Source organism: Streptomyces canus, assembly GCF_030815415.1.
Lineage (GTDB): Bacteria > Actinomycetota > Actinomycetes > Streptomycetales > Streptomycetaceae > Streptomyces > Streptomyces canus_F.
In genome coordinates, this window is sequence record NZ_JAUSWW010000001.1 from 9,165,901 (window position 1) to 9,277,900 (window position 112,000).

The window sequence follows — 112,000 nt, forward strand, 5'->3', positions numbered from 1 at the left end:
GGGGACCGGTCGGCCCGGCAGGTCGAGGGCGCCCTCGGAGGGGAACGCCTCGGGACCGGTGACCGGGACGTGTGCCTTGCCTCCGGAGCGGATGGCGTGCAGTGCCCAGGGCAGGACACCCGGCCGCCAGCCGTTCCTCACCACGTCAGCGACGGTCACCTGGTGCAGGAACTCCCGGCGGGCATGCGGCACTTCGGCGTCATACAGGTACACGGGCGTGCCGTACGCGGCGCGCAGGTACTCGGCCGAACCCAGGTGGTCGTTGTGGGCGTGCGTGATCAGCACCGCCGTGACCGCCTCCGGTGAACTGCCCACCTGCGCAAGGGAGGCGAGCACCTGCTCGCGGTCCCCGGGGTAGCCGGTGTCGACCAGGGTGACGGCGTCCCCGTCGGTGAGGATCACCCAGTTGGTGTTGCTCCCGTGCACCAGGTAGGTGCCGTCGGCGACTTGCTGCACGTCCGTCTGCATGATCGTCCCGAAGGGTGAGGTGCCTGCTCGACAGGCACAGCAAAGCAGGCCGGGCAGGGGCCGCGGTGGGCGGGTGCGGGCCGCCGGAGGAGAAGGGGAAGAGGGAAGGCTGCCTCCGGCGCCGTCCGCCGGAGGCAGCCCCCTGCGTGCTTCCGAAGCAGCCGCCTCTCTGCCTCAGTGCACGCCGTGCGGGCGGAACTGGACACTGATGCGCGGTCCCGCGGCGCGTGTGGTCTTCGGTACGGAGTGCTCCCAGGTCCGCTGGCAGGAGCCGCCCATCACGATCAGGTCGCCGTGGCCCAGCGGGCGGCGCACGGCGCTGCCGCCGCGCATCGGACGCAGCAGCAGATCGCGGGGCGCGCCGACGGAGAGGATGGCGACCATGGTGTCCTCACGGGCGCCCCGGCCGATCCGGTCGCCGTGCCAGGCGACGCTGTCCCGGCCGTCGCGGTAGAAGCAGAGCCCTGCCGTGGTGAACGGCTCGCCCAGCTCCTCGGCATAGTGCGCGGTGAGTGCCTCGCGGGCCTGGGCCAGCACCGGGTGCGGCAGTACGTCGTCCACGCCGTAGAACGCGAGCAGCCGCGGTACGTCGACGACGTGGTCGTACATCGTCCGGCGCTCGGCGCGCCACGGAACCTCGGCGGCGAGCTGTTCGAACAGTGCGTCGGAGCCGCCGAGCCAGCCGGGGAGGACGTCGATCCAGGCACCGTGTCCGAGGGCGGTCCGCCGGATCCCGTCGAGGCGGCCGAGGCGGATCTCGTCCGTCTGGTCGAAGAGCGAGGCCTGGAGGTGCGTGGTCATGGATCCAGCGTACTCCTGATTCGAAAATGTGTTCCCATCGCGTGGCAGAGTCCGGGAGCCCGACTCTTTCGATACATCGTTGTATCGGATACATTCCCGTATCGAACGGAGGGCCGGACATGGCACTGGAGGGCACGACCAAGCGCGTCACCAAGCGCCGGGTCCGCACCCGCGCCAACCTCCTGGACGCCGCGTTCGCGGTCTTCGCCGCCAAGGGCTTCGGGCGGGTCTCCATCGAGGAGGTCTGCGAGGCCGCCGGCTACAGCCGCGGCGCCTTCTACTCCAACTTCGACAGCCTGGACGAGCTGTTCTTCGCCCTCTACCAGCAGCGGGCCGACCTGATCGCCGACCAGGTCTCCGGCGCGCTGGCCCTGGACGGACCCGACCTCGACGTGCCCGCCGCCGTCGACCGTGTCACCGAGGTGCTGCTCCTGGACCGGGACTGGCTCCTGGTGAAGACGGACTTCCTGGTGTACGCCGCCCGGGAACCGGCCGTCGCGCAGACCCTGCTGGAGCACCGGGAGCGGCTGCGCCGGGCGATCTCCGAACGGCTGGCCCGGGCGCAGGGCCACACCGCGCTGCCCGCCGTCCTCGGCGACCTCGACGGGGCCGCCCACGCCGTCGTCGCCGCGTACGACGGGGTCACCACCCAACTGCTGCTGGACCGGGACCTCGAACGGGCCCGGACCTGGCTGGGGCAACTGCTCACCGCGCTGCTGACCGACGGCAGCGACACCACCGCATAAGGAAGGGATGGTCGCCATGGATGCCGACGTCATCGTCGTCGGAGCGGGGCTCGCGGGCCTGGTCGCGGCGCATGAACTGACCAGCCGGGGCCGCAGGGTCGCGCTGGTCGACCAGGAGAACGCCGCCAACCTCGGCGGCCAGGCCTTCTGGTCCTTCGGCGGGCTCTTCCTCGTCGACTCCCCGGAGCAGCGGCGCCTCGGCATCAAGGACTCCTTCGACCTGGCCTGGAACGACTGGCAGGGCAGCGCCCAGTTCGACCGCGAGGACGACGAGGACTCCTGGGCGGTGCGCTGGGCGCGCGCCTACGTCGAGTTCGCGGCCGGGGAGAAGCGGTCCTGGCTGGAGGGGCACGGCATCAAGTTCCTGCCGACCGTCGGCTGGGCCGAACGCGGTGACCTGCGCGCACACGGCCACGGCAACTCCGTGCCGCGCTTCCACGTCTCGTGGGGCACCGGCACGGGCGTCGTGGAGCCGTTCGTCGACTACGCCAAGCAGGCCGCCCGCGACGGGCTGCTCACCTTCTACCACCGCCACCAGGTCGACGCACTCGTCATCGAGGACGGGCAGGCGCGCGGGGTGCGCGGCACCGTCCTCGCCGAGGACAACTCGGCGCGGGGCGTGAAGTCCAGCCGCGACCGCGTCGGCGACTTCGAACTCACCGCCCAGGCCGTCGTCGTCACCACCGGCGGCATCGGCGCCGACCACGACATCGTCCGCCGCTACTGGCCCGAGCGCCTCGGCACCCCGCCCACCGAGATGGTCACCGGCGTCCCCGCCTATGTCGATGGGCGCATGCTCGACATCAGCGCCGAGGCGGGCGTACGCCTGGTCAACCGCGACCGCATGTGGCACTACACCGAGGGCGTGCAGAACTGGGACCCGATCTGGCCCGGTCACGGCATCCGCATCCTGCCCGGACCGTCCTCCCTGTGGTTCGACGCCCTGGGCCGCCGGCTGCCCGACCCGTGCCTGCCCGGTTACGACACCCTCGGCACCCTCAAGTACCTGCGCACCACCGAGGACATCGCCGGCTACGACCACTCGTGGTTCATCCTCACCCAGAAGATCATCGAGAAGGAGTTCGCGCTGTCGGGCTCCGAGCAGAACCCCGACATCACCGCCAAGGACCGGATCGGGTTCCTCAAGGAGCGGGTGCTGGGCAAGGGCGCCCCGGGGCCGGTCGACGCGTTCCTGCGCAACGGGGCGGACTTCGTGACCGCGCCGGACCTGGAGCAGCTCGTCGAGAAGATGAACGCCCTGACGGACAAGCCGCTCCTGGACGCGGCCACGGTGCGCCGCCAGATCGAGGCCCGCGACCTCCAGATCGCCAACCCGTACAGCAAGGACGCCCAGGTCCAGGGCATCCGCAACGCCCGCCGCTACATCGGCGACAAGCTCGGCCGGGTCGCCACCCCGCACCGCATTCTCGACGCGGACGCCGGCCCGCTGATCGGCGTCAAGCTGCACGTCCTGACCCGCAAGACCCTCGGCGGCATCCAGACCGACCTGGACTCCCGCGCCCTGGGCACCGACGGCGACCCGATCGGCGGACTGTACGCGGCGGGTGAGGTGGCCGGCTTCGGCGGCGGCGGAGTGCACGGCTACAACGCGCTGGAGGGCACCTTCCTCGGCGGCTGTCTGTTCTCCGGGCGGGCGGCGGGACGGGCGGCGGCGCGGCAGACCGCGTGAGGCGCACCGGCTGAGAGTCCCTCAGTCCAGCAGGCGTGCGAGTACGGCCGCGTGGCTCTCCTCGGGAGCCTTCGCGGCCGTCAGCAGGGTGAGGGGCCCCTTGCGGGCCAGCTCGCGCACGTGGTCCAGGAGTTCGGCCGCCTCGGGTGCGGCCAGCTCCGCCTCGTAACGCCCGGCGAACTCCTCGTAGGACCCCTCACCGGCGTGGTACCAGCGGCGCAGCTCGGTCGACGGGGTCATGGCCTTGGGCCACTCGTCGACCCGCGCGGCATCTTTCGACAGGCCGCGCGGCCACAGCCGGTCGACCAGGACGCGTACGCCGTCCTCCGGCTCCGGCGACTCGTAGACGCGGCGCACACGAACGCTCATGGCGGGGCCCTTCCACGGAGGTGGTGACGTGCCGGGAGCGTACTTCGCGGAGCCACACGACTTGACCGGCTCAAGGGTGAGTTCCACCGAGATCACCTTTAGTGTGAAGCCGTCTGCCACCCCCCAACCGCAGGAGCGCATGTGCCTCAGGCCGTCAGACGCACCTTCGTCCTCGGAACCGTCCCCGTCGCCCTGGTGGCGCTGCTCGGGGCGGCCGCACCCCCGTCGGTCGGCTCGCCCGGCGCCGGCGACCCGTACTTCCCGCTGGCCGGCAACGGCGGCTACCACGTCGGCCACTACGACCTGACCCTCCGCTACGACACGGACAGCCGCCACCTCGACGGCAAGGCCGTCCTCTACGCCCGCGCCACCCAGAAGCTCAGCCGCTTCGACCTCGACCTGAACGGGCTGAAGGTCACGGGCCTGACCGTCGGCCGGGACAAGGCGGACTTCCGCCGCGACGGCCAGGAACTCGTCGTCACCCCGCGCAGGACCCTGCACAAGGGTCAGTGGTTCCGCGTCACCGTCACCTACAACGGCAAGCCGGCCCCGGTCACCGACCCGGACGGCTCGCTCGACGGCTGGATCCCCACGGACGACGGCGCCTTCGTCGCGGGGGAGCCGCAGGGCGCGATGACCTGGTTCCCCGCGAACAACCACCCCAAGGACAAGTCGTCGTACGACTTCACGATCACCGTTCCCAAGGGGCGCACCGCCGTCGCCAACGGCGTGTTCCTCGGGCAGGCGACGGCTCACGGGCGGACCACGTTCCGCTGGCGTCAGTCCGAGCCCATGGCCGCCTACCTGGCCACGGCGACGGTCGGGAAGTTCACCGTGGAGCGGTACACGACGCGTGACGGCATCCAGGTCTACAACGCCGTCGACCCGCGCGAGGCCGACGCCGCCGTACCGGTCCTGAAGAAGCTGCCGTCCGTCCTGGCCTGGGAGAGCAAGCTCTTCGGGCCCTACCCGTTCAAGGCCGCCGGCTCGATCGTCGACCGGGCCCCGAACGTCGGGTACGCGCTGGAGACGCAGACGCGGCCCGTCTACGACCGGGCCCCCGGACTGAGCACCCTCGTCCACGAGAGCGCCCACCAGTGGTTCGGCGACTCCGTCACCCTGACCTCGTGGAAGGACATCTGGCTCAACGAGGGGTTCGCGACCTACGCCGAGTGGCTCTACGCCGAACAGCACGGCGGCGACAGCGCGCAGAAGTCCTTCGACGCGCTGTACGCCCGGCCGGCGAGCGACGGGCTCTGGGAGTTCCCGCCCGGTGACCCGGGCAGCGGCGCGAACATCTTCGGCACGCCCGTCTACGCCCGTGGCGCGATGGCCCTGCACCAACTCCGCAAGGCCGTGGGGGACCGGGTGTTCTTCCGGATCCTGCGGGCCTGGGCCGGCGAGCACCGGGACGGGCACGGGACGACCGCCCAGCTCGTGCGCCTGGCGGAACGCGAGTCCGGCAAGGACCTGGACGGACTGTTCCGGACGTGGGTGTACCAGCAGGGCAAGCCGGACGCACCCTAGAACCTGACGAGTTCCACACAAGTGTCGGCGAGGGTCGACGCATGATCACACGCAGACCGCATGTCGCGCTGCTGGCCGCCTCCCTCGTGCTCACCGGGTGCGGGGGAGGGGCGGTGGCGACCCCCGAGCGGCGGCCGCCGGCCACCACGTCGATCCGGCTCGCGCCGCCGGTCTCCCTGGAGGTCGCCCCGCGGCAACTGCCCGGCCTGGGACCGAAGACAGGGGCGAAGGTGCCGGACGACGCCCGCCAGGCCGTCGTCGTCACCGGACGCGGCAAGAACTCCTCGCGGTCCACCGTCGTCCTGTACGAGCGCACCGACGCGGGATGGCAGGCCGGGGAGACCTGGCCCGCGCACAACGCGCTGCGCGGCTGGAGCGACCACCACCGCGCCGGCGACCTGCGCTCACCCATCGGTGTCTTCCGCCTCACCGACGCCGGCGGACGCCTCCGCGACCCCGGCACCCGGCTGCCGTACGACCACGGCACCGGCTTCACCGCTACCGGCACCGGCTTCGAGGGCGAACCCCTGGCGGGCTCCTTCGACTATGTGATCGCCATCAACTACAACCGGGAGCCCGGGACTTCACCCCTCGACTGGACCCGCCCGCTCGGCGCGGGCCGCGGCGGCGGGATATGGCTGCACGTCGACCACGACGGGCCCACCCAGGGCTGTGTCAGCCTCGCCGAGGAGCACATGAAGGAACTCCTCCTGGCGCTGGACCCGGCCCGCCGGCCGGTCGTCGTCATGGGCGACGCCGACTCCCTGGCCCGCTGAGCGGCTTAGGATCCGCCGAATGTGCGCACATGTGCTGGTCGCCGAGGACGACGAGATGCAGGCCGAACTCATACGCCGCTCCCTGCTGGCCGAGGGCTACACCGCCACCGTGGTCCACGACGGCGGCGCCGCCCTCGACGCGGTGCGACGGCTGAGACCCGACCTGGTCGTGCTGGACCTGATGCTGCCCGTGATCGACGGCCTCGGCGTGTGCCGGGCGCTGCGGCGGGCCGACGACATCCCGGTGCTCATGCTCACCGCCCGTTCCGCCGAGGACGACGTGCTGCTCGGCCTGGACGTGGGCGCCGACGACTACATGACCAAGCCCTACAGTCCGCGTGAGCTGATGGCCCGGATCCGCACGGTCCTGCGGCGCAGCGGGCACACCACGGGCGTCGTACGCGCCGCGGGGCTGCAGGTCGATCCCGTACGGCACGAGGTGCGGTGCGAGGGCGAGGAAGTGGAGTGCACGCCCGCCGAGTTCGCGATCCTGCTCGCCATGGTCGCCGAACCCGAGCGGGTGTTCTCCCGGCGGCAGTTGCTGGAGTGCACCCGTGGCATCGACCGGTCGTCCACCGAGCGGGCCGTGGACGTCCACATCATGAACCTGCGGCGGAAGACCGAGACGGATCCGCGCAGGCCGGTCCGGCTGCTGACCGTGTTCGGCGTCGGCTACAAACTCAGCGGCGGTCGCGGATGAGCCACCGCATACCCCTGCGCAAGCGCCTCTCGGTCCGGCTGCTGATCACCTCCGTGCTCATCGCCGTGTGCTCGGTGGCCGCGACCGCCTGGCTGGCGGTGGAGACCACCACCCGTGCGCTGCGGGAGGAGCAGGGGCAGGTCCTCGCCGAGGACATGGACGTCCTGGCCCGGCTGAGCGGGTACGCGGCAACTCACCCGCAATGGCGGGGAGTCGGGCCGCTCGTCCGCACGCTGGCCGAGAAGACGGGCCGGCGGATCGCCCTGACCACCACCGACCGCCGGATCCTCGCCGACTCGGCGCCGCCCGGCACCTCGCTGCCGCCGCGCGCCGCGGCCACCGTGGACCCCCTGCGCACCGACACCTACACCGAGCGCGGTGCCCAGCGCAGCGGCCTCGACCCCCGGGTGGTGGGGCCGTACCGGCTGACGGCCCAGGAGCGGGCCAGGCTGGGGAAGCTGGCCGTGATGCGGCAACAGTGCTTCGCCCGCAACGGCATCGAGACCACCATCGTCAGGATGCCGAGCGGCCGCCCGTTCCTGAGCGAAGAGGTCGAGACGCCCCTCGAGTGCGCCGACGGGAAGCTCAACACCCCGACCGAAGGGGAGGAGAAGGCCCTCGCGGACCTGATGGAACGTGCCCGCGCCTGTCTGGGCGGGCAGGACCTGAAGTCCGTCGCGCCGCTGTTCCTCTCTCTCGATGGCACCGACCGGGGCGTGGGCGGCCGCTATCAGGTGGGAAAGACCGACGTGGAGCCCGGGTCGGCGGCGGCCCGCACCGCGCAGAACTGCGTCGACAGCGCGCGCCGCGCCCAGCTCGACCCCTACGTCGCGCCGGCCGCCGAGCTGTTCCTGGGCGGCGGGGACCGCACCGCCGTGCGGTTCGACATGTCACCGGCCAACAAGGCCAAGGTCGTCGGTGTCGCCGGGCTCGTGCTCGCCGTCACCGTCGCCGTGACCGCCCTCGTCGCCACGCGGCTCGTCCGGCCGCTGCGCGCGCTCACCGCGGCGGCCCAGCAGCCGCCGGAGCTGCATGTGCGGGTGCCCGTGACCACGCGGGACGAGACCGGCATCCTCGCCGCGGCCTTCAACGACCTCGCCGAACGCCGGGAACGGCTGGAGGCGCAGCGCAAGGCCATGGTCAGCGACATCGCCCATGAACTGCGCAGCCCGCTCACCAATATCCGCGGCTGGCTGGAGGTCACCAAGGACGGGGTCGTGGCGCCGGACCCGGAACTGCTCGCGTCCCTCCACGAGGAGGCCCTTGTCCTCCAGCGGGTCATCGACGACCTCCAGGACCTCGCCGCCGCCGACGCGGACACGCTGCGGCTGCACCGGGAGCCCGTCCGAGCCGACGAGCTGATCGGCCAGGTCGCCGCGGCGTACCGGGTGGCCGCGGACACGGCGGGCGTCGCCCTGCGCACCGAGACGGACGGCACGCCGTGGCTGGACGCCGACCCGGTGCGGATGCGGCAGGCACTCGGCAACCTCGTCTCCAACGCCCTTCGGCACACGCCCGGGGGCGGGACCGTCACCCTCGCGGCACGGTGCGAGGGTGACGACGTCGTCCTCGAAGTCGCCGATACCGGCAGTGGGATCACGGCCGAGGAGCTACCGCACGTCTTCGACAGGTTCTGGCGGGCCGAGAAGTCCCGCAGCCGCCGCACCGGCGGCAGCGGGCTCGGCCTGCCGATCGTCCGTCACCTGGTCGCCGCACACGGCGGCACGGCTCGGGCGACGAGCGAACCCGGCGCGGGCAGTGTCTTCACCCTCCGGGTGCCGGCCCTAGCCGGAGGCGCGCCCGGCCCTGGCCCGGCGCCGTTGCAGTGAGCGTCGTTCGGCCTCGCTCGTACCGCCCCAGACACCGATCGCCTGCCCGGTGTCCATGGCCCACTCAAGGCACCGTGTCTGCACCGGGCAGCGGTGGCAGATGGCCTTCGCCTGTTCCGTCTGCACCAGCGCCGGGCCGGTGTTTCCGATCGGGAAGAAGAGGTCGGGGTCCTCGTCGCGGCATATGGCATGGTCTCGCCAGTTCTCCATCGATGTCACCTGCGTTCGAAGTCGTCCGTGCCCTCGCGGATGGCTTACTCGCTTTCGGGTCACCTGTCGATGCATGAGTGAAACAACGGAGTGCTGGGAAATTCGGATTCACTGCTCGCGCAGGCCCCACGGGGAGCCGTACGCGGTCAGCAGATCCAGGAAGGGACCGGCGGGGAAGGCCTCCGGGCCGAGGACGCCCGAGCCCGACCAGGCGCCCGTGGCGAGGAGTTCGAGGGCGACGACCGGGTTGATCGCCGTCTGCCACACCACCGCCTGGCAGCCGTACTCCGCCATGGACCACTGGTTGTCGACCACGTGGTACAGGTACACCTCGCGCGGCGCCCCGTCCTTGACGCCCTTCACCCAGGTGCCCGCGCAGGTCTTGCCGTGCATGAGCTCGCCCAGCGTCGCCGGGTCGGGGAGACAGGCGGCGACCACGTCCCGGGGCGAGACCCGGACCGGTCCGCTCGCGCTCGCCACGGTGACCGGCTCGGTGCGGTCCAGACCCAGCAGGTGCAGCGTCCGCAGCGTCCGGATGAACTCCTCGCCCAGGCCGTACTTGAAGGTGACGCGCTTGGCGTCGACCCAGCGGGGAACGAGCAGCACCTCCTCGTGTTCGACATTCACGCACTCCACCGGGCCGATGCCCTCGGGGAAGTCGAACACCTCGGGCTCGCTGAACGGTTCGGTGGTGAACCAGCCGCGGTCCTCCTCGTAGACCACGGGCGGGTTGAGGCACTCCTCGATGGTGGTCCAGATGCTGAAGGACGGCGCGAAGTCGTAGCCGTCCACGGTGAGGTTCGCACCGTCGCGGATGCCGATCTCCTCGATCTCGTCGAAGAGTTCATCGGCCGCGTACCGGGCGAAGACGTCCGACAGACCCGGCTCCACCCCCATGCCGACGAGCGCCAGCACACCCGCCTTCTCCCAGCCGACCGCCTCCTCGAACTGGGCGTCGCCGAGCTTGACCCCGCACTCGTCGTAGGGGCGCTCCGGGTGTGGTCGCGACAGCGACATCGCCATGTCGACATACGTCGCCTCGGCCGCGCGGGCCGCCCGGAACAGCGGCATCACGAAGCGGGGGTCGGTCGCGTTGAGGAGGACGTCGCACGCGTGCCGCTCCAGCAGCGCCGCCACGGCCGCCTCGTCGCTCGCGTCGACGCGCTCAGCCCGGAAACGGGCCCCCTCGGCACCGAGCGCCGCCACGGCGGCCTCGGCGCGGGCCAGGTCGTGGTCCGCCACCACCATCGCCTCGAAGAACGGCCGCCGGGCCGCGATCCGGGTGATGGCGGTGCCCACTCCGCCGGCTCCCACGAGCAGTACACGCATGACAAGCACTCCGTCGGTCGAAGGTCCAAGACGTCGGTGGGGCCCCTGACGGAGATACAACGCCGCACGCTCACATAAGGTCAATGGCGTTGGCATAAGGAGAGCGGCATGCCGAAAGCGGTCGTACCCGAGGAGAAGCGGCGTCGGCGCCGCCCCACCAAGAGCGGCACCGTGCTGTCCGAGGAGCTGATCGTCGAGACCGCACTGCGGATGCTGCGCGAACACGGCAGCGCCGGGCTCACCGCCCGCCGCCTGGGCCTGGCTCTGGACGCCGACCCCAGCACCCTGTACCGCTACTTCCGCGGCATGGACGACCTGACCCTGGCGATCGGCGACGCGCTGATCGGACAGGCGCTGCGGGGCTGGGAGCCGACGGGGCGGTGGCGGGCGGACCTGCGCGCGATCGGGCTGCGCCTCCATGCCGCCTACCTCGCCCATCCGCAGGCCGCCGTGCTGACCACCAACCGGGTCACCGGGCGACCCAACGAACTCGCCGCCGACGAGGCGGTTCTCGACGTGCTGCGCACCGCGGGCTTCCCGCTGGCGGACACGGTGCGCATCTACCACGCCTTCATCGACCAGACCCTGGCCTTCGCCGCCCTGGACGCCGCCTCCCTGGCCCTGCCCAGCGCCGCGCTCCACGCCGACGAGGACATGTGGAGCTCGACCTACGCCCGCCTGCCCCGCAGCACGCACCCCCGGATCGCGGAGGCGGCGCCCCTGCTGGCGGGGCGCATGGTGGAGAGCGCCTATCCGACGGCGCTGGAGATGCTGGTGGACAGCGCCGAGGCCCGACTGACCGCGCTGCTCAGCAGAACGAGCGGGCGATGAAGCTCTCCATCTCGTCGTTGCGCCACAGTTCGGGGATGCGCTGGTGCGGCTGGACGCACCCGAGGAAGCCGGTGAGGTCGTCGTTGTCGTACATCACGATGTAGTCGTCGGAGGCGTTGTCGATGCTGCTGATCTCGTTGTCGCCGTTCCAGCCGTCGATGTCGTACGGACCGCCCGCGACGACGTCGACGTACCTGCTGCCCTCGTAGTTGCCGTCCTCCCACATGCAGACGCGGCCGGCCCCGCAGTAGCCGTCGGCCTGCGCCTCGCCGGCGAAGCCGAGCGTGAGGGCCGGTACGGCGAGCAGGGCGGCGAGTGCCGCTTTGGTCCTGGTGAGCATGGTGTTCTCCTCCCGTTGAGTCACCACGGTGACTCCGGGACCGGGCCCCGCGGTACCTCGGAGGTGCGAGGTTGACGTCTAGGAGGTGAGCGCCTCGGCCGCCGCTGCGGCCACCGCCTCGGCCACGGTCGCCAGCGCGGGCGAGTCCAGCTTCCACTGCTGCCAGTACAGGGGCGCGTCCATCGGGCGGTCGGGCGCGAGGTGGACCAGCCGGCCCGTGGCCAGCAGCGGCTCGGCCTGGACGTCGGGGACCATGCCCCAGCCCAGGCCCAGCGCGACGGTCGCCACGAAGCCCTCCGAGGTGGGGACGTAGTGGCGGTCGGGACTCGCGCCGCCCCCGCCGCGGCGCAGGCTGCGCACGAAGCGGTCCTGGTAGGAGTCGCGGCGGTCGAAGGCCACCGAGGGCGCCTGCGCGAGCGCGTCCCGCAGCGGACCGCCGAGCCACCGGTCGGCGAACTCCGGGCTCGCCACGGCGAAGTACCGCATCCGCCCCAGCGGGCGCACGGAACAGCCCGACACCGCGTCCGGCGACGAGGTCACCGCGGCCATCACCAGCCCCTCCCGCAGCAGCGTCGCCGTGTGCTCCTCGTCCTCGCGGTGCAGCTCGAAGGTGAGCCGGGACCCGTCCGGAACGCGGTTCAGCGCCGGGAGGAACCATGTCGCCAGTGAGTCGGCGTTGACCGCGATCGACACCCGCGTCGACTCCCCGGGCACGCTCATGCCCAGCTCGGTCCGCGCGTCCCGCTCCAGTCGCGCCAGCTGCCGCGCGAACCGCACGATCACCTCGCCCGACTCGGTGGGCCGCACCGGTTTCGTACGCACCAGCAGCACCCGGCCGGTGCGCTGCTCCAGGGCCTTGACCCGCTGGCTCACCGCCGACGGCGTCAGATGCAGGGCCGCGGCTGCCGCGTCGAAGGTGCCCTCGTCGACCACCGCCAGCAGGGTCCGCACCTGGTCGAGGGGAAGCTCTGTCATCACGAGCGCTAATGATACGTAAGAATCTTTAGCTGTACTCCAGATCGCCGTCCGCCTAGCGTCGAGGCCATGACCGCTTCGCTCGCCGCCGCTGCCGCCGGATTCGGCACCGGCCTCTCCCTCATCGTCGCCATCGGCGCCCAGAACGCCTTCGTCCTGCGCCAGGGCGTCCGCCGCGACTCCGTCCTCGCCGTCGTCGGCATCTGCGCCCTCTCGGACGCGGCCCTGATCGCCCTGGGCGTCGGCGGACTGGGAGCGGTGGTGGTGGCGTGGCCGGACGCGCTGACCGCGGTCGGCTGGATCGGCGGCGTATTCCTGCTCTGCTACGGCGCCCTCGCCGCCCGCCGGGTGTTCCGGCCGGCCGGCGGCGCCCTGCGCACGGAGGGCGAGGCGGCCGGCTCCCGCAAGCGGGCCGTCCTGACCTGCCTGGCACTGACCTGGCTCAACCCGCACGTCTACCTGGACACCGTGTTCCTGCTCGGCTCCGTCGCCGCCGATCGCGGCGCACTGCGCTGGACCTTCGGGCTCGGCGCCGTACTCGCCAGCCTGTGCTGGTTCGCGGCACTGGGCTTCGGCGCCCGGCTGCTGGGCCGCTTCCTGGCCAGGCCCACGGCCTGGCGCGTCCTGGACGCACTGGTCGCCGCGACGATGATCACCATGGGCGCGATGCTGATCGCCGGGGCCTGAGCAACGCCCTGTCCGCAGGCGGGGATCGCGGGTCCCGCAGGCTCGGACGCGACTGCCATAGTGAACCCTGGTCCGAAAGATGTAACGACCAACCAGGAAGCCCGTGGACACGAGCGAGAGCAGCACCGAAGAGCAGCCGACGACCCCCACGGAAGAGCCCGCCCGGCGCGGCTGGCGCCGGTTCGCGATGGACACCCGTCCACTGCGCCGCCCGGCCTACCGCCGGCTGTGGACGTCGACCATTGTCACCGCCGTCGGCAGCCAGCTCACCGCGGTCGCGGTGCCCAAGCAGATCTACGACATCACGGGCTCGTCCGCGTGGGTCGGCTACGCGAGCCTCGCCGGGCTGCTGCCGCTCATGGTGTTCGCACTGTGGGGCGGCGCGATCGCCGACAGCGTGGACCGCCGCAAGCTGCTCCTGGTCACCAACACCGGGATCGCGGTCACCTCGCTGCTCTTCTGGACACAGGCCGTCACCGGCCTGGAGTCCGTGGCCGTGCTGATGGTCCTGCTCGCGACGCAGCAGGCGTTCTGGGGCCTGAACGCACCGGCCCGCAACGCCTCCATCGCCCGGCTGGTGCCCGCGGACGAGCTGACCGCCGCCAACGCCCTCGGCTCGACCGTCATGCAGACAGGGCAGGTGGTCGGCCCGCTCCTGGCGGGCGCCCTGATCCCGGTCATCGGCCTGCCGGAGCTCTACCTCATCGACGCCCTGGCGCTGTGCGTCACGGTGTGGGCGGTCTACAAGCTGCCCGCGCTGCCGCCGCCGGCGTCGGGGACCAAGCGCCGCGCGGGAGTGCGCGAGATCGCGGCCGGGTTCCGGTACATCTCCCTGCACAAGGTGCTGCTGCTGTCCTTCCTCGCCGACATCATCGCGATGGTCCTCGGCATGCCGCGCGCCCTGTTCCCGCAGCTGGCCTCGGAGACCTACGCGCCCTACGGCGAAGGTCTCGCCCTCGGTCTGCTGTTCGCGGCGATCCCCATCGGCGCCGTCCTCGGCGGACTGCTCTCGGGCACCTTCTCCCGGGCCCGCCGGCACGGCTGGATGGTCATCGGCGCCGTCGTCGCGTGGGGCGCCGCCATCACCGGCTTCGGGCTGAGCGACAGCCTCTGGCTCGCGGTCGCGTTCCTCGCCCTGGCAGGGGTGGCCGACATGGTCTCCATGGTCTTCCGCGGGGCGATCCTGCTGTCCGCCGCCACCGACGAGATGCGCGGCCGTATGCAGGGCGTCTTCACCGTGGTCGTCGCGGGCGGGCCGCGCCTGGCCGACGTCCTGCACGGCACCGCGGGCTCGGCCTTCGGGCCACGCGCGGCCGTCGCGGGCGGCGGTCTCCTCGTCGTGGCCGTGATGCTGGGCCTGGCCGCCGCCGTACCGGCGCTGCGCCGCTACCGGATCTGAGCCGTCAGCGGGCGCGCCGGGAGATCGAGTACTGCTCCAGCAGTTTGCCCCGGGTCGTCTCCAGCCGGTACGCCAGGATCTCGGCGACGCTGCGCACCAGGATCAGGCCGAGCTGGGGATCCTCCTCGCACAGGGCGAGCACCGCCGCCGCGTCGAACTCATAGGCCCGCACGGGGCTGAAGGCCACCGCGCCGAAGTCCCACTGGTGCGGCGGGAAGAGCCACGACCAGCCGAGCAGGTCCCCCGAGCCGAGGCTGGCCACGGTGACCCGTTGCAGCGACGTCACCTGCTGGTCGAGGGAGACGGCGCCCGAGCGGATGACCCAGAAGCGGTCGGCCGTACCCCCTGGCTCGAAGATCCGGGCGTCCTCGGGGAAGGAGACCTCCCGGGCCAGGGCCGTCAGGCGGGCCCGCTGGGGCGGAGGCAGGGCGGTCAGCAGTTTCGTCGCTTTGGTCATGACGCGGGGCTCCTCGCCGGCGATTCGGTTCCGGTGCTTTCCCTACGCCCATTTCAGCCGCTGCGGACGACCGGGGCACCTCGGCGGCGGGCACTTCCGGCGCTGTCGTCTCGCGGGCAGGAAAAAAGCCCTGGCTGGACGGGGGAGACCAGCCAGGGCCGTATGAGAGGTGATCTATGAAGGACGTATACCGTCGACTCCATGACGACCTATGGATGAACCGTAAACCATCTCGGAGCCTTGTGCGTATACGAAAGCCGGGCACGTGACCCGTTTCACTCCGTGTCGGCCCGGTCCGCCGCCAGCACCCTGAACGTCTCCAGACCGGGGTCGCTCGGGTCGGGCAGATTCATCCCCGCGGCCAGTCCGGTCGTCAGATAGCGCACCACGGGCTCGGTCAGCCGCTCACCGGGCAGCACGGCCGGGATCCCGGGCGGGTACGGCGTGACCATCTCCGCCGCGACCCGGCCGGCCGCCTCCCGTACCGGCACATCCTCGGCGGGGCCGAAGAACGCGTCGCGCGGCAGGACGGCCTGGGACATCCGCAGCTCGGACGGCGGCGGCACCTCCACGCGGGGAGCCCGGGGCAGCTCGGGCGCGGCCTGTGCCAGATCCCGCAGCGCGGCAAGGAGTTGGCGGGCCGTGCCCTCGTCGTCGCCGTGGGTGATCTGCGTGCCGATCCGGCGGTGGTCGGTGAGGTGTGTGTCGATCTGCCGGTGCTCACGCAGCCAGTCCGCCGCCTGGAATCCGGTGATGCCGAGACCGTCGAGGTCGATGACGACGGGGAGCGGGTCGAAGTCGTCCGCGAGTCCGGGACCGCAGAAGTCGTCCCGGTCGTGGACGTGCAGCCCCTCGATCTCCTCGATGCCGGCCCGGACGTCCGCGGCGAGATCCAGTGCGGCGCCCATCAGGTCCTTGCCGCGCAGGGCCATCTGCCGTCGCCAGCCGTCGAGTCCGGCGTAGATCAGCACCGACGGGCTGGTGGTGCCCAGCAGATCCGCGCGCAGCCGCAGCAGTTCGGGCGGTACGTGGTCGCCCTGCAGATGGAATACCGAGCCCTGTTCGAGGCCGCTGCCCATCTTGTGGATGCTGGTCACACAGATGTCGGCGCCCGCGTCCATGGCCCAGGACGGCAGATCGGGGTGGAAGGGAAGGTGCGCGCCCCACGCCTCGTCCACGATCAGCGGGCGCCCGTACCGGTGGCACACCTCGGCGACCGCGCCCAGGTCGGCGCAACTGCCGTACGGGGTCGGGCTGGTGACCAGGGCACCCTTCGCGTCGGGATGGTCGGTGAACGCCTTGTCGAACTCGGCAGCGGACGGCGGATGCGCCAGGTGCCGCTCGGCGTCCCAGCGCGGCTCGACCCACACGGGCTCGATGCCCGAGAGGATCAACCCCGACACGACCGACTTGTGCGCGTCCCGCCCGACCAGCAGCTTCTCGTGCGGTCCCGCCACGGACAGCATCGCCGCCTTGACCGACAGGGAACTGCCGCACGTGGTGAAGAACGTGTGCTCCGCGTGCACGGCGTCGGCCATCAGCTTCTCGGCGCGCTCCAGCACCCGGCCCCGGGTCAGGCGGTCGTCGAGACCGCCCGACGCCAGGACGTCACCGAGGAACACCGCGTCGCCCAGAACCTCCCGCACCGCCGGATCGGCGCCCCGGGCCTGCTTGTGCCCGGGTGGTGTGAACGACAGCCGCCCCTGGCGGCGGTAGTCGTCCAGCGCTTCGAGTACGGGTGCCCTTGTGTGATCCACAGTCATGGCGAGCCGGGTTCCCGGGAGCCCGGCCGTTCAATCGGACCGCTCGGCCGTCCCGGGCTGCCTGCCCGGCGTCAGGATCTCGTCCAGCACCCTGAGCACCGTCTCGTAGGCCAGCGTCCGCACGGCCGCCTCGCGCGAGCCCTCCGGGTCGCTCGGCCGCAGGGCGTCACTACGGGACCGCCAGGCACGCTCCTCCTCCAGAGCACAGGCCCGGGCACGCTGCATGCGCCGCAACAGTTCATCCGCATCCACGACATCCGTCATGTCACCCGGGTACCCCGCAAATGATTCCGGATGGCCCGTGTGCACAAGGTTTGATGCGGCTCCGAGAGGTGAGCCGAAGGGAAGAGACCTGCGGTGCTCGCGGAGTGTGACGGATCCGCTGCCGCGCCAGGCGGGACTTCCGCGTTGTCCGCGACCGCCTGGGCCTGCCCCCCACCGATTCAGGGAGCCCAGGGATGTGCGAGAAGCACAGGACCGAATCTGTCGAGCGGTACCGCCGACCGTGCCAGCCGGCGGAGGCGCGCCGCGCCGTCGAGCGGGCCGTGGCCGAACGCTGCCGCGTCACCCATACGACCTGCGATCGCGAAGCCCTGGGAGACGCCCTGCTCGTCGCCTCGGAGCTCACCACCAACGCGATCCTGCACGGCGGCGGAATCACCGACTTCCGCGTCGACGTCGGCGAACCCGGCGTGCGCGTCTCGGTGAGCGACCGCAGCGACGATCTCCCCGTGGCCAAAGAGCCCTTCGACCCGCGCGGACGGCGCCGCCTGGGCGGCCTCGGCTGGCCCATCGTCTGCCGGCTGGCACGCGATGTGCGCGTCACCGACCTGCCCTCCGGAGGCAAGTGCATCACCGCGGTCGTCCCCCTGTTCTGACAGTCCGCCGATCTTCCCGGGAAAAGCGGAGTTTGGGCCCCCGGGGTGAGGGCAGACGCAGTTTCGTGCTTCGGACCGGAGGCGCGCCAGCGGGAGCGACATGGCTGCTGCAGGGCCCACGTCTGGTGTCCGGCCGGTAGTCCCCGTTCCCGCGGTAATTCCCTGAAACGACCGTTCAGGAGCGATTCCGCATGCCAATCGACATGTCGACAAGCCGTCCCGGCACCCCCACCACCACGGCCGCCCGACGGCGCCACGACGACGCTCCCGACACCGCGGGGCTCTTTGCCCGCCTGGCCGTCCTGGAGGAAGGCCCCGAGCGGGACGCCGTACGCGACGAACTCGTCACCGCCTGGCTGCCCATGGCCCACCGCATCGCCGGCCGCTTCCGCGAGCGCGGCGAGTCCATCGAGGACCTGCGACAGGTGGCGGCCCTGGGCCTGGTGAAGGCGGTCGACCGATTCGACCCCGAGCGCGGCGCCTTCGAGAGCTACGCCGTGCCGACCATCACGGGCGAGGTCAAGCGGCACTTCCGCGACCGCATGTGGGCCCTGCGGGTGCCCCGCCGGGTGCAGGAACTCCGCAACAAGGTGCGGGTCGCCCGCCGCGAGCTGACCCAGACGCCGGGCAGCACCGAACCCACCGTCGCGGACCTCGCCGCCCACACGGGCCTGACGGAGGAGGAGGTCGCCACGGGACTGGAGGCGCTGGAGAGCTTCAGCACGCTGTCCCTGGACGCCGAACTCTCCTCCGACGAGGACGGATACAGCCTCGCCGACACCCTGGGCGCGGCCGACGCCTCGTTCGAGACCGTGGTCGACCGCGAATCCGCCAAGGCGGGTCTGCGCCGGCTGCCCGAACGCGACCGCGCCATTCTCTACATGCGCTTCTTCGAGGACATGACACAGAGCCGCATCGCCGACCAGCTCGGCATCTCCCAGATGCACGTCTCCCGTCTCATCAGCCGCAGTTGCGCCCGTGTGCGCGCCGAGGCGCTGGGAGAACGCGCCGGCGGCTGACTGCCCGAGCCGTGCCCGGGCAGGTGTCTGTTCCGGCGAACCGGAACTGAGGAGCCCTATGACGGACCCCGGACAGACAACCGCGGACGACGGAGCGGACGACGAGTACCAGCGGCTGCGGGCCGAGGTGCGCGATCTGCGCGCCCGGTCCCGCGCCCACGTCCTGATCGCGGAGGCACAGGGCATGCTGCGCGAGCGGTATGCCCTGTGCGACGCGGACAGGGCGTTCACGCTGATGCGGCTGGCGTCGCAGCGGTACAACGTCAAGATGCGCACCCTGGCCGAGAGCCTGCTGTCCGCCCCGCGCCCGGACGCCCGGGAAGCGCTGTGGTTCCCGCGGCGCGCCCGGCTCGCACAGCCCCCCTTGAACTTCCCGGCGGCACGCGAGGTCGGGCCCGGCAACCGCAGCGCCGTCCTGAAGGCCGTACTGAGCCAGACGCTCGCCGTGGTCGGCACGGACATGGGGAACGTCCAGCTCGTCGACCGGGTCAGGGGCGGCCTGCGTATCGAGGAGCACACCGGACACACAGCCGACTTCGTCGACTTCTTCGGCCATGTCGGCGAGGACGGCACGGCCTGTGCGCAGGCGGCGCGCGACGTCGCCCAGGTCACCGTGCACGATGTCGAGACGGATCCGGTCTTCAGCACCTCCGCCCGCGAGGCGATCCTCGAGGCGGGCAGCCTGGCCTGTCACAGCGTGCCGCTGACCACCTCGTCGGGCATCTGCGTGGGCATGGTCTCGGCCCACCTCGACCACACCATCGGGGACCTGACGGCGGCGCAGCTCAAGGTGCTGGAAGTGGTGGGCGCGCAGGCCGGCCGATGGCTCGCCTGGCACGAGCGCACGGTGGTCCTGGACGCCCTGGAGTACCTGCACGCCCTGGGCAAGGGGCGCGCCCAGCCGTAGCCCCGTGGGGGTGTGCATGGCTGTGACCGGGGCATTCGGAGTGCGGGAGGTCGAGATGAACTTGACTGTCAGCGCACGGGCCGGCCGGATCGAGGTCGGGCGTTCGACCCGCCGTTCTGCGACGGAGGGCGCCGCCCGGGCGGGACTCGCCGCACGCGGCGTGATCTATCTGCTGGTCGGCCTGCTGGCCCTGCAGATCGCCTTCGGCGACGGGAAACGCCAGGCGGACCGAGGCGGCGCGCTCGCCGAGCTGTCGGACAAGCCCTTCGGTGCCGTCCTGCTGTGGGCCCTCGCCATCGGCCTGGTCTGCATGGCGCTGTGGCGCCTTTCGGAGGTGCTGTTCGGCTCGGTCGGCCCGGACGGACGCAAGGCGAAGAAGCGCCTGCTGGCGCTGGCCCGCTTCGTGTTCTACAGCTTCGTCGCCTTCTCCGTGCTGTCGTTCGCGACGGGTTCGGGGTCGAGCGGCGGCGGCAGCGGATCGAGTGACAAGCAGTCCAAGGACGTCACGGCGAAGGTGCTGGACATGCCCGGCGGGCAGTGGATCGTCGGTGTGGCCGGCGTGGGGATCGCCGTCGCCGGTGTGTGGCTCGCGGGCCGGGCCGTCATGCGCTCCTACCGCGACAAGTTCAAGCTCGGCGAGATGTCGCCCGGGATGCGGCGACTGGTGGACGTGACCGGGGTGGGCGGCGGTGCGGCCCGCGGGCTGGTGTTCGCGGCCGCCGGTGCCTTCGCCGTACGGGCCGCCGTCGACTACGAACCCGACAAGGCGAAGGGCCTGGACGACACGCTCCGCTCGTTCGCCGAGACCCCGCTCGGCCCCTGGCTGCTGGCCCTGGTGGCGGTCGGCCTGGTGCTGTTCGGCCTGTTCTCCTTCGCGATGGCCCGCTGGCGCAGGGTGTGAGCCGCCCCGGCGTCAGCCCTTCGGCCGCGCCACCGGTACCCGCAGCGGCCGGGCCAGCCCCACCACACCCTCGTCCAGCCGCTGGAGATGCCGCAGCACCCGGTCGGTGACCCGCCCGAAGCGCGGCGACCCGGGGACGGCGGACTCCAGCAGGGCGGCGATGCTCGGCCCCGTCTCGACCTCGTCGGTGGACCGCGCGTCCGCCACGTGTGCCGCGGTCGCACCGATGTTGCGCAGAATGCGCCGCCCCGCCCCACGCAGCCGGGGATCCGCCGCGATCGACGGGTGGGTGGGCAGCAGTTCGGCCGTGGCGGCCAGGGAACGCGCGTGGTACGCACAGGTCTCCAGCAGCGCGACGACGTACCGCGCGGTGTCCCGCCGGGCCCGCAGCGGGGTGACGGGATGGGTGAGGGGCCGGGTGGCGGCCCGCAGGTCGGCCAGCGCCTGGTCCAGGTCACGGGCTTTGTCGAGGAGCTCGGCCGGAGGCCCGCCGCTGAGCTGGTCCACCGCCGTCTCGGTGACGTCCGCGAGCCGGTCCAGCACCTCGACGAGCAGGTCGTTCGTCCGGCGGTCCGTGCGCACCGGCAGCACCAGCGCCGCCGCGAGGACCCCGCACGCCGCGCCGAGTGCCGTCTCCTCCACCCGCAGCACCAGTACGGACAGGCTGTACGTGTGCAGCAGGGTGTACAGCACGCCCAGCGCGGCGGTGACGAAGAACGACATCAGCGTGTACGAAAGGGGCGCCGTGTAGAACATCAGGAAGACGCAGACCAGGACCACCGCGAACGCCGTCCAGGTGTGGTGGCCGACCAGCCCCGCCAGCCCGACGCCGGCCACCACCCCGAGCACGGTGCCCAGGAGCCGCCGGTAGCCCTTGACCAGGATCTCGCCCGTGGAGGCGGTGTTGATGAACACGATCCAGCAGGTCAGCACCGCCCAGTACCAGCGCTGACTGGACAGCAGCTCACCGCCCACCATGGCCAGCGACGACCCCACCGCGACCTGCACGGCCGCCCGTGTCGTGGGCCGCCGCAACCCCGCGGGCTCCTCCTGCGCAGGCTCCTCACCGGCGTCGATGGCCGCGTCCTCGGCGTCCAGTTCCTCGCGCGAACGGGTCGTGGCCGGGCTGTCGTCGGACTCGTCCTGCGGCCCGTCGAGCGCGATCCGCAGCCCCAGCACCGCGCGGGCCGCCTCACCGATGCCCCGGAAGACGTCCTGGACGGCCGGTGGCGCCGTCGGCAGGTTCTCCTCGTCCCGGTAGCCCAGCAGCCGGTTGCGCACATGCGAGAGCCCCGTGCCGGGCTGTGTGGAGACCGGCCGCAGGACGAGCAGCCGCAGCGCCTCCAGGTCGCGCCGCACGGTGTCGGTCGCCCTGTCCCGCACGGGCAGCGTCCCGGCCCGCGGAACGGGCGCGCCCGGCAGATGCAGGGTCAGTGTGTCCGCCCGTTCGGCGCTGCGCGCGGTCAGCAGCAACAGGCCGAGCCGCTCGGCGGCGACCTCGGCGTCCGCGACGCGCCGCTGCACGAGCCGCGCCATCGCCTCGTCGGCGGTCCCCTCCTCCAGCCGGCCCTGGATCATCAATGCCGTCTCGTGCAGCCGGGCCGTGCCGTCGCGCACATGCTCCAGAGCCTTCTCCACCTCCTCGGGGCCCGCCGCGTCCAGCAGTTCCAGCTGTGTCGCCACCAGCTGGGCCAGCCTGGCCCGGAAGGCATCCCGCAGCCGATCCAGCATCCCGGTGGGCGTCTCGGGCACGAGCGCGAAGCGCGCCACGGCACTGGCCAGGAAGGCGACGACGAGCGTGCCGTAGAGCTGGGGCAACACGGAGACGGTGGCGCCGACGAACAGGGACGCGAAATAGACCTGGAACCCGATCATTCCGAGCGCGGTGCCCCGGTCGCCGTACCGGCGCCCGTAGACGGCGCAGAAGATCAACGCGACGAAGACCAGGTCGCCGACCACCACATGGGAGCGCAGCAGGGCGGCGAGGGTGACGGCGGCCAGCGCCACCGGCAGGCCCAGTGCGAGGGTGACGGCCTGCCGGGCGCGCTGTTTCTCCCGGATCGCGAAGGTGGCGACCATGGCCGCGATCGCCCCGGCCACCAGATGGGGCACCTGGGCCCCCAGCAGACCGAGCACGGCCAGCGTGAGCGCGATGGCGCCCACCGTCCGCAGCCCGGCCGCCAGTCGCAGCAGCCCGGGGTCGGACGCGGCCACCAGATCCCGCAGCCGCGCCCGCCCCGGACGACCCGCCTCTCGCACCCCGGGCGGACTACTCCTGACGGTCCGTCCCCTCGACATGCGCCTGGATCTGCTCCGGCGTCAGATACGCGTTGGTGTACTCGAAGTCGTGGAGCTTGGCGGCCTTGCGGGCCTGGAAGCCGGTGCGCACGAAATCGTCGCCCGCGAGGGCGTTGAGCGTCCAGTTGGTCGCGACGCGCACCTTGGCGACGTTGGTGCGCAGCGCCGCCCAGTGGTAGCCGCGGGCCGCGGCCTGGGCGGGCAGACCGCGCAGCTCGATACCGAGGGGCTTGGACACGGCGTCCTTGCCGCCGAGGTCGACGACGAGTCCGAGGTCCTTGTGGCGGTACGGCGTCGTCGACTGCCCCCGCAGGGTGGCGATGACGTTGTCGGCGACATGCTTGCCCTGCCGCATCGCGTGCTGGGCCGTGGGCGGGCAGACCGCGCCCTCCTCGCCCTTGGCCTCGTCGGGCACCGCGGCCGAGTCACCGAGCGCGAACACCCCGTCGTGGCCGGGCAGGTTCATGTCGGCGGTGACCGCGAGCCGCCCCCGGACCGTCTCCGCGCCAAGCGTCGCGATGAGCGGGCTCGCGACCACGCCGGCGGTCCAGATCAGGGTGCGGGTGGGGACCACCCGGCCGTCGGTGAAGGTGACCTCCTCGGGGCCCGCCTTGGCGATGGAGGTGCCCAGCGAGATCTCGATGCCGCGCTTGGTGAGGATCCGCTGCGCGGTGCTGCCCAGCTTGTCGCCCAGCTCGGGCATCAGCTTGGGCGCGATGTCGATCAGGTGCCATTTGATGAGCCCCGGATCGATGCGCGGGTAACGCTTGACGGCGGCGTGGGTGAGCTTCTGCAGACAGGCGGCGGTCTCGGTGCCCGCGTACCCGCCGCCGACGACCACGAACTGCAGCCTCGAGGCACGTTCGGCCTCGTCCTGGCTGGCGTCGGCGAGGTCGAGCTGCGCGATGACGTGGTCACGGACATAGGCGGCCTCGGCGAGGGTCTTCATGCCGAACGCGTGGTCGGTGAGACCGGGGATGTCGAAGGTGCGGGTGACGCTGCCGGGGGCCAGCACGATGTAGTCGTACGGCTCGTCGACGATCTCATCGGTGATGGTGCGGATGACGCAGACCTTGGACTTGAGATCCACGCCGATCGCGCCGCCCGGGATGATCCGGGTGCGGTACTTCTTGCTGCGGCGCAGCGAGACGGCGATCGACTGGGGCGTCAGCACCCCGGAGGCGACCTGGGGGAGCAGCGGAAGATAGAGCTGGTAGGCGAACGGCGTCACCAAGGTGACGTCGGCCTCGTCGAGGGCGAGTTTGCGTTCCAGCCGACGAACGCATTCCACGCCGGCGAAGCCTGCGCCAACCACCAGGATCCTGGGTCGTGTCACGGTCTTTCTTCCCTTCTGCGGCTCCGGCGGTCCGAGTCGGACGCCGTTCGCCTGCCCTGGATCTCCGCTTCGCAACATCGATCCCACCGTGCCTCATGCCGTTCCGCCAGCCGGGCGCGGCAGGCAGACGAACGCGTCGTGGACCACCATGCCCGTCACGGTGCGCCCGCGCACCGGCTGCGAGTGAATGTCGTGTGTCTCACCAGGGCAGAAACACGTGCACGTCCTTGCCGCCGCCCTCCGTCACCACACTCACCTGGTCGCACAGGGCGTGGATCAGATGCCAGCCGACACCGCCACCGCCGGTTCTCGGGTGAAACGAACGCGGGGCCGGCGGGGTGGGATTCGTGTCGTGCAGCGTCACATGGACACCGTCGAAGGTGCGGCGCATGGACAGGTCGAAGGGGCCCGGGGCGAACTGGACGGCGTTGGCGGCCAGCTCCGTGACGACGAGCAGGATGTCGTCCCAGTGCTCGGGCGTTGTGGGCGGCGAGGCCTGCGCGAGCCCGTACAGGAACTCGTCCGCGTCGATCCGCGCAGCTGTGACGCTCTGCGGCTCACCCGCAAAACTCGTGGTGCGGCTCGGGATCTCCACGGAGGCCAATGGTGCTTCCTGCCTGGTCGTGTGTCGGTCCTGTACGGCGCTCCTCGTGGGCGCCACTTCTGCGAGTTCCCGGGGGCGCTGAGGTCAATCGGACTCCCGGGACCCGAACCGGGTCACCGGAACACGTTGTCCGAGTCGTCCCAGCCCGTGACCTCGTCCGCGAGCTGCTGTCGCGGGGCGCGCGAGCGTGCCTGGTACATCGCGTCGATCTCGAACGCGTAGTGCTCGACGATCGCGTCCCGGCGCAGCTTCATCGACGGCGTGAGCAGCGTACTGGTCCGGTCGAAGGACTCCGGCAGAACCCGGAACACGCGGATGGACTCCGAACGGGAGACGGAACTGTTCGCCGCGGCCACCGCGCGCCCGATCTCCTCCCGCAGCGCGTTCTCCTCGCGCGCCTCCCGGCTCGGTGCGTCACCCGGCATCGCGAGCCCGCCGCGCCAGTGCGCGAGGAAATCCGGGTCCAGTGTGATCAGGGCACCCACACAGGGCCGGTTGTCACCCACGATGACCGCCTGATGGATGAGCGGATGCATACGCAGCCGCTGCTCCAGGAAGGCCGGCGCCACGCTCTTGCCGCCACTGGTGATGATGACGTCCTTCTTGCGGCCGGTGATCGTGAGATAGCCCTCGGGGTCCAGCTGCCCGAGGTCGCCCGTGGCCAGCCATCCGCTGCCCAGCGCGGCCCGGGTGGCGGCCTCGTCGTTGACGTATCCCTGGAAGACCGAAGGACCGTGCACCAGGATCTCCCCGTCGGCGGCCAGCCGGATCTCCGTGCCCGGCAGGGGCCGGCCGACCGTGCCCGACTTCTCCCGGCCCACGGGCTGTGCCGTGACGCCGCCGCTCGTCTCCGTCAGCCCGTAGGCGTCGTTCACGTAGATGCCGATGCCCTCGTAGAACAGGCAGAGTTCGCGGCCCAGTGGTGACCCGCCCGAGGCCGCGCGGAGCACGCGGCCACCGAGTGCGGCCCGCAGTCTGCGGTACACCGTCCGCTCGTACAGCGCGTGCTGGAGCCGCAGATCCAGGCCGGGACCCGGTCCCAGTCCCAGCCGATGGCGTTCGACGGCCGCCGCGAAGTCCCGTGCCGTCTCCGCGGCCCGCTCGAACAGGGCGCCGCGGCCCGCCTGCTGGGCCATCCGCAGGAAGTTCTTGTAGATCTTCTCGAAGAGCGAGGGCACGCCGCAGAAGTAGGTGGGCCGGAAGGAGAGCAGGGACGCCGACAACGTCTCGGAGTTCAGATCGGGCTCGTGGGCCATCACCAGACTGCCGCGGATGCACAGGCTCTGCACCAGCAGGCCGTACACATGGGAGAAGGGCAGGAAGGCGAGGACCGAGCCCTGCCCGCCCGGTGGCACCACCGTGTGGCCCCACCCCTCCAGCAGGATGTCGCAGGCGCTCGCCAGACCTCGGTGGCTCACCGCGCAGCCCAGCGGGCGGCCCGTGGTGCCGGAGGTGTAGACGACGGCCGCGGTGGAGTCCGGCATCACGATGCGGCGCAGCGACTCGATCGTGGTGAGCGGGATGAACTCGCCCCGCTTCACGAGCTGTTCCAGTGACCCGTCGTCCAACTGCCAGACGTGGCGCAGCCGCGGCAGTGACGCGCACACCGAGCCGACCGTCATCACGCTCTGTTCGTCCTCGACGATCACACCGACACAGTCCGCGTCCCGCAGGATCCAGGCGACCTGATCGCGTGACGAGGTCGGGTAGATGGGCACGACCTCGGCGCCGACCGCCCACAGCGCATGGCTGAGAACCGTCCACTCGTACCGGGTGCGCGCCATGATCGCGACGCGGTTGCCGGGGGCGATCCCGGAGGCGACCAGGCCCTTGGCGAGGTCGACGACTTGGTCCCGCACCTCCACGGCGGTCACCTCCGCCCAGGTCGTGGCGGAGGGGTCGGGACGGCGCGCGAGCATCGCCTGGGTGGGGTTGCGGGCGGCCGTCTCGAAGACGCTGTCGGCGAGTCCGCCCGTCAGCGGCGAGACGGACGGGGGAGCGAGGGCGAGGTCGCGCATGCGCTGCTCCTGATGTGTACGGGGTGTGACTCCGCCGATGAGAACTGTTATCGGCGGTGCCCGAATCTAGCCGAGGTCAGCGCGTTCGATGCAGGTATTCGACAACTGGTTTCGACGTGATCCTCTCGGAGGGGGCGGGAACCCGCGGACCGCGCTATTCCTGCGTGTGGCGCACGCACTCCGCGACGACCTCCCGCAGGCTCCCGGTCCGCGCCATCAGCTCCCGCTGGATGCGCGCGCCGTTCCCGCGCCGCAGCAGCTCGGCACAGCCTTCCTGCGCCCGCTCGAGGTCGCCGGTCTCGGCCAGTGCGTCGCCGACGTGGTCGAGCAGTGCCCGGACGACCGTCTCCGCGGGCAGCCGTCGCATGGTCGCCGGATGCAGCAGCTCCTCCGTCAGGCCCGACCGGGCGGCCCGCCAGGCGGCCAGCCGCAGCAGGCTCACACTGTGGCCCGACGGCTTGCGGCCCGCGCGCCACTCACGCGCCGACGTCTCGACGAGGCCGCGGGCGAGGGTGGCGATGAGCGCGGCGGTGGACGCGTGCAGACAGACGTCCGCGACCCGGAGCTCCACCGTCGGGTACTGCCGGGACAGCCGCGCGTCGAAGTAGACCATGGCCTCGTCGAGGATCACACCGGTCGCCACCATGTCCGCCACCCGCCGGTGATAGCGCTCGGCCGAGCCGAACACCTCGGTCGGACCGGTCGAGGGCCACCGCTGCCACACCCGACTGCGATAACTGCTGTATCGCGTGTCCTCGCCCTGCCAGAAGGGGGAGTTGGCACTCAGTGCCGCCAGCACCGGCAGCCAGGGCTGCATCTGGTCGATCACGCCGACGCCCTCGTCGTCGGACTCGACGGATACATGGACATGACATCCCAGGACGAGATCATTGCTGGTGATGCCGTACTGCTCCGCCATCCACTGATAGCGCCGCCCCATGGCGACCGTGGGGCTGACGGGCAGCGGCGACGTCGCGAGCGCGGCGACGGCACAGCCGATCTCCCCGGCGTGCCGGGCCGCCTCCTTGCGGCAGCGGACGATCTCCGCGGCGAGTTCCGCCATCTTTGACTGGGGATGGGTGGCGAACTCGAGCATTTGGCTGTGGAGTTCCTTTTCGAACACGTCACCGTTCGTGCCGTCGTGCGCGGCACGGGCGAGCACCGCGGCCGACAGTGCTCGTGGTTCGCCGGTCTCCGGGGCGACCAGGAGGAGCTCCTCCTCCACTCCTACGGTGCGCACGTGAAGCCGCCCTTCTGCCGTGACGAGGTCGTACGCCCCGACTGCCCACCAGACGGCTGATCACACAGGCGACAGCCATACGGTTGCGAGCGGCGGCAGCGTGAGCCGTACGACACCGTCCTCCGGTTTCACCGGGTCGGGACAGGTGACGGCACCGCCGCCGTAGCGTTCCGCGTCGGTGTTGAGGACCTCCTGCCAGGCGGGGACGTCCCCCGGGACGCCGAGGCGGTAGTCGTGGCGGACGACGGGGGAGAAGTTCGAGACGGCGAGGAGAGGGGTTCCTTCGGCGTCGAAGCGCAGGAAGGCGAAGACGTTGTCGTCGGCCGCGTCTCCCACGATCCACCGGAAGCCGTCAGGGCTCGTGTCCCGCTGCCACAGAGCGGGCGTCGCGCGGTAGACGGTGTTGAGGTCGCGGACCAGGTCCCGCACCCCGCGATGATCGGGCTCGGCGCCGTAGCCGGGGTCGAGGAGCCACCAGTCCGGGCCGTGTGCCTCGGACCATTCGGCGCCCTGGGCGAACTCCTGGCCCATGAAGAGGAGTTGTTTGCCGGGGTGGGCCCACATGAAGGCGAGGTAGGCGCGGTGGGTGGCGCGCTGCTGCCACCAGTCGCCGGGCATCTTCGACACCAGGGACTGCTTGCCGTGGACGACTTCGTCGTGGGAGATCGGCAGGACGAAGTTCTCGCTGTAGGCGTACACCATGGAGAAGGTCATCTCGTGGTGGTGGTACTTGCGGTGCACCGGCTCGTGCTGGATATAGCCCAGGGAGTCGTGCATCCAGCCCATGTTCCACTTCAGGCCGAAGCCCAGACCGCCGCTCTCCGTGGGCCGCGTCACCCCGCCCCACGCGGTGGACTCCTCGGCGATCGTCATGACCCCCGGCACCCGCCGGTACACGGTCGCGTTCATCTCCTGGAGGAACGCCATCGCGTCCAGATCCTCGCGCCCGCCGAACACATTGGGCGTCCACTGACCGGAGTCGCGCGAGTAGTCGAGGTAGAGCATCGAGGCGACCGCGTCCACCCGCAGCCCGTCGATGTGGAACTCCTCGCACCAGTAGACGGCGTTGGCGACCAGGAAGTTGCGCACCTCGACCCGGCCGAAGTCGAACTCGTACGTCCCCCAGTCCGGATGCTCGGCCCGCCGCCAGTCTCCCGGCTCGTACAGCGGCTCCCCGTCGAACCGCCCCAACGCCCAGTCGTCCTTGGGGAAATGAGCGGGCACCCAGTCCATGATCACGCCGAGACCGGCGCGGTGCAGCGCTTCGACGAGGTACTTGAAGTCGTCCGGTGAGCCGAGCCGGGCCGTCGGCGCGTAGAACCCGGTCACCTGGTAGCCCCAGGAGCCGCTGAAGGGGTGATGGGCGACCGGCATCAGCTCGACGTGGGTGAAGCCCAGGCCCTTGACGTAGGCCGGGAGCTGGTCGGCGAGTTGACGGTACGTCAGTCCCGGTCGCCAGGACGGCAGATGGACCTCGTACACGGAGAACGGCGCCTCGTGCACGGGGACGTCGCCCCGGTGCGCCATCCACTCGGCGTCGTCCCACTCGTAGTGCGACACGGTCACGATCGACGCGGTGTCGGGAGGGACCTCGGCGCGGCGGGCCATCGGGTCGGCCTTCAGGAAGCGGTCGCCGTGCCGGGAGGTGATCTCGAACTTGTACCGGGCGCCCTCGCCGATGCCCGGCAGGAACAGCTCCCACACCCCGGACGCGCCGAGGGACCGCATCGGGAACGCCGTCCCGTCCCAGCAGGTGAACTCCCCGGCGACCCGCACGCCCTGCGCGTTGGGCGCCCACACCGTGAAACGGGTGCCGGTCACGCCCTGGTGGGTCATCGGCTCGGCGCCGAGCGCCTTCCACAGCTCCTCGTGCCGTCCCTCACGGATGAGATGCAGATCGACGTCACCGAGGGCGGGCAGGAAGCGGTACGGGTCGTGCACTTCCTGCGCGTCGTCCTCGTAGGAGACCAGCAGGGTGTACGGGGGAATCGCCTCCAGCGGGAGTACGCCGGAGAAGAGACCGTCACCCTCGGAGGAGAGTCCGCTGCGCTCTCCCCCGACGACCACGTCCACCGCACGGGCGAAGGGACGCAGCGTCCGGAAGGCGATCCCGCCCGGCACCGGATGGGCGCCGAGCAGGGAGTGCGGGTCGTGATGGGCGCCCGACAGCAACCGCGCGCGGTCGGCGGGGTCCAGGGGAGGTGCGGCACGGCAGGGGCGTGGGCCGCCGGCCTCGGGAGGTGTGGTGTCGCGCAGTGCCATGGCTTCAGGCTCCTCTCACGGCGAGACGCTCGATCGCCGCCATCGGCACGGGCAGCCAGTCGGGACGGTGCCGGGCCTCGTACAGGACTTCGTACACGGCGCGGTCCGTCTCATAGGCGCGCAGCAGACCGTGCTTCTTGCGCGGGTCCCACCCGGCGAGCGAGGCGTACCCCGCGCAGTAGGCCTCACGGCAGCGGCGCGCCCACTCCGGACGCCAGGGGCGGCGCTGGCGGGCGGCGTAGTCGAAGGAGCGCAGCATGCCGGCGACGTCCCGCACGGGGGAGTGGGTGCTGCGGCGCTCGGCGAGGGGACGGGACGGCTCACCCTCGAAGTCGATCACGAACCACTCGCGGCCGGCCCGCAGCACCTGCCCCAGGTGCAGATCACCGTGGATGCGCTGGGCGGGCGGACCGGGATCGCAGGTGGTGAGCGCGGCGAACGCGGTCTGCAGCGCCGGGACATACGGCTGGAGCGCCGGTACGCAGTGCGCGGCGGCACCGAGCCGCTCGGTCATCGCGGCCGCCGTCCGGCCGTTCTCGGCGTGTGCCAGGGCCGGGAACGCCGAGGCCAGCGCGAGGTGCACCTCCGCCGTGGCCTGCCCGAGTTCGTGGGCCTTGGCGGTGAAGTCGTCGCCGGAGGCAAGGGCCTGCAGAGCCAGTGTCCAGCCGTCGGACGCATCGGGCAGGAAGGGCTGGAGCACCCCGAGCGTCGCCTCCTGCGGCTGGGTCGTGCGGAACCAGGCGACCGGCGCGGGCACCCGACGGCAGCCCTGCCCGGCCAGTGCGCCCGGCACCTCCAGGTCGGGGTTGACGCCGGGCTGGATCCGCCGGAAGACCTTGAGGATGAAGGAGTCCCCGTACACCAGCGAGGAGTTGGACTGCTCGGCGTCCAGCATGCGCGGCGCGAGCCCCGCGGGCACGGATGCGGACGGGTCGACCTCGAAACGCAGGGGGCCCGCCGTGCCGGGGTGCCGCAGCCGCTCCAGGAGCAGCTGCGCGACCCGCGGGTCCTGGAGCGCGTCGTAGACCGTCAGACCGGCCAGCGGCCCTTCCTCCGCCCGCCCGATGAGGGCCCGGCCGAGACGCGGTGACAGATGCTTGCGTACGGCGAGCAGCAGTTGGTAGCAGTCGCCGGTCGCGGCGGTGGCGCCACCGGGGGCGGGGACGGGCGCGTGTCCGGTCTGCACCAGCAGGTGCAGACAGCCCGGGAACAGCTCCGTCATGGACAGCAGTGAGAGGTCCGTGACGGGGCCGGTCCTTGCCCGCGAACCAGCGCTGCCGGGGCAGCCACTCGCGCAGCAGCCCGGCGAGCGAGGCCATGGGCCCGGGGGCGGTCGTGCTGCCCGGGCGGGGGAATGCGGTCTTCGGCATGGTGACGCCTCCTTTCACCGGCGGATGTTCACGATCGGCGGCCGATGCGGGATGCGACTCGGGCGAGCCGGAACCAGTAGAAGCCGTGCCCTGCCAGCGTCAGCAGGTACGGCAGTTCACCGATGGCGGGGAAACGGACCCCGCCGATGAGTTCCACGGGGTGGCGTCCGTCGAAGGCACGGAGATCGAGTTCGGTCGGCTGTGCGAAGCGGGAGAAGTTGTGCACGCACAGGACGAGGTCGTCCTCGTACTCGCGCAGGAACGCGATGACGGCGGGGTTGGACGACTGGAGTTCGGTGTAGGAGCCGAGGCCGAAGGCGGGGTTCTGTTTGCGGATCTCGATCATGCGGCGGGTCCAGTGCAGCAGCGAGGAGGGCGACGACATCGACGCCTCGACGTTGGTGACCTGGTAGCCGTAGACGGGGTCCATGATGGTGGGCAGGTACAGCCGTCCGGGGTCACAGGACGAAAAACCTGCGTTGCGGTCGGGTGTCCACTGCATGGGGGTGCGGACGGCGTCGCGGTCGCCGAGCCAGATGTTGTCGCCCATGCCGATCTCGTCGCCGTAGTAGAGGATCGGCGAGCCGGGCAGGGACAGCAGCAGCGCGGTGAACAGCTCGATCTGGTTGCGGTCGTTGTCGAGCAGGGTGGCGAGCCGGCGGCGGATGCCGATGTTGGCGCGCATGCGGGGGTCTTTGGCGTATTCGGCCCACATGTAGTCGCGTTCTTCGTCGGTGACCATCTCGAGGGTGAGCTCGTCGTGGTTGCGCAGGAAGACGCCCCACTGGCAGCCGGAGGGGATCGCCGGGGTCTTGGCGAGGATTTCCGAGACGGGGTAGCGCGATTCGCGGCGCACCGCCATGAAGATGCGGGGCATGACCGGGAAGTGGAAGGCCATGTGGCATTCGTCGCCGCCGGACCGGTAGTCGCCGAAGTAGTCGACGACGTCCTCGGGCCACTGGTTGGCCTCCGCCAGCAGCACCGTGTCCGGGTACATCAGGTCGATCTCGCGGCGCACCCGCTTGAGGAAAGCATGGCTGGCGGGGAGGTTCTCGCAGTTCGTGCCCTCGGCCGCGTACAGATAGGGGACGGCGTCGAGGCGGAAGCCGTCGATCCCCAGGTCCAGCCAGAAGCGAAGGGCGGCCAGGATTTCCTCCTGGACCGCCGGGTTCTCGTAGTTGAGGTCCGGCTGGTGGGAGAAGAAGCGGTGGAAGAAGTACTGCTTGCGGACCGGGTCGTAGGTCCAGTTGGAGGCCTCGGTGTCGACGAAGATGATCCGGGCGTCGGCGTATTGCTTGTCGTCGTCGGCCCACATGTAGTAATCGCCGTAGGGCCCGTCGGGGTCGTTGCGGGACTCCTGGAACCACGGGTGCTGGTCGCTGGTGTGGTTCATGACGAAGTCGATGATGACGCGCATGCCGCGTTGGTGTGCGGCGTCGGCGAACTCCACGAAGTCGGCGAGATCGCCGAACTCGGGCAGGACGGAGGTGTAGTCGGAGACGTCGTAGCCGCCGTCACGCAACGGGGACTTGAAGAAGGGGGGCAGCCACAGGCAGTCGACGCCCAGCCATTGCAGGTAGTCGAGCCTGGAGGTGAGGCCCTTGAGGTCGCCCACGCCGTCGCCGTTGCTGTCCTGGAAGGAGCGGACCAGCACTTCGTAGAAGACGGCACGCTTGAACCAGTCGGGGTCCCGGTCCTTCGCGGGAGTGTCCTCGAAGGTGTCGTGGACGGGCTCGTTGACAGTCATGAAGCGCTTGACCCTCCGGTCTCGGATGCCGATGGCTGGACATGGAGCACGTGCGCGGGCGCCCGACCGGGTTCGAGGCGCACGTAGTTGGTCCGGCCCCAGCGGTAGGTCTCACCCGTCAGTTCGTCGCGCACGGACATGGATGGGTTCCCGTCCAGGCCGAGTTGCGGCATGTCCAACGAGACCGTGGCCTCCTGGGTGTGATGAGGGTCGAGGTTGACGACCACCACAACCGTGTCCGGGCCGGTGCGCTTGCTGTACGCGATCACCGCGTCGTTGTCGGTGTGGTGGAAGTGGATGTTCCTGAGCTGCCGCAGGGCCGGGTGGCCCCGGCGGATCGTGTTCAGCTGGGTGATCAGGGGGGTGATGCTGTTGGTGGTGTTCCAGTCGCGGTGGCGGAGCTGGTACTTCTCGGAGTCGAGGTATTCCTCGCTGCCCTCGCGCAGGGGGGTGTTCTCGCACAGTTCGTAGCCGCTGTAGATACCCCAGGTGGGGGAGAGGGTCGCTGCCAGCACCGCCCGGATCTCGAAGGCGGGCCGGCCGCCGTGCTGGAGACAGGCGTGCAGGATGTCGGGGGTGTTGGCGAAGAAGTTGGGCCGCATGTAGGCGGCCGCCTCACCGGACAGCTCCGTCAGGTACTCGGTGAGTTCTTCCTTGGTGTTGCGCCAGGTGAAATACGTGTACGACTGCTGGAAGCCGATCTGGGCCAGGGTGTGCATCATCGCCGGCCGGGTGAACGCCTCGGCCAGGAAGATCACGTCCGGGTCGGCGGCGTTGATCTCCGCGATCACCCGCTCCCAGAAGACCACCGGCTTGGTGTGCGGGTTGTCGACCCGGAAGATCCGCACCCCGTGCTCCATCCAGTACCGCAGCACCCGCAGCGTCTCCGCGACCAGGCCGTCCATGTCGGCGTCGAAGGCGATCGGGTAGATGTCCTGGTACTTCTTCGGCGGGTTCTCCGCATACGCGATGGTGCCGTCGGGGCGGTGATGGAACCACTCCGGATGCTTGTGCACCCAGGGATGATCGGGCGAACACTGCAGCGCGAAGTCCAGCGCGATCTCGAGCCGGTGCTCGCGGGCCCGGGCCACGAACCAGTCGAAGTCCTCGATCGTGCCCAGGTCGGGGTGGATGGCGTCGTGGCCGCCCTCGGGGGAGCCGATCGCCCACGGCACCCCGACGTCCTCCGCGGTGGCCGACAGGGTGTTGTTCGGGCCCTTGCGGAAGGTCGACCCGATCGGATGGATCGGCGGCAGATACACCACGTCGAACCCCATCGCCGCGATCGCCCCGAACCGCCGCGCGGCCGTGCGGAAGGTACCGTGCGGGCGCTGCGGCGTGCCCTCGGAGCGCGGAAAGAACTCGTACCAGGCCCCGTACAGCGCCCGCTCCCGCTCCACCAGCAGCGGCAGCACCTCCGAGACCGTCACCAGCTCCCGCAGCGGATACCGCGCCAGCACCGCGCCCACCTCCGGCGCCAACGCACCCGCCAGCCGCGCCGAGATCGACAGCGCATCCTCACGCAGCGCCTTCGCGGCGGCCAGCACCAGTCCGCGCCCCGCTTCGTCCGGCACTCCGGCCGCCGCCCGGAAGTAGAGGTCGGCGCCCTCTTCCAGCACCAGACCGACGTCGATGCCGGCCGGGATCTTGATGCCGGCGCGGTGGCGCCAGGTGGCGATCGGGTCGCTCCAGGCCTCCACGTGAAAGGTCCAGTGGCCCAGGGCGTCGGGGGTCACATCGGCGCCCCAGCGATCGGTGCAGGGCGCCAGTTCACGCATCGGCGTCCAGGGGCCCGGAGCGCCCTCGGGGTCGGTGAGCACGACGTTGGCGGCGACCGCGTCATGGCCCTCGCGGAACACCGTGGCGGTCACCTGGAACGTTTCCCCGACGACCGCCTTGGCCGGACGTCGGCCGCCGTCGACGAGCGGCCGGACGTCCCGTACCGGGATGCGGCCGATGTGGGTGCTGGCACTCATGGGTCTCACCTCCGCCGTGCTCGAGGCCGGGCCCGTGGACCGGCCGGGGATCGAAGCTGCGCCGGAAGGGACTACCTCCCCGCGGGGGTACGCAGGAGCCTCACCGGCGGACCCCGCCGGGCCAAGGCGGTCGGGCACACCTGCTCGTCCTGGTCGCTGAGATAGGGGTTCGTCCGCAGGTAGCGCTCGGCGGCGTCCGCGGCCTCCCGCGCACAGCGCTTCCCCATGAGCACGCAGAGGGTGTAGCCCGAGTCCTCGAAGGACGCCCGCGCCCCGCTATCGGCGGGGGAAGCCAGCATCACGCGTTCGCACGCCCGGTAACGCCGCAGTTGCCGGGCGACTTCGGCCTTGGCCGGTAGCAGCATGGCGCCGTTCACCTTCCATGAAGAGTTTCACTCATGGTGCATGGGCGACGACGTAGCGTCTTGTTGGTTCTTCAACCATCTCGGTGGTCGCTCGTGTTGCACGAATGGCGTAGCACTCCCACAGTTGAGGTGACTCAGAAGCGATCACTGCTCACGCTGCGCGTTCGGGGCTCGTCCCGCCGGGGCGAGGAGGAGCGGGAGCTTCGCCGGTGAGGAGCCAACGACCATGAAGACCGCAGTCCCCCGCTACTACCACCTCGATGTGGACGTCACCCCGGAACGGGTCGGCCAGGTCAGCCGGATTCTGGCCGCTCACCTCCGGTACTGGGACCTCGACATCCTGGTCGAGCCTGTCTGCCGCGGTGCCGAACTGCTGCTGAGGGCCATCGACGAGCACGCGACCGACAAGTTCACCTCGATCGAGATGTGGTGGAACGGCCAGCACCTCATCACGGCCGTCGGCGACAACGACCGTGAGCTGCGTCCGGACCAGGAACTGCGCGGATGTCTGGAGCACATCGCCGCGATGAGCGACGGCTGGGGGTGCTGCGCCACGGACACCGGCAGCAAGGTCATCTGGTTCTCGCAGCGCGCCCGGGCCGGCGGACGTGTCCCGCTGGTGCCGACGGCACCGGTGCCGAGCGTGGGCGAGGTGCTTCAGGTGCCCCGCGAGGAGCCGGTCGTGGGCGGCGTCCTGGAGGACGCCCGGTGAGCGCAGAGCGCCGTCGCAAGGCAGGGGTGCCCGTCTGGAGCGGGCACCCCTACCCGTTGGGTGCCGCCTTCGACGGACAGGGCACCAACTTCGCGCTGTTCAGCGAGGTCGCCGAGTGCGTCGAACTCGTCCTCGTCGAGGACGACGGCAGCCATCGCAGCGTTCCCCTCGCCGAGGTCGACGGCTTCGTGTGGCACTGCTACCTGCCGGGGATCGGTCCGGGGCAGCGCTACGGCTACCGCGTGCACGGACCCTGGCACCCGGGTCTCGGCCACCGCTGCAATCCGGCGAAGCTGCTGCTCGATCCGTACAGCCGGGCGGTGGACGGGCAGGTGGACGATCACCCCGCGCTGTACGACCCGGACGCCGACAGTGCAGGCCACACCATGCTCGGTGTGGTCACCGACCCGTTCTTCGACTGGGGCGAGGACCGTCCGCCCCGACGGTCCTACGCCGACACCGTCATCTACGAGGCCCACGTCCGCGGTCTGACCCGCACCCATCCCGACGTTCCGGCCGAACTCCGCGGCACCTACGCCGGGTTGGCCCACCCCGCGGTCGTCGAGCATCTGACGTCCCTCGGTGTGACGGCGGTCGAGCTGATGCCGGTGCACCAGTTCGTGCAGGACGGTGTGCTGCAGGGCCGTGGTCTGTCCAACTACTGGGGCTACAACACGATCGGCTTCTTCGCCCCGCACAACGCCTACGCCGCCCGGGGCACTCGCGGTCAGCAGGTCAACGAGTTCAAGTCGATGGTGCGGACCCTGCACGCGGCCGGCCTCGAAGTGATCCTGGACGTCGTCTACAACCACACCGCCGAGGGCAACGAGAAGGGGCCGACGCTCTCCTTCCGGGGCATCGACAACGCCTCCTACTACCGGCTGGTGGACGGTGACTGGGGGCACTACTACGACACCACCGGCACCGGGAACAGCCTGCTGATGCGGCACCCCTACGTGCTCCAGCTGATCATGGACTCACTGCGTTACTGGGTCACCGAGATGCACGTCGACGGCTTCCGCTTCGACCTCGCGGCCACTCTGGCCCGGCAGTTCCACGAGGTGGACCGGCTCTCGGCGTTCTTCGACCTGATCCAGCAGGACCCGGTGATCAGCCGCGTGAAGCTGATCGCGGAACCGTGGGACGTGGGCGAGGGTGGCTACCAGGTGGGCAACTTCCCGCCCCTGTGGTCGGAGTGGAACGGCAAGTACCGGGACACCGTGCGGGACTTCTGGCGCGGCGGCGAGCACACGCTCGGCGACTTCGCCTCCCGGCTGACCGGCTCCTCCGACCTCTACCAGCACAGCCGGCGCCGTCCGCGGGCCAGCGTGAACTTCGTGACCGCGCACGACGGCTTCACCCTGCGCGACCTCGTCTCGTACAACGACAAGCACAACGAGGCCAACGGCGAGGGCAACCGGGACGGCGAGCGGGACAACCGGTCCTGGAACTGCGGGGCGGAGGGCGAGACCGACGACGCGTCCGTGCTGGAGCTGCGCGCCCGCCAGCAGCGCAACTTCCTGGCCACGCTCCTGCTCTCGCAGGGCATCCCCATGCTCTGTCACGGTGACGAACTCGGCCGCACCCAGCGCGGCAACAACAACGCCTACTGCCAGGACAACGAGGTCTCCTGGATCGACTGGCGGCTGACCGGTGAGCAGCGCGACCTCGCCGACTTCACGCGGTACGTCATCGGACTGCGCGCGGCCCACCCCGTACTGCGCCGTCGGCGATTCTTCCGCGGGGAGACCGTGACGCACGCGGGCCAGCCGCTGCCCGACCTCGTGTGGTTCGCGCCGGACGCGCGCGAGATGAACGACGGCGACTGGCTGCGCTCCGACGCGCACTCGGTCGGGGTCTTCCTGAACGGTGACGCCATCGCCGAACCGGACCCCTGCGGCCGGCCCGTGCTGGACGACTCCTTCCTGCTCCTGCTCAACGGCTACTGGGAGCCGGTCGCCTTCCGGCTGCCGGATCCGGCGTACGGCGAGCGCTGGACGACCCTGATCGACACCGCGGAGCCGAAGGCCGTCCCCGACGAGACGGAGCACAAGGCGGACTCGACTCTCACGGTCCAGCCCCGCAGCCTGGTCCTGCTGTCACGGCCCCCGGCGAATCCGCCGCGGACCGCCGTGACTCCGTAGGAAGGTGGCGAGCGCGCCGGCCCGGCTCAGCGGGCGCGGCGCGCCGTCACCGTGAACCGAGCGCCGTCGGGATCGCGCAGCACGGCCTCGGTGCCGCCCTTCGACAGGACACTTCCGCCGTGCCGCTCCGCGGCCCGGGCGCAGGCATCGACGTCCGAGACGGCGAAGTGCACCTGCCAGTGCGGCCGAATGGTGGGGTCGGGCGCCGCGTCCAGCGCGCCGGACCGGATACGGGCCACGATGTCGCCCTCGCTGCGCAGCACGACCTCCCCACCCTCGTAGCGGACCTCGCAGCAGCCGGGACGGTCCGACGCCCAGTCGAGGATCTCGCCGTAGAAGATGGCGGCGTCGAAGGCGTCGCGGGTGTGCAGTCTGATGAAGGTCGGGGCGGCGCGGCGCCACTTCCCCCAGTTGGCGACGAGCTCGCCCTCCCAGATCCCGAAGGTCGCCCCGTCCCGGTCGGCCAGCAGCGCCGCCCGCCCGGGCGGGAAGGAGAGCGGTCCGACGGCGGCCGTGCCGCCCCGCTCCTGCACCCGCGCCACGACCTCGTCCGCGCTGCGCACGGCGAAGTACGGCGTCCACGCCACCGCCATCTGCCACATCGTGGCGACCGCGGCGATTCCGGCCACCGGCGTCTCGTCCACCACGGCCATCCGGAACCGGTCGCCGAGCAGGGCCGGGCGCCATTCCCAGCCGAGGACGGCCGTGTAGAACGCCTCGGCGGCCTCCTGGTCCCGGGTGGTCAGGCTCACCCAGCAGGGGGCGCCGAACACGGCGTGCGTGGAGAAGACGTCCGTCGTGCCACCGGGTCGTCTGGAGTCGTGGTTCATGGCAGTCGCGTCCTGATCTCGCCGGCCGGCGGACACCGGTCCTCTACCAGTGTCCAACCGGAACCGTTCCGGGCGCCTGTCGAGTACCCGGCGGAGGTGGCCGAAACGAGTGGTGTGTGCGCGGTGGCACTGGGCCGCTCGAGTGAGCAGGATGGTGGTATGAGCGCGGAACGGGATGACTCCGGTGACGAGGCGATCCGCATTTTCGAGCTGCAGGAAGAGGTCGAGCAGCTGAAGGAGGCCATGGTCTCGCACGCCGTTGTGGACCAGGCGATCGGCATGATGGTCGCGCTCGGGCGCGTGACCCCGGACGAGGGCTGGGCCGTCCTCAAGGACGTCTCCCAGCGCACCAACATCAAGCTGCGCAATGTCGCCGATCTGATGCTGATCTGGGGGCGGAACGGGGACCTGCCCCCGGAGATCCACGCCGAGCTGGAGGCGGCTCTCGACCGCCACGGACCGGCGCAGATCCCGGAGGCGTCCTCGGAGTGACCTTCCGGCGTCAGCGGACCTCGGCCAGCAGCTCCTCACGGATCCGGTCGAAGCAGGCGCTGAGGAGCCGGGAGACGTGCATCTGGGAGATGCCCAGCTCCTCGGCTATGCGGCTCTGCGTCATGCCCTGGAAGAACCGCAGGTAGAGAATGGTCTGCTCGCGCTCGGGCAGGGCCCGCAGACAGGGGCTCACGGCGACGCGGTCCACGACCACGTCGAAGCGGGGGTCGGGGCCGCCGAGCGCGTCCCCCAGGGCGTACCCGTCGGTGCCGGGCATCTCCGCTTCCAGTGACAGCGCCGAGAAGCACTCCAGGGCCTCCATGCCGGCGCGCACCTCGTCCTCGGTGAGCTGGGCGCACTCGGCGAGCTCGGCGACGGTGGGGGCCCGCCCCGACGTGGTCTGGGACAGCTCCTTGAGGGCGGCGCGCACCCGGTTGCGCAGGTCCTGGACCCGGCGCGGTACGTGCAGCGTCCACAGGTGGTCGCGGAAGTGGCGTTTGATCTCGCCGGTCACGGTCGGCACTGCGTACGCCTCGAAGGCGTGGCCGCGCACGGGGTCGTAGTGGTCGACGGCCTTCACCAGGCCCAGGGCGGCCACCTGGTACAGATCCTCCAGGGACTCGCCGCGGCCCTTGAAGCGGACCGCTATCCGCTCGGCCATCGGCAGCCACACCTCGACCAGTTCGTCCCGGAGCGCCTTGCGTTCCGGGCCGTCGGGCAGGGTGGCGAGGCGTGCGAAGGAAGCGGCGGTGTCGGGGGCGTCGTCGTGCGGATGTTGCTTCGTTCTGGTGGTGACGCGCATCGCGCGCACCTCCCTCAACGGTGCTGGGTGACAGACACCATGGGAGTCGCGCGCTCGGACCTGACGGAGGGCACCGGGGACGGCTCCCACGGACGTGCCTCCTGTCCGAAGCACTGACAAGCGGATTCCCCGTGGAGGCGGCCTCAAACAATTCAGGACAATTCACTCAGAAAGACGCACGGACCGAAACCGTTCGCCTTCTCAGCGTGAGGGGCCTTGACCGTTCCTTGGGGTCATTACCTCTGCTACAGAGCTAATCTCGACGGCGTGGAACAGGAGACCTTCCCGGAAGAGCTCGCCGACGCGCTGGTCGGTGTCCAGCGGCTGATCCGGCGCCGGTTGCGCCGTGAGATGCCCGCACCGCAGTTGCGCGGCGCCGAGGTCGAACTGCTGCGGCTGGTCGTGGACCGGCCCGGCATCGGCATCTCGGACGCCGCCAGAGAGCTGTATCTGGCGGGCAATTCGGTGTCGACGCTCGTCAACCAGCTGGCCCGGCAGGGCTACCTGGTCCGCGAGACCGACCCGGCCGACCGGCGTGCCGCCCGCCTGATGCCGACTCCCGCGGCCGAGGCGCGGCTCAGCGAGTGGCGCGAACGCCGAGCCGACCTCGTACGAGACCAAACGGCCCGGCTCGACGAGGCCGACCTGGAGACCCTGGCGGCGGCGATCCCGGCCCTGCGCCGCCTGGCCGACAACCTGGGGGAGGAACCGTGACCGAGCACGCCGTCACCTGCACCCGACTCGTGTACGCCTTCGGTGACACCCACGCCGTCGACGGGCTCGACCTCACCGTGGCCGAGGGCGAGGTCTTCGGACTGCTCGGCCCCAACGGCGCCGGGAAGACCACGGCGATCCGCTGTATCACCACCCTCCTGCCGGTACCGGCGGGCATGGTCCGCGTCTTCGGGCACGACACCGCCGAGGACCGGATGGCCGTACGGCGGCTGCTCGGCTACGTGCCGCAGCAACTCTCCGCCGACCAGGGCCTGACCGGCCGCGAGAACGTCGCCCTGTTCGCCCGCGTCTTCGACGTGTCCCGCCACGAGCGCGCCGCCCGCGTCGCCCAGGCCCTGGACGCCGTCGGTCTCAGCGACGCCGCCGACCGGCTCGCCAAGACCTACTCCGGCGGCATGGTCCGCCGCCTCGAACTCGCCCAGGCGCTGGTCAGCGCGCCCCGGCTGCTGATCCTCGACGAGCCGACCATCGGCCTCGACCCGATCGCCCGGACCGGTGTGTGGGAGCACATCAACGCCGTCCGCGCCGCCACCGGCATGACCGTGGTGGTCACCACCCACTACATGGACGAGGCCGACCAGTACTGCGACCGGGTCGGCCTCATGCACCGCGGCCGCATCCGCGCCCTCGGCACGTCGCGGGAGCTGCGCCGGGGACTGGGTGAGCGCCGGGGCACCCGGGCCACCGACCCGCTGCCCACGCTGGAGGACGTCTTCCGCGACATCGCCGGCAGTGGACTCGACGACCAGTCAGGAGACTTCCGCGATGTCCGAAGCACCCGCCGCACCGCAGGCCGTGTCGGCTGACCGCACAGCTCTGCTGCTGAAGCCGCCGCAGCCCCGCGCGGGCTGGCGACTTTTCCCCGCCCGGGTCGGCGCGATGTGCGCCGTCGAACTGCAGAAGCTGCGCCACGACCGCACCGAGCTCTACACCCGGGCCGTCCAACCCGCCCTGTGGCTGCTGATCTTCGGCCAGACCTTCACCCGGATCAAGGCGATCCCCACCGGCGGCCTCCCCTACATCGACTATCTGGCGCCCGGCATCATCGCCCAGTCCGCGATGTTCATCGCCATCTTCTACGGCATCCAGATCATCTGGGAACGGGACGCCGGCATCCTCAGCAAGCTCCTCGTCACCCCGACCCCGCGCTCGGCGCTGATCACCGGCAAGGCGTTCGCGGCCGGGGTGAAGTCCCTGGTCCAGGCCGTCGTCGTGATCCTCATCGCCGCCGTGCTCGGCGTCGCCCTGACCTGGAACCCGCTCGAACTGCTCGGCGTCGCGGTCGTGGTGGTCCTCGGATCCGCCTTCTTCTCCTGCCTGTCGATGACCATTGCCGGCATCGTCCTCAGCCGCGACCGGCTGATGGGCTTCGGCCAGGCCATCACCATGCCGCTGTTCTTCGGCTCCAACGCCCTCTACCCGCTGTCCGTGATGCCCGGCTGGCTCCAGGCCGTCAGCAAGGTCAACCCGCTCAGCTATCAAGTCGACGCCCTGCGCGGCCTTCTCCTCGGCACGCCCGCCCATCTCGCGCTCGACTTCGCGGTGCTGTTCGTCGCCGCCGCGCTGGGCATCACAGCGGCCTCGTCACTGCTCGGCCGCCTCGCGCGCTGATCATGCTCATGGACGTGATGTGCGGCACGCCCGCCGGGCGCACTGCGCCTCCTGTCGGCGAGTTCTTCCTGCGCACGGCTTGATCACTGATCAAAGGGGGTGAACCCGCTGGCCACAGCGCATTCCGCTCATTTGACAGTGCACTGAGCACACAGATAGGAAGCAGCTCTCTGAGGGACAAGAGGTGGATTGTGTACGAGCCGAACGTGGTCGGGGACTGGCAGGAGTACGACGAGCATGCCGGTCTGCGTGTCCGCGTCCACGGGCTGGAAGCCTCCGAGCCACCACGCGGCCGGGACGACGCCGCCGAGGGGCTGACGTACTTCACTGTGCGTGTGACCGTCGAGAACCGCGGCGGCCGGCACTCCACCATCCACCTGGAGGACGGCCAGATCGATGTCCGGGTGGGCCCCGACGGCGAGAGCGCGTTCATCGACTGGCGCAACTCGCAGTTCATCGAGGGCTTCGACGTCTACCCGCTGCGCCGGGCCACCGCCGTGCTGTACGCGGCCGCCCCCGAGGCGTCCCTGAGCCTGGTCGACGTGCAGATCCAGCTGCGGGTCGACGACGACTGGGCCGACCGCCGGCTGTGGGCGGGCGGCATCGGTCTGCAGGAAGGCGCCGTCCAGACGGCGGCCGGCCGGGAGGGCCTGGCCCACCAGGTGAGCAACTTCCTGCGGGACCAGGCCGAAGAGGGCACCGCCTGACGGTCGGTGCCCGGTGCGGTGCCGGTGCGGAAGGTCGCCTCAGTGCGGGATGCCGTCGATGATCTCGCGGGCTCCCTGACGCAGCAGTGCCACCGCGACCGAGGTGCCCAGCGTGGCCGGGTCGAGCCGGCCCGCCCACTCGTGGGCGTTCAGCCGGGTCTTGCCGTCCGGGGTGAACACGCAGGCCCGCAGGGACAGTTCGCCCCCGTGGTCCACGCGCGCGTATCCGGCGATCGGGCTGTTGCAGTGGCCCTGGAGCACATGCAGGAACATGCGTTCCGCGGTCGCCTCCCGGTGGGTGTCCGGATCGCCGAGCCCGCTGACCGCGTCGATCAGCTCGGTGTCGCCCTCACGGCACTGCAGGGCCAGGATGCCCGCGCCGATCGGCGGCATCATCGTCTCGGGGGAGAGGACCTCGCTGATCACGTCCTCGCGGCCGATGCGCTCGAGGCCGGACACCGCGAGCAGCAGCGCGTCCGCCTCCCCGGCCGCCAGCTTCGCCAGCCGCCGGTTGGCGTTGCCGCGGAACGGCACGCACTCCAACTCCGGGTGGGTGGCCGCCAGTTGCGCGACCCGGCGCACCGAGGAGGTCCCGATGCGGGTGCCGGCCGGAAGCTCGTCCAGGGTGAGTCCGCCCGGATGGATCAGGGCGTCGCGGATGTCGTCCCGCTTGAGGAACGCGGCGAACGTCGTCCCCGCCGGGAGCGGCCGGTCGGCGGGCACGTCCTTCACGCAGTGCACCGCGAGGTCGGCCTCCCCGGCCAGCAGCGCGGCGTCGACCTCCTTGGTGAAGGCGCCCTTGCCCTCGACCTTCGACAGGTCGCCCATCCACTTGTCGCCGGTCGTCTTCACCGGCACGACCTCGGTGCGCACTCCGGGGTGCAGCGCGGTCAACTCGGCGCGGACACGCTCCACTTGGGCGAGCGCCATGGGCGAGTCACGGGAGACGATGCGGATCAGTTCGGGCACGGACATGCGGAACACGATAGACCCTCGCGGTCGGGCGGCCGTGCAGTATCGCGCTTCACATGCGCCAGTCGAAGGGGAAGAAGTCCTCACCCGCCGCGCCTGCGCCGCCGGGCGTGCGCACCAGGCAGCGGTGACGCAGCAGTTCACGCCGTTCCGCCGGGGACAGCCCGGGGGCGGTCCAGTCCTCGGCGTCGACGTCCCCCCGCCCGCAGGCGTTGACCTCGTCACCGGACGCGGTTCTCAGGTCCACCCGGAAGTCCGTGCGCCACTGGGAGTTGGACCCCCAGCCCTGCGACAGGTCCACGGTGGGCCGGTGCCGGCGCAGATAGGCCCAGTAGAGCGGGGAACGGTCGGCGACGCCGCGCTCGGCGTGCCGGACGCCCGCGCGCACCCGCACGCCGGCCCGGGAGAACAGCAGGGACCCGAACCACAGTCCGGGCCACACCACTTCGGTGATCCGCACGGGTTCGTCCGGGTCCTGCGCCTGCTCGACCTCGACGATCTCGTGCAGGAACGGGTCGAAGTCTCCGTCCTCCTCGAACGGGGTCAGGCCCAGGCCGGTGAAGAGCCGGAGATACTCGGCCCTCGACACGGCGGGCCAGACGCCGGCGTGCTCACCGGCCGGCTGGAATCCGGTCAGCAGCACCTCGCTGACCCGGCTGAGCGCGTACAGCTCCCACAGCAGTTCGCCGCAGCGCTCGTCCGGTCCCTCCACCGCCGTCGCGACCAGCAGCTCCACGCCCGCGGTGAGCGCCTCGCGGTAGCCGAGCCGGGCCCGGGCGAGCCAGGGTTCCACCACGGTGGTGTAAGCGTCCCCACCGTCGTGGTCGCGCAGCGCCTGGAACAGCATCCGTGCGTCGACCCGGGCCTCCTCTTCGTCCATGCGCGCACCCTAGCGACGGCCGGGAACGGTGATCCACACGTTTAACCGGCCAGCGGATCACTCATCTCGACCGAGCGCAGAGCCGCCGCGAGCGCCAGTTCGTCACCGACGTCCAGCGCCGTGTCGGTCAGCTTGATGACGTGCTCGTCGCCGTGGGCGAGGGCACGCTCCATGACCTCCTCGGCGGTGAGCCGGGCGGGCGGCGTGTAGGCGACCCCCGCCGCGGGCGCGTACATCGCGGTGACCGCCGCGGACGCGCTCCATGCCGCGTGCAGGCTCGGTGCCCACAGCTCCCGGGGCAGCGAATCCAGGGCGCGGAGCACGGCGTTGGGCGCGGTGGCGGCGTGCACGAGCATGGTGGGCTCGCCGTGGCCGTGGGTGGCGTAGCGGTGGGTGGCGGCGTGGACGAGTTCGGTCAGCCGTGCGCGGGCCGTGTCCGGGTCGGTCACCTCGTCCGCCCATGCGGGCAGCCGCCGTACGGCGGCGAGGCGCTTGCGGAACCCCATGTGGCCCGGGTCGATCAGGGGTACGGCGTCCAGGGACTCCCTGGCGGTCGGCGCGCCCGGCAGCGTGGCGACGCCGGTCACCGGCTGGTGCCGGGCCGCCCAGTAGCCCAGCGCGTGGGCGAGTTCGGTGGTCCGGGGCGCGTTCTCACCGGTCTCCAGGGCGCGTACGGCGTGGCCGACGCGTATGACGGTGTGGGTGGCGCCGCCGTAGAGGCCGGGGAGCAGGCGCGGCCACCACTCGGCGAGGACGTCGCGCCACGGGCGCTCGGCAAGGGTGCGGGAGTAGTGGTCGGTCCAGTCCGCGATCCGGCGTGTATCGCCCAGCGCTTCGGGCCAGTTGTCGTCGGTGACGGGTGCCACGCGGTCGGGGAAGTCCTCCAGCTTGTCCCGGTAGAGGTCCACCCAGTGGTGCACCGCCCCCACCTGTCCGTGGGCGGCGAGCGCCTCGACGACCATGGGGGCGTGGTTGGACAGCCAGCCGTCGCGTTCGGGGCCGGAGGCGTGGAGTCTTTCCAGGGCTTCTTCGAGCTGTCCGCTCGTGTCGCTGTCGTCCATGAGCCGGACGTTATGCCTCATGAGCGGGTGCCGGGATCGGGCGCGGGACGGAAGCCGCGGGGTGCACGGGTCCTAGGTCCCGCGCCCGATGCGCGCCGGATCAGGCGTTGGGGTCGAACGAGATTCCCGACGGCTTGGCCTTCGACAGGTCGGAGGCGAAGTTCGCGTCCTTCAGGGCGAAGTTGGCGCTGCCGAAGTCGTACGCGACCAGCTTGTCGCGGACGCCTGACGGGTAGCCGTTCCAGCCGACCAGCGGCGGGTACTGCCAGGTGCCCTTGGCGTTCTCCGGCGGCTCGTCATTGGAGTTGGCCAGCCGGAAGGCGTGGGTACCGGCGCCGTCCTTGTGGTAGACGATCTTTGCGTGGGTGCCGTCGAAGCGGACGCCGGAGGTCGCGGTCGTCGCGTACGAGCCGTGGGCGGACGTCGAGACGTACTGGATGGTGCCGTTCTGCACCCAGACCACGACATGCTCCCAGTCGTGCCGGTGCCCGCCGATGCTGCTGTTCGCCAGGGCCTGGTCCTTCTCGAAGTACAGGCCGTACATGTAGGCGCACCAGCCGTTGTTGCACTTGGAGCGCGAGTACGAGTTGGTGTTGTTCAGGTCCGAGAGGTCGTGGCACTCGCCGCTGAGCGAACCCGTCGGGTTGAGGCCGCCGTTGACCGTGCCGTCGGGGCCGATCGCGGGCGTGGGGTAGCAGCCGTCGGTGTCGTAGTCGAAGGCGGGCTGGTAGGTGTACTCGGCCGACTCGGCGTTGGTCGGCAGGGCCGCGGGCGGGGCGGCGAAGGCGGCGCTCGGGAAGGCGACTACCAGGGCGGCGGCGCCGGCCAGGCCGGTGAACCACCTCGCGCGGTGCTTCTTGAACGACGGAGACGACACTGCGTCCTCCTCATGTTCCGGGCGCAGCCCAACGGCTGTGGGGGAATGGGAGGTTCAGCTTCCCGATTTTTCATGTCCGCGCCAAGACGTCGTAGGCGACTCTCCGGTAACAACCGTCCGAACAGTGGGATCTTGTTCGGGATGTCAGACAAGGTCGTCCGGAAGGTCGGCCGCCGACTCCTCCGGTGCAAGGTCCGGGCGCAGTCGCAGCCAGGACGGCTGGCGCAGCAGTCCCGCCCGGGTGCGGGTGCTGTAGCGGACCTCGCCGACCAGTCGCGGCAGGACCCAGTGCGCGCCCGCGACCGGCGGCGGGGTGTCGAAGGGGCACGCGTCCGTCGCCGCGGTCCGCAGGAGGGCGGCGAGTTGGGTCCGTTCGGTCTCGCTCCAGCCGGTGCCCACATTGCCGACGTACCGAAGACGCCCGGCGGTGCGCTGTCCGACCAGCACGGCGCCCGGCAGGCCCGTCAGCCGTCCCTTGCCGGGCAGCCAGCCGCCGACGATGACGTCCTCGCTGCGCATGTTGCGGATCTTGACCCAGGCGCGGGAGCGCACCCCGGGCTCGTACACCGAGTCGAGCCGCTTGCAGACCAGGCCCTCCAGGCCATGGTCGCGGGTGGCCTCCAGCGCCTGCCGGCCGTGTCCGACGATGGCCCCCGGGGTCGACCAGAAGGGTCCCTCCAGGCTCAGCTCCTCCAGCCGGCCGCGCCGTCGGACATAGGGGAGCGCGGTCAGGGAGTGCCCCGCCAGATGCATCACGTCGAACAGCACCAGATGGACGGGGACTTCGGCGGCCTTCCGCGCGGCCTTGCCCGGTGCGTGGGCCAGCCCCATGCGGGACTGGAGCAACTGGAAGTCGGCATGCCCCTGGTCGTCGAGCGCCAGGACCTCGCCGTCCAGTACGGCGGGCAGCGTGCCGAGCGCGGTGCCGAGTGCCCCCAGTTCGGGATAGGCGGCGGTGATGTCCTCCCCGGAACGGGCGCGCAGCAGCACGCTTCCGTCCCCGGCGAGGTACACCACGACGCGCTGGCCGTCCTGCTTGGTCTCATAGGCCCAGTGCGCGTCCTGAGTGGCCGACGGCAGGGTGCCGGAGGTGGCGAGCATGGGCGGGATCAGGGGGAGGGTCACGGGTCAGTTGTCGACGCGTCCCGGTGCCCGCACGCGCGCGTGCGGGCGGTTTCGCCTGAACGGCGGCGTCCCCGGACGAGGGCAGGGGCACCTGGGGGGCCACTCGGCCGCACCGGCCTGGCCGTCCCTCAGATGATCCCGCCGTTGGCCCGCAGGACCTGCCCGTTGACCCAGTGCCCGCCCGGACCGGCCAGGAAGGAGACCACGGAGGCGATGTCCCGCGGTGTGCCGAGGCGCTCCAGCGGCGGCTGGGCGGCCAGCCGGGCGACGGTCTCCTCGTCCTTGCCGTCGAGGAAGAGGTCGGTGGCGGTCGGGCCGGGCGCGACCACGTTGACGGTGACGTCACGGCCCCGCAGCTCCCGGGCGAGGACCAGCGTCAGGGCCTCGACCGCCCCCTTGCTCGCGGCGTACGCGCCGTAGGTCGGGAAGGCGAGGCCGACGACCGAGCTGGAGAAGTTCACCAGTGCCCCGCCCGTACGCAGCCGGCGGGCGGCCTGCTGGCCGACGGCGAACGTGCCGCGGATGTTGGTGCGGTACAGGGCGTCGAGTTCGTCGAGATCGAGCTCCGCGACGGGTGCCAGCAGCATCCGCCCCGCCGCGTGCACCACGGCGTCCACCCCGCCGTACGTGGCTTCCGCCAGGTCGAACAGGGCGGCCACCTCGGTCTCGTCGCCGACGTCCGCGCGGGCGGCGACGGCGGACCCCCCGGTGGCCTCGATGTCGCGCACCACCTCGTCGGCCGCGTCCTTGTTGCCCGCGTATCCCACGAGGACGGCGAACCCGTCGGCGGCCAGCTGCTGGGCGACCTCGCGTCCGATGCCGCGCGATCCTCCGGTGACGATCGCGACGCGCTGCTGTGTGGTCATGTCCGCTCCTTTGTTAGCGATGCTACGTGCATCACGTAACGACGATAACATGGCTTCGTAGCATTGGTCATCCCCGGCTCGTATCAGCGCTACGAATGTCGTACCGTGCAGACATGGACGCGAGGGAAAAGATCCTGGAAGCCGCCGCGGAACTGCTGGCCACGGCCCCGGCCGCCGAAGTCTCCACACGTGCCGTGTGCGAGGCGGCCGGCGTGGGCGCGCCGATGCTCTACCGGCTGTTCGGCGACAAGGCGGGACTGCTCGCCGCCGTGGTGGACCGGGGATTCGAGCAGTACCTCGCCTCCAAGCGCGCGGCCCGGCCCGGCGAGGATCCCGTCGCGGACCTGAAGAGCGGCTGGGACAACCACATGCGGTTCGCGCTGGAGCACCCCCACCACTACCGCCTGATGTACTCGCCCGAGCTGACGGTCCCGCCCGCCGCCGTGAGCGAGGCGCACGCCCTGCTGCACGCGATCCTCGAACGCTGCGCGGCGGCCGGCCGGCTCACCGTCCCGCCCGTCCTCGCCACGCAGATCATCATGTCCGCCAACGTCGGCGCGTCCCTGTCGATGCTCACCAGGCCGGAGCAGTACCCGGATCCGGGATTCTCGGCCCGCTTGCGGGACGCGGTGATCGACTCCCTGACGCGCCCGGCCGGACCCGCACAGGGGGACGGAGTGCCCGTCGCGGCCGCCACCCTCGCGGCCCGGCTGCGCGCGGAGCCGCACGAGTCCTTCACTCCGGCCGAGTCCGGCCTGTTGCAGCAGTGGCTGGAGACCCTCGCCGGGAACTGACCTCTCAGGGCGCCTGTACGAGCCCCGACTGGTAGGCGATGACGACGAGTTGCGCCCTGTCCCGGGCGCCCAGCTTCGTCATGGCGCGGTGCACATGCGTGCGTACCGTCAGCGGGCTGACGAAGAGCTTCTCCGCGATCTCCTCGTTGGAGTGGCCCTCGGCCACCCATGCCATCACCTCACGCTCACGCGCGGTCAGCGCCACGAGGTCGCCCGGCACCCCGAGGCGGGCGCCGCGCGCGGGCGCGGCCAGGAAGCGGGCGATCACCGTGCGGGTGGCGACGGGGGACAGGAGGGACTCGCCCGAGGCCACGGTCCGCACTCCGGCCAGCAGCACCTCGGCGGTGACGTCCTTGCCGAGGAAACCGCTCGCCCCGGACCGCAGCGCCTGGGCGACGTACTCGTCGATCTCGAACGTGGTCAGGATCAGCACCCGGGTGCCGGCCAGGTCCGGGTCGGCGCAGATGGCGGCCGTGGCGGCCAGGCCGTCGGTGCCCGGCATCCGGATGTCCATCAGGACGAGGTCCGGGCGGTGGGCCCGGGCGAGGGAGACGGCCTCGGAACCGTCGGCCGCCTCGGCGACCACCTCCATGTCCTCGCAGGAGTCGATCAGGATCCGGAAGGTGGCCCGCAGCAGGGCCTGGTCGTCGGCGAGCAGTACGCGGATGGTCATGGGTTCCGTTCTTCCGGTTCCGGAGCGTTGGGGTACAGCGGCAGCCGGGTCGTCACCTCGAAGCCGCCCTCGACGCGGTGCCCGGCCCTGAGCGCGCCGCCCATGGACCGGGCCCGCTCCCGCATGCCGATCAGGCCGAAGCCCTGCCCCGGCTCCGCCGCGGCGGTCGAGGTGCCGTCGTCGGTGACGGTGATCGTCAGATGCTCGGCGGCGTACCCGAGGCGGACGTACGCCGTCCTGGCCGCGGCGTGCTTGGTCACGTTGGTCAGCGCCTCCTGCACGATGCGGTACGCCGTCAGGTCCACGCCCGGCGACAGCGGCCGGGGTGTGCCCTCGATGTCGACCCGGACGGGAAGCCCGGCCGCCTCGAACGCGGCCGTCAGTTCCTCGAGCCGGTCGATGCCCGGGCTGGGGGCGAGCGGCGCGTCGGGGTCGTCCCGCTGGCGCAGCAGACCCACGGTCGCCTTCGTCTCGCGCAGCGCCGCCGACGTCGTACCGGCGAGCTCGGTGAGGATCCGGTGCACCTGATCGGGGTGGGTGCGTGACAGGTGTGCCGCCGTGCCCGCCTGGGCGTTGGCCAGGGCCAGATGGTGGGCGACGACGTCGTGCAGTTCCCGGGCGATACGCATGCGCTCCTCGGCCACCCGGTGCCGGGCCTCCTCCTCCCGGCTGCGCTCGGCGTACTCGGCGCGGGCCTGCACGGCCTCCACATAGGCGCTGCGGAGCCGGACCGCGTTGCCGGTGGCGACCGGGAGCAGCAGCCAGGCGGCGGGACCGAGCGTGGTCATGGGCCAGGGGTGATCGACGGGATCCGCCAGGTATGCCGTCGTGATCAGCAGGGCGAGGGCGACGAGGAAGGCGAACCGTGCGGCTCGGCGGCCGGTGTGCACGGCCAGCCGGTACAGCGCCAGCATGAGCGGGGCCATCAGGAGCGGTGTGAGCAGCATGCCCAGCGCGGAGGCGGCGGCGGTGCACACCGTCGTCACCGTCGCGACGGTGTGAGGGTGGGTGCGCTGCCAGAAGAGGGAGCCGCAGGCGACGGTGGCCAGGGCGATCGCGGGGCCGGCCACGTCCGGTTCCCGCACCTGCGGGAAGTTGATCTCGCTGCCGAAAAGGAAGCACGCGAACAGCAGCGCGGCCGTCATCGTGTCGACGGTGCGGGCGTGGTCGTCCGTGTATCGCTGCCAGGGGATGCTCATCGCCGCTCTCCGGTCGGTGTCGCCGCTCCAGGCTTCCGGGCGAGGGGCTGTGATGTCGTCGTGCGCCTGTCGGCAATCGCGGCTACTGGGTACGCAGTACACGGCCCTGCCCGCGTCATCCCCGGGAATGAGCACGGTCGGGCGGGGTTCCACGATCTTAAGTCAACTGCTTGACTTGGTTGGATCGCGGTCCTCGACGTGCTGTTGCGTAGGCTTCCGTCCTTGGAACTCGCCGTGGCGGCGGAGGACCCGCGACGGCTCGAGGGGCTGGCCGTCGGAGGGCTGAGGGAAGTCCCGGTGCGATGGTGATGATGGCGGCAGGCAGGGCGGTACGGGCGGAGCAGGTCAGTGCGACCCGGGAGCTGATCCTGACCGCGGCCGAACGGCTGTTCGCCGAGCGCGGGGTCTACGCCGTCTCCAACCGCCAGGTCAGCGAGGCCGCGGGACAGGGCAACAACGCCGCCGTCGGCTACCACTTCGGCACCAAGGCCGACCTCGTCCGCGCCATCGTCCGCAAGCACGCCGAGCGCATCGAGGAGATCCGCGCCCGGCTGCTGGCCGGGATCGGCGACTCCACGGACCTGCGGGACTGGGTGGACTGTCTGGTCCGCCCGGTCCCCGAACACCTCGCGGCCCTGGGCGGCCCTACCTGGTTCGCGCGGTTCTGCGCGCAGGTGATGACCGACCCGGCACTGCACCGGATCATGGTGGAGGAGTCCCTGGCCTCCCCGTCCCTGCGGCAGAACGTCGACGGAATGCACCGGTGCCTGCCCGCGCTGCCTCCCGAGGTCCGTGCCGAACGCGGCGACATGGCACGCCATCTGCTCATCCACCTGCCCGCCGAACGCGAGCGCGCCCTCGCCGAGCAGCGGCCCACCGCGCGCTCCAGCTGGCACGACTGCGCCACCGGGCTCGCCGACGCGGTCGTCGGCATCTGGCTGGCACCGGTGACACAGGGGAAGGAACAGCCCGCGCGTGACCGGTGAGAGGCCGGCGCTCGCGCGTGGCTCCGGGCAGCACGTGCTGGTCGTCGGCGGACCGGAGGTGGCCGAACTGCTCTCCGTCACCCTGGAGTTGGCGGGGTACCGCACCTCCGTGGCCGGTACCGGGACCGAGGCGCTGACGCGGGCCGCGGAGCACCGCTACGACCTCGTCGTCCTCGACACGACCCTGCCCGACGTGCCCGGCCTCGGCGGTCGGCGCCTGCCGCCCGTCACCCACCGGCCGCCGGTCCTGTTCCTCACCGCGGACGACTCGTTGGACAGCCTCCTGCCCGAACTCGGCCTGGGCGAGAGGGACTACGTCACCAAACCCTTCCGGGTGGCCGAAGTCCTGGCCAGGATGCAGGTGTTGCTGCGCGGACCGGGCCCGGTCCGGCACCACGAGGGCGGACCGCGCTACGGCGACCTGGTGCTCGACGGCGCCCGCTGCCAGGCGCGGCGCGGAACGCTGTCACTGGACCTCACGCCCGCGGAGTACCGGCTGCTGCGCCAGCTCCTCGTCAACGCCCACCGGGTGCTGTCCAAGGACCAGATCAGCCGGTACGTCTGGGGCGACTTACGAGGCGACAACGCCATCGAGCAGCTCGTGTCCCGGCTGCGGCGCAAGGTGGACCGGGACGCCCCGGCGCTGATCCACACCCGGCGGGGCTTCGGCTACTGGCTGGGACGGGCCGAGGCGGAGGCCTGAGGCGCGGGAGCAAACGCCGGGAGCGCTCCTTCTTCGCGGCGTCGGATGAGGCGTCTTCGTTCGCTCGCGCCACTGGTCGACATGGTCAACTCGTGCAGGGCGAAGGTGAGTTGTGACTTCATCCGGCAGGGGTTCGGCATGTGATCTGGGTCACGTCAGCTTTCTGTCAGGGAACTGACCGGAGCCCGTCAGGCCCGTCTGTTTGCATGTGCTCATCGAGGCCTCACCCCTTCCCCCGGCGCTCCGACCCCCGACCGGAGCCCCCACCACCGAGGAGAACCATGGCCGACGCACTGGCTGTTCCCGAGTTCCCCATGCCGCGGGCCGCCCGCTGCCCCTTCGACCCGCCGCCCGGCCTCAAAGAGCTCCAGGACCAGGGGCCGTTGGCGAAGGTACGGCTGTGGGACGGCAGCGAACCCTGGCTCGTGACCCGCTACGCCGAGCAGCGCGCCCTGTTGGGCGACGCCCGGGTCAGCTCGGACATCGACCGCCCCGGCTTCCCGCCCAAGGCCGGCTCCGAGGGCGGCGAGGGCAAGCTCAGCTTCATCATGATGGACGACCCCGAACACGCCCGGCTGCGCCGGCTGGTGACGGCGCCCTTCGCCATCAAGAAGGTCGAGGCGCTCAGGCCCGCCGTGCAGCGGATCGTGGACGGCCTGATCGACGACCTCCTCGCGGGCCCGCAACCGGTCGACCTCGTCGAGGCGTTCGCCCTGCCCATCCCCTCGCTGGTGATCTGCGAACTGCTCGGGGTGCCTTACGAGGACCACGAGATGTTCCAGTCCAACACCAAGACGATGGTCAGCAGCGCCGCGACACCCGCGCAGCGCAACGTCGCGACCCGGGAGATCGCCGGCTACCTGGCCACGATGATCGGCAAGCGGCTCGCCGATCCCAGGGACGACCTGCTGTCGAGCATCGCCGGACGGATCAGCACGGGCGAACTCGACCATCAGCAGGCCACGGAGATGGCGCTGCTCCTGCTGATCGCCGGACACGAGACCACCGCGAACATGATCGCGCTCGGTACCGCCGCCCTCCTTGAACACCCCGACCAACTCGCCCTGTTGCGCGAGAGCGACGACCCCAAACTGGTGGCCTCGGCCGTCGAGGAACTGCTGCGCTACCTGAACATCACCCACCAGGGGCGCCGCCGCGCGGTCACGGAGGACATCGAGATCGCCGGAGAGGTCATCAAGGCCGGCGAGGGCGTCATCGTGGTGAACGAGATCGGCAACCGCGACCCCGAGGCCTTCGAGGACCCCGACCGTCTCGACATCACCCGGGACGCCCGCCGTCACGTGGCCTTCGGCTTCGGCATCCACCAGTGCCTCGGCCAGCCCCTGGCACGCATGGAGCTCCAGGTCGTCTACGGCACCCTCTACCAGCGCATCCCCACCCTGAGGCTCGCCTGCGACGTCCAGGACGTGAAGTTCAAGCACGACGCGTTCATCTACGGCGTCCATGAGCTGCCGGTGGCCTGGTGACGGCTCCCCGTCCCGCGAACGAACAAGCAACACGCGACAAGAAGGGCAATCCCATGAAGGTGGAGCTGGAAGCCGACAAGTGCGTCGCCTCGGGGCAGTGCGTGCTCGCCGCGATGGACGTCTTCGACCAGGACGACGACGGCATCGCGATCCTGCTGGCGGAGGAGGTCGGCGACGAACTCGTCGACGACGTCAAGGAAGCCGTCGCGGTCTGCCCGGCCGCCGCGATCCGACTGGTCCAGCAGTGAACCGGATCGTCGTCGTCGGAGCCTCGGCCGCCGGACTCGCCGCGGCCGAGACCCTCCGCCGCGAGGGCCACACCGGCCCGCTCACCCTCGTCGGCGACGAACCCCTTGCGCCGTACGACCGCCCGCCGTTGTCCAAGCAGCTGCTGTCCGGCGAGTGGCAGCCCGAGCGGCTGGACCTGCGCACCCCTGCGGACCTGACCGCGCTCGGCCTGGACCTGCGCCTCGGCGTCCGTGCGACCGGCCTCGAACTCACCGGGCGCACGGTGCGGCTGGCCGACGGCTCGACGGTGCCGTACGACGGACTGATCCTGGCCACCGGCGTCCGGCCGCGCCGGCTGCCCGGCGAGGGCGCACATGTGCTGCGCACCCTGGATGACGCCCTGACCCTGCGCGACCGGCTGGGCCCGGGGCGGCGGCTGGTCGTGGTCGGCGCCGGATTCCTCGGCGCGGAAGCCGCCGCGGTGGCCTGGCGTCTCGGCGCCGAGGTGGTCGTGCTCGAACCCGCCCCGGTGCCGCTGGCGCACGCCGTCGGCACGGAGGTCGGGCAGGTGCTCTCGCAGGCGCATCTCGAGCGGGGCGTGCGGCTGCGCTGCGGGGTCACGGTCACCGAGGTGACCGAGGACGGGGTGCGGCTCGCGAGCGGCGAAGTGGTCGAGGCCGACGAGGTGCTGGTGGCCATCGGCTCGCTGCCCAACACCGAGTGGCTCGACGGCAGCGGCCTGGCGGTCGGCGACGGAGTGATCTGCGACGAGTACTGCGAAGCCGCGCCGAACGTGTACGCGGCCGGTGACGTCGCCCGCTGGTACAACCCGCTGTTCGGGACGTCGATGCGGATCGAGCACCGCACCAACGCCGCCGAACAGGGCATGGCGGCCGCCCGCAATCTCCTCGCCCCCGAGGAGGCTCGCAAGCCGTTCGCGCCGGTGCCCTACTTCTGGTCCGACCAGTACGACATGAAGATCCAGGCGTACGGCTTCCTGCGCGGCCACGACGAAGTCGCCGTGGTGGAGGGCGACTTGGCCGAACGGCGGTTCGTCGCCGTGTACCGCGCCGGCGACCGTGTGAGCGGCGCCCTCGCGGTCGGCGTGCCGCCCAAGGCGATCCGGCGGTGGCGGCAGTCGATCGTGACCGGCGCGGCATGGAGCGAGACCCTACGATCGGCGCAGCAGTCCGCGTAAACGCGGGCAGTAGATTACTTGAGTTACGCAACAAGATGGTAAAGTGGCTTGCATGGCCACCCCATCGCTCCCCGAGCTCCCCGACGGCCCCGCATCTCCGCAAGTGATCGAGATCGAGCGGGCGCTGACGCGCATCACGTACCTGAGCACGCGCGCCCGGCAGCACGACCGGCTGATGGCCCTGGCCGGCGTGCCGCTGGACCGCGCCGCCGTGGCACTGCTGCGCCAGGTCGCCGACTCCGAGCCGCTGCGCCCGGGGGAGCTGGCCAACCGGCTCGGCGTGGAGGCCTCGCACGTGACCCGTACCGTGCAGCAGCTCCAGAAGACGGGGTACGTCACCCGGGTCCCGGACCCCGACGACCGGCGTGCCCAGCGCATCGAGCTCACCGAGACGGGCCGGCAGGCGATCGACCGGGTCCGGGACGCCGGCGCGCGCGGCATGCAGCTCGCCCTGTCCGAGTGGGCCCCGGAGGAGCTGGGGCAGCTGGCCACCCTCTTCCACCGCATGGTCGACGACTTTCTGGCCTACTCCGTCGACGACGACACGGAGCCGGCGGCCACGGTCTGATCCTCGGCGCCGGGTTCGCGCAGCCCGCACAGCAGGAGCCGGCCCACCGCGGGCAGGGCGACGAGCGGGAGCAGCGCGGTCCGCAGGGACGTGGCGTCGGCGAGTGCCCCCAGGGCGGGCGCGGCCAGCCCGCCGACGCTCACCGTCAGCCCCAGCGTGACACCGCTCGCCGTGCCGACCCGCCGCGGCAGACAGTCCTGGCCGAGCGTGACATGCAGCGAGAACGGCACATACAGGCCGGCCGAGGTGAGCGCGACGAACGCATGGACGAGCGGCCCGGGTACGAGCACCAGCCCCGCGACGGCCAGGACGGTCAGCACGTACGACCACCGTACGACCGCCAGCCGCCCGTACCGGTCCGCGAGCCGCCCGCCGGCCACCGTGCCCACCGCACCCCCGGCGTAGAGCACGCACAGCGCGACCGTGCCGGCCATCTCCCCGCCCCCGGTGCGCTCACGCACGTACAGCGAGACGAACGCGCTCAGCCCGACGAACACGACCGACCGGCAGACGATCGCCCCCGAAAGCCGCAGGAACGATCGCCAGTCGTCGCGGCCGGCGCCGGCGGACACAGGACCGGACACGGAACGGCGCCCGGCCGCGCGGACCGCCGCCGCGAGGGCGGGCACGATCAGCAGGGGAGCGGCGCCCAGACCGCCGAGCCCGACCACGGCCATCACGAGCAGCGGTGCCGCGGCGAAGCCGAGGTTGCCGCCCAGGGCGAACCAGCCCATCGCCGCGTGGCTGCCGCCCGCCGCGGCGCGGGCCGCCCGGGCCGCCTCCGGATGGTAGGCGGCGACCCCGACCCCGGACACGGCGACCGCGGCGAGGGTCAGCGCGTACGAGTCGGTGACCCCGCTCAGCGCCGCCCCGGCCCCGGCGGTCAGCGCGCTCAGCGGCAGCAGCCACGGCATCGCCCACCGGTCGGTGAGCGCCCCGAACAGCGGTTGCACGACGGACGACAACAAGGACGCGGCGAGGACGACGCCCGAGGCGGCGGCGTAGGTGTAGGCGCGCTCGGCGACGAAGTACGGCACCAGAGCGGCCACCGCCCCCTGGTAGACGTCGACGCAGGCGTGCCCCAAGGACAGATGGCGTATCGCGGTCATACCGAGATCGTCGCGAGAGCGGGGCCTGGCGCGCTTTCGATAAACTGCCTACTTGTGCCGGATATCCGCCATACGCCGCAGGCCCCGACCCGTGCCCAGAGCCTGGCCGCCGGGGAGCGCATCGACGCGCACCGGCACGACGACCACCAGATCGTCTACGCCGGCTCCGGCGTCCTGGCCGTCACCACCGATGCCGGCATCTGGTTCGCCCCGGGCAACCGTGCCATCTGGGTCCCCGCGGGCACCGTCCACGCCCACCGCGCCCACGGCCACCTCGACCTGCACCTGGTCGGCCTGGCCGCCGACGACAACCCGCTCGGCCTGGACGCCCCCACCGTCCTCGCCGTGAGCCCCCTCCTGCGCGAACTGATCGTCGCCTACACCCGGGCCCCCGCTGACGACAGCCCCGAACGCCACCGTCTGCTCGCCGTCCTCCGCGACCAGCTGCGCGCCTCGCCCCAGCAGCCCCTGCACCTGCCCGCCGCCACCGACCCGCGCCTGGCCGCCGTCTGCGAGATCCTGCACGCCGACCCCGCCGAACCACGCACCCTGGCCGCCCTCGGCACCGTGACCGGGGCGGGCGAACGCACCCTGAGCCGACTCTTCCGCAGCGAGTTCGGCATGACCTTCCCGCAGTGGCGCACCCAGTCACGCCTCTACCATGCCCTGCGGATGCTGGCCGACGGAACACCCGTCACCACCGTCGCCCACCGCTGCGGCTGGTCGTCCACGAGCGCGTTCATCGAGGTCTTCCGCCGCTCGTTCGGACATACGCCCGGGATCCACAACCGCCTTTCCCCATAGGTGAACAGGCCGCCGTACGAGCTGCTTGTACCGTGCAGTAATATCGCGCGGCAAGCCCCCTAGGAGGAACCGTGCCCCGGTCCCAACGCTCACCCCTGCTGCTGGCCGGTCTGCTGGCCGGCGTAGGGGTCACCCACTTCGCCGCACCGCGCTCGTTCGACGCGACCATCCCGAAGTTCCTGCCGGGATCGCCCAGGACCTGGACCTACGCGAGCGGCGTCGCCGAGTTCGCGCTGGCGGCCGGTCTCATGGCGCCCCGCACCCGCAAGGCCGCCGCCCTGGCCTCGGCCGCCTTCTTCGTCGGGGTCTTCCCGGCGAACGTGAAGATGGCCGTCGACTGGCGCCACCGCCCCACCCCGCAGAAGGCCGCCGCGATCGCCCGGCTGCCGCTTCAGGTGCCCCTCGTCCTGTGGGCCCGCAACGTCGCACGGAACACGGAGAACCAGGCATGAGCGCCCGCACAGACGTCGGCGACAAGATCGAGGACTTCGAACTGCCCGACGAGACCGGCACCCCGCGCAGCCTGAGCTCGCTGCTCGCCGACGGGCCGATCGTCCTGTTCTTCTACCCCGCGGCGATGACCGCCGGCTGCACCGCCGAGGCCTGTCACTTCCGTGATCTGGCGGCCGAGTTCGACGCTGTCGGCGCCCGCCCGGTCGGCATCAGCGGCGACTCCGTGGAGCGCCAGCAGGAGTTCTCCGGCAAGCACACGCTCGGCATGCCGCTGCTGTCCGACGCCGACGGGACGATCCGGGAGCGGTTCGGGGTGAACCGCGGCTTCTCGCTGGCCCCGACCAAGCGGGTCACCTTCGTCATAGCCCAGGACCGGACCGTCCTGGAGGTCGTCCGCAGCGAGCTGCGGATGAACACCCACGCCGACCGGGCCCTCGCCGCTCTGCGCGACCACCGCAAGTGACGTACGAGTCCTGGTAGCCGTACCGAGGTTGTTGCGGTGCGGCAAAGGGACCATCCTGGACGATATGGAGCACGCCTCGGCCGCGGCGATCATCGACGCGCACGGCATGGTGACGGGGTGGAGCGACGGTGCCCGGCGGCTGACCGGATACCCGGCCGAGGAGGCCGTGGGACTCCCGGTGCGAGAGCTGCTCGCCGAGGACCCGTCGCCCGACGTCCTGGCGGCCCGGACCGGCACCGTCGTTCTGCGGCACCGGGACGGCACCCCCGTCGCCCTCCCGCTGCGGGCGTGCGAGGTGCTGGGCCCGGACGGCTCACCCGGCGGGTTCGTGATCACCGCGGAGCAGCCCGGCGGGGCGGAGCCGACCCTCGCGGGGCAGGCCTTCCAGCAGGCTTCCATGTCCATGTCGGTCTTCGATCCGCAGCAGCGCTATCTGCGGCTCAACGACGTGGCCTGCCAGGTGATGGGGGTGCCGGAGGAGGCCCTGCTCGGCCGGTTCTTCCCGGAGACCGTGGAGGACGCCGAGCACAGCCGGGGCTTCAACTGGCATCTTCGGCACGTCGCCGAGACCGGCGAGCCCATCCACTACGAGAGCCACACGCGCGCCCCGTCCGGCAGCCGCTACCACGCCTGGAACATCGAGATGTGGCCCGTCCGCAACGGCGTCGACGACGTGGTCGGGGTCGCCCTGGCCGCCTTCGACAGCACCGAGCAGCACTGGGCCCGCCAGCGCCTGGCCCTGCTGAACGAGGCCGCGGACGCCATCGGCACCACCCTCGACGTGGTCCGCACCGCCGAGGAACTGGTGACGCTCGTCGTCCCCCGGTTCGCCGACTTCACCAGCGTGGACCTCCTCGAATGGGTCCTCGGCCCGGACGAACCGCCCAGCGCCATGCCCCAGGACGTCGTCCTGCGCCGCGTCGCCCACGGCTCCGCCCACGAGGGCACCCCGGAGGCCGCCGTCCACCTCGGCGCGCTGGACGTCTACCCGCCGTACTCCCCGCCCGCGCGGGCCCTGCGCGAGGGCCGGGCCGTGCTCAGCCGGGCCGGTGAGCCGTCCTTCGACCGCTGGGTCCGCGAGCGCAACGCCCGCGCCCCCAAGGGCCGGCCCTACCGCGAAGGCACCCACTCGATGCTGGCCGTACCCCTCCGGGCCCGCGGCATCACTCTGGGTGTCGCCGTGGCCGTCCGTATCGGCCCCTCGGACCCCTACGTCCAGGACGACGCAACCCTCGCCGAGGAGCTGGCCAGTCGCGCGGCCGTCTGTATCGACAACTCGCGCCGCTTCGCCCGTGAGCGCACGACCGCGCTCGCCCTCCAGCACAGCCTGCTGCCCCGGGGACTGCCCGGACAGGCCGCCGTCGAGGTCGCCCACCGCTATCTGCCCTGCGGCTCCCTCGCCGGCGTCGGCGGCGACTGGTTCGACGTCATCCCGCTCTCCGGCAGCCGTGTCGCCCTCGTCGTCGGCGACGTCGTCGGGCACGGCATCACCTCCTCGGCGACGATGGGCCGCCTCTGCACGGCCGTCCGCACCCTCGCCGACGTGGACCTGCCGCCCGACGAACTCCTCACCCACCTCGACGACCTGGTCACCCACCTGGCGGCCTACGACAGCGACGACGACATCGCCGAACTCGGCGCGACCTGCCTCTACGCCGTCTACGACCCCGTATCGCGCCGTCTCACCCTCGCCGCCGCCGGTCACCCGCCGCCCGCCCTGGTCCTGCCCGACGGCAGCGCGGAACTCGTCCCCATGTCCGCGGGACCCCCGCTGGGCGTCGGCGGACTGCCCTTCGAGGCCACCGAGGTGGAACTGCCCGAGGGCGCCGTCGTCGCCCTGTACACCGACGGCCTCATCGAGGACCGCGACCGCGACATCGACCATGCCACCGGTGAGCTCTGCCGCGCCCTCACCGCACGCGCCAGCTCCCTCGACGCCCTCTGCGACACGGTGCTGAAAGCCGTGCTCCCGGAGGAGCCGAGCGACGACGTGGCCCTGCTGCTGGCCCGTACCCGCGCCCTGGGCGCCGACCGGGTCGCCACCTGGGACATCGCCCCCGACCCCGCCCGCGTGGCCGACGCCCGCCAGGCCGCCACCGAGCAACTCACCACATGGGGCCTGGACGAGGCCGGCTTCGTCACCGAACTCGTCGTCAGCGAACTGGTCACCAACGCCATCCGCTACGGAGCCCCGCCCATCCAGCTCCGGCTGATCCGCGACCGCACCCTCATCTGCGAGGTCTCCGACGGCAGTTCCACCTCGCCGCATCTGCGCCGCGCCCACGCCTACGACGAGGGCGGGCGCGGACTGCTGCTGGTCGCCCAGCTCACCCAGCGCTGGGGCAGCAGACAGACCGGCGCCGGCAAGACGATCTGGGCCGAACAGCCGCTGCCCCCGGACTGATCACTCGAAGTCGCAGCCGGGGTTCGGCACGTCCTCGGAGAAAGCCGATCCGTGCGGCAGCACGTACAGTACCTCGAGGACGAGCGGAGTGTCGCCCAGGTTCCGGCCGAGATGGACGTCGCTCGGCCCGCCCGGCTCCCGGACGACGGTGCCCTTCGGATAGACCCCGTCACTGGCGCAGTCGGAGTGGTAGTGGCTGAGCGTGCCCTGCTTCACGTACCCGTACACGGGGCCGCCGTGGTAGTGCCAGCCGGTGGCCTGGCCGGGCGGAACGGTGATCTCTCTGACGGTGTAGTCGGTGCCCCCGACGGTGACCTGGCTGATCAGCCTGGCCGTGACGCCGGGGCCCGGCGGGGTTGCCTGGGCAGTGGTGCCACAGGTGAGGGCGGTGGCCGCGGCCACCGCCCCGGTTACGCCGACGCGGAGCAAGGTGCGCATACAGGGCCTCCTGACGCCTGAGCGGAAGATCGATGACGTTCCGCAGCGAACATAGAGGCAGAGAGCGGCAGTCGGGCCGGATTCGGCAGAACTCAGAACTCCTCGTGCACCTCCGGATCCCCGCCCCGGCGCTCCTGGGTCCGGTCGGCGATCGCCGCCATCTGGTCGGGCCCGAGCTCGAAGCCGAAGATGTCCAGGTTGGTGCGCTGCCGGTCGGGGTTCGACGACTTAGGGATCGGAACCGAGCCGAGCTGTGTGTGCCAGCGCAGGACGGCCTGCCCCGGCGTCACGCCGTGCGCCTCGGCGACCGCGGCGACGACGGGGTCGTCCAGCAGCGTCGAGCCGGGGGCGAGCGGGCTCCAGCTCTCGGTGCGGATGCCCTTGGCGGTGTGGAAGGCACGCAGCTCGTCCTGGCGCAGGAAGGGGTGCAGCTCGATCTGGTTGACGGCGGGCAGGACCCCGGTCTCCTTCTCCAACCGCTCGATGTGCTCCACCGTGAAGTTGGAGACGCCGATGGAACGGACCAGGCCCTCCTCGCGGAGCTTGATCATGGCCCGCCAGGAGTCGACGTACTTGTCGACGCGGGGGAGCGGCCAGTGGATGAGGTAGAGGTCCACGTGGTCCAGGCCGAGGCGGCGGCGGGACTCCTCGAAGGAGGCCAGGGTCTCCTCGTAGCCGTGGTGCCGGCCCGGGAGTTTCGTCGCGACGACGATCTCCTCGCGGGGGACACCGCTGTGGGTGACGCCGAGGCCCACTCCGGCCTCGTTGCCGTAGTTCGTCGCCGTGTCGACCAGGCGGTAGCCGAGCCGAAGGGCCTGCGCCACCGCCCGCTCCGCCTCCGCGTCGTCCATGGGCCAGGTACCCAGGCCGATGGCCGGGAACGTCGTACCGTCGTTGAGCGTGTGTACCGGGTTGTCGATCACTGTCGGACCTTTTCCCTCGATCGTGTCGTCCCCCCAGCCTCGCGGATGACGTAAGTCGTGATCAACCGGACAGGCACTGTCGCCATGACCCGTGATCGCTGACACGATCTTCGGGGACCGGCCGCGGACGACCAACGGAGTACGGATGACGACGAACACGGGCACGGCGGAGGCGGAGCACACCCCGGGGATCGAGGTGAAACCTGTCGCCGGGCACATCGGGGCGGAGATCACGGGTGTCGACCTGGCCGGGGAACTCGACGACGCCGTGGTCGCCGCGATCCGGTCGGCGGTGCTGCGCTGGAAAGTGGTGTTCTTCCGGGAGCAGCGGCTCGATCACGCCGGGCACGTGGCGTTCGCGCGCCGGTTCGGCGAGCCGGTGGTGCTGCGGAAGCGGGGCAGCGCCTCGCCGCCGGGCTTTCCCGAGGTGGAGACGACCGCCGACCGGCTGGAACTGGGCGGCAGGTTCGGCATGGAGCACGACGAGTGGCTCCAGCGACGCCGGCACACCCTGCTGCGCGGCTGGCACTGCGACCACGGCGCCCGTATCGACCCGCCGGCCGCGACGATCCTGCGGGCCGAGACCGTACCGCCGTACGGCGGCGACACGACCTGGTCCAATCTGGCCGCCGCGTACGCCGGACTCTCCGCCCCGGTACGGGAGTTCGTGGACGGACTGCGGGTGGAACACCGGCTGGGCGTCGGCTATCAGTCCCGTCCCGGTGACGACTCCTACGTCCGTCATCTGCTGGACCACCAGGTCGCCTCGCTGCACCCTCTCGTGCGCGTCCACCCCGAGACGGGGGAGCGGATCCTCTACGTCAACGGCTACTACGTCGAGCAGATCGCCGACATCTCCCGAGCCGAGAGCACCGCGATCCTGGACATGCTCCTGGAGCAGGCCGTGCGACCCGAATACACCGTCCGCTTCCGTTGGGAACCGGGCAGCGTGGCCTTTTGGGACAACCGCGCCACCATCCACCTGGCCCCCGGCGACAACGCCCACCTCGGCTTCCCACGGACCATGCACCGGGTGATGCTCGCCGGGGACGTACCGGTGGGCGTGAACGGCAAGCCGTCGGAGCCGATCGGCGGCACCGAGATCGGACGCTGGTGAGGGGTGGGCAGACGGCTTCCGGGCGGCCCCGGCGGGGCTCACCTTCCGGGGCGCTCGCCGGTGTTCGGCCGCTCCACCTGTGAGGCGATCACGGCCGCTTGGACGCGCCGCTGGACGCCCAGCTTGGCCAGCAGTCGGCTGATGTGGTTCTTGACGGTCTTCTCCGACAGGTAGAGCTTCTTGCCGATCTCACGGTTGGTGAGCCCCTCCCCGATCAGCGCGAGAATGTCCCGCTCGCGCGGGGACAGGCTCGCCAGCTCGGGGGACATGCCCGGGCTCTCGGCGGGATCGGCGCGCAGCGAGTGCATCAGCCGGGCCGTGGTCGCGGGGTCCAGCATGGACTGGCCCGAGGCGACGGTGCGCACGGCCGAGACCAGGTCCGAGCCCCGGATCTGCTTGAGGACATAGCCCGAGGCCCCGGCCATGATCGCGTCGAGCAGGGCGTCCTCGTCGTCGAACGAGGTCAGCATCAGACAGGCCAGCTCCGGCATCTGGCTGCGCAGCTCCCGGCAGACCGTGATGCCGTCGCCGTCGGGGAGCCGTACGTCCAGCACGGCGACATGCGGACGCAGCGCCGGGCCGCGCGCGAGTGCGTGCTCGACAGTGCCCGCGTCACCGACGACCGAGATGTCCGGCTCGGAGTCGAGAAGGTCGGTCAGCCCCCGTCGTACGACCTCGTGGTCGTCCAGCAGGAACACGCGGATGGGGTCCTGTTCGCTGAAGGTGTGTGCCTCGGTCATGACGACCCCTCGTTCCCCGGTGGCGGTCGGACAGCGGACCGTCCGTGACCACGATCATTGCTCGCCGGGACCGGATGCACCAGGGCCGTCCGGCCCCGGTCGCCACGGGGCGCGGATGCGGTCACACGGCGCTGCCGGCGCCGTAGGGGGCGTAGAGGTCCAGCAGCCGGACCCGAGCGGAGCGCAGGCGGTGGGCGAGCACGTCGCCGACCCATTGGGCGATGATGTGGCCCATGGCCGGGTCCTCCCGGCACATCATGCGGACGGCTGTGGCATCGAACTCGTACGCCCTTACCAGCGTCGTCGCCGTGGCGCCCAGGTGCCAGGCGTGCGGGGTGAACAGCCAGGACCAGCCGACGAGTTCGTTGTGCCGGAGGATCTCGATCACGGCCGCGCTGCGGCCGGGCACGTGCATGTCGAGCTCGACCGTGCCCGTGCGGATGATCCAGAACCGGTCCGCCTTGCCGCCTTCCTCGAACAGCCGTGCCCCTTGGGGGAACGAGACTTCGCGGGCGACGCGCATGAGCCGCTGCCGGTGCTCGGCGGGCAGGGCCCGCAGCATGCTGGGCGTGGGGGTGGTGATCACGGCGTGCCTCCCGACGGTGTAGGACCTGCCATGCCCAGGCTCCGCCCGCCGACGACGGCGGTCCATGGGCCACCCGGCCCCTGGACCGGGCCGGCCGGCCCCGAGGCCCCGCATGGCCCCGTCTCCGCTACTTCGCCGTGGTCTCCTCGGGGTTCGCTTCGCTCCACTGCCGGTAGGCGGCCACCGCCGTCGGCAGGGTGGGGAAGATGTGGTCGGTGCCGACGGAGTCCGTGAGGCCGTACGCCTCCAGGTCGTCCAGGAGGTCCTGCTTGACCCGGGCCAGGGCGAACACGATGCCGCGCCCGGCGAGTTCGCGGCGCAGTTCGTCGACCGCGTCGAGTGCGGTGATGTCGACCTCCACGTTGGCCTCGGTGTTGAGGACGAACCAGCGGACGGGCCGGGTCTGTTCGTCGACGGCGGCCAGGGCGCGGCGGCGGAAGTCCTCGGCGTTGGCGAAGAACAGCGGTGAGTCGTAGCGGTAGACCAGCAATCCGGGAATCGTGCGGGCCTGCGGGTAGTCGTCGACGTCGTGCATGCCCGCGATCCCGGGCACCAGGCCTTCGACGGCGTCGTGCGGACGGGCCACCCGGACCAGCAGCTCCGCCACCGACAGACCGACGGCGACGAGCACGCCGTAGAGGATGTCGAGGGCGAGCACCCCGGCCAGGCAGCCCAGGGCGAGCAGGAGTTCACGGCGGCGGAAGGACGCCAGGCGGCGGAAGCCCGCGAGGTCGATCATGCGGACGGCGGCGTAGACGACGAGCGCGCCGAGCACGGCGGACGGCGTGCGGGCGAGCAGAGGGCTGAGGAACAGCAGGACGGCGAGGACCACGACACCGGCGACCAGGGAGTACGCCTGACTGCGGGCGCCCGCCGAGGAGGCGAGCGCGGTGCGGCTGGCGCTGCTGCTGACGGGGAAGCCGTGCAGGAGGCCCGCGCCGAGGTTGGCCGCGCCCAGCGCCAGGAATTCCTGGTCGGCGTCGAGGCCGGGGCCCTTGTCCTCCTCGCGTCCGGCGAACGCCCGCGCGGTGAGGACGAAGTCGGTGTACGCGACCAGGAGCACTCCGAGGGCGGGCAGGACGAGATGCGGCACCTCGCTCCAGTCCGGCCACGCGAGGCCGGGCAGGCCGGACGGGACCTCGCCGATCACCTTGATGCCGTACCGGTCGTCGAGGTCGAACACCACCGCGGCCGCCGTGCCCAGAACCACGGCCAGCAGAGGGCCGGGTACGGCGCGGACATACTTGGTCGCCGCGAAGAGGAACGCGAGCACGGCGGCCGAGAGAGCCACTGTGGACAGACGGGCGTCGGGCAAGTTCCCCGCGAAGGACCACAGTTGGGGGAAGAAAGTGGTTCCTGCCGACCCCACGCCGGTGAGTTTCGGCAGCTGGTCGACCATCATGATCAGCGCGACGCCCGCCAGGTAGCCGATCAGGACCGGCCGGGAGAGCAGGTCGGCGAGGAAGCCCAGCCGCACCGCCCGCGCCACCAGGCACAGGAGGCCGACCGTGACCGCGAGGGTGGCCGCCAGGGTCGCGTAGCGCCCGGGGGCGCCGGCCGCCAGGGGGGCGACCACGGTGGCGGTCATCAGCGCGGTCGTGGACTCGGGGCCGACCGAGAGCAGCCGCGAGGAGCCGAGGAGCGCGTACACGCCGAGGGCGGGCAGGATCGCCCACAGTCCGGCGACCGGCGGCAGTCCGGCGACGCCCGCGTACGCCATGACCTGCGGCACCAGATACGCGGCCACGGTGACCCCGGCCAGCAGATCGCCTCGCACCCAGGCACGTCGATAGCCGCTGAGCGGTCCGAGCCCGGGCACCGAACGCCGCCACCCCGGGACGTGTCCACCCGTGCTCCGGGACATGGGCCGCCTCTCTCCGTCCGGTACGGGAGCCCCGGCGATGTGCCGTCGGTGCGCCGAGCTCGATCATGCACCCCGACGGGCCCTGTGGACAGGCCGGACTCCCGTGCGCCTGCCGAACCGGCACCCGCCTGGGCCGGTCGGCCCCGGGTCGGGACATGCGGCCCCTGCCGGGAGCCTCGGCCGGGGACGATGCTGGCATCAGGACCCGATGCAGCGGATTCGGAAGGTGAACCTCATGACCCGCACGATCACCGTCGGTCTGGACGGCTCGGCCGAGAGCCGTGCCGCGGCCGAATGGGCGGCCCGCGAGGCACGGTCGCTCGGCCTGCCGCTGAAGCTGGTCCACGTCTGGGAGCCCGTACCGGAGCCCATGGCACAGGCACCGCTGCGGGGCGCGGAGACGCAGGCGCACTGGACCGAGCGGATCCCGCGGGAGGCGGCCGCGGGCCTCCGGTTGCGCCATCCCGGCCTCGATGTGACCACCGAGCAGCTGTCCGGTCATCCCGCGGACGTTCTGGCGAGCGCGGCGAAGGACGCCGAACTGCTGGTGCTGGGCTCTCGCGGGCTGAGCGGGATCGGCGGGTTCATGGTCGGCTCGGTCGGCCTGTCGGTCGTGGCGCACGCCGAGCGGCCGGTCGTCCTGGTCCGGGCCGGTGAGCAGGCCGCCAACGAGCACGAGATGGATCCCGTCGGCATCCCGTCCGCGGCCACCGCTTTCCGGCCCGTCGTCCTCGGCCTCGACATCGGGAGCCCGGACGAGGAGCTGCTCGGGTTCGCGTTCGCCGCAGCGGCCCGCCGTGCCACGTCCCTGCGGGTCGTCCACGGCTGGAACCCGCCCCCGTACTACGCCTACGGGCTCGCCTCGGACCTCGAACTCCATGGAGAACTGGCCCGACGCGAGGCCACCGCGCTGGCCGAGGTCCTGTCGCCGTGGCGCAAGAAGCACCCGGACGTCGAGATCACGGAGGAGTCCCCCTACGGCACCCCCGGCAACCATCTCGTCGACGCCTCCCGCGAGGCCTCGCTGGTTGTCGTCGGCCGCCGTATCCGCCGCAGCCCGTTCGGCGCCCACATCGGCCCTGTCACGCACACCGTCCTGCACCACTCCGCCGCCCCCGTCGCCGTCGTCCCCCACTCCTGAGGAGGAGCAGCCATGCAGGCAGCGGCCGGACGCACCCGAGTGATCCGATTCGACCTCGGTACGGGAAGGTGAGGGCGATGGACCTGCCGGTCGTCGTCGGGGTGGACGGTTCCGAGTCGGGCCTGCGCGCAGTCGACTGGGCCGCCGACGAGGCCGTCCGGCGCGGGGCGCCGCTGCGCCTCGTGTACGCCTCGCTGTGGGAGCGGTACGAGGGCGCCCGGCTCGCCGGGGACCCGGGCGAGCCGTATGAGCGGTTGCGGGCCGAGGACATCGTCGAGACCGCGGCCCGTCGTGCCCACGGTCGCCGGCCCGACCTGAAGATCTCCACCGAGGTGGTGGCCGAGGAGCCCGAGTACGTGCTGGTGAGGGAGAGCAGGAGCGCCTCGTTGTTGGTGACGGGCAGCCGAGGCCGCAGCGCCCTCGCCGAGGCTCTGTCGGGTTCCGTGAGCTTGACCGTGGCGGGTCACGCGCACTGCCCGATGGTCGTCGTGCGGGGCAGCCATGACAACCAGGCCCGGACCGGCACGCACGGTCGTGTCGTCGTCGGGGTCGCGGAGAAGCCGACGGGCTCGGCAGCGCTGGGCTTCGCCTACGAGGAGGCGCGGCGACGTGGGGTGCCGCTGGAGGCCGTACGGGCCTGGCGGTGCCCCGCGCACGAAACCACCGGCCATCCGCTGCTCGCCGCAGAGCCCGCCAGGCTGCACGAACAGCGGGCGGCCGAGCAACTCGAAGCGGCACTCCAGGACGCCCCGGCCGATGTAGAGCTGCACCGCCGCACCGTCGAGGGCCACACCCGGACCGCACTGGTGAACGCCTCGCGCGACGCCGACCTCCTGGTCATCGGAGCCCGGCGCCATCAACGCCACTTCGGGCTCCAACTGGGCCGGGTGGCCCATGGAGTACTGCACCACTCCGCCTGCCCGGTCGCCATCGTGCCCGTGACCTGCACGACCTGGCGATCCAGCGGCTGTTCGCCACGGGCATGACCCTGCAGAGCGCGGGCCGCTTCATCGATCACCCCGAGGCCTCCGAGCGCGTGGTGCGCGCCGTGGACGATCTCGACGAGACCATCAAGATCATCAGGTCGACGATCTTCGGTCTGCGGGCGCGCGGGGGCGTCGGCGGCGCCGGTCTGCGGGCGCGCGGGGGCGTCGGCGGCGCCGGTCTGCGGGCGCGTGCGGTGCGGATCGTGGGCGAGGCGGCGCCGGTGCTGGGCTTCGCGCCCAGCGTGCGGATGGAGGGGTTGCTGGACACCCGGGTGTCGCGCGAGATCGCCGACCATGTGGTGGCGGTGCTCTCCGAGGCGCTCACCAACATCGCCCGGCACGCGCGGGCCGGGCGCGCCGACGTCGTGCTCACGGAGGACTCCCGCCATGTGCGCCTCACCATCTCCGACGACGGCGTCGGCATCCCGTCCGAGGGTCGTCGCAGCGGGTTGCGCAACATGGCGGAGCGGGCCCAGCAGCTGGGCGGGGAACTGGAGTTGAGCCGCTTGCCGGACGGCGGCACCGCGTTGGTGTGGTGGGTGCCGGTGCCGGCGGAGTAGGGGATTCGGAAGAGGCGGACACCGCCCGCGCGGCGCCCTGCCGCCGTCAGACCGGCCGGGCGCCGCCTCCTGGACGGGCCCGCGTCAGGCGGACGGCTGCCAGCCGAGCGCCGGTCCGAGCCGTGTGGCCATGTCCGTGAGGATCTGCACATAGTCCTCGTGGTCGAAGGTGAACGGCAGCGCGAAGGCGACCTCGTCGACCTCGCGGAACGCGACGTGCGCGTGCAGCCGTTCGGCGATCTCGGCCGAGGTGCCGACGATGTCCGGCGCGAACATCAGACGGGCCGGGCCCTGCGGCGACGTGGTGCGAGGGGTGCGCTTTTCCGCGTACTCCTCGTACCGCGCGCGCTGTTCGGGTGTGGCCGAGTCGGTGGGAATGACGACCAGGCCCTGGGAGACGCGAGCGGTCTCGCCGTCGGGGTGGTGGTCACGGAAGGCCCGGATGTGGGAGAGCTGGATCCGGGCGAAGTCCGTTGTCTCCTCCGGGGCTTCGGCCTTGACGACGCTGCTGGTCAGGAAGTTCATGCCGTGCTCACCGGCCCAGCGCGCCGAACTCAGACTGCCGCCGCCGTACCAGAGGCGCCGGCCAAGACCGGGGGAGTGCGGCTGCACCCGGTCGGAGAACACCTCGAAGCCCTCGACGCCGCTGAAGTCGGTCGCCGGCTTGCCGCGCATGAAGTCCAGCAGCCGCCGCACCCGCTCGTAGGAGAAGTCCTCGACGTCGGCGGTGTCCGGGTAGAGCGCGCCCTTGACCTGGTCGTAGTGCATCGGCGGGCCCACGCTCACGCCCGGGTTGATCCGGCCGCCGGACAGGAGGTCGACCGTCGCCAGGTCCTCGGCCAGCCGCAGCGGGTTCTCCCAGCCGAGCGGGATGACCGCGGTGCCGAGCTCGATACGGCTCGTGCGCTGCGAGGCCGCCGCCATGACGGCGACCGGGGAGGAGATGCCGTACTGGAGGTGCCGGTGGCGCAGCCAGGCGCTGTCGAAGCCGAGCCGCTCGCCCAGCTCGATGATCTCCAGCGTGGACTCGTGGCCGCGGCGCGGATCCGCGTCGTCGAAGAGGCCGATGGTCAAGAAGCCCAGCTTGCGCAACGGGCGAGAGGTGGGGGGCACCGGCTCCTCCAGGTGAGCACCGATCGACGTCGTACAGCTGGGGCAACTTGATCGGGGCCCGCGATGTTCCCCGCCGCCGCGATCAGATCAGGGGGATGGTGACCTCGTCCTCGACCGGCGGGTCCAGCTCCTGGCGGAGATTGCCCGTGGCCGCGTGGCAGCGCAGTCGGATCGCCTCCGGGGTGACGTCCAGGCGCAGGAAGCACTTGAAGAACGGCGGGCTGTAGGTTGCCGAGCTGGGGGAGAACAGCTGCGTGTAGATCTTGCGGACCGGGAGCCGGAACCGCGAGGTGCGGTCGGGGCGGCCGCCCGCGCCCAGCAGACTGGCGACCAGACGGGTGCGGAAGGTCACGCGGGCGGGCCGGCCCGGGGAGCGGGTCAGGGGGATGCCCAGGCGCTCGGCGATCACGGCCGCCGCGTCTGCCTCGGTGAGGGTGAAGAAGCGGCGCAGCCGCAGTCGGCGCCCGTACAGGGTGCTGTAGAAGGCGAGGGAGTCGCCGCGCAGCGGATAGCAGCGGAAGTCCTGCTCCGTGACGTTCGCGACGGAGACGCGCGGGATGGTGTGGGTGGCGTGCATGAAGGCACCGCCGCCTCCCGAGACGACGTACTGGATGGTGCGGCCGTCCACGTCGACGGGGTAGCGCTGGTAGTTGTGGATGTCGCCGCCTATCGCCGCGACGTAGTGGTGCTCAGGGTCGCGGACGATGTCGTCGACCGTGCCGCCCCCGTCGATGGGGCAGGGGTGGTGCTCCCCGTCCACGTACAGGGGCGATCCGGTGATGAGGAGCTTCGGGCGCGGGCCCTGGGACACCTCGCGGAGCCACGCGCCCTGCTCGGCGTCGATCGTCCCCAGCAGTCCGGTGTCGATGCCTATGATCCGCACCGGCCCGGCGTCGATCGCCCAGTACGGACCGGGCTGGACCGCCTGTTGGCTGCTCGCGGAACGCAACCGCCGTGCCTGGTCCAGGCGTTGTCCGTCGCACGGGTTCGGACGGTGCCAGAGCAGGGAGCGCAGCCAGGCCCGGCTGAGAGGGCGCGGCCTGGGCTCGGGGGTGAGGGCCGGGGTGTCGGCGCAGAAGACGCGCATGAACGCGCCGAGGTCCTCGTACCAGTCGTGGTTGCCCGGTATCGCGTATATGGGCGCCGGGTAGTCCCGGTACGGGCGGAAGAACTTCGTGTCGTAGTCGTCGGCGCTGCCCACCGGGTAGATCACGTCACTGGCGACGACGGAGAAACGGGTGTCCTGACTGACCTTCAGGAAGCCGGGCACGACGGCGTACTGGGGCGCGTCGCCCTCTCCGGTGTCGCCGATCACCATGAAGGAGAACCGGTCCGGGTCGTCCCGCCGGATCACCTTGTCCGCGGGCGCTCCGGCCGCCGCCCGCTGGGCCACCCAACGGCTGCGGGTACGGCCGGTGGGGTCCCCGAACCAGGAGGCCAGCAGGCCGTTGCGGGCCGCCCACAGGGTCCGCGGGTCGAGCCACGAGAGCTTCTCGACCCTGGGCGGCATCAGCTGCTCGTACGCGCCGGGTTCTGCGGCGCCCCAGCCGGCGCCCTCGGCGGTATCGCGTGATGAGTCAGACACCGGTGCACCGTAACAATGGGCCGGCGGGGGCCGAGCAGGGGGAGGGCCGTCCTGCCGCTCGTGAACGCCGCTGGGGTGAGCGGCTGTTGGCGGGAGGTGCCGGTCACCACTCGCCGGTGCGGTGCGATGCCTCGTACGGGTGCGACCGGGCGTGCGGGCGGGCCGCGGGCGGGTCGAAGGCCGAACTGTGCCGTGGTGCGGCCGGTTCCTCCGCGGGCGTCTCGGCGGGGCGCCGGCGGGAGGTGGGGCGGTTCCCGTCGCCGTCGCCCAGGACGAGCAGGGGGTCGAACATCACGACCACGCCGGCGAGTACGAGGAAGATGACCGGTCCCAGCAGCATCGGCAGGAGCAGCGAGGAGGTCGATTCGCCGTCCCAGGTGCCGCCGGTCGTGCCGTGCACATGGACGCTGACCGCGGCCATCGCCGTGTAGTGCATCCCGGACACGGCCACGCCCATGATGAGACTGGCCCCGAGGCTCGTCATGAACCCCCGGACGGTGACGGCGGCCCACAGCGCCGCGCTGGCGGCGACGATGGCGATCAGGATGGACAGGGCGACGGTCAACACGGCATAGCTGACCGCGCCGTTGAGCCGCATCGCGTACATGCCCAGGTAGTGCATCGCGGCCACGCCGAGTCCGGTGACCGTGCCCGCCAGCGCCAGGTTGGCGGTGCCGGCGCCGCGGTAGCCGACGATGAACACACCGATGCCGACGACGATGACCGCCACTGCGAGGCTGAGGAGGGTTAAGCCCACGTCATAGCGGATCCTTGTCTCCTCGACCTGGAAGCCGATCATGGCGATGAAGTGCATCGTCCAGATACCGCAACCGATCGACGCGGCGCCCAGCGCCAGCCAACCGGGTTTCCACGACTTGTCGTTGAGCAGGGACCGGACGATGCAGCGCAGTCCGAGCGCCCCTCCCAGACAGGCCATGAGATAGGCCGCCACCGGCGTCACGACGCCATAGCGAAACCCGTCAACCGTGCCTTCCATAAGCCAACTCCCCCCAGAGTCACGGCTGCTGATGGAGCAGGTCTACGGGTAAAAGCCGGGTAAAGCAAGCGTTTACCGCCAGTAACCGGTGAACTCTGAATCATCACAGGTTCACTTTGGTCACTCACTGACGAGATCCGGCCATGAACGACTCGGCCGTCACGGCTGGACTCAGAAAGCGACCACCTTGACGCCGCTCATCCGAGTGAATCGCCGGAAGCGGGCAGGCCGGTCCAACTCCCGGCCCGCACCTCGGCCTCGGCACCCGCCGCCACCAAATCGGACACGGCCGCCTCCGCCATGTCCCGCGGCAGGCCGTCGAGCACAATGACAGGCGCCCTGGAGACGAGAAGCTTGCTGTACGAGAGGCTCAGCCCCGTCAGTCTCCGCACGACACGGACGACGTCCAGCGAGCGGCCTCCGACCTGGGTGAGCAGCGCGGCGTACGGCTCGTCGTCGCAGATCAGCACGGCATACGTCACCGGTTCCGCCATGTCGGGACCCTCCCTGGTGTCGAGTGGTCCAGTCTCGGGCGCGGCGGAAGGGCGGCGCACCTGCGTTTCGGTGCGCGGGGACGAGATGGTGAGGGCGGGCGGCCTAGGCTCTCACCCCGGCACCGGCACGAACCCCAGGAGCGCACATGGACATCCCCTACCCCGACGGCCACGGCCCCGACGAGGCGCCCGTTCCGCACGCACTGCTCGCACCCGTGCTCGGCTTCCTGGGGACGTGGAACGGGCGGGGCCAGGGCGGATATCCCACGCTCGCCGGGGACTTCAGGTATGCGCAGGAGGTCACCTTCAGTCACGACGGCCGCCCCTTCCTCCGCTACGAGGCCAGGGCCTGGCTGCTCGACGGCGACGGGGCGCCCCTGCGCCCCGCGGCTCGGGAGAGCGGCTGGTGGCGACTTCAGCCCGACGGCAGGGTGGAGGCGCTGATCACCCAGCCGACCGGCATCGCGGAGATCGCGGTCGGGCAGGCGGCGGACGGCGCCGTCGACCTCTCCACCCACGACGTGGCCCTCACCCCCACGGCCAAGGACGTCACCGCCACCCGCCGCCGCTACACCCTGACCGACGACACGCTCACCTTCGTCCACGACCTCGCGGCGGTCGGCCAACCCTTGCAGCACCATCTCTCCGCGACCCTGCACCGCAAGCGGTAGGCTCGTTGGTGTTCGTGTGTGCCCGAGCCGAGGAATGCGGGGAGGCGAGGTCGATGACCGCGCTCAAGGCCACTGCCGCGCGCAGCGCCCGGCCCTTCCTCACATCCCGGGCGACGGTCTGACCTCCACCGGAGCTGCCTCGCCGGGAGCGTGAGCTCGCGAGGCATCACCCACACGAACACCACCATGAAACGGATCCCCATCCCGTCATGAGCATGCGCACCGACTGGATCACGCGCGCCGAGACCGGCGCCGACATCCCCGCCATCCGCGAGATCGACCTGGCGGCCTTCGACACCCCGCTGGAGGCCGATCTCGTCGAGGCCCTCCGCACCGACACCGCCTGGATCGACGGCCTGTCCCTCGTCGTCACCGACCAGCACGGCACAGTCGTCGGCCACGCGCTGATGACCCGCTGCCACATCGACGACACCCCGGCCCTGTGCCTGGGCCCCGTCGCCGTACTGCCCGAGTACCAGAACACCGGTGCCGGGTCGGCGGCCATCCGGGCCGCGCTCGATGCGGCCGGGAAGAGGGGCGAACGCTTCGTCACCGTCCTCGGACACCCGCCGTACTACCCGCGCTTCGGCTTCACCCGGGCCTCGGCGCACGGCATCCGCATCACCCTCGACGTCCCGGACGAGGCCATGATGGCCCTCGCCCTCGACGCGGCACTCCCGCTGCCCAGCGGAACCGTCCGCTACGCGGCACCCTTCGGTATCTGAGCAGTCCCGGCGACGTCCGGTGCGGCCACCGCCGCGTGGGCTGCCTTACGAGGCTCAGTGCACCGACAGCCCGCCGTCGACGAAAAGCGCCTGGCCCGTGACGTACGCGGAGGCACCGCTCGCCAGGAACACCGCCGCCCCCGCGAAGTCCTCGGCCAGACCGTTGCGCCCGACCATCGTGCGCGCGGCCAGCTCCGCCACCTTCTCGGAGTCGGACGCCAGCCGCGCGTTGAGCGGCGTCATCACGAAACCCGGCACGAGCGTGTTGCAGGTGACGCCGTAGGGCGACCACGCCTCGGCCTGTGAACGGGCCAGCGACTCCAGCGCCCCCTTGGAGACCCCGTAGGCGCCGCTCTGCACGAACGCCCGGTGCGCCTGCTGCGAGGTGACGTGGATGATCCGCCCGAAACCCCGCTCGGCCATGCCGGGCCCGAACCGCTGGCCCAGCAGGAACGGAGCCTCCAGGTTCACCGCCATCGTGGTGTCCCACACGTCCTCACCCAGCTCACCCATCGGCGGCCGCAGATTGATCCCGGCGCTGTTGACGAGGATGTCGGGCTCCCCGAACACCTCCGCCGCCCGCTCCGCCGCCTCCCGCACCCCGGCACGGGTGCCGAGATCGCCGCTCACCCACCCCGCCCGGCACCCCTCCGAGGTCAACTCGTCGACCGTGGCGGCCAGTTCCGCCTCCTTGCGCGCCACGACCACGACACCCGCCCCGGCGCGAGCGAGCGCCCCGGCGATCGCCCGCCCGATACCGGAACTGCCCCCGGTCACCACGGCGACCCGGCCGTCCAGGGAGAACACTTCGGAGAGATATGTCTGCGACCTCATGCCTCGCACCCTAGACGCAGCGCCCGGTGGGGACCGCGGTCACCACCGGGCTGATGGGCGGTCAACTGCGCCTTCTTCAGGCTCTCCAGGGATCAGTTCAGCGGGTCGAGCGTGAGGTAAGCCTGTTGCGGGTCCCCGTCGTGCACGAGGGACTCGTGGTTGCCCACGTCGTCGAAGGCGAACGCGTAGGCCTTGCCGTCGGCCATCCGGTCGTGGATGACGCGGGCGTAGTGGTTGGTGATCGCGTCCTGGTAGAAGGACGCCGAGGAGGTGTCCGGCTGGTTGGGATTGGTCAGGAGCGTGGAGCGGTTGAAGCCCGCGCAGAGCGTGCGGGAGATCGGTCCGCGGACCTGGTCGTTCGGGGCGTCGAGGAGCTTGTGGCAGCCGAAGACGCTGGACGCGTCCGGCTTCTGGAAGCTGGTGACGGTCGCACCGGCGGAGTTGGTGAAGTTCATGACGCCGCCGGAGACCCGGCCGAAGTACTTGGTGTTCGGCTGGTCGGTGAACGGGGTCACCGTGAGCGTTGTGGTGGCGTACTTCTGCCAGACGCGGTTGATGTAGTCGTCCAGGACGGAGGCGGGCAGTGCTCCGGTCTCCAGGCCGTAGGCGGGCGAGAGTGCGCGCAGCACCGTGCCGTCGGGGCGGGTCTGGATCAGGCCCGCCCAGCCACCCGACTGGGCGCGCAGACGGTTGAACACCGCATTGTAGCCACCGGACTTGAGGTGCCCCGTGTTGATCGTGGTGCCGTCGGAGCGCTGGACGCCCACCGCGTAGGGAGCGGAGAACATGTCGACCTGGGTGCTGTTGAGCCACAGGCCCGAGTCGTTGAGCGTGTACTCCGACCAGTTGAAGAGGATGTTGCGGTTCGGATCGCTCGGATTCTGCACGGCCGGCTGCACCAGGCCGCCGGTGGTCAGCCGGAAGTCGAGCTTCTGGCCGTAGGAGAAGTAGACGCGGCCCGAGAACTTGGGCATCCGGATCGTCTTGGACTGCCCGGCGGCCGGGCCGGGAATGGAGGCGTCCGGGGCGGGCGTGGGCGGGTTGCCGCCCGCGGGCCAGGCGTGGAACGCGCCGTTCGCGTCGGCCCAGCCCTGCTGGCCCGTCGCGAGGTTGGTGCCGAGGTTGTAGACGTAGACGGCGTCTGCGCGGCCGGAGTTGTTGGTCAGCTTCAGGGGGATCGTGGCCGGCACCGCGCCGCTCGCGGGCTGCGCCGCTCCGAGCGCGAGCAGCCCGCCGAGCAGGGTGGCCGTCGCGGCCGTGGCGAGGAGTTGGTGCCTGAGTCGTCCGAGCACTCTCCACCTCCGTGTGGGGGATGCGGATGGGGGGATTGGTCCGTACCAGTTCTGAGAGCGCTCTCAGCGTTGCGCCGCGACGCGGGCATGTCAATGACGACGACAGAACTCGGGTGTCCGTGAAGACCACGGAAGGGAACACGGAAGGGCGGCACTCAGGACTTGCCTGCCGTGCCGCCCAACGGTCCGCAACGCGTCCTTCAGAAGGTGCGCTTCAACAGGTCCAGCAGCGCCGCCCAGTGCCGCTCGTCGCCCTCGCGGTGGTACGCGGCGGTGTCGGCCTGCGTGAAGCCGTGGTGCGCGCCCGGGTAGACCTCGCAGCGGTGCCTTACGCCCGCCTTGGTGAGTGTGTCCTCCAGGAGCTGGATCTGCTCCGGCGGCAGCGAGGGGTCCTCGTCGGCGTGGCCGAAGTACAGCTCCGCGGTGATGCGTTCGGCCACCAGGTGCGGGCTGTCCGGGGCGTCGGTCGCCAGCCGCCCGCCGTGGAAACCGGCCGCGGCCGCGACCCGGTCCGGATAGGTGCCCGCGGTGAGCAGGGAGAGCCGGGCGCCCATGCAGTAGCCGGTCAGCGCGACCGGGCCGTCGGCCACGAACGGACTCTCGGCCAGCCATCCCAGGTAGGCGCCGGCGTCGCGCATCGCGAGCTCGGGGGTCAGTGACTGCATGACCGGGCCGATGCTGTCCCAGAGGTCGGGCCGGCTGTCGGTGTCGATGAACTCGGGCAGCTCGAAGACCGGGGAGCGTCCGTGACGGTAGAAGACATTGGGGACGAGCACCGTGTAACCGGCCCCGGCGAGCCGGTCGGCCATCGACGTCAGGTGCGGGCGCAGGCCGAAGGCGTCCTGGTAGAGCAGGACGCCCGGGTGGGGGAGTCCGTCGCCGGGATGGACGAGGTAGGCGTCGGCGACGCCGTCCTCGGTGCGGACGTCGACGGATGTTCCCTGGACGGAGGTCATGGGGGCTGCCTCTCTGCGCAGTGGACGGCGAGCAGTTCGCCGGCCCGGGAAGGTGGGGCCGCCGATATGGTTTCACCCGCCATCCAACTGCCTCGCGGCACCCCCTCGGCCCTATTCGAACCGGGTCGTGTCGCCCGCCCCGTGCCGGATGATCTCCGCCTCGCCGTTCGAGAAGTCGATGACCGTCGTCGGCTCGGTCCCGCACTCGCCGGAGTCGACCACCGCGTCCAGCACATGGTCGAGCCGGTCCTTGATCTCCCAGCCCTGGGTCATCGGCTCGTCCTCGTCGGGCAGCAGCAGCGTGCTGGACAGCAGCGGCTCCCCCAGCTCGGTGAGCAGGGCGTGTGTGACGACATGGTCGGGGATGCGCACACCGACCGTCTTCTTCTTGGGGTGCTGGAGCATGCGCGGCACCTCCCTCGTCGCCGGGAGGATGAAGGTGTAACTGCCCGGCGTCGAGGCCTTGATCGCGCGGAACACGTCGTTGTCGACCCGTACGAACTGGCCGAGCTGCGCGAAGTCCTGGCAGACGAGGGTGAAGTGGTGCCGGTCGTCCAGCTTGCGGATCGTCCGGATCCGGTCGATGCCGTCACGGCTGCCCAGTTTGCAGCCGAGCGCGTAGCAGGAGTCCGTCGGATACGCGATGAGCGCCCCGCTCCGGATGCTGTCGGCCACCTGGGAGATGGTGCGCGGCTGGGGGTTGTCGGGGTGCACGTCGAAGTACTTCGCCATCCGCCGAGCTTATGCCGTCCGGGGGCGACGGCGACGCAGGCCCGGGCCCCAGGGGCCGCTCGGCCCGCCGTCCACAGCGGGAAGACCCCTGGCCATCGGTGAGGTAACGTCCCGGACGACTGTGCCGAGGTCGATGCGAGGGACGAGGGGACGGGTGCCGTGGCTGGCGGGGAGGACGGTCGGGTGAAGGGCACCGGCGCGTCGTGGGCGGAGGAACTGCTCGACCATCTGCGGCCCACCGGACGGGACGTCCGCCGGGTCGTCGCCTGGCTCGCCGACAGCGTGGACGGGACGGCCGCCCTTCAGGACGCCGACGGCGTCCTGCTCGCCGGAACCCGTGTCCCGCTCGACGAGGACCTGGTCGCCGAGATCGTCGCCGGCCGGATCGCCTCCGCCGCCTGGGAGGGCGAGGGACGCCACCAGCGCCTGGTCGGAGTGGAGCAGCCGCACTCCGCGACGGCGGGCGTGCTGGCCGTGTCCCGGCCCGCGCCCTTCGACCGGCGGGCCGCCGACACGCTGACGCACACCGCCCAGGTCGTCGAACTCCTGCTCAGGGCACGCGAGACGACCGCCGCCGGACTCCGGCTGGCACGGGCCACCGCCGACCTGCGGCTGGCGATCCTGCAACTGCTGATGGTGGAGGACATCGTCTCCGCGCGCCGCGTCGCCGCGGGCCTGTGGCCCGGGCTGCTCGACACGGACTCCGCGTGCGTCTACGTCGTGGAAGGCACCGTCGAGGAACGCGACCGGCTGGCCGAGGAGTGCGTGGCCGCCACCGACGAGCGGGCCCTGGTCGTACGCTGCCCGGCCGTGGACCGGCATGTGATCGTCGTGGCCCCCGACGAGACCGCCGCCCGGGAGCTGCGCTCGGTGGTCGAAGGCCGCCCCGACACCTTCATCGGCGGCAGCTCCCGGCAGACCCTGGCCCGGACCGCCACCGCCTACGGACAGGCCGTCAGCGCCCTCGCCGTCGCGCACTTCCGCCCCGACAACGCCGCCGTCTACGCCGAACGCACCCACCCGGAACGCCTCATGGACCCGGCGCTCCTGCACGGCTGGACCGCGGACCTGTTGCGCCCGCTCGACGTACTGGCCCACCACACCCACGGCGAACTCCTCGCCACCACCCGGCTCGGCCTGGAGTTCACCGCCGTGAGCGCGGCCAAGGTCCTGGGTGTCAGCCGCAACACCGTGCGCGCCCGCATGGAGCGAGTGGAGGGCCTGCTCGGCACGGACTTCTCCGACCTCACCGTCCGCGCCCTGGTCCACCTGGCACTGAACACCCAGGCAGGCATGGAACAGACGCCCGGCAGGGAGCGGTCCGGGCCCGTCCCGCTCGCGGACGTGCTGTCCGGGCCCGCCCTGCGCACCTGGGCCCTGGACCTGCTGGGCCGCCTCGACCCGGACGCCCGCGATCTGCGCCGCACCCTGCGCACCTGGATCGCCGTCGGCGGGAACTCCGAACGGACCGCCCAGACACTCGGTGTCCACGCACAGACCGTGCGCGAACACGTCCGCAGCGCGGAGCCCGTCCTGGAACGGCAACTGCTCGCCGCCGGCAGCGATCTCTACGAGGTCGTCCTGGCCCATCTGGCGACAGGAGAGCTGGAACCGCCCCGGTTGACCGCAGAGAAAACGCGCCATTCGGACTCATCTGTGCACAGGTGAGCCCTCCGCGCCGTGCAACGGGCATCGGTGCGGTTCACAACGGCACTGTTGTTCACGTAAGTTCGACGGGCCGCAGGGGCACGACCGGAACGGGGGACCGGTCCTGCCCCTGTTCGCTGTCAGCCGTGCGGACGCACCGGCACCTCCTGCCAGCCGAACGCGATGAACGACGGCACCTGCCGCAGCTCCTCCTCCCCGACCGCGAGGCGCAGGGCGGGGAAGCGGTCGAAAAGGGCGGGCAGCGCCGTCAGGGCCTCCACCCGGGCCAGCGGAGCGCCGATGCACCGGTGCACGCCGATCCCGAACGCCAGATGATCGTCCGCCCCGCGCGCGGCGTCGAAGGTGTGCGCGTCCGGTCCGTAGTGGGCGGGATCGAGCCCGGCGGCGGCGAAGGTGGTGATGATCGCGTCGCCGGCCGGGACGGTGACCTCGCCGACCTCGAGGTCGCTGACCGCGAACCGCAGCGGCAACGAGGCGATGGAGGGCTGAAGCCGCAGCGTCTCGTCGACGATGGCGTCCCAGCCGACCCGCCCGGACCGCACCGCGGCCAGCTGCCCGGGATCCCGCAGCAGTGCGACGATCGCGTTGCCGATGAGGTTGACGGTCGTCTCGAAGCCGGCGCCGATGACCAGCAGCAGCGTGTACAGCAGCTCCTCGTCGCTGAGCCGGTCGCCGTCCTCGTCCCGCACCCGGATCAGCTCGGTCGTCAGGTCGTCGCCGGGGTGTGTGCTGCAATGGGCGATCAGCGCGGGCAGCACCGTGCCGATCTGCTGCTGCACGGACGCCGCGTGCTCCGGAGTCGGGTCGGAGGTGTCCATGATGGCCGATATCATCCGCGCGGTGTCGGCCACCAACTCGTCGGGGACTCCGAAGAGTTCGCAGACGATCCGCATGGGCAGCGCATGGGCGAGGGCCGCCCGCAGGTCGACCACCTCGGCGTCGCCCGCCGCCACCGCGTCGAGCAGCTCCGCCGTGATCGCCTCCACCCGGGGCCGCATCGTCTCGGTGCGCCGATGGGTGAAGCTCGGCGCCACCAGCTTGCGCAGCCGCGTGTGGTCGGCGCCGTAGGTGGAGAGCATGTTGACCACGCCGATCCAGCCGAGGACCCAGCCCCACGAGGGGTGTTCGCCGACCTCGGGCCAGAGCCGCCAGTGCAGTCGCGGATCCTTGCTGACCCGCGGGTCGAGGATCAGCTCCTTGAGGGTGTCGTAGCCCGTGGGCGCCCAGGCGGGGATGCCGCCGGGCAGTTCGACGGGGACGATCGGGCCGAAGGCGCGCAGCCGGGCGCATTCGGCCGCGATGTCGGAACCGAACGGGTCGATGACAAAGCGGTCGATGCGGTCGGTCGCGGTCACGACGGATCTCCTGGCTGGTCGGGGGAGCGAAGGCTGAACCTGACGGGCAGCGCCGTCAGTGAACGGTGGAACGGGCCCGGCCGCCAGGCGAGTCGCTCGCGCGGCAGCACGGGTGCGAGGTCGGGCAGCCACTGGGTCAGCCGCTCGATCGCCTCGGTGGCGATGAGCAGGGTGTGCTGCTTGACCGGGCAGGCGTGCGGGCCCGCCGACCAGGACAGGTGGGAGGCGTCCTTGGGATGGCGGCCCTCGACGACCTCCTGCTCGGCGACGTACGCGAGCGCCCCGTACGACACCACGACCGGCACCACCGCTCTGATCCATGTGCCATGGAAGGTCGTCGGCCGACGGGCGTAGTGGACGCCGTAGTTCGCGAGCGGGGTCTCGTGGTGCAGCACCTCGACCACGGCGTCCATCACCGGGCGGGCGCCGCTGGTGAGGGTGGAGTAGTAGACCGGGTTGCCGAGGATGCGGGACAGCGCGTTGGACACCAGGTTCGCGGTCGGTTCGTGACCGGCCCCGAGGGTGAGGAACACCTGCCAGGTGACCTCCTCCGGGGTGAGCCCCGCCGGGTGGTCCAGGAGGCGGCTCGGCAGGTCGTCGCCGCGCCGCTCGGCCTTGGCGGCGATCAACTCCAGTACGTAGCCGCCGAACTCGGCCTCGCCCGCGGCCGCCTGGGCGCCGCCCTCCATCATCTTGCCGAGCGCCTGGTTGAGCCGCTCGCTCTGGCTGTCGGGCAGCCCGAAGAGGCTGTTGAAGACCAGCGCCATCAGCGGCCGGGCGAACTCGCCCACCAGATCCGCCTCGCCCTTCGGCCCGATCCGGCTCACCAGCAGATGCACCGCCCGGTGCACGCGGGCCCGCAGGTCGTGCGGCTCGACCAGGTCGAAGGTGTCGATCAGGGTGGTGCGGTAGCGGGCATGGGCGGCGCCGTCCGCGAACAGGGAGTTGGGCCGCCAGCGCATCATGCCGAGCACGGGGGAGTCGTCGGCGACCGTCGACTCCCACGGCCGCGGGTCGTGCGAGAAGGTCTCCGTGTCGTGCAGCAGTTCCAGCGCGGCACGCCGGTCGGTGACGACGTACGCCGGCACGCCCGGCGCCAACTCCGCCCAGCCGACCGGGCCCTGGGCCCGCAGGTCGTCGTAGTAGCGGTACGGGTCGAGGGCGAATCCGTCCTCCCACAGCCGCACGGGGGCGGCGCGGGTGAAGTCCTGCCGGGCAGGGGGGTAGGTGGTCACCGGCTCTCCGAGGGGTGGCGGTCGATGAGGTGCTGGACCAGCGTGAGCAGTGCGTCGATCGAGGAGTTCGCGTCCCGCGCGTCACAGGTGACCATCGGTGTGTCCGGCTCCAGGTCCAGGGCGGCACGCAGCCGTTCCTCGGTGTGGTGGCTCGGCGCGTCCGGAAAGGCGTTGAAGGCGACCGTGTACGGCAGCCCGCTCTCCTCCACCAGGCCGAGCACGTCGAAGGAGGCGTCGATCCGACGGCTGTCGACCAGGACAAGGGCGCCGAGCGCGCCGTAGGCGATGTCGTCCCACAAGGACCGGAACCGCTCCTGTCCGGGCGTGCCGAACAGATACAGGACGACCCCGCCCGCCAGGCTGATCCGCCCGAAGTCGATGGCGACGGTGGTCGTCGACTTGTCCCGCACCCCCTCCAGGTCGTCCACCTGCGCGGATGCCTCGGTGAGCTGCTCCTCGGTGTGCAGGGGAACGATCTCGGACACCGAGTCGATCAGGGTTGTCTTGCCCACCCCGAAGGGGCCCGTGACCAGGATCTTCACCAGATCGCGGGCGGTGTCCGGCAGATGAACGCGGCCGGGTGTGCCGGTGGCGCTGCTAGCTGTGCTTGAGGGCGCGGAGGCCATCGGCCACTCTCTTCAGCAGGTCGGGGTCGAACCGTTCGGCGGGCGGGACCGGGGCGCGGGACACCACCAGGTCCCGGTCGAGGAGGGCGCCGGCCAGGACACGGACGGCGGAGACCGGGAGCCGGAGCAGGGCCGCGGCCTCCACCACCGTCAGCGAGCCCTCCTCCAGAGCGTCCAGGAGGGCCAGTTCGGCGGCCGGGAGACCGACCGGCGCCGGTGTGCCGGTGGCGGTGAGGACCGACAGCCGTTCCAGGTGCGGGCGGCTGGGGCGGGCGGTGCCGCCGGTGGACAGATACGCCGGGACCAGGGGGCGGCCGGTCATGCCGGAGCGCCGTCGTCGCTCCCTCGGGGTGCGGTGGCCATCGCCTTCTCGCCCAGCCGTGCCACCTGCGAGTGCACGCGGTGCGCGAGCAGGTCCAGACGCACCTCGCCGCTTCCGTACGCGGCCACACAGGTGCCGTGGTCGGTCGGCACGATGAGGACGTACCCGTGGTCCGACTCGATGACGACCTGCCGGATCTCGGCCCGGTCCCGGTCGGCGAACGCGGCCGCGGCGGTCCGGCACGCCCCCTGCACGGTGCTGGTGATCGCGGCCACCCGCTCGGCCGAGGGCCGGGACAGCGCGTCCGTGTACCCCGTGACCAGGCCGTCCCGGGTGAGCAGGACGGCGGCCACGACATGCGGCACCTCGAGGATCGGTTCCAGTACCCATGCCGTGTCGCCTGCGTCGCGGCTGGTCATCGAGCCGGTCCCCCCTTATGGTCGGTCTCGTTCGTCGGTACGTCGGTGGCGGCACCGTCCGCGCGGGCCGCGGCGGTGCCGGACTGCAGGGCGCCGAGCGCGGCGGCGGCGTCCTCGGGACTGCGTGCCGGGTGCTCGGCCGCGGATGCCTTCGGAGCGGCGGTGCGGGTACGGCGGCGCCGCTGCGGCAGTTCGTCGTGGTGCCCGGTGAGGGCGGCGGCGTCGTCGGTGCCGTAGCCGTGGGACGCCTCCGCCGTGGCCTTGCGCGTCGAGCGCGGCGTGCTGACCGCCGGTGGCTGCTCGACGGGGTCGATACGGCTGAGGAGATGGCTCTCGACTCTCAGGACCGCGCGGACACCGCCGTACGGGGACGGCGAGGAGAGGTCGACGCCCAGATCGAACTGCCGGGTGAGCTGGCCGATCGCGGCGAGGCCCATACGGGGCGGATCGCCGAGACTCGTGAGGAGGATCGGCTCGGTACCGGCCACCGTCCGCTGGGCGTGGGCCCGTTCGTCCTGGGTCATGCCCACGCCCGCGTCGTCGACGGTGACGCAGACGCCGTGATGCACGTGCTCCAGGTTGACCACGACGTCGGTGTCGGGCGCGGAGTGGCGCAGCGCGTTGTCGAGGAGCTCGGCGACGATGATGGCGACCGGCTCGACGGCGTGCGAGACCAGGGCGGTGCCCGTCTCCAGATGGTTGTGGACCTTCACCCGGTGGTAGCCCGCGAGCCGCGACTGTCCGCCGGTCACCGCGTCCACCAGGTGCGACTCCTCGCGGGCGAGCCCCACCCACGCCCCGCACACCACGGCGGCGACCTGCGCCCGCCGCAGCGACTGCTCGTTCTCGTGGTCCAGCTGGAAGAGCGTCTGCGCCAACTCCGGGTCGTCATAGCGCTGTTGCAGCTGACGCAGGGCGTCCTGCAAACGGTAGAGGGCCGCCTGGATCTCCCGGGTGGCGCCGCGCATCCCGGCTTGCGCGGCCGCGTCGATACGGGTGCGCTGTGCGGAGAGCTCGGCACGCAGTCCCAGCAGCACGCCTTCCAGGGCGATGCCCAGGGGCGTTCCCGCGGTGTGCGGGTGGAGGGGGCCCGGGACCGTCACGTGCGGGTGGGCGAGCTGCCGGGCGGCGACGGGTACGCGCTGTGCCGCCAGGTGCTCGACCTCGGCCGTCAACGTGTGCAGCGCGGCGTCGAGTCGGGAGCGCAGGGCGTCCGTCTCGGTGCGCTGCCGGGTCAGTTGGCGCCGTGAGCGCAGCAGACCGCCGCCGAGGGCGAGCGCGGACAGTGTGCCGACGGCGAGACCGCCGACAGCCAGGTCCGGTAATTCGATCATCGAATCGGTTTCCAGGGGAAGTCGGGCAGGGGTGAGTCCGAGTGCCGGTGGCTAGGCGCTCGCAGCACAGTACACACCGTCGCCGACCCCTCTCGCGCGGTTGATCGAGACTTCGCTCAGAAATCGAACGCTCTCTGTTCACTTCTGCGTCGACTGTCTGAAATGCCGTGTGGGGAAGGAGAGTTGGCGCTTTCCCCGCACTCGGATCAGCCGCGCGGCAGATCACCACACGCCCGTTGATCTTCCCCGGCGTGCAGCCGCTCGCAGGCGAGCAGGGCCCCGACATGTGACCCATGGATACGATTGATTCGATTGTCTTGACGCTCGAATCAATCGCCATAGAGTGATGTCGCCCCGTTTTCTTTCGTACGCACGCTCGGAGAACCCATGGACCGCACCCGTCTCCAGCACCTCCTCGCCCGCGAAAGGGCGCAGGCCCAGCGCCGCTGCCCGCGCTCCGAGGAGGCGTACGCGCGCGCCGGGCATCTTTTCGGGCGGGTGCCGATGACCTGGATGAACAAGACCGCCGGGTCCTTTCCCCGCTACCTCGACACCGCCCGGGGCGCCCGGGTCACCGACATCGACGGACACGAGTACATCGACTTCTGCCTCGGCGACACGGGCGCGATGGCCGGACACTCGCCCGCACCGGTGGCCGAGGCGGTCCAGCGCCGGTTCGCCGAACAGGGCGGCGCCACGGCGATGCTGCCGACCGAGGACGCCGAGTGGGTCGGCGCGGAACTCACCCGCCGCTTCGGACTCGCCCGCTGGAGCTTCTCGCTGACGGCGACCGACGCCAACCGGTGGGCCATCCGCCTCGCCCGCGCCGTCACCGGCCGCCCGAAGATCCTGGTGAACAGCTACAGCTATCACGGCAGCGTCGACGAGTCCCTGATCGTCGTCGGCCCCGACGGCCACGGCGTGGCCCGCCCCGGCAACGTGGGCGCCCCCTGCGATGTCACCCTCACCAGCCGGGTCGCCGAGTTCAACGACCTGGAGCAGCTGGAGCGCGAACTGGCCCACGGCGACGTGGCCGCCGTCCTCATGGAACCGGCGCTCACCAACATCGGCATCGTGCTGCCCGAACCGGGCTATCTGGAGGGCGTCCGGGCGCTGACCCGGCAGCACGGCACCCTGCTCATCAACGACGAGACCCACACCCTCTCCGCCGGACCCGGCGGCTGCACGGCGGCCTGGGACCTGGAGCCCGACCTGCTGACCGTCGGCAAGGCGATCGGCGGCGGCATCCCGGCCGGCGCGTACGGACTGTCCGCCGAGCTCGCGGACCGGCTCCTCGACCGCGACGACCTCGACCTCGTCGACATGGGCGGCGTCGGCGGCACCCTGGCGGGCAACGCCCTCTCGGTCGCGGCGATGCGCGCCACACTCGAACACGTCCTGACGGACGAGGCGTTCGGCCGGATGGCCAAGCTGTCCGAGCGGTTCGAGGCCGGCGTCCGGGCGGGCATCGACGCCCACGCCCTGCCCTGGTCGGTGAGCAGGCTCGGCGCCCGCACCGAGTACCGCTTCGCCTCCCCGGCGCCCCGTACCGGCACCGAGTCCGAAGCGGCCGGTGACGCCGAGCTGGAGGACTTCCTGCACGTCCACCTCGCCAACCGTGGCATCCTCCTGACGCCCTTCCACAACATGGCGCTGATGTGCCCGGACACCACCGAGGCGGACGTGGACACCCACACCGAGGTCTTCGCCGCCGCCCTGGCCGAACTGGCCGGATGACAGACCCGAAAGGAAGCACGTGGACGAGATCGACCGGGCCATCCTGCGCGAGCTCCAGACCGACGGCCGCATCGCCTACGCCGATCTCGGCCCCAAGGTCGGCCTGTCCGCCTCGGCCGCACGCCAGCGCCTGCAACGGCTCCTGGACTCCAAGGCGGTTCAGGTCGTCGGTGTCACCGACCCGATGGCCATGGGCGGCCAGGCGATGGCCCTGCTCGGCATCGGCGTGGACGGGGACCCGCGGACCGTCGCCGACGCACTCGCCCGGCGTGACGAGGTCGTCTACTCGGTGCTGACCTCCGGCGGCTTCGACCTGTTCGTCGAGGTGGTCGCCCCCGGCCCCCGGGACCTGCTGGACTTCGTCAACGACGTCGTACGGAACGTCGAGGGGGTCCAAGAGGTCCGCTCGTTTCCGTACTTCGGCATCCACACGCACCGCTTCCTGTGGGACGTCGGCTGATTGACCCGCGTGGGACGGGTACCCGGACGGCACCGCAACGACAACCGCTGGAGGAGGCCCGTATGACCAGCAGCACGGAGACCGGCGGCGTGACCGGTACGCCGGACAAGGACTACAACCTCATCTGGTACGTGGAGGCGTGTCTGAGCAACGCGCTGCGCCTCGAGTCGTACATCCAGGACGCCGAACGGAACAAGGACACCCAGGTAGCGGACCTGTTCCGCAAGGCGCAGGCGGACAGCCGCAAGGGTGCCGAACTCGGCAAGGAACTGCTGCGCGCGCGGCTGAGCGGCGGCTGACCGCAGGTTCGTACGGGCGCTCGGCCGGGGGTGTCCGGCCGGGCGTTCCGCATGTCCAAAACCGTTTGCCCCGCCGCCACCACCCGGCCTACGGTCGCGATCATGCTGCCCGTGGTGGAGACCGACGAAGAGTGGGACGCGATCGTCGGGGACGAGAAGCTGATGCGGGCCGGCGCGCAGGATCTCTGCACCCGACTCGGACTCGGCGACGCGCCCCTGACCCGCTTCCCGGACGGCTCACAACCGGTCTACGCGGTGGGCGAGGACCGGGTCCTCAAGCTCTTCCCCACCTCCGCCGCCCGGGACGGCATCGCCGAGGGCCGTGTCCTGTCCCATCTGCACGGGTTGCTCCCCGTACCGACGCCCGGGGTGGACGACTTCGGGCCGTACGAGAACGGCTGGCAGTACGTCCTGATGTCCCGGCTGCGCGGTGAGAACCTCGCCCGGGCCTGGGAGCGCATCCCGCGGCCCGACCGGGAACGCCTCGTCACCGAGATCGGCGAAGCCCTCGCCGTACTCCACTCGCTCGACCCGGCCCCGCTCGAGGACGTCCTCGGGCCCGGCGACTGGGGCGCCTTTCTCGACCGGCAGCGCGCGAACGCCGTGGCGCGGCAGCGCGGCCACGGTCTGCCGGACAGCTGGCTGGAGCAGATCCCCGGCTTTCTCGCCTCGGTTCCGCTGCCCCGCACCCCACGGCGCTCGCTGCTGCACACCGAGGTCATGCAGCAGCACTTCCTGGTCGACCCCGACGGCTGGCGCCTGACCGGCCTCTTCGACTTCGAGCCCGCCATGATCGGGGACGCCGCCTACGACTTCGTGGGCGTCGGCCTGTTCGTCACCCGAGGAGACCCCCACCTGCTCGCCCGGCTCACCGCGGCGTACGGCAGCGGCGTCGACCCGTCCCACGCCCTCGCCTACACACTGCTGCATGTGTACAGCAACCTGCCCTGGTATCTGAGGGAGTTGGAGGGCCCCGCCGAAGGGACCCTGTCCGGGCTCGCCCGCGCCTGGTTCGGCGCATGACCCGCAAGGCCTCCCGGCCGGAATCAGGCGATCCCGGCCCCTTTGTGCGAGCGTTGCCCCAGGTACGCCGTCCGGGCCGAGGCATCGCGCCGAGAGAGGAAGTGAGCGGGGATGAGCGAGATCGTCGACCAGATCGACCGTGCACACCGGGAGGTCGGCACCCGCAAGGTCGAGGCGGAGGAGGCTCATGCGGTGCTGCTGCGTCGCACCTATGACGCCGAGATCGCCGACGTCTGGGGTGCGGTGACCTCCCCCGAGCGGATCGGGCGGTGGTTCCTGCCGGTCACCGGGGAGTTCCGGCTCGGCGGGCGCTATCAGCTGGAGGGCCATGCCGGGGGCGAGATCCTCGAGTGCGTGGAGCCGGAGCGGCTGCGGGTGAGCTGGCTGTACGGGCCCGACCCGGGCTTCAGCGAGGTCCAGGTGCGGCTCACGCCCGAGGGTGAGGGGCGGACGGTGTTCGAGGTGGAGCACGTGGCCGTGGTCCCGGAGGACTTCTGGAACCAGTTCGGGCCGGGCGCGGTCGGTATCGGCTGGGACAGCATCGCCCTCGGTCTCGGCATGCACCTCGCCGGTCGCGGGATGAGCCGGGAGGAGTCCGAGGCCTGGCAGGGCACGGCCGAGGCCAAGGAGTTCTTCAAGCGGTCCGGCGAGGAGTGGGGCACCGCCTATGCCGCCTCGGGAGCCGATCCGGAGACGGTGGCGGCCACGACGGCGGCGACGGTCGAGGCCTACACGGGGGGATAGCGACGTCGGCGGGACTCGCACGGGGCGGATGTACGCCGTGTCGCCCCGGGTCGGTCCCGTCGCCGTGTGGCGGGGCCGACCCGGCACAGGAGTCAGGGCTTGGCGCTCCATGAATGGGCCACGTCCACCACGACCCGGTCGTCCACCCGCAGGACCCGGAACGGGAGCCGGGCGCGGACGCCGAGGCCGAACTGCGTGTCTCCTTCGAAGCTGCCGGCGAACCGGGTGTCCCTGAAGGTGCGGTATCCGTCGAGGTCGACGCCCGGCAGGGGGCGGGCCACCCGTCCGGGATAGGTCGGGGCGCCGGTCTCGACGTCGTAGGCGGGCGCGGCCACCCGTACTTCGAGGACGGCGCCGCCGCCGACGGGAATCAGCCGGCCCGATCCGTCCTGCTGGAGTCGGTCGACGTACCGGACGGAATAGCCGAGGTGGGCCTTCGCCGCGCCCGGAACGTCCACGACCAGACGGTCGTAGCAGGCGTGACTGCCGGTCCGTGCGTTCGTCACCGATTCCGACGTGCTGACCGCCTGCTGCTTGGCGACGCTGCCCCAGCCGGTGGGGCAGGTGGTGGCGGCCTGCGCGGGTACAGCGGCCACGCCGAGTGTCGCGCCCATGAGAGCGACGGTGGCCCACGTTGTTCTGCTGCGTCTCATGATGTCCCCCGGGATGTTCATGTGCCTGATATCTGGTGAGACAACACGGTTGAAGAAAAGGTTGCACCTTGTCCTGATATAAAAAATTTCCGAAACATTCGGTGCGGCGATCGAACGGACGGAGCGAGACGGAGCACCCGTAATTCGTTCACCTGTGATGCCCACGCTCCGGAACCACTCGGACCGGCTGTCAGACCTTCTGGAGGGTCTTCTTCGCCAGTTCGAACGCCGGGGCCATCTTCTCGTGCTCCTCGGTGTCCATACCGCCGAGGTGCACGACGACGGGGCCGTCCGGGGTGGTGACGGCGAAGGCGCTCTCCTTCTTCGTCTCGTCCAGGAGTTCGCTCGTGACGACGTACTCCACCTCGACACCGGCGAGGTCGCCCGACGTGAAGGAGCTGTACTTCGCCTTGCTGGAGTCGTCCTCGGCCGCGACGAACTCCTCCAGCACGGTGCGCGCGTCGTCGTCGCCGGGCTCGCCGGTCCAGATCCGCAGGAAGCCGATGTAGCCGGCCGGCTTGGCGTCGACCTCGCACGCGGCGGCGACCGGACCCTGGCGGAGGAGGGAGTCGAGGACCTCCTCGGAGATCTCGTCCTCGAGATCGCCGGAATCGGTCGGGGAGGCTTTGTCCTGGGCGGCCGCGGAGTCGATGGCCTCCGCCTCCCAGTCCTTGGCGAGGTCGAAACTCACGGGCAGCTCGCACGCCGAACCGGCCGCCCCGATGCTGTCGCCGCTCTCGGCGACCTGGCCGGCGCTCGCCGACGCACTCGCGGACGTCTTCGCGTCCTTCTTGTCGTCGGCTCCCTCGGAACAGCCCGCCAACACCCCCGTCAGCAAGGCCACGTAAGCCATCCGACGCCCTGCATTCCCCGCCCTGACCAGCACTTCGATGTCTCCCCTCGGTACAGGGCGCACACATTAGCGGAGGCCACCGACAGGCCGTACCCGGGAGGTGCCCTCACCGACCCGGCACCGGAGAAAAACCGCGTGACCGCATCCCCGCAGGTCAGCACAATGGAGCGCCACACCCCCGATCCGAAAGGTGGCCGACGTGACCGTCCCGAACGTCCTGCTGTCCGGCATCGTCGGCTCCACCGCCTACGGCCTCGCCCACGAAGGCTCCGACGTGGACCGCCTCGGCATGTTCGCCGCACCCACCGAGTCCCTGCACGGCCTCCACGGGCCGAAGGAGTCCCACGTCAGCACGGCCCCGGACCGCACCCTGCACGAGGCCGCGAAGTGGTGCCGGCTCGCTCTGGGCGGCAACCCGACCGCGATGGAACTCGCCTGGCTGCCAACGGAGTTGTACGAGGTGCGCACCCCTCTCGGCGACGAACTGATCGGCCTGCGCACATCGTTCCTGAGTGCCAAGCGGATCCGGGACGCCTATCTCGGCTACGCCACCCAGCAGTTCCGCCGTCTCGAGAACCGTGCCGACCGCTCCTCCTCCGCGGAGACCCGCAACCGCACGTCCAAGCACGCCCGGCACCTCAAGCGGCTGTGCCACCAGGGCCTGGAGCTGTACGCCACCGGCCACCTGACAATCCGCGTCGAGAACCCCGAGGAATACCGGGAGTTCGGCGAACGGGTCGCCGCAGACGCCTCAGTGGCCCGCCCCCTGCTCGCGTACTACGAGACCGCGTTCGACGAGACCCGCACGGTGTTGCCGGACCACCCCGACGAGGCGGCGGTGGAGGCTTGGCTGCACCGGGTCCGCGACCACTTCTACGCCCCGCTCAGCTCGACGGGGTAGAGGTCGGTGCGCGCGACGACGGCGTCACGCTCGACTGCCAGCGCGGTGCGACGGCCGCCCGTCATCGGGAGTCCTTCGTGGATACCCCCACCTTTAGGTGGGGGAGGAAACGAAGCTCCTGCGGAGCAGGGCAACGGGCTGCGATTCGCCTCCTGGGCGGACCGCAGTGCTCTGACCCGCAGGTTTGATCTTTACAGGACTGCAGTCTGGTTTGTGACCGTGACCACGACCGACGTGAAGCGGGCGTTCAAGTGCCGCTTCTATCCGACCGATGCGCAGGCAGCCGAGCTGTCGCGCACGTTCGGGTGCGTCCGGAAGGTCTACAACCTTGCCCTGGCCGCGAGGTCGGAGGCGTTCACGCGTCAGGAGCGGGTCAACTACAACCAGACCTCGGCAATGCTCACGGCGTGGAAGAAGACCGAGGAGCTGGCCTTCCTCTGCGAGGTCTCCAGCGTCCCGTTGCAGCAGACACTTCGGCACTTGCAGACGGCGTACTCCAACTTCTTCGCCAGGCGGGCCAAGTACCCGCGCTTCAAGTCGAAGAAGAAGTCCCGTAAGTCCGCCGAGTACACGTCCTCCGCATTCCGGTTCCGGGATGGCAAGCTCACCCTGGCCAAGATGACGGAGCCGCTGGGCATTGTCTGGTCCCGGCCTCTTCCCGAGGGCACGGTGCCGTCCACGGTAACGGTGTCGCAGGACGCGGCCGGGCGCTGGTTCGTGTCGATGCTGTGCGACGACATGTCCGTCGAGCCGCTGCCCGTAGTGGACACCGCTGTCGGCATCGACGCCGGTATCACCAGCCTCCTGACCCTCTCGACCGGCGAGAAGATCACCAATCCGAAATGCGAGCGGGTCGACCGACGCCGCCTGGCCAAAGCTCACAAGAACCTGGCCCGCAAGGCCAAGGGTGACGGCACGAACCGGCGCAAGGCCCGCATCAAGGTCGCGAAGGTCTATGCCCGGATCGCCGACCGGCGCCGGGACCACCTGCACAAGATCACCACTCGGCTCGTTCGTGAGAACCAAACGATCGTGATCGAGGACCTGACCGTGCGCAACATGGTCAAGAACCACACTCTGGCCCGCGCCATCAGTGACGCGGCCTGGCGCGAGATGCGCACCATGCTGGAGTACAAGGCCCAGTGGTACGGACGGGAACTGATCACCATCGACCGGTGGTTCCCCTCGTCCAAACTGTGCTCCGCCTGCGGCACCATCGCATCGAAGATGCCCCTGCATGTCCGTGAGTGGACATGCGACTGCGGCACGACCCACGACCGGGACGTGAACGCGGCGAAGAACATTCTGGCGGTCGGGCTGACCGCATCTGTCTGTGGAGCTGGTGTAAGACCTCAACGGAGTTCTCCGGGCGGGCAGTCGGCGACGAAGCAGAAACACCCACGGCGCGAGCCGTAGGAATCCCCTCCCTTTAGGGAGGGGAGGATGTCAAGAACCCGTCGTACCCGTCCTGCGTGGCGAACTCGATCAACTGGATCTCGTCGGGGCGGCCTTCGCGTCCGTCGGCACGAGCCCGCTGCACCGCCCGCCCGCCCGCCATGCTCGCCGAGCAGGGACAGCACCTTGTCCTCGTACGCGGCCAGCGCGGCGGCGGCGCCCGGCCGGGCCCAGAGCAACACACACAGTTGAACCGTCATGGCGCCCGACCCTAGCGAACGAGGCTGCCCGTAAATCCGGATGCCCGGCGACGCACCCCGTTGCTACCCTCGATCCCATGATCACGCCTACGCCTCAGCACCGCATGATGCCCCCGCACCGGGGCTGCTGAGCGCGCACGCGCACCGATACCGAGGCCCCGGGAACGGGGCCTTCACGCGTTGTGCGGATCTGGTCCCGTTGCCGGTAGGAGGACCGATGACCGGACCACGGCACTACATCACCACGACCATTCCGTACGTCAACGCCCGACCGCATCTGGGCTTCGCCCTGGAGCTCGTGCAGGCGGACACGCTGGCCCGGCACCACCGGCAGCGCGGCGGGCAGGTGCGGCTGCTGAGCGGGACGGACGACAACTCCCTGAAGAACGTCCTCGCCGCGGAGGCCGAGGGCGTCGACGTACGGGAGTTCGTCGACCGCAACGCCGACGCGTTCGCCGCACTGCGCGACCCGCTGTCGCTGTCGCTGGACGACTTCATCCGCACCAGCAGCGACCCCCGCCATCGCACCGGCGTGGAGCGCCTGTGGCGCCGCTGCGCGGAGGCGGGTGATCTGTACCGCAAGCAGTACGAGGGGCTGTACTGCGTCGGCTGCGAACAGTTCTACACGCCCGACGAACTCGTCGACGGCACATGCGCCGAGCACGGCACCGAACCCCAGCTCGTCGCGGAGGAGAACTGGTTCTTCCGGCTGTCCCGGTACGCCGACCGCCTCCACGCACTGATCACCGAGGGCACTCTGCGCATCGAGCCCGCCGCCCGCCGCAACGAGGTCCTCGCGCTCATCGCCGGCGGCCTGCACGACTTCTCCGTCTCCCGCTCCCACACCCGCGCCCGCGGCTGGGGCATCCCCGTCCCCGGCGACCCCGGGCAGGTCGTCTACGTGTGGTGGGACGCCCTGGGCAACTACGTCACCAGCCTCGGCTACGGCACCGACGACCCCGCCTACGAGCGGTGGTGGGCGGCCGGGGACCGCCGTATCCACCTCGTCGGCAAGGGCGTCGTACGGTTCCACGCCGTGTACTGGCCGGCCATGCTGCTGTCGGCGGGTCTGCCGCTGCCCACCGACATCCTCGTCCATGACTATCTGACGGTCGGCGGGCGGAAGATCAGCAAGTCGGGAAACGGGACGGCCGTCGACCCGGTCTCCCTCGCCGCCGCCTACGGCACGGACGCCGTCCGCTGGTGGCTGCTGCGCGACGTCCCTCGGGTCGGGGACGCCGACTTCACGACCGAGCGGCTGATCGCCCGCGCCGACGCCGACTTCGCCGGTGGCCTCGGCAATCTGGTCCACCGGATCGTGACGATGGTCCACCGGTACCGCGGCGGGTCCGTGCCCTCGCCGGGGACCGACCGGTTCCCGGTGGCGACGCTGCTGGACGTATGCCGTGAGGCACCCGGCCGCATCGACGCCGCGCTGGCCGACTTCGACTTCCGCCGGGCCGCCGACGCCGCCTGGGACATCGTGGAGGAGGCCAACCGGTGCATCGACGCGACCCGCCCGTGGGACCTGGCCAGAGCGGAACGGCACGGCAACACCGACGCCGCCGAACGCCTCGACGCGGTCCTCGCCGCACTGGTCACGGCATGCCGCGCCCTGGCCGACGAGCTACGGCCCTTCATCCCCGGCGCGGCGGAGCACGTCAGACGCCGGGTGACCCCCGTCGACGGCACCCTCCCGGAGGCGGAACCACTCTTCGCCCGCCTCCAGGAGCGGCGCTGATCACCAGCGTGGCAGCCTCAACTCGTAGGAGGGGTCGAAGCGTTGCATGTATCCGGTGTCGTCGCGGGAGCGCACGCCGGAGTCCACGTACAGGTGGTGGAGCCGGTTGAGGGCGTCGTGGTCCAGCTCGACGCCCAGGCCGGGTCCGGTGGGGACCTCGACGTGGCCGTCGCGCAGTTCCAGGACACCGGGGACGATCACGTCGTCGGCGAAGTTCCACGGGTAGTGGGTGTCGCAGGAGTGGTCGAGATTCGGGATGGCGGCGGCGACGTGGGTCATGGCGGCCAGGCTGATGCCGAGGTGGGAGTTGGAGTGCATGGAGAGGGCGAGTCCGAAGAAGATCACCGGGAGGTCGGTGACGGCGGTGACCTCCTCGACGTACCGCACCAGGCCCTGCTGCGGTGCCGTCACCAGGTAGGGCGGCAGCAGCAGGATGCCGTCGGCGCCGGCCCGTGCCACGCGGACGGCGTGATCGCGGGCGACCGGTGTCGGTCCGCCCGCCGCGGCCAGGACGGGCAGGTATGTCAAGACATGGATCGGAGATTTCACCGAGGTCACAACTTCCCCCACGGACCCCCTCCACGGGCTACCGTTTCCGCACTCCCCCCAGCAGCGGTTCGGACGGTTCCCCAGTGCAAGCAGCTCTCTCCCCGGTCATCGCGGCCACCTCCCAGTGGCTGACCTTCGCCTACGCCGCCCCCGGCGGCGCCCTGGCCTCGGCCCTGTGCGAGGTGCAGGCCCGGCAGGCCGTCACGGTCGCGGCATGGCTGCGCTACCCCACGGCGATGGATGCCGCACTGGTCGAGATGGCGGGCCCCGGCGGCGCCGCACGACTCGACCGGATCACCGGCGCGGACCGCTACGACGGCGACGGCGAGGCTTGGCGCACCTGGGTGGACGAGGTCGTCGCGAGCTGGGCCGCCTGTCTGCTGACCGACCCGGAACTGGCCCGCCTCGCCGTGGCCGCGGTGGGGGAGGGCGACCACACGGCCGGGACGCCGTTCGAGTTCCGCCGCCTGCTCGCCCCGGACGAGCACGACCGGCGGGCGGCGGCCCTGCTGCGCCATCCCGACCTGGTCGCGCCCGTGGCCGAACTGCACCACGCCCGGCTCCTGGAGCAGCTGGGGCCGCCGGACCAGGCGCTCATCGCCTGAGAACGCTCAGGACACCGGGTCCCGGCACCGACCCGACCGGGCCACGCGGAACCCCACGTCGTCCACCCGGAACGTGGGATGACTGCGGCGCCGCACCGAGGCCCGACAGCTCCAGTGCTCGTCGAACCAGCCACCGCCGCGCAGTACCCGGTAGCTGCCGTAGACCTCGGCGTCGTACACGTCCCAGCACCACTCCCACACATTGCCGAGGGTGTCGTGCAGCCCCCACCCGTTGGGTCGTCTTCCGCCCACCTCGTGGATCCGCTCGCCCGAGTTGCCGCGGTACCACGCGATGTCGTCCAGAGGGCCGTAGCGCGGGCCGGCCGTCCCGGCGCGGCACGCGTGCTCCCACTCCGCCTCGGTCGGCAGCCGGTAGCCGTCGGCCGAGGCGTCCCACTCGACGTGATCCCCGTCCAAGGACAGACGGTAGGCGGGCGTCAGCCCCTCACGCTCGGACAGGGCGTTGCAGAAACCGACCGCGTCCCACCACGAGACGCCCTCGACCGGGAGCCGCTCCCCGTCGGCCGCGGCGGGACGCAGACCGGTGACCCGCTCGTACAGCGCCTGGGTGACGGGGTGCGCCGCGAGTTCGCAGGACGCGACCTCGACCGCCCAACTGCGCTGCGTCCTGCGGTCCGACAGCGTGACCCGCCCGGCCGGGACGGTGATCATGTCCATGGACGGGGGAGTCTAGCGGCGCGGGCCCCGCAGCCCGACGACGAGATCGCGCGGCAGGCCGTGGGTGTCATGGAGGTAGTGGTAGTCCTCGTCGCTCAACTGCCCTTGGTACTGAGGGCGGGAGAGGACCCGTCGGCCCTGCTGGAGAAGCCTGCCGAAGCGGCGCTCCTCGTCCAGGAGCACCTTGAGGACCGGGGAGGTGCCGCCGGGCAGCCGGAAGTGGTCCAGGGTGTGCTCGACGAGTTCCGGCGGCAGGTCGGACAGGGTGCGGGTGGGGTCGTGCTGCCAGAGGGTGGTGAGGACACGGCGGACCAGGCGCCGCAGGACGTAGCCGCGGCCGGTGTTGGACGGCCGTACTCCGTCGCCGATGACGACGATGCCGGACCGCAGATGGTCGCAGACCAGCCGCAGTGACGGCGTCCCGTCCAGGTCCCACAGGGGTGGAAGCAGACGCGTCCAGGGCTCGAACAGGTCGGTGTCGTAGACCGAGTCGTGCCCCTGGAGGACGGTCACGAGGCGTTCCAGACCCATGCCCGTGTCGATGGAGGTCTGCGACAGAGGGGAGAGTTCGCCGTTCTCGTGGCGGCGGTAGCGCATGCTGACGTGGTTCCATACCTCCACCCAGCGCGGGTCGGTGGTGGGGGTGCCCTCCGGTGGGGTGTCGCCGGTCCAGACGAAGATCTCCGAGTCGGGGCCGCACGGGCCGACGGGGCCGTTGGACCACCAGTTGTCCTCGCGGGTCTGTTCCACGGACATCTCCAACTCCCGCCAGGTGCGCAGGGATTCGGTGTCGGGTCCGACCTGGTCGTCCCCGCCGAAGACCGTGACGTACAACTGCCCGTCCGGGATGCCGAATCCGTCGTGCAGCAGCTCGTATCCCCAGCGCAGGCTCTGCGAATGGCCGTAGTCGCCGAGCGACCAGGAGCCCAGCATCTCGAAGACCGTCAGATGCGTGGAGTCGCCGATCTCGTCGAGGTCGGTGGTGCGCAGACAGCGCTGGACGTTGACCAGGCGCCGGCCCCGAGGGTGCGGGCGGCCTTCAAGGTACGGGGTGAGGGGGTGCATGCCGGACGTGGTGAACAGCACCGGGTCCGAGGGCGGCGGAAGCAGGGTGCTGCCGGTGATGAGGTGGTGTCCGCGCTCGACGTAGAAGTCCGTGAAGGTGCGCAGGATCCGGTCCGTGTTCATGGCGGTGTTCCTTCGGGTCGGGGGACCGGGAAGAACCGCGGGGACAGAGAAGAAGAAGGCGCACTGCACCGGCGGTCCGTTTCCGGCCGCCGGGGGGAGGGGTGAGGTCAGGCGTCGGCAGCCGGGGAGCTGGTCGCTCGCGCGGCTGCGGTGTGGGTGTGCTCGATGACCTCCATGGATCAACGGTAACCGGCGGTGCCGGGGACGTCCTGCGGTTTTCAGTCCGTTCCGCCCGGGGTGATCAGCCCGGTCTCGTAGGCCAGGACGACCGCCTGGACCCGGTCGCGCAGATCCAGTTTCGACAGGATGCGGCCGACGTGGGTCTTGACCGTGGTCGGGCTGAGGAAGAGCCGGTCGGCGAGCTCGGCGTTGCTCAGCCCCGTCGCCAGCAGCCGGAGCACCTCCGTCTCGCGCGGTGTCAGGTCGGAGAGGTCGCGGTGCGGGCCGGGAGCCGGGCGGGCCTCCTCGCGGTGTGCGAAGCGCTCGATGAGACGGCGGGTGATCGCGGGCGCGAGCAGGGCGTCCCCGGACTGCACCAGGCGTACGGCAGCCACCAGATGCTCCGGGGTGACGTCCTTGAGCAGGAAGCCGCTGGCGCCGGCGGTGAGCGCGGCGTACACATAGTGGTCGAGGTCGTACGTGGTCAGGATGATGACCCGGGGGCCGTCCGCGCCCTCCTCCGTGAGAATGCGGCGCGTGGCCTCGATCCCGTCCATCCCCGGCATCCGGATGTCCATGAGGACCACGTCCGGCCGGGTACGGCGGACCGCGTCGACCGCCTCCGCTCCGTCGGCGGCCTCGGCGGTCACCTCGATGCCGTCCGCGGCGAGGATCATCCCGAAGCCGGTCCGTACGAGGGCCTGGTCGTCGGCGATGACGGCGCGCAGCTCCGGCCCGCTCATGCCGTCCGCCACGGGAGGAGGGCCTTGACGCGGTAGCCGCCGGCGAGGGTCGGACCGGCGGTCAACTCGCCGCCGTAGACCGCGAGTCGCTCGCGCAGCCCGATCAGCCCGCGGCCGTTCCCCTCCGGCTGCGGAGCGTCACGGACGGCTCCGGTGTCGATGACCTCGATCTGGAGGACCTCCTCGGCGTAGCCGATCACGACCGCGGCTTCCGCGCCCGGCGCGTGTTTGATCGTGTTGGTCAGCGCCTCCTGCACGACGCGGTACGCCGTCAGATCGATCCCGGGCGGCAGCGGATCCGGCGGGAGCGAGACGGCGACGCCCACCGGAGTCCCGGCGCCGCGCACCCGCACGATCAGCGCGTCGAGCTGCGCGAGACCGGGCTGGGGTTCCAGGGCGTCGGGCTGATCCGCGTCCGGGGCGGCCAACAGGCCCATCACATGGCGCAGTTCGGCCATCGCGGCCCGTCCCCCCGCCTCGACCGCCAGCAGCGCTTCCTTCGACCGCTGCGGCGCCACGTCCATCACCTTGCGCGCCGCCCCCGCCTGAATGACCATCACGCTCACATTGTGGGTCACGACGTCGTGCAACTCGGCGGCTATACGGGCCCGTTCCTCCTCCACGGCCCGGTGCATCGCCTCCTCCTGGTCCCGCTGGAACTGCGCGAGCCGCTCACGGTCGGCCGACAGACGCCGCCGCCAGTAGCGGACGAGACCGGCCGTCACCCCCGCGATCAGCAGCACCACCGCGGGGCTCGACCAGCCCGGCAGGATGGGCTCCGTCTCCCGGAAGGCGAAGCCGGCCAGCACCGCCGCGAAGACCATCGCCGCCGTCGCCACCGTCCGGTGCCGGCTGTGCATGACGGCGCTGTACGCGGCGATGACACAGGTCAGCACGTTGATCCAGGAGGCGTCGTCGCCGATGGCCAGCACCGCGGTCATCAGCACCGCGAACGCGGCGAGCGGGAACCTGCGCCGGACGGCAAGAGGCAGCGCCGACAGCACGATCAGCGGCCAGGGCGTGGAGTACGCCTCTTCCGGGATGAACCGCGGTCCCGGTGGCACGGGAGGGCGGGGCACGTCCGGGGGCCCGAACTCCACCTTCCCCAAGCTGGCCGGCCCGTCGCCGGGATAGCGCGCCGCCACGACCAGCGCGACCGCGGTCAGCAGCACCGCCAGGACGACGTCGGCACCGAGCGCACGCCGTGACAGCGGGGTACGCCTCGGCTCCGGCCGCACGGCGGCGCGCATCTGACGCAGCCAACGGTTCACGGTCTCCATCGGCACATTGTGGGGCCCGTGCCGACGCGGGCGCGTCCGCCTGTGAGGCCGACGAACCGTCCTGCGGGCGTACGTCGCAGGGATGACCCCGCGATCGGGTCCTCCGCGGGAAGGGCCCCATGTCGGTGCCCCGGGCGACGCGGCGCACGAGCCCGCGCCCCTACCTTCGCTGAGCCTGAACCCCTTCGACGCGAGGACCGACTCCATGACCCATGTGATCGAACTGACGGGCGTGGCCAAGCGCTACGACAGTGCCGGCGCACCCGCGCTCGGACCGATCGACCTCGGTGTCGCCCAGGGCGAGGCCCTCGCCGTCACCGGCCCCTCCGGCAGCGGCAAGTCCACCCTGCTGAACCTCGTCGCGGGCCTCGACAAGCCCACCACCGGCACCGTGACCGTGGCCGGACAGCGCGTCGACCGGATGGGCGAGCACGCGCTGGCCCGGTTCCGCCGCGAACAGATCGGCATGGTCTTCCAGTTCTTCAACCTGCTCGACGACCTCACCGTCGCCGACAACATCCAGCTTCCTGCCCAGCTGACCGGCACCTCCCGGCGCAAGGCGGCCACCCGGGCCGGGGAGCTCATGGAGGTGCTGGGCATCCAGAAGCACGCCCGCGCCTACCCCGGCCGGCTCTCCGGCGGAGAACGCCAACGGGTCGCGGTGGCACGGGCGTTGGTCAACCGGCCGGCCCTGCTGCTCGCCGACGAGCCGACCGGTGCCCTGGACAGCGCCTCGGGCGCGGACGTCCGGGAGCTGCTGGTCGACCTGCACCGCGGCGGGCAGACCATCGTGCTCGTCACCCACGACCCGGCCCTCGCCGAGGCGTGCGCGAGCCGCACGATCCACCTGGTCGACGGCCACCTCGCCCTCGACACCCGGACGGAGGCCGTGCGATGAGCGCCCTCGGCCGGGTCGTACGGTCCGGGGTCGGCCGGCGCCGGGTGCAGACCGTGGTGATCGCCCTGGCCACGATGATGGCCGTGGCCTCGGCGGTGGTCGCCGGCTCGCTCATGGTCGCCACCAACGCCCCCTTCGACCGCGCCTTCTCCCGGCAGAACGGGGCCCACCTCACCGCGGAGTTCGACCCGGCCAAGGTGAGCACGGCCCAGCTGACGGCCACGGGCACGCTGGACGGCGTCACCGGGACCGCGGGTCCCTACCCTTCCACGACGATCCACGGGGTGGACGACCAGGGACGGCAGACACCGGCGATGACACTGGTCGGCCGGTCCGACCCGGACAGCGACGTGGAGCGGCTGGACCTCAAGACGGGCCGGTGGCCGACGAAGACCGGTGAGATCGCGCTCTCGGAGTCGTTCGAGGGCCCCGCCTTCACACTGGGCTCCACCCTCAAGGCCTCGGACGCCGACAACAGCCCGACGCTCACCATCGTCGGATTCGCCCTGTCCGTCGGCAAGACCGCCGACGCCTGGGCGACCCCCGCCCAGGTGCGGGCACTCGGGTCGAAGGACACCCCGGTCACGAGCCAGATGCTCTACCGCTTCGACTCCGCCGGCACCACGAGCCAGATCGCCGCCGACCGGAAGAAGCTCGCGGCCGCCGTGCCGTCCGGTGCGCTCCTCGGCAGCCAGTCCTACCTGGACACCAAGCGGGCCGCCGACCAGAACGCCGCCCCGACGATCCCGTTCCTCATCGCCTTCGGCGTGCTCGGCATCGTCATGTCGGTGATCATCGTCGGCAGCGTCATCAGCGGCGCGGTCGGGACCAGCCTGCGCAGGATCGGCATCCTCAAGGCCATCGGCTTCACCCCGCGCGAAGTCGTCCGCGCCTACATCGCCCAGGCACTCCTCCCCGCAGGCGCCGGTATCGCGCTGGGCGTCGTCCTGGGCAACCTCATGGCTCTACCGCTCCTGGAGGACACCGAGACGGTCTACGGCACGGTCTCGCTGACGGTCGCCTGGTGGGTGGACGTCCTGGTGGCGGCCGTCGCCCTGCTCGTGGTCGGGGTCGCGGCGCTGGTCCCCGCGCTGCGGGCCGGACGGCTGCGGACCGTGGAGGCCATCGCCGTCGGCCGGGCCCCGCGGACGGGACGCGGCCAGTGGGCACACCGGGCGGCGGGCCGGCTGCCGCTGCCCCGCGCGGTGACCTACGGTCTGGCGAGCCCCTTCGCCCACCCGGTCCGTACCCTCGCGATGCTCCTCGCCGTGGCGTTCGGCACGGTCGCGGCGACCTTCGCGCTGGGGCTGACCTCGTCGCTGAACGAGGTGGCGGCGGCCGGGGACCCCGAGAGCCGCAACGACGTGAGCGTCTTCGCGGGCGGTCCCACCATCGGCAAGGGCCAACACGTCCCCGCACCGAACACCCCCACCCCCGCGCCGGCCGATCCGGCGAAGGTGAGCGCCGCCATCAAGGCACAGCCGGGCACCGCCCTGTACTACGGCGTGGCCCAGGAGGAGGCCACCGTGCCCGGAGTCTCCGGCACCGTCCGGGTCACCCTCTACGACGGTGACTCGAGCTCCGGCAGCTACGCGATGATCTCCGGCCACTGGATCACCGGCCCCGGCCAGGTCATCGTCTCCTCTCACTTCCTGGAGACCACCGGCACCGAGATCGGCGACACCGTGCGGGTGACCGCCGGCGAGGACACGGCCACCCTGCGGATCGTGGGCGAGGCCTTCGACACCTCCGACGACACGCTGGAGATCCACGCGGACATCGCCGACTTCTCGGCCGTCGAGCCCACCGAGTTCCGGGTCGATGTGAAGGAGGGCGTCTCCCCGACCGAGTACGCCGAGGCACTCACCGCGGCAGTGGAGCCGCTGGGCGCCGACGCCTTCGCCAACTCCCTCTCCGAGCAGGACAACCTCCTCATCGTCCTGAACGCGATGGCCGCGCTCCTCACCCTCATGCTCATCTCCGTGGCCGGACTCGGGGTCCTCAACTCCGTGGTCCTCGACACCCGGGAGCGCGTCCATGACCTGGGGGTGTGCAAGGCGCTCGGTATGACGCCGCGGCAGACCGTGAGCCTTGTGCTCGCCTCGGTGGCCGGGATCGGCATCTTCGGCGGACTCGTCGGGGTGCCGGCCGGATTCGCCCTGCACGGCTTCGTGCTGCCGGAGATGGCGGAGGCCGCGGGCACCGGGCTGCCGCCGTCGGTCCTGGAGGTGTACGACGCTCTCGAACTGGTCCTGCTGGGTCTGGCCGGGGTCGGCATCGCCGTGCTGGGCGCGCTGCTTCCGGCGGGCTGGGCGGCCAAGGCCCGCACGGCGACAGCGTTGCGCACGGAGTAGCCGATCACGTCATCAGCACATTTTCATTACGAGAATTCCACATAAGTGCCCCCGTGGGTGATCATTGAGCACTCAACAGCACATCCCTGGGGGGACCATGAGCCACGAAAACACGCCGCCGCCCATGCCGGGCTACACTCCGCCGCCCGCGCCCGGCTATCTGCCGCCGCCGCAGCCGCCTCAGCGCCCGACCAGGACCACCACGGTCCTGGTCGCCGCCGCGGCCGCGGTGGTGGCCGCGGTCCTCGCCGCCGTCGTCACCGCCAGAGTCGGCGGCGACGGCGAGGCCGAGGCGGCACCGACCGTCACCGTCACCCAGACGGTCCCGGCCGACGCCGGTGACACGGTGTCGGACAGCGGGTCCGACGAGGCCACCGAGGAACCGACCGCGGAGGAAGCGGGCGGGGACTCCTACGGGTTCGGCGACACGATCGTCTACGACAACGACGTGGAGGTCAGCCTCTCCAAGTTCTCCCGCGCGGTCTCCAGCGACTACGCGGCGCCCGAGAACACCCCGTACGCCAAGTTCACGATCAAGATCGTCAACCAGTCCGACAAGAAGGTCGACGCGAGCATGATGACGGTCAACTGCGCCTACGGCGACGAAGGCAAGGAGGGCGAGGCCATCTACGACGACGGACTCGACGGACTGCCCGACACCAGCATCCTCGCCGGCCGGTCTCTCTCCGTGCCCTGGGGATGCGAACTTCCCAAGGGCGAGAGCTTCCTCCAGATCGAGGTGGCACCCGACTACGAGTCGGAGACCTCCATCTTCACCGGCGAGGTGAAGAAGTAGCCGCCGCGTTTGCGTGCGACGCGGGGCCGACGGCAGGGTTCGGGGTGTGGCTACTTCGCTGATCGTGCATCACACCGTTCCTGTGGACTGAGCGGGAGTGAGCCCGTTCAGCCGCGCGCCCCGAACGGTCTTGGGCGAGCTGGTCCCCGGCGTACTCGACCCCGGGTGGCGACACGCATCCTGTGCGTGGTCCGGGCCCGGGAGGCCAGTTCCCTGCGCGACCTGGCCAGTTGGGCGCGGCCAGAGGCGGCGGGGAGGCCCAGACCCATCCTCTGGTGGAGCAGGGGCCCGCACGCTGACGCCGTACCCGGTGTCCCAGGTCGCACGATCACGTTAGCCCGATCAGCCCAGCACTCCGCAAGCCCGCCAGCAGACGATCACCCGATCGAGCTAACTCGACCTCATCGAGTCGATCACCACGGGCCTCGGCTGGCGCCGCGCGACGGACGCGGTGACGGTCACCGGAGAGCCCGGCAAGTCCGACACCGAGGCCTGCTGGGAACTGGGCGCGACCCTGGCCGCCGGGCTCATGGTCTGACCCTCAGCCCTTGACCGCCTCCGCGATCCGCAGGGCGGCCTCGGCGGGCGTGATGTGCGTGGTGTCGACGACCTCGGCCTCGTCGTGCAGCCAGGTGCGGGCCGCCTCGGCGTAGGGCTCCAGGTAGCGGAGCCGGAACGGGGAATCGGGGCCGAGAACGGTGTCGCCCGCGATGCGGCCGCGGAGCGTGTCCTGGTCGGCATGGAGGACGAAGTGCCGTACCGGGATGGCATGTCGGTCGAGACCCGCGCTGATCTCCCGCCAGTACCGCTCGACCAGGACGGCCATGGGAATCATCAGTGCGCCGCCGGTGTAGTCGAGGATGTGGCGGGCGGTCTCGACGACGAGCGGCCGCCACGGCGGTCAGTGCTGGAAGTTGTCCGTCGCCGGCAGCCCCGGCTTGATGTCCATGAGTGTCTCACCGACCTTCTCGGCGTCGAACACCCGTGAATCAGGGATCAGTTGCCCCACGCTAGCGCCGCACGGGACGAGGGCGGGGCCGGTCGCCCACGGAGCCCGCAATGGCATGCTGGACCGCATGGGTGATCACGCACACCACGACTCGGTACGCCGCAGTTACGACACCGTGGCGGAGGAGTACGCGACCCGCCTCCACGCGGAACTCGACCACAAGCCCCTGGACAAGGCGTTGCTCGCCGCCCTCCTGGAACAGACGGAACCGGGCACCACGATCGGTGACCTGGGCTGCGGTCCCGGACATGTGGCGGCCTGGCTCGCAGAGAAGGGCGCGCACACGGTCGGGATCGACCTGTCCCCGGGCATGCTCGCGGCGGGCGCGCGCCGCTTCCCGCAGGTGGAGTTCCGCGAGGGCGATCTACTGGAACTGCCCGCGAAGGACGCCGAGTTCGGTGCGGTGGTCGCCTTTTACACGATCCTCCACCTCGACCCCGGCGAACTGCACCGGGCCTTCGGGGAGATGGCGCGGGTCCTGCGTCCCTCGGGCCTGCTGCTCCTCTCCTTCCACATCGGCGAAGAGGTCCGGCACGTGGACGAATGGTGGGGTCACGATGTGGACGTCGACTTCCGCTTCCTCGACCCGACCCGGGTCGCCGAGCAGCTGGAGACGGCCGGCTTCGCCGTGGAGATGAGCCTGCAACGCACGCACTACGCCCACGAGGTGGAGACCCGCCGCGCCTACGTCCTGGCCCGACGCTCCTGACACGTCACGACGGGCTGGTAGTACCCAGTGGACTCCGGCGCGTGCCAGACGATGCCGGCGAAGCCCGCCTCGGCCAGGAGATGCGTCAACTGCGGGCGGGACAGCGCCCAGTAGGTGGTCCGGCGTCGTCGGACCGTCCAGTCGGCCCCGGCCGGGATGAGCTGGAAGTGTTCCAGGTCGTAGCGCTCGCCGTCCTCGTGCCAGTGCCACAGCTGAAACGTGATCACCCGGCCGTCGGGGGTCCGGCTGACCTGGGGTGGTGTCGAGAGGGGTCTGGTCCGGCGGATCTCGTCGTAGTCCCGGAGGGTGAGCAGCAGCATTCCGCCGTCGCGCAGCACCCTCCGCATGCCGCCGAGTGCCGCGGTGACCTCCGGCGCGGAGAGCAGATGCGGGAGCGAGTTGTCGGCGCAGACGACGACGTCGAAGACGGAGGACGCGAACGGCAGCCGGCGCATGTCCCCGGCGGCCGTCGCGAGCCCGACGCCCCGCGCGGCCGCCTCGGTCCCGGCGCGCGCGGCGGCACGCGGACTCAGATCGCTGCCGACGACCCGGTGTCCGGCTCGGGCCAGCCCGATCGCCTGGGTGCCGATCCCGCAGGAACAGTCCAGGACGCGCCGCGGCCCCGCTCCCAGCCGGTGCTCGACGAGCGCGTCGAGCACCGCCGCCTGGCGCGCCATGCTCGCATCCCAGTCCGGGAACATCAGGTGGTAGTCGGCGGCCAGGTCGTCGTAGAAGGCCCTGGGCGAGGACCGGCTTTCCGCGCTGCTCAGCTCAGCACCGCTTCCCAGGTGTCGACGGCGAAGTGAAGTGTCATGCCGCTACGTCCGTACAGCTCGGGGGCGCCCGTGGCGTTGGCCGTGTCGACGCCCAGTCCCACGGTGTCCCGTCCCCGCCCGGCGAACGCGGCGAAGGCCTGCCGCAGCAGCAGTGCGCCCAGGCCCCGGCCACGGGCCTCGCGCAGCACTCCGATGCTGCGGATCCACCCCGTCGCCTCCCGGTCGTCCCGGGAGATCAGGAACCCGGCGTCCCCCGACTCCTCGGTGCTGACGATCCACACCAGCGACCAGTCGAGGAGTGCGGCGTCGACGTCGTGCAGCCACTGCTCGTACGTGCGCGGCTGGAAGTCGAAGTGCTCGGCGAAAGCGGCCTGGTAGAGCCGATGGACGCGCTCACGGTCGGCGTCCGTCGCGCACGGGCGTATCCGTACCCCGGCGGGCGGCTCGGGGGCGAGGTCGCGCGCCGGGTCCAGGGGGCGTCGCAGCACGTGATAGCGGCGTACGACCTGCCAGCCCCGCGCCTTGATCAGCGCTGTGTCGAGTGTGGGCTCCGTGTTGAGATGCAGATGGACCACGGCCTTCGCCGCGCAGTTGGCCCGGGCCTTGTCGAGGGCCCTGGTGTGCATCGGCTCCAGAAGCAGCTCGCCGGCCGCCTGGTGATCGGGAAGGACGTAGTGGTCGATGTCGACGCGCTCGTCCCCGGAGTCGTCCCACAGCAGCCCGTACGCCACCAGCAGGTCACCGTCGAAGGCCAGCCAGGAGTCGCGCTCCAGGTCGATGTCGGGCCGCTTCAGATCCGCCTCGACGGTGTGCAGGTCGGTCTCGCGCCGGCCGATCTCGATCTCGTCGACGGTGTTGAGCAGTTCGGTGATCGCGGGGGCGTCGGCGAGCAGGGCCGGGCGCAGGACGTAGGACATGAGGGCCAGAGTGCTGGGGGCCGGGGGAGCGTGCAACGGAATTTCCCGCGGCGGGTGCCGGACGCGCTTCGTCGGGTTGCTCGTTCGTCCCCCTTCTCCGGTGTGTCGGGTACAAAACACCCGGTAACGTCACCGTCCTCAGGCCGGCTCGTGTTCGGGGGAACTGCATGGACTACTACGACCTCGGCACTCACGGTCGTACCGTGACGACCTCGTCCCCCGAGGCTCAGCTGTGGTTCGACCGCGGCCTCGTGTGGACGTACGCCTTCCACCACGAGGAAGCCGTCGCCTGCTTCGAGGCCGCGGTCCGGGCCGAACCCGACTGCGCCATGGCCTACTGGGGCATCGCGTACGCGCTCGGGCCCAACTACAACAAGCCGTGGGAGTTCTTCGACGGGGAAGACCTCGTACGGACCGTCGAGCGCACCCACGCCGCGGTGGAGCTGGCGCACGAGAAGGCGCAGGCCGGTGCCACGTCCGTCGAGCGGGCCCTGATCGGCGCGCTGCGCGCCCGCTACCCGCAGGCGAAGGCCGTCGAGGACTGCTCGGTGTGGAACGCGCCGTACGCCGACGCCATGCGCGCCGTCCACGAACTCGCCCCCGACGACCTGGACATCGCCACCCTGTACGCCGACGCCCTGATGAACCTGACCCCTTGGCAGCTGTGGAACATCGGAACCGGTGAACCGGCGGAAGGCTCCCGCACCTTGGAGGCCAAGGCGGTGTTCGACCGCGTGCTCGCGACGGACGCCGGCGCACACCATCCGGGTGTGCTGCACCTGTACATCCACCTGATGGAGATGTCCCCGACCCCCGAGGCCGCACTGCCCGTCGCCGACCGGCTGCGCGGGCTGGTCCCCGACGCCGGTCATCTCCAGCACATGCCCACGCACCTCGACGTCCTGTGCGGCGACTACCGGCGGGTCGTGTCGGACAACAGCGCCGCGATCGTCGCCGACGAGAAGTTCCACGCCCGCGCCGGAGCCATGAACTTCTACACCCTGTACCGGTCGCACAACTACCACTTCAAGATCTACGGCGCGATGTTCCTCGGCCAGTCCCGGACCGCCCTGGACACCGCCGCCCAACTGGAGGCCTCCGTCCCGGAGGAACTGCTGCGGGTACAGAGCCCGCCCATGGCCGACTGGCTGGAGGGCTTCCTCGCCATGCGGGTGCATGTGCTGATCCGCTTCGGCCGCTGGGCCGACCTCCTCCGACTGCCCCTGCCCGCCGACCCGGAGCTGTACAGCGTGACGACCGCGATGCTGCACTACGCCCGTGGCGTCGCCCTGTCCGCCACCGGCCGGATCCCCGAGGCCGAGGCCGAGCGCGTCCTGTTCCACGAGGCGGTGGCCCGGGTTCAGGAGACGCGCATGCTGTTCAACAACACCTGCGCCGACATCCTCGCCATCGCCTCCGCGATGCTCGAAGGCGAACTCGACTACCGCAAGGGCGACTTCGACGCCGCGTTCGCCGCGCTGGAGCGCTCCATCGACCTCGACGACAACCTGCCCTACGACGAGCCATGGGGGTGGATGCAGCCCACCCGGCACGCCTACGGCGCCCTGCTCCTGGAACAGGGGCGTGTCGCGGAGGCCGAGGCGGTCTACCGCGCCGACCTCGGGCTCGACGACACCCTGCCGCGCGCGGTGCAGCACCCGGGCAACGTGTGGGCCCTGCACGGGTTCCACGAGTGCCTCGTGCGGCTCGGCAAACACGGCGAGGCGCGGATCGTGGCACAGCAACTGAAGATCGCCGTCGCGCTGGCGGACGTACCGATCGAGGCGTCGTGCTTCTGCCGCCTCGACACCGGTTGCTGTTCCTGATCACGCCCGGAAGTCGCTGACAGGTGGAGCCTC

108 protein-coding genes and 6 pseudogenes (1 of these 114 cut by a window edge) are annotated in these 112,000 nt (G+C 71.2%); 53 read left to right on the top strand and 61 right to left on the bottom strand.

What is annotated here, in order from left to right:
* Together QF037_RS42455 and QF037_RS42460 are read right to left on the bottom strand one after the other, a co-directional pair.
* Nucleotides 1-468, bottom strand: partial view of an MBL fold metallo-hydrolase gene (locus QF037_RS42455; RefSeq protein WP_307034749.1) — the 5' portion only. It extends 279 nt beyond the left edge of the window; the window shows 468 of its 747 coding nt (coding positions 1-468); its start codon is at nt 466-468; the stop codon falls past the left edge of the window.
* 174 nt (nt 469-642) lie between these two features.
* Nucleotides 643-1,269 carry an alpha-ketoglutarate-dependent dioxygenase AlkB gene (locus QF037_RS42460; protein WP_307034751.1) on the bottom strand — a complete coding sequence of 209 codons (627 nt, stop codon included), beginning with the start codon at nt 1,267-1,269 and terminating at the stop codon, nt 643-645.
* A 119-nt stretch (nt 1,270-1,388) separates the two neighbouring features.
* Between QF037_RS42460 and QF037_RS42465 the strand changes: the two genes are divergently transcribed.
* The gene (locus QF037_RS42465) at nt 1,389-2,015 is read left to right on the top strand and encodes a TetR/AcrR family transcriptional regulator (protein ID WP_307034753.1); all 627 of its coding nucleotides are present in this window, start codon (nt 1,389-1,391) and stop codon (nt 2,013-2,015) included.
* Nucleotides 2,016-2,031: 16 nt separating this feature from the next.
* Nucleotides 2,032-3,705, top strand: a complete 1,674-nt coding sequence (locus QF037_RS42470; RefSeq protein ID WP_307034755.1) for an FAD-binding dehydrogenase — start codon at nt 2,032-2,034, stop codon at nt 3,703-3,705.
* 21 nt (nt 3,706-3,726) lie between these two features.
* On the opposite strand, the gene QF037_RS42475 is transcribed toward QF037_RS42470, so the two are convergent.
* Nucleotides 3,727-4,074, bottom strand: a complete 348-nt coding sequence (locus QF037_RS42475) for a DUF488 domain-containing protein (protein WP_307034757.1) — start codon at nt 4,072-4,074, stop codon at nt 3,727-3,729.
* A 141-nt stretch (nt 4,075-4,215) separates the two neighbouring features.
* Between QF037_RS42475 and QF037_RS42480 the strand changes: the two genes are divergently transcribed.
* Genes QF037_RS42480 through QF037_RS42495 form a run of 4 tightly spaced genes read left to right on the top strand, consistent with a single transcriptional unit; the run spans nt 4,216 to nt 8,906 of the window.
* Nucleotides 4,216-5,601: a M1 family metallopeptidase gene (locus QF037_RS42480; RefSeq protein WP_307034759.1), complete on the top strand. Its 1,386-nt coding sequence runs from the start codon at nt 4,216-4,218 to the stop codon at nt 5,599-5,601.
* A gap of 41 nt (nt 5,602-5,642) precedes the next feature.
* The gene (locus tag QF037_RS42485; protein WP_307034761.1) at nt 5,643-6,377 is read left to right on the top strand and encodes a L,D-transpeptidase family protein; all 735 of its coding nucleotides are present in this window, start codon (nt 5,643-5,645) and stop codon (nt 6,375-6,377) included.
* Nucleotides 6,378-6,396: 19 nt separating this feature from the next.
* Complete coding sequence (locus QF037_RS42490) at nt 6,397-7,077, top strand: response regulator transcription factor (protein ID WP_307034763.1); 681 nt, start codon at nt 6,397-6,399, stop codon at nt 7,075-7,077.
* Nucleotides 7,074-8,906, top strand: a complete 1,833-nt coding sequence (locus QF037_RS42495; protein ID WP_307034765.1) for a sensor histidine kinase — start codon at nt 7,074-7,076, stop codon at nt 8,904-8,906. The genes QF037_RS42490 and QF037_RS42495 overlap by 4 nt, the downstream gene beginning before the upstream one ends.
* Here the strand turns inward: QF037_RS42495 and QF037_RS42500 are convergent.
* On the bottom strand, nt 8,862-9,116 hold the full coding sequence (locus tag QF037_RS42500) for a WhiB family transcriptional regulator (RefSeq protein WP_307034767.1): 255 nt from the start codon (nt 9,114-9,116) through the stop codon (nt 8,862-8,864). The two genes, QF037_RS42495 and QF037_RS42500, sit on opposite strands and share 45 nt — an antisense overlap.
* 108 nt (nt 9,117-9,224) lie before the next feature.
* A complete protein-coding gene (locus QF037_RS42505) occupies nt 9,225-10,445 on the bottom strand; it encodes a saccharopine dehydrogenase family protein (RefSeq protein WP_307034769.1) in 1,221 nt (406 codons plus the stop codon).
* A gap of 108 nt (nt 10,446-10,553) precedes the next feature.
* On the opposite strand from QF037_RS42505, the gene QF037_RS42510 reads away from it, so the two are divergent.
* Nucleotides 10,554-11,276: a TetR/AcrR family transcriptional regulator gene (locus QF037_RS42510; RefSeq protein WP_307034771.1), complete on the top strand. Its 723-nt coding sequence runs from the start codon at nt 10,554-10,556 to the stop codon at nt 11,274-11,276.
* Here the strand turns inward: QF037_RS42510 and QF037_RS42515 are convergent.
* Nucleotides 11,254-11,616, bottom strand: coding sequence for a peptidase inhibitor family I36 protein (locus tag QF037_RS42515; RefSeq protein WP_046263424.1), 363 nt, complete (start codon nt 11,614-11,616; stop codon nt 11,254-11,256). The two genes, QF037_RS42510 and QF037_RS42515, sit on opposite strands and share 23 nt — an antisense overlap.
* A 78-nt stretch (nt 11,617-11,694) precedes the next feature.
* Nucleotides 11,695-12,591, bottom strand: coding sequence for a LysR family transcriptional regulator ArgP (locus QF037_RS42520; protein WP_307034773.1), 897 nt, complete (start codon nt 12,589-12,591; stop codon nt 11,695-11,697).
* 69 nt (nt 12,592-12,660) lie between these two features.
* Between QF037_RS42520 and QF037_RS42525 the strand changes: the two genes are divergently transcribed.
* Together QF037_RS42525 and QF037_RS42530 are read left to right on the top strand one after the other, a co-directional pair.
* Complete coding sequence (locus QF037_RS42525; RefSeq protein WP_307034775.1) at nt 12,661-13,278, top strand: LysE/ArgO family amino acid transporter; 618 nt, start codon at nt 12,661-12,663, stop codon at nt 13,276-13,278.
* 103 nt (nt 13,279-13,381) lie between these two features.
* On the top strand, nt 13,382-14,677 hold the full coding sequence (locus tag QF037_RS42530; RefSeq protein WP_307034777.1) for an MFS transporter: 1,296 nt from the start codon (nt 13,382-13,384) through the stop codon (nt 14,675-14,677).
* Between the two features lie 4 nt (nt 14,678-14,681).
* On the opposite strand, the gene QF037_RS42535 is transcribed toward QF037_RS42530, so the two are convergent.
* From QF037_RS42535 to QF037_RS42545, 3 genes are all read right to left on the bottom strand, one after another.
* Entirely contained in the window at nt 14,682-15,134 is a 453-nt protein-coding gene (locus tag QF037_RS42535) for a cyclic nucleotide-binding domain-containing protein (protein ID WP_307034779.1), read from the bottom strand.
* Nucleotides 15,135-15,409: 275 nt separating this feature from the next.
* A complete protein-coding gene (locus QF037_RS42540; RefSeq protein ID WP_307034781.1) occupies nt 15,410-16,897 on the bottom strand; it encodes an aminotransferase class I/II-fold pyridoxal phosphate-dependent enzyme in 1,488 nt (495 codons plus the stop codon).
* A gap of 30 nt (nt 16,898-16,927) precedes the next feature.
* Complete coding sequence (locus tag QF037_RS42545) at nt 16,928-17,161, bottom strand: hypothetical protein (RefSeq protein ID WP_307034783.1); 234 nt, start codon at nt 17,159-17,161, stop codon at nt 16,928-16,930.
* 194 nt (nt 17,162-17,355) lie between these two features.
* On the opposite strand from QF037_RS42545, the gene QF037_RS42550 reads away from it, so the two are divergent.
* The 4 genes from QF037_RS42550 to QF037_RS42565 all read left to right on the top strand — a co-directional run bounded on the left by QF037_RS42550 (nt 17,356) and on the right by QF037_RS42565 (nt 20,602).
* Nucleotides 17,356-17,775: an ATP-binding protein gene (locus QF037_RS42550; RefSeq protein WP_307034785.1), complete on the top strand. Its 420-nt coding sequence runs from the start codon at nt 17,356-17,358 to the stop codon at nt 17,773-17,775.
* Between the two features lie 191 nt (nt 17,776-17,966).
* Complete coding sequence (locus tag QF037_RS42555) at nt 17,967-18,794, top strand: SigB/SigF/SigG family RNA polymerase sigma factor (protein WP_307034788.1); 828 nt, start codon at nt 17,967-17,969, stop codon at nt 18,792-18,794.
* A gap of 58 nt (nt 18,795-18,852) precedes the next feature.
* Complete coding sequence (locus tag QF037_RS42560) at nt 18,853-19,701, top strand: ANTAR domain-containing protein (protein WP_307034790.1); 849 nt, start codon at nt 18,853-18,855, stop codon at nt 19,699-19,701.
* Nucleotides 19,702-19,756: 55 nt separating this feature from the next.
* Nucleotides 19,757-20,602, top strand: coding sequence for a DUF1206 domain-containing protein (locus QF037_RS42565; RefSeq protein WP_307034792.1), 846 nt, complete (start codon nt 19,757-19,759; stop codon nt 20,600-20,602).
* 12 nt (nt 20,603-20,614) lie between these two features.
* Here the strand turns inward: QF037_RS42565 and QF037_RS42570 are convergent, their stop codons facing one another.
* The 10 genes and pseudogenes from QF037_RS42570 to QF037_RS42615 all read right to left on the bottom strand — a co-directional run bounded on the left by QF037_RS42570 (nt 20,615) and on the right by QF037_RS42615 (nt 35,818).
* The gene (locus tag QF037_RS42570) at nt 20,615-22,900 is read right to left on the bottom strand and encodes an FUSC family protein (protein WP_373463884.1); all 2,286 of its coding nucleotides are present in this window, start codon (nt 22,898-22,900) and stop codon (nt 20,615-20,617) included.
* Nucleotides 22,872-24,215 carry an NAD(P)/FAD-dependent oxidoreductase gene (locus QF037_RS42575; protein WP_307037654.1) on the bottom strand — a complete coding sequence of 448 codons (1,344 nt, stop codon included), beginning with the start codon at nt 24,213-24,215 and terminating at the stop codon, nt 22,872-22,874. The genes QF037_RS42570 and QF037_RS42575 overlap by 29 nt, the downstream gene beginning before the upstream one ends.
* Before the next feature lie 220 nt (nt 24,216-24,435).
* On the bottom strand, nt 24,436-24,840 hold the full coding sequence (locus QF037_RS42580; RefSeq protein ID WP_307034796.1) for an ATP-binding protein: 405 nt from the start codon (nt 24,838-24,840) through the stop codon (nt 24,436-24,438).
* 113 nt (nt 24,841-24,953) lie between these two features.
* The gene (locus tag QF037_RS42585; RefSeq protein ID WP_307034798.1) at nt 24,954-26,858 is read right to left on the bottom strand and encodes an AMP-dependent synthetase/ligase; all 1,905 of its coding nucleotides are present in this window, start codon (nt 26,856-26,858) and stop codon (nt 24,954-24,956) included.
* Nucleotides 26,859-27,012: 154 nt separating this feature from the next.
* Nucleotides 27,013-28,098, bottom strand: coding sequence for a glutamate--cysteine ligase 2 (locus QF037_RS42590; RefSeq protein ID WP_307034800.1), 1,086 nt, complete (start codon nt 28,096-28,098; stop codon nt 27,013-27,015).
* Nucleotides 28,099-28,158: 60 nt separating this feature from the next.
* Complete coding sequence (gene glgB / locus QF037_RS42595) at nt 28,159-30,360, bottom strand: 1,4-alpha-glucan branching enzyme (protein ID WP_307034802.1); 2,202 nt, start codon at nt 30,358-30,360, stop codon at nt 28,159-28,161.
* 4 nt (nt 30,361-30,364) lie between these two features.
* Nucleotides 30,365-31,730, bottom strand: a pseudogene (locus QF037_RS42600) (maltokinase N-terminal cap-like domain-containing protein).
* Nucleotides 31,731-31,758: 28 nt separating this feature from the next.
* Complete coding sequence (gene treS / locus QF037_RS42605; RefSeq protein WP_307034803.1) at nt 31,759-33,477, bottom strand: maltose alpha-D-glucosyltransferase; 1,719 nt, start codon at nt 33,475-33,477, stop codon at nt 31,759-31,761.
* Complete coding sequence (locus QF037_RS42610; RefSeq protein ID WP_307034805.1) at nt 33,474-35,453, bottom strand: alpha-1,4-glucan--maltose-1-phosphate maltosyltransferase; 1,980 nt, start codon at nt 35,451-35,453, stop codon at nt 33,474-33,476. Before QF037_RS42610 ends, treS begins: the two co-directional genes overlap by 4 nt.
* Nucleotides 35,454-35,524: 71 nt before the next feature.
* Entirely contained in the window at nt 35,525-35,818 is a 294-nt protein-coding gene (locus QF037_RS42615; RefSeq protein ID WP_307034807.1) for a DUF5133 domain-containing protein, read from the bottom strand.
* Nucleotides 35,819-36,044: 226 nt separating this feature from the next.
* Between QF037_RS42615 and QF037_RS42620 the strand changes: the two genes are divergently transcribed.
* Both QF037_RS42620 and glgX read left to right on the top strand, forming a co-directional pair.
* Nucleotides 36,045-36,530: a pep a2 gene (locus QF037_RS42620; RefSeq protein WP_307034809.1), complete on the top strand. Its 486-nt coding sequence runs from the start codon at nt 36,045-36,047 to the stop codon at nt 36,528-36,530.
* A 26-nt stretch (nt 36,531-36,556) separates the two neighbouring features.
* A complete protein-coding gene (gene glgX / locus QF037_RS42625; protein WP_307037655.1) occupies nt 36,557-38,674 on the top strand; it encodes a glycogen debranching protein GlgX in 2,118 nt (705 codons plus the stop codon).
* A 26-nt stretch (nt 38,675-38,700) separates the two neighbouring features.
* Here glgX and QF037_RS42630 read toward each other — a convergent pair whose 3' ends face one another.
* Nucleotides 38,701-39,504, bottom strand: a complete 804-nt coding sequence (locus tag QF037_RS42630) for a VOC family protein (RefSeq protein WP_307034811.1) — start codon at nt 39,502-39,504, stop codon at nt 38,701-38,703.
* 159 nt (nt 39,505-39,663) lie between these two features.
* Here QF037_RS42630 and QF037_RS42635 point away from each other — a divergent pair, with 159 nt between their 5' ends.
* Complete coding sequence (locus QF037_RS42635; RefSeq protein ID WP_307034813.1) at nt 39,664-39,996, top strand: ANTAR domain-containing protein; 333 nt, start codon at nt 39,664-39,666, stop codon at nt 39,994-39,996.
* 10 nt (nt 39,997-40,006) lie between these two features.
* On the opposite strand, the gene QF037_RS42640 is transcribed toward QF037_RS42635, so the two are convergent.
* Nucleotides 40,007-40,798, bottom strand: coding sequence for a SigB/SigF/SigG family RNA polymerase sigma factor (locus QF037_RS42640; RefSeq protein WP_307034815.1), 792 nt, complete (start codon nt 40,796-40,798; stop codon nt 40,007-40,009).
* 267 nt (nt 40,799-41,065) lie between these two features.
* Here QF037_RS42640 and QF037_RS42645 point away from each other — a divergent pair, with 267 nt between their 5' ends.
* The 4 genes from QF037_RS42645 (at nt 41,066) to QF037_RS42660 (ending at nt 43,851) form a co-directional block, all read left to right on the top strand.
* Complete coding sequence (locus tag QF037_RS42645; protein ID WP_307034817.1) at nt 41,066-41,512, top strand: MarR family winged helix-turn-helix transcriptional regulator; 447 nt, start codon at nt 41,066-41,068, stop codon at nt 41,510-41,512.
* Nucleotides 41,509-42,339, top strand: coding sequence for an ABC transporter ATP-binding protein (locus tag QF037_RS42650; protein ID WP_307034819.1), 831 nt, complete (start codon nt 41,509-41,511; stop codon nt 42,337-42,339). Before QF037_RS42645 ends, QF037_RS42650 begins: the two co-directional genes overlap by 4 nt.
* A complete protein-coding gene (locus tag QF037_RS42655; RefSeq protein ID WP_307034822.1) occupies nt 42,299-43,144 on the top strand; it encodes an ABC transporter permease in 846 nt (281 codons plus the stop codon). Before QF037_RS42650 ends, QF037_RS42655 begins: the two co-directional genes overlap by 41 nt.
* 191 nt (nt 43,145-43,335) lie before the next feature.
* Nucleotides 43,336-43,851 carry a hypothetical protein gene (locus tag QF037_RS42660; protein WP_307034824.1) on the top strand — a complete coding sequence of 172 codons (516 nt, stop codon included), beginning with the start codon at nt 43,336-43,338 and terminating at the stop codon, nt 43,849-43,851.
* Between the two features lie 39 nt (nt 43,852-43,890).
* Here QF037_RS42660 and hemC read toward each other — a convergent pair whose 3' ends face one another.
* From hemC to QF037_RS42690, 6 genes are all read right to left on the bottom strand, one after another.
* The gene (gene hemC / locus QF037_RS42665) at nt 43,891-44,826 is read right to left on the bottom strand and encodes a hydroxymethylbilane synthase (protein WP_266896966.1); all 936 of its coding nucleotides are present in this window, start codon (nt 44,824-44,826) and stop codon (nt 43,891-43,893) included.
* 49 nt (nt 44,827-44,875) lie between these two features.
* Nucleotides 44,876-45,703, bottom strand: a complete 828-nt coding sequence (locus QF037_RS42670) for a hypothetical protein (protein ID WP_307034826.1) — start codon at nt 45,701-45,703, stop codon at nt 44,876-44,878.
* 41 nt (nt 45,704-45,744) lie between these two features.
* The gene (locus QF037_RS42675) at nt 45,745-46,764 is read right to left on the bottom strand and encodes a questin oxidase family protein (protein ID WP_307034828.1); all 1,020 of its coding nucleotides are present in this window, start codon (nt 46,762-46,764) and stop codon (nt 45,745-45,747) included.
* 100 nt (nt 46,765-46,864) lie between these two features.
* Nucleotides 46,865-47,641 (bottom strand): NPP1 family protein, encoded by a 777-nt coding sequence (locus tag QF037_RS42680; protein WP_307034830.1) that lies wholly within the window; start codon nt 47,639-47,641, stop codon nt 46,865-46,867.
* A 144-nt stretch (nt 47,642-47,785) separates the two neighbouring features.
* Nucleotides 47,786-48,766, bottom strand: coding sequence for a non-homologous end-joining DNA ligase (ligD, locus tag QF037_RS42685; RefSeq protein WP_307034832.1), 981 nt, complete (start codon nt 48,764-48,766; stop codon nt 47,786-47,788).
* A gap of 128 nt (nt 48,767-48,894) precedes the next feature.
* Nucleotides 48,895-49,632 (bottom strand): SDR family oxidoreductase, encoded by a 738-nt coding sequence (locus QF037_RS42690; RefSeq protein WP_307034834.1) that lies wholly within the window; start codon nt 49,630-49,632, stop codon nt 48,895-48,897.
* A 113-nt stretch (nt 49,633-49,745) separates the two neighbouring features.
* Between QF037_RS42690 and QF037_RS42695 the strand changes: the two genes are divergently transcribed.
* Complete coding sequence (locus tag QF037_RS42695; protein ID WP_307034836.1) at nt 49,746-50,426, top strand: TetR/AcrR family transcriptional regulator; 681 nt, start codon at nt 49,746-49,748, stop codon at nt 50,424-50,426.
* A gap of 4 nt (nt 50,427-50,430) precedes the next feature.
* Here QF037_RS42695 and QF037_RS42700 read toward each other — a convergent pair whose 3' ends face one another.
* Together QF037_RS42700 and QF037_RS42705 are read right to left on the bottom strand one after the other, a co-directional pair.
* The gene (locus QF037_RS42700; protein WP_307034838.1) at nt 50,431-51,099 is read right to left on the bottom strand and encodes a response regulator; all 669 of its coding nucleotides are present in this window, start codon (nt 51,097-51,099) and stop codon (nt 50,431-50,433) included.
* Nucleotides 51,096-52,298 carry a sensor histidine kinase gene (locus QF037_RS42705; RefSeq protein WP_307034840.1) on the bottom strand — a complete coding sequence of 401 codons (1,203 nt, stop codon included), beginning with the start codon at nt 52,296-52,298 and terminating at the stop codon, nt 51,096-51,098. The genes QF037_RS42700 and QF037_RS42705 overlap by 4 nt, the downstream gene beginning before the upstream one ends.
* A 302-nt stretch (nt 52,299-52,600) precedes the next feature.
* On the opposite strand from QF037_RS42705, the gene QF037_RS42710 reads away from it, so the two are divergent.
* The 6 genes from QF037_RS42710 to QF037_RS42735 all read left to right on the top strand — a co-directional run bounded on the left by QF037_RS42710 (nt 52,601) and on the right by QF037_RS42735 (nt 57,468).
* Nucleotides 52,601-53,284 carry a TetR/AcrR family transcriptional regulator gene (locus tag QF037_RS42710; RefSeq protein ID WP_307034842.1) on the top strand — a complete coding sequence of 228 codons (684 nt, stop codon included), beginning with the start codon at nt 52,601-52,603 and terminating at the stop codon, nt 53,282-53,284.
* Complete coding sequence (locus tag QF037_RS42715; protein WP_307034844.1) at nt 53,274-53,987, top strand: response regulator transcription factor; 714 nt, start codon at nt 53,274-53,276, stop codon at nt 53,985-53,987. The genes QF037_RS42710 and QF037_RS42715 overlap by 11 nt, the downstream gene beginning before the upstream one ends.
* 281 nt (nt 53,988-54,268) lie before the next feature.
* A complete protein-coding gene (locus QF037_RS42720; RefSeq protein ID WP_307034846.1) occupies nt 54,269-55,474 on the top strand; it encodes a cytochrome P450 in 1,206 nt (401 codons plus the stop codon).
* Between the two features lie 53 nt (nt 55,475-55,527).
* Nucleotides 55,528-55,722 (top strand): ferredoxin, encoded by a 195-nt coding sequence (locus QF037_RS42725; RefSeq protein WP_266896992.1) that lies wholly within the window; start codon nt 55,528-55,530, stop codon nt 55,720-55,722.
* Nucleotides 55,719-56,900 (top strand): NAD(P)/FAD-dependent oxidoreductase, encoded by a 1,182-nt coding sequence (locus QF037_RS42730; protein ID WP_307034848.1) that lies wholly within the window; start codon nt 55,719-55,721, stop codon nt 56,898-56,900. The genes QF037_RS42725 and QF037_RS42730 overlap by 4 nt, the downstream gene beginning before the upstream one ends.
* Before the next feature lie 52 nt (nt 56,901-56,952).
* Nucleotides 56,953-57,468, top strand: coding sequence for a MarR family winged helix-turn-helix transcriptional regulator (locus QF037_RS42735; RefSeq protein WP_307034850.1), 516 nt, complete (start codon nt 56,953-56,955; stop codon nt 57,466-57,468).
* On the opposite strand, the gene QF037_RS42740 is transcribed toward QF037_RS42735, so the two are convergent.
* Nucleotides 57,426-58,577 (bottom strand): MFS transporter, encoded by a 1,152-nt coding sequence (locus QF037_RS42740; RefSeq protein ID WP_307034852.1) that lies wholly within the window; start codon nt 58,575-58,577, stop codon nt 57,426-57,428. The two genes, QF037_RS42735 and QF037_RS42740, sit on opposite strands and share 43 nt — an antisense overlap.
* Before the next feature lie 54 nt (nt 58,578-58,631).
* On the opposite strand from QF037_RS42740, the gene QF037_RS42745 reads away from it, so the two are divergent.
* The 4 genes from QF037_RS42745 to QF037_RS42760 all read left to right on the top strand — a co-directional run bounded on the left by QF037_RS42745 (nt 58,632) and on the right by QF037_RS42760 (nt 62,701).
* A complete protein-coding gene (locus QF037_RS42745) occupies nt 58,632-59,381 on the top strand; it encodes an AraC family transcriptional regulator (protein WP_307034855.1) in 750 nt (249 codons plus the stop codon).
* Between the two features lie 71 nt (nt 59,382-59,452).
* Nucleotides 59,453-59,833, top strand: coding sequence for a DoxX family protein (locus tag QF037_RS42750; protein ID WP_307034857.1), 381 nt, complete (start codon nt 59,453-59,455; stop codon nt 59,831-59,833).
* Entirely contained in the window at nt 59,830-60,297 is a 468-nt protein-coding gene (locus QF037_RS42755) for a peroxiredoxin (RefSeq protein ID WP_307034859.1), read from the top strand. Before QF037_RS42750 ends, QF037_RS42755 begins: the two co-directional genes overlap by 4 nt.
* Before the next feature lie 64 nt (nt 60,298-60,361).
* Entirely contained in the window at nt 60,362-62,701 is a 2,340-nt protein-coding gene (locus QF037_RS42760; protein ID WP_307034861.1) for a SpoIIE family protein phosphatase, read from the top strand.
* Here QF037_RS42760 and QF037_RS42765 read toward each other — a convergent pair whose 3' ends face one another.
* Both QF037_RS42765 and QF037_RS42770 read right to left on the bottom strand, forming a co-directional pair.
* Nucleotides 62,702-63,139, bottom strand: coding sequence for a cupin domain-containing protein (locus QF037_RS42765; protein ID WP_307034864.1), 438 nt, complete (start codon nt 63,137-63,139; stop codon nt 62,702-62,704).
* A gap of 92 nt (nt 63,140-63,231) precedes the next feature.
* Nucleotides 63,232-64,062 (bottom strand): aldo/keto reductase, encoded by an 831-nt coding sequence (locus QF037_RS42770; protein WP_307034866.1) that lies wholly within the window; start codon nt 64,060-64,062, stop codon nt 63,232-63,234.
* A 145-nt stretch (nt 64,063-64,207) separates the two neighbouring features.
* Between QF037_RS42770 and QF037_RS42775 the strand changes: the two genes are divergently transcribed.
* Nucleotides 64,208-65,179, top strand: coding sequence for a TauD/TfdA dioxygenase family protein (locus QF037_RS42775; RefSeq protein WP_307034867.1), 972 nt, complete (start codon nt 64,208-64,210; stop codon nt 65,177-65,179).
* A gap of 38 nt (nt 65,180-65,217) precedes the next feature.
* On the opposite strand, the gene QF037_RS42780 is transcribed toward QF037_RS42775, so the two are convergent.
* The 3 genes from QF037_RS42780 to QF037_RS42790 form a co-directional block, all read right to left on the bottom strand.
* Nucleotides 65,218-65,919, bottom strand: a complete 702-nt coding sequence (locus QF037_RS42780) for a response regulator (RefSeq protein WP_307034869.1) — start codon at nt 65,917-65,919, stop codon at nt 65,218-65,220.
* Between the two features lie 121 nt (nt 65,920-66,040).
* Nucleotides 66,041-66,505 carry a cyclic nucleotide-binding domain-containing protein gene (locus QF037_RS42785; RefSeq protein ID WP_307034871.1) on the bottom strand — a complete coding sequence of 155 codons (465 nt, stop codon included), beginning with the start codon at nt 66,503-66,505 and terminating at the stop codon, nt 66,041-66,043.
* 127 nt (nt 66,506-66,632) lie between these two features.
* Nucleotides 66,633-68,369 (bottom strand): SulP family inorganic anion transporter, encoded by a 1,737-nt coding sequence (locus QF037_RS42790; RefSeq protein ID WP_307034873.1) that lies wholly within the window; start codon nt 68,367-68,369, stop codon nt 66,633-66,635.
* Between the two features lie 235 nt (nt 68,370-68,604).
* Between QF037_RS42790 and QF037_RS42795 the strand changes: the two genes are divergently transcribed.
* The 3 genes and pseudogenes from QF037_RS42795 to QF037_RS42805 form a co-directional block, all read left to right on the top strand.
* Entirely contained in the window at nt 68,605-69,510 is a 906-nt protein-coding gene (locus tag QF037_RS42795) for a universal stress protein (RefSeq protein WP_307034875.1), read from the top strand.
* A 77-nt stretch (nt 69,511-69,587) separates the two neighbouring features.
* On the top strand, nt 69,588-70,496 hold the full coding sequence (locus QF037_RS42800) for a universal stress protein (protein WP_307034877.1): 909 nt from the start codon (nt 69,588-69,590) through the stop codon (nt 70,494-70,496).
* Nucleotides 70,445-71,056: pseudogene (locus QF037_RS42805) on the top strand (sensor histidine kinase); the annotation flags it as partial. The gene QF037_RS42800 and the pseudogene QF037_RS42805, both read left to right, overlap by 52 nt.
* 84 nt (nt 71,057-71,140) lie before the next feature.
* Here QF037_RS42805 and QF037_RS42810 read toward each other — a convergent pair.
* The 4 genes from QF037_RS42810 to QF037_RS42825 form a co-directional block, all read right to left on the bottom strand.
* Entirely contained in the window at nt 71,141-72,169 is a 1,029-nt protein-coding gene (locus tag QF037_RS42810; RefSeq protein WP_307034880.1) for an LLM class flavin-dependent oxidoreductase, read from the bottom strand.
* 82 nt (nt 72,170-72,251) lie between these two features.
* Entirely contained in the window at nt 72,252-73,754 is a 1,503-nt protein-coding gene (locus QF037_RS42815) for a metallophosphoesterase family protein (RefSeq protein ID WP_307034882.1), read from the bottom strand.
* Nucleotides 73,755-73,857: 103 nt separating this feature from the next.
* Entirely contained in the window at nt 73,858-74,751 is an 894-nt protein-coding gene (locus QF037_RS42820) for an MHYT domain-containing protein (RefSeq protein ID WP_307034884.1), read from the bottom strand.
* Between the two features lie 197 nt (nt 74,752-74,948).
* Complete coding sequence (locus QF037_RS42825; protein ID WP_307034886.1) at nt 74,949-75,245, bottom strand: ribosomal protein L7/L12; 297 nt, start codon at nt 75,243-75,245, stop codon at nt 74,949-74,951.
* A 146-nt stretch (nt 75,246-75,391) separates the two neighbouring features.
* Between QF037_RS42825 and QF037_RS42830 the strand changes: the two genes are divergently transcribed.
* The gene (locus QF037_RS42830) at nt 75,392-75,916 is read left to right on the top strand and encodes an FABP family protein (RefSeq protein WP_307034888.1); all 525 of its coding nucleotides are present in this window, start codon (nt 75,392-75,394) and stop codon (nt 75,914-75,916) included.
* 215 nt (nt 75,917-76,131) lie between these two features.
* Nucleotides 76,132-76,641: a GNAT family N-acetyltransferase gene (locus tag QF037_RS42835; RefSeq protein WP_307037657.1), complete on the top strand. Its 510-nt coding sequence runs from the start codon at nt 76,132-76,134 to the stop codon at nt 76,639-76,641.
* A gap of 54 nt (nt 76,642-76,695) precedes the next feature.
* Here the strand turns inward: QF037_RS42835 and QF037_RS42840 are convergent, their stop codons facing one another.
* From QF037_RS42840 to QF037_RS42855, 4 genes are all read right to left on the bottom strand, one after another.
* Nucleotides 76,696-77,475, bottom strand: a complete 780-nt coding sequence (locus QF037_RS42840) for an SDR family NAD(P)-dependent oxidoreductase (protein WP_307034890.1) — start codon at nt 77,473-77,475, stop codon at nt 76,696-76,698.
* Between the two features lie 92 nt (nt 77,476-77,567).
* Complete coding sequence (locus QF037_RS42845; protein ID WP_307034892.1) at nt 77,568-78,767, bottom strand: glycoside hydrolase family 64 protein; 1,200 nt, start codon at nt 78,765-78,767, stop codon at nt 77,568-77,570.
* Nucleotides 78,768-78,967: 200 nt separating this feature from the next.
* Complete coding sequence (locus QF037_RS42850; protein ID WP_307034894.1) at nt 78,968-79,723, bottom strand: dienelactone hydrolase family protein; 756 nt, start codon at nt 79,721-79,723, stop codon at nt 78,968-78,970.
* Nucleotides 79,724-79,834: 111 nt separating this feature from the next.
* Nucleotides 79,835-80,455, bottom strand: a complete 621-nt coding sequence (locus QF037_RS42855; RefSeq protein ID WP_307034896.1) for an L-threonylcarbamoyladenylate synthase — start codon at nt 80,453-80,455, stop codon at nt 79,835-79,837.
* Nucleotides 80,456-80,614: 159 nt separating this feature from the next.
* Between QF037_RS42855 and QF037_RS42860 the strand changes: the two genes are divergently transcribed.
* A complete protein-coding gene (locus QF037_RS42860; RefSeq protein ID WP_307034898.1) occupies nt 80,615-82,123 on the top strand; it encodes a helix-turn-helix domain-containing protein in 1,509 nt (502 codons plus the stop codon).
* 119 nt (nt 82,124-82,242) lie between these two features.
* On the opposite strand, the gene QF037_RS42865 is transcribed toward QF037_RS42860, so the two are convergent.
* The 6 genes from QF037_RS42865 to QF037_RS42890 are packed head-to-tail and all read right to left on the bottom strand — an operon-like array spanning nt 82,243 to nt 87,414.
* Entirely contained in the window at nt 82,243-83,478 is a 1,236-nt protein-coding gene (locus QF037_RS42865; protein WP_307034900.1) for a cytochrome P450 family protein, read from the bottom strand.
* Entirely contained in the window at nt 83,475-84,713 is a 1,239-nt protein-coding gene (locus QF037_RS42870) for a cytochrome P450 (protein ID WP_307034902.1), read from the bottom strand. Before QF037_RS42870 ends, QF037_RS42865 begins: the two co-directional genes overlap by 4 nt.
* Nucleotides 84,710-85,339, bottom strand: a complete 630-nt coding sequence (locus QF037_RS42875; RefSeq protein ID WP_307034904.1) for a GTP-binding protein — start codon at nt 85,337-85,339, stop codon at nt 84,710-84,712. Before QF037_RS42875 ends, QF037_RS42870 begins: the two co-directional genes overlap by 4 nt.
* Entirely contained in the window at nt 85,311-85,661 is a 351-nt protein-coding gene (locus tag QF037_RS42880) for a DUF742 domain-containing protein (protein WP_307034906.1), read from the bottom strand. Before QF037_RS42880 ends, QF037_RS42875 begins: the two co-directional genes overlap by 29 nt.
* On the bottom strand, nt 85,658-86,080 hold the full coding sequence (locus tag QF037_RS42885; protein ID WP_307034908.1) for a roadblock/LC7 domain-containing protein: 423 nt from the start codon (nt 86,078-86,080) through the stop codon (nt 85,658-85,660). Before QF037_RS42885 ends, QF037_RS42880 begins: the two co-directional genes overlap by 4 nt.
* A complete protein-coding gene (locus QF037_RS42890; RefSeq protein ID WP_307034910.1) occupies nt 86,077-87,414 on the bottom strand; it encodes an ATP-binding protein in 1,338 nt (445 codons plus the stop codon). The genes QF037_RS42885 and QF037_RS42890 overlap by 4 nt, the downstream gene beginning before the upstream one ends.
* Nucleotides 87,415-87,801: 387 nt before the next feature.
* Between QF037_RS42890 and QF037_RS42895 the strand changes: the two genes are divergently transcribed.
* The 5 genes from QF037_RS42895 to QF037_RS42915 all read left to right on the top strand — a co-directional run bounded on the left by QF037_RS42895 (nt 87,802) and on the right by QF037_RS42915 (nt 91,677).
* Complete coding sequence (locus tag QF037_RS42895; protein ID WP_307034912.1) at nt 87,802-89,151, top strand: transaminase; 1,350 nt, start codon at nt 87,802-87,804, stop codon at nt 89,149-89,151.
* Nucleotides 89,152-89,170: 19 nt separating this feature from the next.
* A complete protein-coding gene (locus tag QF037_RS42900) occupies nt 89,171-89,611 on the top strand; it encodes an Lrp/AsnC family transcriptional regulator (protein WP_307034914.1) in 441 nt (146 codons plus the stop codon).
* A gap of 62 nt (nt 89,612-89,673) precedes the next feature.
* Nucleotides 89,674-89,910, top strand: a complete 237-nt coding sequence (locus QF037_RS42905; RefSeq protein ID WP_307034916.1) for a hypothetical protein — start codon at nt 89,674-89,676, stop codon at nt 89,908-89,910.
* Nucleotides 89,911-90,012: 102 nt separating this feature from the next.
* Nucleotides 90,013-90,933 (top strand): aminoglycoside phosphotransferase family protein, encoded by a 921-nt coding sequence (locus tag QF037_RS42910; protein ID WP_307037659.1) that lies wholly within the window; start codon nt 90,013-90,015, stop codon nt 90,931-90,933.
* Between the two features lie 111 nt (nt 90,934-91,044).
* Nucleotides 91,045-91,677 (top strand): SRPBCC family protein, encoded by a 633-nt coding sequence (locus QF037_RS42915; RefSeq protein ID WP_307034918.1) that lies wholly within the window; start codon nt 91,045-91,047, stop codon nt 91,675-91,677.
* A 92-nt stretch (nt 91,678-91,769) separates the two neighbouring features.
* Here the strand turns inward: QF037_RS42915 and QF037_RS42920 are convergent, their stop codons facing one another.
* Both QF037_RS42920 and QF037_RS42925 read right to left on the bottom strand, forming a co-directional pair.
* Entirely contained in the window at nt 91,770-92,330 is a 561-nt protein-coding gene (locus tag QF037_RS42920) for an AMIN-like domain-containing (lipo)protein (RefSeq protein ID WP_444972122.1), read from the bottom strand.
* 190 nt (nt 92,331-92,520) lie between these two features.
* Nucleotides 92,521-93,183: a lipoprotein gene (locus QF037_RS42925; RefSeq protein ID WP_307034922.1), complete on the bottom strand. Its 663-nt coding sequence runs from the start codon at nt 93,181-93,183 to the stop codon at nt 92,521-92,523.
* Between the two features lie 199 nt (nt 93,184-93,382).
* On the opposite strand from QF037_RS42925, the gene QF037_RS42930 reads away from it, so the two are divergent.
* From QF037_RS42930 to QF037_RS42940, 3 genes are all read left to right on the top strand, one after another.
* Nucleotides 93,383-94,084, top strand: coding sequence for a nucleotidyltransferase domain-containing protein (locus QF037_RS42930; RefSeq protein WP_307034923.1), 702 nt, complete (start codon nt 93,383-93,385; stop codon nt 94,082-94,084).
* A 219-nt stretch (nt 94,085-94,303) separates the two neighbouring features.
* Nucleotides 94,304-95,500, top strand: coding sequence for an RNA-guided endonuclease InsQ/TnpB family protein (locus tag QF037_RS42935; RefSeq protein ID WP_373463987.1), 1,197 nt, complete (start codon nt 94,304-94,306; stop codon nt 95,498-95,500).
* Nucleotides 95,501-95,956: 456 nt separating this feature from the next.
* Complete coding sequence (locus QF037_RS42940; RefSeq protein ID WP_307034928.1) at nt 95,957-97,480, top strand: methionine--tRNA ligase; 1,524 nt, start codon at nt 95,957-95,959, stop codon at nt 97,478-97,480.
* Here the strand turns inward: QF037_RS42940 and QF037_RS42945 are convergent.
* Nucleotides 97,481-97,816: pseudogene (locus tag QF037_RS42945) on the bottom strand (enolase C-terminal domain-like protein); the annotation flags it as partial. It lies immediately after the preceding gene.
* A 9-nt stretch (nt 97,817-97,825) separates the two neighbouring features.
* A pseudogene (locus QF037_RS42950) lies at nt 97,826-98,050 on the bottom strand (dihydrodipicolinate synthase family protein); the annotation flags it as partial.
* Nucleotides 98,051-98,112: 62 nt separating this feature from the next.
* Between QF037_RS42950 and QF037_RS42955 the strand changes: the two are divergent.
* Entirely contained in the window at nt 98,113-98,634 is a 522-nt protein-coding gene (locus QF037_RS42955; protein ID WP_307034930.1) for a hypothetical protein, read from the top strand.
* Nucleotides 98,635-98,640: 6 nt separating this feature from the next.
* On the opposite strand, the gene QF037_RS42960 is transcribed toward QF037_RS42955, so the two are convergent.
* The 4 genes from QF037_RS42960 to QF037_RS42975 form a co-directional block, all read right to left on the bottom strand.
* On the bottom strand, nt 98,641-99,306 hold the full coding sequence (locus QF037_RS42960) for a formylglycine-generating enzyme family protein (protein ID WP_307037661.1): 666 nt from the start codon (nt 99,304-99,306) through the stop codon (nt 98,641-98,643).
* An 18-nt stretch (nt 99,307-99,324) separates the two neighbouring features.
* The gene (locus QF037_RS42965) at nt 99,325-100,500 is read right to left on the bottom strand and encodes an alanine--tRNA ligase-related protein (RefSeq protein WP_307034932.1); all 1,176 of its coding nucleotides are present in this window, start codon (nt 100,498-100,500) and stop codon (nt 99,325-99,327) included.
* A gap of 218 nt (nt 100,501-100,718) precedes the next feature.
* The gene (locus QF037_RS42970; RefSeq protein ID WP_307034934.1) at nt 100,719-101,402 is read right to left on the bottom strand and encodes a response regulator; all 684 of its coding nucleotides are present in this window, start codon (nt 101,400-101,402) and stop codon (nt 100,719-100,721) included.
* Complete coding sequence (locus QF037_RS42975; protein WP_307034936.1) at nt 101,399-102,682, bottom strand: sensor histidine kinase; 1,284 nt, start codon at nt 102,680-102,682, stop codon at nt 101,399-101,401. Before QF037_RS42975 ends, QF037_RS42970 begins: the two co-directional genes overlap by 4 nt.
* Nucleotides 102,683-102,887: 205 nt before the next feature.
* Between QF037_RS42975 and QF037_RS42980 the strand changes: the two genes are divergently transcribed.
* From QF037_RS42980 to QF037_RS42995, 4 genes and pseudogenes are all read left to right on the top strand, one after another.
* On the top strand, nt 102,888-103,580 hold the full coding sequence (locus QF037_RS42980; RefSeq protein WP_307034938.1) for an ABC transporter ATP-binding protein: 693 nt from the start codon (nt 102,888-102,890) through the stop codon (nt 103,578-103,580).
* Nucleotides 103,577-105,934: an ABC transporter permease gene (locus tag QF037_RS42985; RefSeq protein WP_307034941.1), complete on the top strand. Its 2,358-nt coding sequence runs from the start codon at nt 103,577-103,579 to the stop codon at nt 105,932-105,934. Before QF037_RS42980 ends, QF037_RS42985 begins: the two co-directional genes overlap by 4 nt.
* A 124-nt stretch (nt 105,935-106,058) precedes the next feature.
* Nucleotides 106,059-106,730 (top strand): hypothetical protein, encoded by a 672-nt coding sequence (locus tag QF037_RS42990; protein ID WP_307034943.1) that lies wholly within the window; start codon nt 106,059-106,061, stop codon nt 106,728-106,730.
* 403 nt (nt 106,731-107,133) lie between these two features.
* A pseudogene (locus QF037_RS42995) lies at nt 107,134-107,268 on the top strand (flavodoxin family protein); the annotation flags it as partial.
* A 3-nt stretch (nt 107,269-107,271) separates the two neighbouring features.
* On the opposite strand, the pseudogene QF037_RS43000 reads toward QF037_RS42995, so the two are convergent.
* Nucleotides 107,272-107,796: pseudogene (locus QF037_RS43000) on the bottom strand (ATP-binding protein).
* A 10-nt stretch (nt 107,797-107,806) separates the two neighbouring features.
* Here QF037_RS43000 and QF037_RS43005 point away from each other — a divergent pair.
* Entirely contained in the window at nt 107,807-108,448 is a 642-nt protein-coding gene (locus QF037_RS43005) for a class I SAM-dependent methyltransferase (RefSeq protein WP_307034945.1), read from the top strand.
* Here the strand turns inward: QF037_RS43005 and QF037_RS43010 are convergent.
* Both QF037_RS43010 and QF037_RS43015 read right to left on the bottom strand, forming a co-directional pair.
* Nucleotides 108,424-109,149, bottom strand: a complete 726-nt coding sequence (locus QF037_RS43010; protein WP_307034947.1) for a class I SAM-dependent methyltransferase — start codon at nt 109,147-109,149, stop codon at nt 108,424-108,426. The two genes, QF037_RS43005 and QF037_RS43010, sit on opposite strands and share 25 nt — an antisense overlap.
* 65 nt (nt 109,150-109,214) lie before the next feature.
* Nucleotides 109,215-110,141 carry a GNAT family N-acetyltransferase gene (locus QF037_RS43015; protein ID WP_307034950.1) on the bottom strand — a complete coding sequence of 309 codons (927 nt, stop codon included), beginning with the start codon at nt 110,139-110,141 and terminating at the stop codon, nt 109,215-109,217.
* 167 nt (nt 110,142-110,308) lie between these two features.
* Here QF037_RS43015 and QF037_RS43020 point away from each other — a divergent pair, with 167 nt between their 5' ends.
* Nucleotides 110,309-111,967: a hypothetical protein gene (locus QF037_RS43020; protein WP_307034952.1), complete on the top strand. Its 1,659-nt coding sequence runs from the start codon at nt 110,309-110,311 to the stop codon at nt 111,965-111,967.
* Nucleotides 111,968-112,000 lie beyond the last annotated feature (33 nt).

Excerpts from the sequence above, each read along its gene's own strand:
- QF037_RS42460 (WP_307034751.1), bottom strand. The coding sequence starts at position 1,269 with ATGACCACGCACCTCCAGGCCTCGCTCTTCGACCAGACGGACGAGATC.
- QF037_RS42465 (WP_307034753.1), top strand. The coding sequence starts at position 1,389 with ATGGCACTGGAGGGCACGACCAAGCGCGTCACCAAGCGCCGGGTCCGC.
- QF037_RS42470 (WP_307034755.1), top strand. The coding sequence starts at position 2,032 with ATGGATGCCGACGTCATCGTCGTCGGAGCGGGGCTCGCGGGCCTGGTC.
- QF037_RS42475 (WP_307034757.1), bottom strand. The coding sequence starts at position 4,074 with ATGAGCGTTCGTGTGCGCCGCGTCTACGAGTCGCCGGAGCCGGAGGAC.
- QF037_RS42485 (WP_307034761.1), top strand. The coding sequence starts at position 5,643 with ATGATCACACGCAGACCGCATGTCGCGCTGCTGGCCGCCTCCCTCGTG.
- QF037_RS42490 (WP_307034763.1), top strand. The coding sequence starts at position 6,397 with ATGTGCGCACATGTGCTGGTCGCCGAGGACGACGAGATGCAGGCCGAA.
- QF037_RS42495 (WP_307034765.1), top strand. The coding sequence starts at position 7,074 with ATGAGCCACCGCATACCCCTGCGCAAGCGCCTCTCGGTCCGGCTGCTG.
- QF037_RS42500 (WP_307034767.1), bottom strand. The coding sequence starts at position 9,116 with ATGGAGAACTGGCGAGACCATGCCATATGCCGCGACGAGGACCCCGAC.
- QF037_RS42505 (WP_307034769.1), bottom strand. The coding sequence starts at position 10,445 with ATGCGTGTACTGCTCGTGGGAGCCGGCGGAGTGGGCACCGCCATCACC.
- QF037_RS42510 (WP_307034771.1), top strand. The coding sequence starts at position 10,554 with ATGCCGAAAGCGGTCGTACCCGAGGAGAAGCGGCGTCGGCGCCGCCCC.
- QF037_RS42515 (WP_046263424.1), bottom strand. The coding sequence starts at position 11,616 with ATGCTCACCAGGACCAAAGCGGCACTCGCCGCCCTGCTCGCCGTACCG.
- QF037_RS42520 (WP_307034773.1), bottom strand. The coding sequence starts at position 12,591 with ATGACAGAGCTTCCCCTCGACCAGGTGCGGACCCTGCTGGCGGTGGTC.
- QF037_RS42525 (WP_307034775.1), top strand. The coding sequence starts at position 12,661 with ATGACCGCTTCGCTCGCCGCCGCTGCCGCCGGATTCGGCACCGGCCTC.
- QF037_RS42535 (WP_307034779.1), bottom strand. The coding sequence starts at position 15,134 with ATGACCAAAGCGACGAAACTGCTGACCGCCCTGCCTCCGCCCCAGCGG.
- QF037_RS42540 (WP_307034781.1), bottom strand. The coding sequence starts at position 16,897 with ATGACTGTGGATCACACAAGGGCACCCGTACTCGAAGCGCTGGACGAC.
- QF037_RS42545 (WP_307034783.1), bottom strand. The coding sequence starts at position 17,161 with ATGACGGATGTCGTGGATGCGGATGAACTGTTGCGGCGCATGCAGCGT.
- QF037_RS42550 (WP_307034785.1), top strand. The coding sequence starts at position 17,356 with ATGTGCGAGAAGCACAGGACCGAATCTGTCGAGCGGTACCGCCGACCG.
- QF037_RS42555 (WP_307034788.1), top strand. The coding sequence starts at position 17,967 with ATGCCAATCGACATGTCGACAAGCCGTCCCGGCACCCCCACCACCACG.
- QF037_RS42560 (WP_307034790.1), top strand. The coding sequence starts at position 18,853 with ATGACGGACCCCGGACAGACAACCGCGGACGACGGAGCGGACGACGAG.
- QF037_RS42565 (WP_307034792.1), top strand. The coding sequence starts at position 19,757 with ATGAACTTGACTGTCAGCGCACGGGCCGGCCGGATCGAGGTCGGGCGT.
- QF037_RS42570 (WP_373463884.1), bottom strand. The coding sequence starts at position 22,900 with ATGTCGAGGGGACGGACCGTCAGGAGTAGTCCGCCCGGGGTGCGAGAG.
- QF037_RS42585 (WP_307034798.1), bottom strand. The coding sequence starts at position 26,858 with ATGCGCGACCTCGCCCTCGCTCCCCCGTCCGTCTCGCCGCTGACGGGC.
- glgB (WP_307034802.1), bottom strand. The coding sequence starts at position 30,360 with ATGGCACTGCGCGACACCACACCTCCCGAGGCCGGCGGCCCACGCCCC.
- treS (WP_307034803.1), bottom strand. The coding sequence starts at position 33,477 with ATGACTGTCAACGAGCCCGTCCACGACACCTTCGAGGACACTCCCGCG.
- QF037_RS42610 (WP_307034805.1), bottom strand. The coding sequence starts at position 35,453 with ATGAGTGCCAGCACCCACATCGGCCGCATCCCGGTACGGGACGTCCGG.
- QF037_RS42615 (WP_307034807.1), bottom strand. The coding sequence starts at position 35,818 with ATGCTGCTACCGGCCAAGGCCGAAGTCGCCCGGCAACTGCGGCGTTAC.
- QF037_RS42620 (WP_307034809.1), top strand. The coding sequence starts at position 36,045 with ATGAAGACCGCAGTCCCCCGCTACTACCACCTCGATGTGGACGTCACC.
- QF037_RS42630 (WP_307034811.1), bottom strand. The coding sequence starts at position 39,504 with ATGAACCACGACTCCAGACGACCCGGTGGCACGACGGACGTCTTCTCC.
- QF037_RS42635 (WP_307034813.1), top strand. The coding sequence starts at position 39,664 with ATGAGCGCGGAACGGGATGACTCCGGTGACGAGGCGATCCGCATTTTC.
- QF037_RS42640 (WP_307034815.1), bottom strand. The coding sequence starts at position 40,798 with ATGCGCGTCACCACCAGAACGAAGCAACATCCGCACGACGACGCCCCC.
- QF037_RS42655 (WP_307034822.1), top strand. The coding sequence starts at position 42,299 with ATGTCCGAAGCACCCGCCGCACCGCAGGCCGTGTCGGCTGACCGCACA.
- hemC (WP_266896966.1), bottom strand. The coding sequence starts at position 44,826 with ATGTCCGTGCCCGAACTGATCCGCATCGTCTCCCGTGACTCGCCCATG.
- QF037_RS42670 (WP_307034826.1), bottom strand. The coding sequence starts at position 45,703 with ATGGACGAAGAGGAGGCCCGGGTCGACGCACGGATGCTGTTCCAGGCG.
- QF037_RS42675 (WP_307034828.1), bottom strand. The coding sequence starts at position 46,764 with ATGGACGACAGCGACACGAGCGGACAGCTCGAAGAAGCCCTGGAAAGA.
- QF037_RS42690 (WP_307034834.1), bottom strand. The coding sequence starts at position 49,632 with ATGACCACACAGCAGCGCGTCGCGATCGTCACCGGAGGATCGCGCGGC.
- QF037_RS42695 (WP_307034836.1), top strand. The coding sequence starts at position 49,746 with ATGGACGCGAGGGAAAAGATCCTGGAAGCCGCCGCGGAACTGCTGGCC.
- QF037_RS42700 (WP_307034838.1), bottom strand. The coding sequence starts at position 51,099 with ATGACCATCCGCGTACTGCTCGCCGACGACCAGGCCCTGCTGCGGGCC.
- QF037_RS42705 (WP_307034840.1), bottom strand. The coding sequence starts at position 52,298 with ATGAGCATCCCCTGGCAGCGATACACGGACGACCACGCCCGCACCGTC.
- QF037_RS42710 (WP_307034842.1), top strand. The coding sequence starts at position 52,601 with ATGGTGATGATGGCGGCAGGCAGGGCGGTACGGGCGGAGCAGGTCAGT.
- QF037_RS42720 (WP_307034846.1), top strand. The coding sequence starts at position 54,269 with ATGGCCGACGCACTGGCTGTTCCCGAGTTCCCCATGCCGCGGGCCGCC.
- QF037_RS42725 (WP_266896992.1), top strand. The coding sequence starts at position 55,528 with ATGAAGGTGGAGCTGGAAGCCGACAAGTGCGTCGCCTCGGGGCAGTGC.
- QF037_RS42735 (WP_307034850.1), top strand. The coding sequence starts at position 56,953 with ATGGCCACCCCATCGCTCCCCGAGCTCCCCGACGGCCCCGCATCTCCG.
- QF037_RS42740 (WP_307034852.1), bottom strand. The coding sequence starts at position 58,577 with ATGACCGCGATACGCCATCTGTCCTTGGGGCACGCCTGCGTCGACGTC.
- QF037_RS42755 (WP_307034859.1), top strand. The coding sequence starts at position 59,830 with ATGAGCGCCCGCACAGACGTCGGCGACAAGATCGAGGACTTCGAACTG.
- QF037_RS42760 (WP_307034861.1), top strand. The coding sequence starts at position 60,362 with ATGGAGCACGCCTCGGCCGCGGCGATCATCGACGCGCACGGCATGGTG.
- QF037_RS42765 (WP_307034864.1), bottom strand. The coding sequence starts at position 63,139 with ATGCGCACCTTGCTCCGCGTCGGCGTAACCGGGGCGGTGGCCGCGGCC.
- QF037_RS42775 (WP_307034867.1), top strand. The coding sequence starts at position 64,208 with ATGACGACGAACACGGGCACGGCGGAGGCGGAGCACACCCCGGGGATC.
- QF037_RS42780 (WP_307034869.1), bottom strand. The coding sequence starts at position 65,919 with ATGACCGAGGCACACACCTTCAGCGAACAGGACCCCATCCGCGTGTTC.
- QF037_RS42790 (WP_307034873.1), bottom strand. The coding sequence starts at position 68,369 with ATGTCCCGGAGCACGGGTGGACACGTCCCGGGGTGGCGGCGTTCGGTG.
- QF037_RS42795 (WP_307034875.1), top strand. The coding sequence starts at position 68,605 with ATGACCCGCACGATCACCGTCGGTCTGGACGGCTCGGCCGAGAGCCGT.
- QF037_RS42800 (WP_307034877.1), top strand. The coding sequence starts at position 69,588 with ATGGACCTGCCGGTCGTCGTCGGGGTGGACGGTTCCGAGTCGGGCCTG.
- QF037_RS42820 (WP_307034884.1), bottom strand. The coding sequence starts at position 74,751 with ATGGAAGGCACGGTTGACGGGTTTCGCTATGGCGTCGTGACGCCGGTG.
- QF037_RS42825 (WP_307034886.1), bottom strand. The coding sequence starts at position 75,245 with ATGGCGGAACCGGTGACGTATGCCGTGCTGATCTGCGACGACGAGCCG.
- QF037_RS42830 (WP_307034888.1), top strand. The coding sequence starts at position 75,392 with ATGGACATCCCCTACCCCGACGGCCACGGCCCCGACGAGGCGCCCGTT.
- QF037_RS42835 (WP_307037657.1), top strand. The coding sequence starts at position 76,132 with ATGCGCACCGACTGGATCACGCGCGCCGAGACCGGCGCCGACATCCCC.
- QF037_RS42840 (WP_307034890.1), bottom strand. The coding sequence starts at position 77,475 with ATGAGGTCGCAGACATATCTCTCCGAAGTGTTCTCCCTGGACGGCCGG.
- QF037_RS42850 (WP_307034894.1), bottom strand. The coding sequence starts at position 79,723 with ATGACCTCCGTCCAGGGAACATCCGTCGACGTCCGCACCGAGGACGGC.
- QF037_RS42855 (WP_307034896.1), bottom strand. The coding sequence starts at position 80,455 with ATGGCGAAGTACTTCGACGTGCACCCCGACAACCCCCAGCCGCGCACC.
- QF037_RS42875 (WP_307034904.1), bottom strand. The coding sequence starts at position 85,339 with ATGGCCTCCGCGCCCTCAAGCACAGCTAGCAGCGCCACCGGCACACCC.
- QF037_RS42880 (WP_307034906.1), bottom strand. The coding sequence starts at position 85,661 with ATGACCGGCCGCCCCCTGGTCCCGGCGTATCTGTCCACCGGCGGCACC.
- QF037_RS42885 (WP_307034908.1), bottom strand. The coding sequence starts at position 86,080 with ATGACCAGCCGCGACGCAGGCGACACGGCATGGGTACTGGAACCGATC.
- QF037_RS42890 (WP_307034910.1), bottom strand. The coding sequence starts at position 87,414 with ATGATCGAATTACCGGACCTGGCTGTCGGCGGTCTCGCCGTCGGCACA.
- QF037_RS42895 (WP_307034912.1), top strand. The coding sequence starts at position 87,802 with ATGGACCGCACCCGTCTCCAGCACCTCCTCGCCCGCGAAAGGGCGCAG.
- QF037_RS42905 (WP_307034916.1), top strand. The coding sequence starts at position 89,674 with ATGACCAGCAGCACGGAGACCGGCGGCGTGACCGGTACGCCGGACAAG.
- QF037_RS42910 (WP_307037659.1), top strand. The coding sequence starts at position 90,013 with ATGCTGCCCGTGGTGGAGACCGACGAAGAGTGGGACGCGATCGTCGGG.
- QF037_RS42915 (WP_307034918.1), top strand. The coding sequence starts at position 91,045 with ATGAGCGAGATCGTCGACCAGATCGACCGTGCACACCGGGAGGTCGGC.
- QF037_RS42920 (WP_444972122.1), bottom strand. The coding sequence starts at position 92,330 with ATGAGACGCAGCAGAACAACGTGGGCCACCGTCGCTCTCATGGGCGCG.
- QF037_RS42925 (WP_307034922.1), bottom strand. The coding sequence starts at position 93,183 with ATGGCTTACGTGGCCTTGCTGACGGGGGTGTTGGCGGGCTGTTCCGAG.
- QF037_RS42940 (WP_307034928.1), top strand. The coding sequence starts at position 95,957 with ATGACCGGACCACGGCACTACATCACCACGACCATTCCGTACGTCAAC.
- QF037_RS42960 (WP_307037661.1), bottom strand. The coding sequence starts at position 99,306 with ATGATCACCGTCCCGGCCGGGCGGGTCACGCTGTCGGACCGCAGGACG.
- QF037_RS42965 (WP_307034932.1), bottom strand. The coding sequence starts at position 100,500 with ATGAACACGGACCGGATCCTGCGCACCTTCACGGACTTCTACGTCGAG.
- QF037_RS42970 (WP_307034934.1), bottom strand. The coding sequence starts at position 101,402 with ATGAGCGGGCCGGAGCTGCGCGCCGTCATCGCCGACGACCAGGCCCTC.
- QF037_RS42975 (WP_307034936.1), bottom strand. The coding sequence starts at position 102,682 with ATGGAGACCGTGAACCGTTGGCTGCGTCAGATGCGCGCCGCCGTGCGG.
- QF037_RS42980 (WP_307034938.1), top strand. The coding sequence starts at position 102,888 with ATGACCCATGTGATCGAACTGACGGGCGTGGCCAAGCGCTACGACAGT.
- QF037_RS42985 (WP_307034941.1), top strand. The coding sequence starts at position 103,577 with ATGAGCGCCCTCGGCCGGGTCGTACGGTCCGGGGTCGGCCGGCGCCGG.
- QF037_RS42990 (WP_307034943.1), top strand. The coding sequence starts at position 106,059 with ATGCCGGGCTACACTCCGCCGCCCGCGCCCGGCTATCTGCCGCCGCCG.
- QF037_RS43005 (WP_307034945.1), top strand. The coding sequence starts at position 107,807 with ATGGGTGATCACGCACACCACGACTCGGTACGCCGCAGTTACGACACC.
- QF037_RS43010 (WP_307034947.1), bottom strand. The coding sequence starts at position 109,149 with ATGTTCCCGGACTGGGATGCGAGCATGGCGCGCCAGGCGGCGGTGCTC.
- QF037_RS43015 (WP_307034950.1), bottom strand. The coding sequence starts at position 110,141 with ATGTCCTACGTCCTGCGCCCGGCCCTGCTCGCCGACGCCCCCGCGATC.
- QF037_RS43020 (WP_307034952.1), top strand. The coding sequence starts at position 110,309 with ATGGACTACTACGACCTCGGCACTCACGGTCGTACCGTGACGACCTCG.